Source organism: Psychrobacter pocilloporae (assembly GCF_029872915.1).
In the GTDB taxonomy this organism is placed as follows: Bacteria; Pseudomonadota; Gammaproteobacteria; order Pseudomonadales; family Moraxellaceae; genus Psychrobacter; species Psychrobacter pacificensis.
On the sequence record NZ_PGFT01000001.1, the window covers coordinates 288357 to 403699 of the forward strand.

The following is a 115343-nucleotide window of genomic DNA, read 5'->3' on the forward strand; positions in this document are numbered from 1 at the left end:
CACATGAGTTTTACCAAATAACGTCACTATATCCGATTGCCAAGGCAACCCATTTAGCAACGTATTATAGAGGACATTGGCATCGTTTATGACTATGCCTAGATCGTTTACATTACCATCATAGGGCAATATATTATCTGTGGGTGCGGACGCAAAAAGGTCAGTCATAGATTAATAGTTATCTCTCATTATTTGCTGCGTTGATAGTGCTCTTGAATGATCTGAGCACACAGTTTGGGCGCTTCCATTGGCAGCAGGTGACCATAGTCTAGCAATGAGATGATGCTGCTATCAGGCACAAATTTTTGCCATTGTTGTCGTACCTTATCATTGATGAATAAAGTAGGCTTACCGGTAATCAGCGTATAGGGGCAGCGTAGTTTTTTGAGCGCGGCATCGATATGAGGGGCGCCAAAATAGTTGGCCAGCTCTTGCTCTGGAGCAAACATCAAGCTGTAACTTCCATTTGGATTTTTGCTCAAGCTCTGTTCGGCAAATATCTGCAAGTGTTCATCACTGATGCGTCTATAAGCACGCTGCGCACGCAAGTTGTCATAATAAGCATCGACACTTGGCCACGTAGATTGCCGATTTACTGTGCTTTTGAAAGGCTCACGACTCAGCAGGATAGAGCGCGGTAACAGATTATACAAAATAGCTTGGTTTTTGGTGAATGTGACAGGCTCTATCAGATATAGCTGCGAAAATAGCTCTGGACGTTTGGCTGCTGCCATGGCTGTGGCGGTTGCGCCTTGTGAATGTCCGATACCGACGACAGGCTTATCTTGTGTTTTTTCTAAAAACTCAATAAGCAGGTCAGCATCTTGCTCACGCGTTAGACGACGGCTGTGCGGTTTGTCATACCAATAGCCACGCAGGGCAAGTGAGCTGATATCAAACTCAGTTGCCAGCTCATTTAGCAATGGCGTATAGGTACCAACGGTGAAACTATTACCACCATAAAAATGCGCGGGTGTGCGGCGATGGTTATCTGTTTGAACTGACTGATTGAGCTGGCTAAGATGATAGTAACGTGCTTTTTTACCATCAAGATTGATGCTGTTTGTAAATGCTTCCATAAAATAAACACTTCCTTGTGATTTATTTTGATGGGTCTTAGTTGTCTTCACCTAAGAAACCACCGCTTTGACGTTGCCATAATTTAGCATAGACGCCATCGCGTGCGAGCAGCGCCTCGTGACTGCCTTGTTCAATAATACGCCCTTTGTCCATCACTACTAGTCGATCCAGTGCCGCAATGGTTGATAAACGGTGGGCAATGGCAATCACGGTTTTGCCAGTCATCATGTCGTTTAAGCTTTCAGTAATAGCAAATTCGATTTCAGAGTCAAGGGCACTCGTGGCTTCATCAAGCAGCAAAATTGGTGCGTTTTTCAGCATTACGCGGGAGATGGCAATACGCTGGCGCTGACCACCTGAGAGTTTGACGCCGCGCTCACCGACCTGAGTATCAAGGCCGGTGTTGCCTTTGTCATCGCTTAAGTCTTTGATAAAGTCCCATGCTTGGGCTTGCTTAGTGGCTTCAATAATTTCAGCATCGGTGGCATCTGGACGACCATAAGCAATGTTTTCACGGATGGTACGATGCAATAACGAGGTGTCTTGGGTCACCATGCCAATTTGCTGGCGCAGTGACTCTTGAGTGACTTCATCAATTGCCTGTCCATCAATAAAGATTTTGCCACTATCGACATCAAAGAAGCGTAGTAGTAAATTCACCAAGGTTGATTTGCCTGCCCCAGAGCGTCCGACCAGACCGATTTTTTCACCTGGTTTGATGTCCAAATAAAAGTCATCTAGCAGCTTCACACGGTTGCTCGCCAGTGCGGTACCTGCAGTGTGCGCCTCATCGACGCGCGCGCCTTCATCATCGGCAGCGCTCATATCCTCTTCGTAACCAAAATCAATATGATCAAAGACAATACGACCATCAGTGACCGTTAGTGTTTGCGAATTAGGCTTATCGACGATTTTTTGCGGGGCTGATAGAGTACGCATACCATCTTGTACCGTACCAATACTCTCAAACAAACTGGTAGTCTGCCACATAATCCAGTGGGTCAAACCGTTTAAGCGCAGTGCCATAGCAGTCGCTGCGGCAATCGCACCAACACCCACATCACCTTGTTGCCACAAATATACACCGATAGCTGCAGTCGAGCCAATCAGAGTCACACTGATGGCATGGTTGACGACCTCAAGATAGCTGACCCAGCGCATCTGTGCGTGTACCGTACCCAAAAACTGATTCATCGCGTATTTGGCATAACCCAATTCGCGCTGCGAGTGGCTAAACAGCTTGACGGTCATGATATTGGCATAAGCATCGGTGATGCGTCCTGTCATCAACGCACGGGCATCCGCTTGGACAATGGCCGTACGTTTGAGGCGCGGAATAAAGTACCACATGGAAAGCCCAAACAGTACAAACCAAACCGCAAATGGAATGAGCAGCAAGCTGTCCAGATTAAATAAAATCACCCCAGTAGTGACAAAATACACCACCACATACATCATCATATCGGTGATGGTCATCACTGTATCACGCACGGCCAATGCCGTTTGCATCACCTTTGCTGAGACACGTCCTGAAAACTCATCTTGATAAAACTGCATCGACTGCCCAAGCATTCGGCGGTGAAAACGCCAGCGCATCTGCATCGGAAACACGCCTTGGATCACTTGAAAATGTACCAATGACGATAAGCCAATCCAAAATGGGCTGAGGATTAAGACAGCAAACATCAGCAGTAGCATGTCGCTTTTTTCTGCCCACAGTGTCTGCGGGGTATAAGCACCCAGCCAATCCACCAAGTTACCAATCCATGCAAACAACATGGCCTCATAGACCCCAACACCTGCGGAGAGGATCATAAATAAGAACAGCCAGCCACGCAAACCATGAGTACAGGCCCACAAAAACTTCAATAACCCCTTACGAGGCAATGGCATGGGCGTTTCTGGGAAGGCAGGAAGACGGGATTCAAAAAAACGAAAGAGAGCGTTCATAGGCGGCAATAATACGTCAAAACAGAACGGTTTTGAGTCGTTACTTATGTTAATAAAATAGCAGGGTATTTTATCAAAACTTGGCAATCAGGCGTGCAGTAAATTGTAATTTATCCATGCATAGTGCTTTTGGTTGATACGTTATTGCCAATAACGCGCATGGAAATACGGATAAATAGATTGCTGTCAAAAATATATTTTGCTACCTTCTAGACCGCAACTGGCTTAGTTGATCGAATGATGAGCGTTGTAATCATATTTTTTAATGAAATCAGTCAAATACAAAGCGGCTTACTTGATGCTGCGCCACCAGTGTATGGATAATAAATACCCAGTACTAGGGTTCAAAAGGTAGGCCTTAATGATGTATCTAACCATTGCGGTGCTGTGTAGCGTCGCTGTTTCAGTGCTTTTAAAAATACTACGCCAAAAGAAAATGGATATTCGTCAGACCATTGTCGCAGGTTATCCCGTCGCTTTTTTACTGACTTGGCTTTTATTGAAGCCTGATGTCGGCGCCATACATGCGCTAGACAGTGCTTGGGGCATCATCATCGCGCTTGGGATCTTGCTACCGGCCGTGTTTATCATTCTTGGACGTGCTATTGAGGCGGTGGGAATGGTGGCAACGGATGCCTCCCAGCGCCTATCATTGATTATTCCGATCATTGCCGCTTTTTTGCTATTTGGTGAGGTGCTGACAGATACGCGTGTGCTGGGATTGGTACTTGGCTTTTTGGCACTAGGAGCACTGGTTTATCGACCACAGCAGACAGATACCCCTAAGCAAACAAAATACACACCGCTGTGGTTATTCGGTGTATGGGCGGGTTACGGCATCATCGATATCTTGTTTAAGCAGGTTGCCAAGCAGGGTACTGCTTTTCCGTTGACACTGTTTGTGAGTTTTGGCGTCGCAGGGTTATTATTACTCGTCTATTTGCTCGTCACTCGGGTGCGCTGGCAGGCAGACGCCCTTGTCGCTGGATTGCTACTTGGCGCGCTCAACATGGGTAATATTTACGCTTATGTCAGAGCCCATCAAGTGCTCTCCGATTCACCTAGTATTGTGTTTACGGGGATGAACGTGGGTGTCATCGCAGTCGCCACATTGATCGGAGTGGGCGTGTTTAAAGAACGACTCAATCGCATCAATTTGGTGGGGCTGCTACTCGCAGTATACTGTGTGGGCGTCTTATTTTTGGCGTGAGATATGTTGTCCAAAGAAGAATTCAGTAGAGTTTTTAGTGATGTTGTCACGTTTTCTATATAGGCATACTTATCATCCTATGATAAGGTCATCTACAAATAGCAGACCTTATATAGGTGATAGAAAGCTTGATTTATAATGTTTAATTTCACTCAATAAAAATAGGATGTACTTTCAATGGAATACGACAATCAGTTACAGCGCATAAAAGACGGTTCAGGGTTTATCGCTGCGCTCGACCAAAGTGGCGGCAGCACACCAAAGGCTTTAGAGAATTACGGCATCAGCGGCGATGAGTATGAGAATGATGAGGCCATGTTTGATTTGGTGCATGAGATGCGTGCCCGTATCATGACGTGCGACTGTTTTGACAATGAGCGTGTGCTTGGTGCGATCTTATTTGAAGATACCATGGAGCGCGACGTCAATGGTAAGTCGACCGCCAACTATTTGTGGGAAGACAAGCAAATCGTTCCATTCTTGAAGGTAGATAAAGGTTTGGCGGAGCAGATGAGCGGCGTCCAAGTCATGAAGCCGATGCCTAATCTAGACCTGTTGCTAGATAAAGCCAAGAACTATCCAGTATTTGGTACCAAGATGCGCTCAGTCATTTATGAGCCAAATGTCGATGGTATTGAGCTCGTTGTACAGCAGCAGTTTGATGTGGCCAAGCAAATCATCTCAAAAGGCTTGATGCCAATCGTTGAACCAGAGGTTAATATTGATAGTGCCCAAAAACATGATTGCGAAGTGCTATTAAAAGCCAATATTTTGCGTAATCTGGAACGCTTAAATGACGAACAGCAAGTAATGCTCAAGCTGACATTGCCTGAGGAAGCAGGATTTTATCAGGAACTGGTTGACCATCCAAAAGTGCTCAAAGCCGTGGCGCTATCTGGTGGTTATAGCCGCACTGATGCGTGCGCGAAGCTCAAACAAAACCCCGGTATGATTGCCAGCTTCTCGCGCGCCTTTACCGAAGGGTTGAGTAAGCAGCAAAGCGATGAAGAGTTTGCCGATACCATTAATACGTCGATTGAGGAGATTTATCAGGCGTCGAAGGTTTGATATTACTAAATACATAAACTAAAAAAGCCCAAACCTGATAGTCAGGTTTGGGCTTTTTTATTATAGTAAAAAGCTTATACCTCTTTGTATAACTGGCGTCCTTCCTTGTTGTATTTTTCCATCATCTCAGCCATGCCTTGACGGACTTCTTCAGCACTGGCTTCGCCTACTTGTCCGACCAGTTCTGTATCGACTTTTTTGATCAAATGATCATCATCGCTTAAGTCGCCTGATTGCGGCGTTACCTTTTTATTGGCGGCATCTTTGTCCAGTCCTGCTGCATACTCACGCACGTTTTGCGTGATTTTCATGGAGCAAAACTTCGGACCACACATAGAGCAAAAGTGTGCCGACTTGTGCGCATCTTTTGGCAACGTTTCATCGTGATATTCGCGCGCGGTATCAGGGTCGAGCGCCAAATTGAACTGATCATCCCAGCGGAATTCAAAGCGCGCTTTGGATAGCGCATTATCACGCGCCTGTGCACCAGGGTGACCTTTGGCAAGGTCGGCGGCGTGTGCAGCGATTTTATAGGTAATAATGCCGTCTTTGACGTCTTTTTTGTTTGGTAGACCCAAGTGCTCTTTTGGTGTGACATAGCATAGCATCGCGGTACCAAACCAGCCAATCATCGCCGCACCAATCGCACTGGTGATATGGTCATAACCTGGGGCGATGTCAGTCGTTAATGGGCCCAAGGTATAGAAAGGCGCGTCCGCACACAGCTCAAGCTGCAAGTCCATGTTTTCTTTGATACGGTTCATCGCCACGTGTCCAGGGCCTTCAATCATCACCTGTACGTCGTGCTCCCATGCCACTTTGGTCAATTCTCCAAGGGTGCGTAGCTCACCGAACTGCGCTTCATCATTGGCATCTTGCAAGCAGCCGGGGCGTAGGCCATCACCTAGACTGAACGCCACATCGTATTGCTTCATAATCTCGCAGATATCTTCAAAATGCGTGTATAAAAAGCTCTCTTTGTGATGCGCCAGACACCACTGCGCCATGATAGAGCCACCGCGTGAGACGATACCTGTCAAACGCTTTGCGGTGAGCGGTACATAGCGGAGCAGGACGCCTGCGTGAATGGTAAAGTAATCCACACCTTGCTCGGCTTGCTCGATCAAGGTATCACGGAATATCTCCCACGTCAGATCTTCAGCGACGCCATCGACTTTTTCTAAGGCTTGATAAATCGGTACGGTACCAATCGGCACAGGCGAGTTACGGATTAGCCATTCGCGGGTTTCGTGAATGTGATTGCCCGTCGATAAATCCATGATGGTATCCGCGCCCCAACGCGTGGCCCACGTCATTTTGGAGACTTCTTCATCGATCGATGAGCCGAGCGCTGAGTTGCCGATATTGGCATTGATTTTTACCAAAAAGTTACGCCCGATAATCATTGGCTCAGATTCAGGGTGGTTGATGTTGTTGGGGATAATTGCGCGTCCAGCGGCTACTTCATCACGGACAAACTCAGGGGTGATAATTTTGGGCATATTGGCACCGAAGCTCTCACCCTCATGTTGACGCATGTCAGTCAGTTCATGCTGCTTTTGCGTCTCACGTATCGCAATATATTCCATCTCAGGGGTAATGATGCCGCGACGCGCGTAGTAAATCTGCGTGACGTTTTTCCCTGCTTTGGCACGGCGCGGTTTGTCAATATGAGCAAACCTGAGGTTGGCAGTACTGATGTCACGAGCACGCGCTTGCCCGTACGAGCTAGATAGACCGCTTAGTTGCTCGGTATCACCGCGCTCAGCGATCCAGTTTTCACGCAGTTTGGGTAGACCGCGGGTCAGATCAATCTCGACATTGGGGTCAGTGTACACACCTGAAGTATCGTACACATAAAAAGGCGGATTGTGCTCGCCATCCTTATCACCCGTACCGCCAACTGGCGTATCCGTTAAGCTGATTTCACGCATCGGTACTTGAATATCAGGCCGTGAGCCTTCGATATAGACTTTGCGCGAGGCGGGTAGGATACGGTGTAAGTCGCGCGCGTCTTCTTCAAAGCGTGCATCACTGGCGGCGCGGTGGGCAGGCGTTTTTAGTGCGTCGGCTTTTTTATCGGCTTTGGTGTCTGATACGAGAGGTATGTTATCGGCTGGGTTGTGCGTTTGAACTTGTGATGCCGCTGAGGCACTGTCAAAAGAGCTGCTGTTTGAAATAGTCATATGCTGTCCTAGCGTGTTGGTTTTTGAATAAAAGCAACACCGCCAGTAGCTGCGGGGCAAACACTCGTCATTCAGACAAATTTATATTATCAACACCTAACAGCGAGCAAAGAAGTTGTCGCGGTTAATGGTCATCAAATAGTGGACGCCCCTTTCTATCTTCTCTCGTTATCTACGTATGCGGCGTGCATCGTTAGACAATAGCGATGATAAAAAAGTATTTCTACGCGTCCGTTGTCATCAATAACAACGTGCTTAAGACTTCCCTGCGTCGGTACTAACCGCATCAGGTTCGGCGGGTGATCTCTCAGCGAATGTAGATAGGTGGCTACTTTTATCAATGTTCAACTATAAACGTTTAATAAAGTAGGCCAATGCTACACCGCACCCCGAGTCTGTCAGTGTTGTAAATCCCTTTCATACTAACAAAATTCTGCGTTAACGGCTAATGGAATTTGGATGAAAATATCAGGCGCTTATTTTGCTATTTAGCATGGATACAAAGAACAGGAGCTATTGATAGTAATTAAAATTCTTTGATATTACTGATACTTAGAGGCGATTGCTAAATATTGTGTAAAGCGAATGCAGGATTTGAGAGGTTGTCATTAAACTGTCATAAAGATTTGGCAAGATAACGCTCATATCACAAACAATGCCTTTTTATATCGTTGTTAAACTTCAGGAGTCCTACATGCGTTATTCGTTATTAGCAGTGGCCGTTAGTTGTACATTAATGCTTACGGCGTGTAATAAGTCAACAGAGACGGCAGAACCAGCTGCTGATACGACCAGTAGCGCCGCTACCACGGCTGAAACCACCACTCAGACTCAGGCAACGCCTTCTGCTGACACGGGTTTCAAATCTGCTGAAAACATCGCCATGAATATCACAGGTGCAGGCGCATCATTCCCGCAGCCGATCTATGCCAAATGGTCTTCTGACTATAACGCTGCCACAGGTGGCCAAGTCAACTATCAATCTATTGGCTCATCTGGTGGTATCAAACAAATCCAATCAAAAACCGTCGATTTTGGTGCTTCTGATGCGCCATTAACACCTGAAGAGCTTGAAGAGTCTGGTCTTATCCAGTTCCCAACCGTGATTGGTGGCGTTGTGCCAATCGTTAACATCGATGGCGTTGAGCCAGGTCAGTTAAAGCTAGATGGTGAAACCTTAGCCAATATCTATCTGGGTAAAATCAATAACTGGAATGATCCTGCGATCAAAGCCATGAACCCAGATTTGACTTTGCCAGATGCCGCCATCACCACAGTATTCCGCTCAGACGGTTCAGGTACGACGTTTAACTTTACCGATTATCTCGCCAAGGTATCACCAGATTGGAAAGACAGCGTTGGTGTTGATAAAACGGTCAAGTGGCCAACCTCTGCGACTGGTGCAGGTGGTAAAGGTAATGAGGGCGTCTCAAGCTACGTTAACCGCATGAAAAACTCTATCGGCTATGTGGAGTATGCCTACGCCAAGCAAAACAACATGTCACATGCCGCGCTTAAAAATGCCGCGGGCAATATCGTGCAGCCATCTGCTGAAACCTTTGCCGCCGCTGGCGACATCGATTGGTCACAACAAGAAGGCTTTTATAAAGTCATCACCAACTCTGAGACGGATCAAGCATGGCCAATCGCTGCTGCTACTTTCATCTTAGTACACAAGCAACCAGAGAATCCTCAGCAAGTCGCTGGCGTGTTGAACTTCTTTGATTGGGCGTATACCCAAGGTGATGATGATGCCATGGCGCTAGACTATGTCCCATTCTCTGATACAGCAGTGGCTCTATTCAAAGAGAAATGGAATGAGGTCAAAGGTAGCGATGGACAGCCAGTTTATAAGCCAGCGCAATAAACGATCTGTACAAGCTGCTTAATGACTTTTTGATTTCCTCTTAAGCCACTATTCTCCGGTAGTGGTTTGAGAGGTTTTATCACAGCAAATTTGACCAAAACACTAATCGCTATGTTTCACGATAACCATTAGTACGGATACAAGTTGCGTTTGCTGTCATAAAACGAAATGAACACCCTAGTTTTTTTGAATTCACCCATTCAATGCTGAGACACTTATGACAGACTTAAGGTCCCAACTGGCTAAACAAAAACGTTACGACGCTTTATTTGTCAACTCTACCAAAGCGTTTGCCATACTCGTCCTCCTATCGTTAGGAGGCATTTTGGTGTCTCTGATTGTTGGGGCGTGGCCGAGTATCCAAGAGTTTGGTTTGGGGTTTTATAGCAGTAATAATTGGGATACGGTTGCCAATGAGTACGGGGCACTCGCGCCTATTTATGGCACCTTGGTGACGTCATTTATTGCGATTGTTATCGCTGTACCAGTCAGTTTTGGTATTGCGATATTTTTGACCGAAATGTGTCCAAAGTTCCTCAAAAAACCGCTTGGTATTGCCATTGAGCTGTTGGCAGGTATTCCTTCTATCATTTATGGGATGTGGGGCTTGTTTGTCTTTGCGCCTTTCTTTGGTGAGCACATTCAGCCATGGTTTATTGAGCATGTGGGCCCGCTACCTATCATCGGCAAGCTATTTACAGGCGCACCCATGGGACTAGGGATGTTTACCGCGTCCTTGGTACTTGCCATCATGATTATCCCTTTTATCGCCGCCACCATGCGTGATGTTTTCTCTGTGGTGCCAGATCTACTCAAAGAGTCGGCCTACGGTATGGGTGCGACGACGTGGGAAGTGATGTTCAAGATTATCTTGCCTTATACCAAAGCGGGTGTCGTTGGCGGCGTGATTTTGGGACTGGGTCGTGCGCTCGGTGAGACCATGGCAGTGACTTTCTTGATCGGTAATGCGTTCAATATCAGCCCAAGTCTATTTACTTCTGGTGTGACCATCACCTCAGCATTGGCCAATGAGTTTGCCGAAGCGTCAAGTGAGCTGCATCTAGCGTCTTTACTGCATCTGGGCTTAATCTTGTTTATCATCACCTTCATCGTGCTGTCGCTGGCCAAACTGATGCTCATGCGCATGGATCACAAAGCAGGTAACCGATAAGCCTAAGCATGGTTATTGGATCTCGATTGATATTGATAAAAGATATGGGAAATAAATAGTATGGCTGCTAACAATGCGATGAATGCGCCCATGACCACCAAACCAAGCAGCGTGGGGCGTTACAACAAAAGTCTGTACAACAAACGTCGCTGGATGAATAAGCTGGGTTTGGGGTTTGCCATGACAGCCATGGTGTTTGGCTTATTTTGGTTATCATGGATCTTGGTGACGCTGTTTATTGAAGGCTTCCAAGGTATGGTGCAGCTGCCAATTTTTACCGCTGACACGCCGCCGCCGATGAGCCCAGGTGGTTTGCGCAATGCGATCGTGGGTTCTGCCATGCTGGCGTTTTCAGGATTGTTCATCGGTGCACCCATCGGGCTTATGACTGGCATTTATTTGTCTGAGTTTTCTAGAGGCAGTATGCTTGGCCAAGTGACGCGTTTCTTGAACGATATTTTATTATCGGCACCATCCATTGTCATTGGTCTGTTTATATATGCTTTAATGGTCAAGGGTCAAAATTTCTCTGGTTGGGCAGGCGCATTAGCATTGGCATTGATTGTCATTCCAGTCGTCGTACGTACCACAGAGAATATGCTGAATCTGGTGCCCAATAGCTTGCGCGAAGCGGCTTATGCACTTGGCACACCCAAGTGGAAAATGGTGACGCAAGTGACTATCAAAGCTGCCAAAGCGGGACTGACGACAGGGGTACTTTTGGCTTTTGCTCGTATCACTGGTGAGACGGCGCCATTGCTATTTACCGCCCTCAATAATCAGTATTTCAGTACCGATATGGGTCAGCCAATTGCCAACTTACCCAATACCATCTATCAGTTTGCGATGAGTCCTTATGATAACTGGCACACACTGGCATGGGCAGCCGCGCTACTGATCACAGCGTCGGTCTTGGTATTGAATATTTTGGCAAGATTTATTGGCAATCGCGGTCAGGTCAAATAAAGACAGATATCGCTGCAAAAATACCAAGTATTTACTTATATTTATACGAAATACACTAAGCTAGGTTGGATAATATTATGAATGATGTCGTAAGCAAAGCCCGCACAGAAACAACGGCTGATCGCTTTAACAGTACAACAGACAGCTTGTTAAATAGGACCACGTCTCATAGTGCGCAATCGCAGCAACCCAATACTGCTGACTTCACCAAGCAAAGTATTCATGATATGCCCAAAAACATGCCCAAAGCAAAAATGGAAGTCCGCGATCTTAACTTCTACTACGATGATTTTCAGGCATTAAAAAACATCAATATCGATATCGCAGAAAAGAAAGTAACGGCGTTCATTGGTCCATCAGGTTGCGGCAAATCGACGCTGCTACGTACCTTTAACCGCATGTATGATCTGTATCCAGGAATGCGTGCAGAGGGCGCTATCAACCTTGATGGGCGCAATATTTTGGGCAAAGACATCGATGTCAACTTGCTACGCGCGCAGGTCGGTATGGTATTTCAAAAGCCAACCCCGTTTCCCATGTCGATCTATGACAATGTTGCCTTTGGTGTCAAACTCTATGAGAAGCTCAGCAAAGACGAGCTAGATCATCGCGTGGAGTGGGCACTAAAAAAATCGGCGCTATGGCCAGAAGTGAAAGACAAACTAAAAGCATCCGGCCTGTCGCTATCAGGTGGTCAGCAGCAGCGTCTGTGTATCGCCCGTAGTGTCGCAACCAAGCCTGAAGTATTGCTGCTCGATGAGCCAACGTCTGCGCTTGACCCTATCTCGACGAGCGCTATCGAAGATCTGATAGAAGATCTCAAAAATGACTATACCATCGCCATTGTTACCCACAACATGCAGCAAGCGGCGCGGGTATCAGACTATACCGTCTATATGTATCTAGGCGATATGATCGAGATGGGTGAGACTGATCAGATCTTTACCAAACCTACCCAAACTGCAACAGAAGATTATATTACTGGTCGCTATGGTTAGGGCCGATTAATTAGTACTGAAGAGCTAATACTGAAGTTGGGTCGTTTCACTCAACCAGCATATCGCGCTACTAAAATATAGATTTCAGGGAATACCTCTCATGCAAAGTGATAAGCATATCTCCAAAAGTTTTGACCAAGATCTTGATGAAGCCATCCGTCTGTTTTTGTACATGGGTGATAGTGCTGCCAACCAAGTAGCCAAAGCCATTCATGCACTTATCGATAAAGACGAGACACTGGCTCAAGAGGTCATCGAGATGGATTTTGATATCAACCGCATGGAGGTTGAGCTCGATGAACATATTTTATTGTTGGTTGCTAAGCGTCAACCTGCCGCAGGAGATTTGCGTTTAGTCATGTCGATCAGTAAAGGCGTGGTAGATTTGGAGCGTATTGGTGATGAGGCGGTAAAAATCGCGAAAATGGCAAACAGAATCGCGGCACAAGGCAAATCGTCTTACGGTTATGCTGAGGTACAGCATTTGAGCAATCAGGTAAGACTGATGCTTAACAACGCGCTAGAGGCTTTTAGTCAATCAAATGCTGAGCAGGCGTTTGAAGTCATGCGCAATGACAGTGTGGTCAATAACGAATATCAATCTGCCATTCGCGCGTTGATGACCTATATCATGGAAGACTCAAGACAAGTCTCAAAGGTCATCAATATCATGTGGATTTTGCGCTCGCTTGAACGCATCGGTGATCATGCACAAAACGTGGCCGAGCTGGTCATCAACTATATCAGTGGTCAAGATGTACGCCATTCAGACTACGCCATGGTCGAAAAAGCAGTGCAAGAAGCCAATGATCGTCTGGCTGCTCGTCAAGTGAGCACGATGTCAGTCGAAGACTACGAAGCTTTAGAAAGTAATGACGACTAATAACGCAGGCAAAATAGTCTTCTTACGTAAAAAACGCGCTTACTATAGCGCGTTTTTTATGGGTGTAATGCAGTGGTCTCAGCCTAGCTTTCTGGCGTCCAGCCTTGGGCACGCTCATAATCTTCGTTATCCAAAAACTTATCACGCTGCTCGGTCAAGAATTTTTTGGCTTCAGGATCCATCATGCTCAAATGGTTCTCATTGATGAGCATGGTTTGATGTTCTAGCCACTCTTTCCATGCCTTGTCAGAGACTGTTTCTTGTAGCTCTTGGCCTTTTTTGTTAGGGAAGGGCGGATGCGGCATTTTTGGTAGTTCTTGCTTGTATTTACGGCAAAATACAGTATTGTCTTGGGGATTAAAAGTCTCAGTCATCAGGTGTTCCTTATTTATCATATTAGGGCATGCCATCAATTAGCCCATTAAATCATTTAGCGGTCTTAAAATGGCTAAATCTTGTCAAACATCGTCAAAAACTTTGTGAATATACCGATATTCTCTGCAGTTTTTTCCTTGTTTGACTACCATTTATCTTATTTTAAGCTTCGCCATCTAAATGATAATACGCCCTAGCAGGCAAGTTAAATAATCATATGAGCCTATGATAACGCTCTTGGTCAATTTAGCAAAGGGTATCTCGTGTCTGTTATTAAACAGACACAAATCTATAAGGTGTTATCAGCACGTCTTGCCTTTATTCTGATTTATCGTTTCATATCAGATAGACAAAGAAGGCGCGAAAAAAGGGCGGGTAGCTGATAGTAAGTTATAGTTAATTCAGTTTAAAAGAGATATAAGACAACCGAGCGCAGATGTAACTGTGATACTTCAAGTGAGGCTACGCTATAGCTCTTTTACAGGGGATTGACTATAAATAAAAAACACCCGCATCAATAGCGGGTGTCAGATGTAGCGCGGTCAGTTCACTTATGCTTAAAACGATATGATCAAGCAAAGGCTTTTAAACGAGCGCGGCCATTGATTACGGCTTGCTTGACTTGGTTTGGCGCAGTACCGCCCAGATGGTCACGAGCTGCTAGTGAGCCCTCTAGCGTGAGATAGTCAAAGACATCCTCACCGATGGCATCGCTGAATTGCTGTAGTTGTGCCAAGGATAAGTCACTGAGATCAACGCCTTCTTTAATGCCTAGTGCAACCGCATTACCCACGACTTCATGCGCATCACGGAACGCAACGCCTTGACGGACCAGATAATCGGCTAAGTCAGTGGCAGTAGCATATCCTTTCATTGTCGCAGCACGCATACTTTCTTTGTTTGGGACAATGTTGGGCAGCATATCAGCAAAGGCAAGTAGTGAGCCTGTTAGCGTGTCAACACAATCAAACAAAGGCTCTTTGTCTTCTTGGTTGTCTTTATTGTAGGCGAGTGGCTGGCTTTTCATCAGGCTGAGTAATGTCATTAGCTGACCAAAGACACGTGCCGCTTTACCGCGTACCAATTCTGGCACGTCAGGGTTTTTCTTCTGCGGCATGATTGATGAGCCAGTACAGAAACGATCGGGTATCTGCACAAAGTTAAACTGCGCTGACATCCACAGAATAATCTCTTCACTCATACGTGACATGTGCATCATCAGAATCGAGGCGGCGGAGGTGAACTCAATCGCAAAATCACGATCTGAGACCGCATCGAGCGAATTTTGACAAATACCTTCAAAACCCAATAGCTCAGCGGTGATAGTACGATCAATCGGGAACGTCGTGCCAGCGAGTGCGGCGCTACCAAGGGGCATCTGGTTGATACGGCGACGGGCGTCAACCAAACGTTCGGTATCACGATACAACATCTCAAACCACGCCATTACATGGTGACCAAAGCTGACAGGCTGGGCGGTTTGTAAATGCGTAAAACCAGGCATAATGGTATCGGTATGTTGATCAGCCAGGTCAAGCAAGCCACTTTGTAAGCGTATGAGCAGCTCGATAATATTATCGGTTTCTTCACGTAACCACAAACGAATGTCGGTCGCGACCTGATCGTTACGGCTACGACCCGTGTGTAGTTTTTTGCCAACAGCGCCTATAATATCAGTGAGGCGTGATTCGACATTCATGTGCACGTCTTCGAGGGCGATTGACCAGCTAAACTCACCTGCTTCGATCTCGCGTAATACTTGATGAAGACCGTCGATAATGGTGGCCACTTCATCAGCAGTCAAGATATCGCATTCTTTGAGCATCGTTGCATGGGCAATCGATCCTTGAATATCGTGACGAGCAAAGCGTTGGTCGAAGCCGACAGAGGCGGTAAAGGCAGCCACGAAGCTGTCCGTCGCTTCACTGAAGCGTCCACCCCACATCTGCTGGCCCTGAGCGCTGCTAGGGCTGTTTTGTGCATCTTTGTTTGTTACTGAGACATTCGTGCTAGAATCAGAAGTAAATGAATTTTTACTTGATTCAGGATTACTAAGGTTTGAAGAATTGGCGTTCATATTGGTACAAGACAAGTCAAGAGAGTAAGAACTCAAGTATAGCAAATGATGAGGTTGCCTTACTAGCTACGCGCTTAGAGTTTTTTATTCCAAAACTCATGGAGATCATGAGGCCTTTGCAGTGGCTGACATATATTGCTTTTTGGTCACTGTTTCTCACAGTGATTGAGCGGCATGGTCTGTCCAGTTGGTCGGACTTTATCATCAAGCTTGTTGCGCGAACCATACAAAACGGTTTGACCATTATACCTTCATTATATTTGGTAGATTATCTGCGCCCTGTCTTCAAAAATGCCAGTATTCCTAGTGTTAGTGTGTGTATCGTCATGCTCATGATGTTTGCCGCTACGGTATCTATGGCTTTAGTCGTTTTGGTTTTGATTAATATGGGTTTGATGGAATATGATCGTCAAGCTTTTATGACCAATCTGTTTTTCAATACCGTACTGACGGGCGGTTTTACCATTGTATTTTTATTATACTTTTTGCGTAGCTACCGTGAGCTTAATGCGCTCAAGCTATCGTTTGAATACAAATTGACCGCACAGAATGACTTAATAAAAACTCGCACTGCCCCGCACTTTTTCTTTAATACCATTAACACACTGGTCTCACTCATTGAGTCCAATCCGTCAAAAGCCTCTGCTTTGTTACAAAACGTTTCGGTCTTATATCGTGCCAGTTTTAGCGGCGTACGTGAGATTAGCTTTGAAGAAGAAGTTGCGTTGTGTGAGCATTATCTAGCAATCGAGTCTAGCCGTTTGGCAGACAAACTCGAGGTCCATTGGGATTTGCCTGATGAGGATATTATGTATGATATGGTGATTACGGCGTTAACCTTACAAAGCGTACTGGAGAAAATGCTACTCAACGTGGTTGAGATGACCACTGAAACCATCCATTTTAATATTAAAGTCACTTGGGAGCAGCACAGAGTAGCTATTCAGATCGACGTGGAACTTCCTACAAAGACCTTAATCATTAACCATGATTTGCGTCAGCATATGGATTTTTATATTCAAGCGGATCGATTACGTGCGTACTTTGGTCAAAGTGCTGATATCCAAAGCACAGTGACTGGTAACCACATCACTACCATTATTGACTATCCCTTACAAGACGTCAGTTTATAATCTTTCCTCTTTTACCGTTTTTTATGATGTTCTCAGACACTATATTCTTATTATAAGATGTTGTGGCATATTTATTGCATCGTCTTTTATATCTATATGGTTATTGCGATTTTTATTTGGCAATTATTGACAATGAGTGGTTACTATCAAAAATATGATGCAGAAAATTTCACCATATTGAACTGACCAGTACATTCGTCATACCATCGAAACATATTCAGTAGAGTTTGGGGGTGGGAGTTTACATGCGTATTGTAGTTTGTGATGATGAGCCTTTAGCGCGTGAGCGTTTGGTCAGAATCGTACAGGAGTCAGGTCATGAGGTGGTTGCTCAAGCTACCACAGGGGCAGAAGCAATTGTCGCCGTAAAAACTCAGCAGCCTGACATTATATTATTAGACATTCGTATGCCTGAGATGGATGGGGTGCGCTGTGCCCAAGAGCTGGACAAACTTGATCATCCACCAGCCATTATATTTGTCACCGCTTACGATCATTATGCGATAGCGGCACTAAAAGCCAATGCAATCGGTTATCTGTTGAAACCGGCAAATAAAGACGAGCTATTAGAAGCACTGAACAAAGCAAAAAACCTAAACGCGGCGCAATTGAACGAAATTCGCAAGCTTGCAAATCCAACGGCGCGTCCGATACGCGAGCATATTGCTGCTCGTACCCATCGCGGGGTCGAATTGATTAAGCTCAAAGATATCTATTATTTTGCGGCAGATCAAAAATACGTCAAAGTACGTCACAAAGATGGCATTGTATTGATTGATGAGACCCTAAAAGAGCTAGAGCGAGAGTTTGACGATCGTTTGTTCCGTGTGCATCGCAACGCTATTATCAATCTGAATTTTTTAGACTTTTTAGAAACCCTAGACGCTGGACAATATCAGATACGTTTTAAAGGAATCGATGAGACGTTGGCCGTGAGTCGTCGTCATCTGCCAGCCTTACGTGACAAAATTCAAAGCATGTAATAGGATGTTTTCAGAGCGACATAATCATCCCATATCATCAAACCCTTATTTATGCTTAAATAGGGGTATTTTTTTGCGCCAGCATTTACTATCTCTGATGTGAGTCGACCATTTTTTGTGGCAAGTTTTCCTAATCGCTTAGCAGCAACTTAGCACTGACATTGTAGCATTTAGATTATAGTACCGAATTTATTGAGGCCCTTTATGAGCAATCTGCAGCAACCTGCTTTGACTACCTTAACCATCGCCACGCGACAGAGTCCTTTGGCTCTATGGCAAGCGGAGCATATTCGTGATCGCTTACTGGCGCTCTATCCTGAGTTGACAATTGAGTTACTAAAAATTGTCACTAAGGGTGACAAGATTTTGGACACACCTTTGGCCAAAATTGGCGGTAAGGGTTTATTTGTCAAAGAGCTTGAGCAAGCATTGTATAACAAGCAAGCAGATATTGCGGTACATTCGCTAAAGGACGTACCGATGCAGATGCCTGAAGGCTTGACACTAGGTGTCTATTGCAAGCGTGCTTCACCAACTGATGCTTTTGTCTCAAATACTTATAATAGTATTGATGAATTGCCGCAAGGTGCAGTTGTTGGGACGTCAAGTTTGCGCCGTCAGTGTCAGATCAAAGCCTACCGCCCAGATCTACAGATCAAAACCTTGCGCGGCAATGTTGGTACGCGTTTAGGCAAGCTAGATGCAGGCGAGTATGATGCCATTATTTTGGCGACCAGTGGCTTGCAGCGTATCGAATTAGATGAGCGCATTCGCGGACAGCTAGATATTGATGCCTGTTTGCCTGCCGTTGGTCAAGGTGCGTTAGCCATTGAATGCCGTGAAGGTGATGACGAGGTGTTGAAATTACTAGCGCCATTGAACGATGATAAAGCGCGTATTCGCCTTATCGCTGAGCGTGCGCTTAACCGTCACTTGGAGGGTGGCTGCCAAGTCCCGATTGCAGCCTATGCTGTCTTGCAAATGGCTGATGAAACCAGTGCGAATAACGATGACAATGGTGAAAACGGCAACAACGATAACGGTAATGTACTGTGGCTCCGTGGTCGTGTGGGTCAGGCGGATGGCAGTAAATTGCTAAAAGCAGAAAAGCGAGTGACATTGGTTGGTACACAAGACGAGCAAGAGTCGCAGGCAAATCAGCTCGGTATTGATGTTGCCAATATACTACTTGCTGATGGTGCAGGGGCTATCTTGTCAGCGATTTATCACGCTGAGTAGCGTATTCACTTTGTCATACTGAGTCATTGATCCACATATCCACTGTTTGGTCGATGATTCAGTCCATTCTACAAGCCTTTTGTCGTGGTACATCTATGTCATCAACGTCAACTAAAGCTAGGTCTACTCATAAAAATCAATCCACTGATGGGTCGGTGCCAAAAATTGTCATCAATACGCGGCCGATAGCACGCGCTGCGCCATTGACGAATCATTTGCGAGCAGCAGGGTTCACGGTGGTTGAGATACCGATGTTGACGTTGCAGCCGCGCCCAACGACTGGCGATGACCTAGCATTAATGCGTGCGTGGCTAGCAGGTGAATATAAGGCTCTGGTCATCATAAGCCCAACGGCGGCCACTTCTGGGTTGAATGTTTGGCAGTCGCTTGTGTACAGTGAGCATGACGATAGTAGTTATGCGCAACTGGACAATAAAGCAGCCAACATAGCTTCTGAAGCTTTGGTAGCCCCAAGTCAAATCATTGCAGTGGGTCAAGCAACCGCTACGGCATTGACTCAAGCCAATATAGACTCGGCAAACTACCAAGTACGACAGCCTGAAGTTGCCAATAATGAAGGTATGCTAGCAATGCCTGAGATAGAGCGTTTACAGGCGGGTGATAAGCTTTTGATATGGCGCGGACTGGGCGGGCGACGATTATTGGTCGATACTTTACAAGCACGCGGTGTACATGTCGATAGTATTGCGTGGTATAAGCGTACAATGCCTACCGAGGCAATGACTCAGTATCAGCAGTGGCAAAAAGATTTTTTTGTATGTAATCAAACGACAAATACAACACCAAAGCAAGCAAAACCTATCGTCGTCGTGAGTAGTGGCGTTGCTTTTGAGCATTGGACGAGCATCGTCCAAGGTGCAAGAGAAAGAATGTCAGAACCAAAACGTAGTAATGACATAATGACTGATGGAAGAGATAATTTGCCACTCACGCTAGCGGACTTTTCTTATGTCGTATTGGGTGAGCGCTTAGCAAATATGGTTGCAGCGCAGCGCTTGAGCTATTGGCGTGTAGAGGATTTGGCGCCAGACACCATTCTTTCAGCCATCACTACCAATACTTAGGGCGTGTCTCTATTTTAAAAATGGTGATAAAAATGAGATAAATCACAGGCAAACAGCGGCAAAGATTTAGCCATTTTTAGTCCATTTAGTGACAAACGTTTGAATTGGGGACATGCCCTAATTTTATAATTTCTATTTGATTTAAATATGTTTATACCTACCCATCACGGTACTGTCTTATGCCAATGAATTCTGAGTCTTTATCTAAGGATCCTTCTGCTATACAGCAGCGTCGGCAAGCAAATATCTTGCTGCTGCGGATGCAGTGGTTGGTCATTTTGCTGCTTATCGCGGCATTACTCTGGCTCTATATTAGTCAGCAGCGTTTTCAGCACAGTGTCAATGAGCGGTTGCAGAGCAATGAGCAGGTTGTCAGTCGTCTAAATGAGATGGACGATCGTTTATTTGCCATGAGTCAGCAGACATTGCCAGAGCCTAGAATCAAAGCCAGTAGCCAAGCGCAAAATCAGCTGGATTTACTACGTATTCAAATAAAAGCCGCTGACAGATTGCTAGCAGACAACAATGATAGTGCCGCGATCGAGTTGTTGCGAGGTTTGCATTGGCAATTGGCACAAAGCAGCAACGAGATTGCACCTGCATTGACCGTCGTAATCAAGCAAAGTTTGCTTAAAGACATCGAGCGATTACAAGCGCAAAGCTCACAACCTAGCCCATGGCAAATACAAAATCTTGCGATTCAAAACATCCAAGAGTTTTTGCACAGTCATGAGCGCCTTGGGAGTTACGAGGGTACTGATATCCAGCGCCGAGAGCTAGTTGATGCTGCAACTGAGGGTGACCAAAAGCGTGCAGTAGCGAACCCGCCTGCTCAAACGTCAGTGCGTAACGATATGACATTAACGCGTAGACAACTGACGATTCATGAAGTCATCATGACGTTGAATTTGGCGAGCCAAGCGAGCAATATGCGCGAGCAGGATCAACTGATCAATTATTTGACCCAAGCGCGCAAACAGCTAAAAACCTTACTACCTAAATCATCGGTTAGCAATGGCAAAAACTCCGCGCAAGTTGGCGCCATTGGCATTGCTCCATCCGACAAAAAGCCAAAGGGTACGGACAACAACCTAGAGACCATGCAGTCGCCAAATGATATACCAGAGGTCATTGCCTGGCTTGACCAACTGATTGTCAATGCTCCTAAGCCAACACCCTTGTTAACCACACAGATTTTGGATAAGCCACAACCTTAATCGATACGGTTCGAAACAGCTATATATAGACAACATGAGACACAAGGTAAGTTATGACCAATATGAGTGAAAAGCCAGATTTTATGTCTGAGGTAGCAATTGATCGACCTGAAGTACTGGCGCATTACCCAGTGATTCATTATCAGCCGATTCATTGGGGTGAGATGGATGCCTTTAACCATTTAAATAACGTGGTGTATTATCGTTATTCTGAGTCAGCGCGCATTGGTTATTTGCACGCGTTAGATATGTTCGATGGCAGTATGGTCACCGTCTTGGCACAGTCGAGCTGCCAGTATTTGCACCCAGTGACCTATCCTGATACTTTGTTATTGGGGGTTCGCTGTAAGCGTCTGGGCAATACCAGTATTGCGATGGAATATAGCTACTATAGTACAGCACAAAACAAAATCGTTGCGACCGCTGATGCCGTCGTAGTGCGTCTCGATAGTGATGGGAAAGGTAAGTTACCGTGGACAGCAGAAGAACGTGCGCGCTTACTGGCACTAGAGGCAAAATTTGGTCATACCCCTGAATATTAGAATAGGCTTTAGCTGCGTTGATGACCTATCTCGGATAGTGTTATATAACCATCAAAAATAAAAAAGGCACGCTAACATTATCGTAGCGTGCCTTTTTTCATGACTTTTCTCAGGCCATTTTCCAAGTAGATTTTAGCTCTCTTGCGGTGCGTGCACAAAATCCACCACATTGAGATCAAAACCTGATAATGCATAAAACTTCATGGGCGATGACAGTAGACGCATATCACGGACGCCTAAATGACGTAATATCTGTGCACCAACGCCGATACTGCGATAAGGCTGCTGGGTGATGGTCGATTGTGACTCATTGTCCAAGGCTTTATCTAATGCATCCCCTAGATCGACCGGTTGATGATTGCCGACCCAAACCAACACACCGCGCTCTGAGGCGCTAATCTCTTCTAGCGCTGATTGGACGCTCCAGCCACTACGACCAGTCATATCATTTTTGGCGGCAAATAAATCACGCAGTGGGTGGAAACCGTGGACACGTACGGTACTCACGCCTTCGCTCACATCTCCTTTTACCAAGGCGATATGAGTTTCTTCAGCGCCGAACTCGCGGAAACGGTGCAAGGTAAAAGTGCCATGTTCTGTTTCAAAAGGACGAGTTTCGATTTCCTCTACCGTTTGCTCATTGGCGATGCGGTAGTTGATGAGATCAGCAATGGTGCCCATCTTGATGTTATGCTCTTTGGCAAATATCTCAAGATCATCGCGACGTGCCATGGTGCCATCAGCGTTGATGATTTCTACAATCACCGCAGCAGGCTCCAATCCCGCTAGGCGAGCCAAGTCGCACCCTGCTTCTGTGTGGCCTGCACGGTGTAGAACGCCGCCGTTTTGTGCCATGATAGGGAAAATATGCCCAGGCTGCACGATGTCTTCTGGTTTGGCTGCCGAAGATACAGCGGCTTGAATGGTGCGCGCGCGGTCAGCCGCTGAGATACCTGTGGTCACGCCTTCAGCCGCCTCAATCGATACTGTAAAGTTGGTGCTAAATTTTGCCTCGTTGCGATCTGACATCAGCGGCAATGCCAATTGCTGGCAACGCGCTTGTGATAGCGTCAGACACACCAAGCCGCGCGCGTGGGTAATCATAAAGTTAATGTCTTCAGGACGAACATGGGTCGCCGCCATGATGATATCGCCTTCGTTTTCGCGGTCTTCATCATCCATCAAGATGACCATTTTTCCAGCACGAATGTCTTCGATAATCTCAGGAATCGTATTTAAACTCATAGTAAATCTCAATATTTTATTATTAATAAATATGTGTGGTTTGTAATATAAAGGGTTGTCGGCTCATTGTAGCAGTAGTTGGTAACACGTGCTGTTGCCGTTGAGCAAATCGTTTGATCATCGTAGCAACCAAATATGAAAATGTTTCATGATTCTTATTCATCATGACGATAGGTATTTTAACGGTTTTTGCCTCAGCGTGCTGACCCAAAGCTGAACTATAACGCTTAGTCTTTTAAAAACAGGGTTCAGTTTTACCAATAGTATATGCAACTAACTTTCAAACCTTTTGATCCAGTGGGTCAATAGATCAGTCGTTACTGGCCGCTTGGCTTTTTAGCCACGCCATAAACTGCTTGCTATGCTGTTCTCGCTGGTTATCGGCAAACTCATAAAAGCTCGTGCCTGCTAAGTTTTCTGGCAAATAGCTTTGAGGGTAGTAGTGATTGGGATAATCATGCGGGTAAGCATACCCTTGACCATAGCCTTGATTGCGCATCAGTTTGGTCACGCCATTACGTAGATGTAGTGGTACTGGCGAGGCGTCTTTTTCTGCCAACGCCATCGCTGCATTGATCGCTTTATACGTGCTGTTACTCTTTGCACTGGTGGCTAAATAGACCACCACTTGCCCTAGGATAATACGCGCTTCTGGCATACCGATGGATTGCACACTGCGCAGGGCTGCATCAGCGAGGAGTAGGGCGTTTGGGTTGGCATTGCCGATATCTTCACTGGCTAAGATTACCAATCTGCGCGCGATAAAATCGGCAGGCTCACCGCCAACGAGCATTCGCGCCATCCAGTACAGCGCCGCGTCAGGGTCGGAGCCGCGCACTGATTTGATCATGGCTGAGATAATATCGTAATGTTGCTCGCCATCTTTGTCATAACGTACCAACGCAGTCTGCGCCACTCGGCTGACCAGTTCGTCATCGATGACAATCGGTGATTGCTTGGCATCCGCCGTTTGTATAGCCAGCTCTAGTAGATTAAGCGCCTTTCTGGCATCGCCATGCGCCAGTTTGCTAATGGTGTCTTGTGCCTGCAAGTCGATGGTGAGCTTTTTGAGTACATGGTCCTCCAAGAGTGCCCGCTGTAATACCGCACTGATTTGCTCAGGCGTTAATGGCTCTAAACGATACACTTGGCAACGTGATAAGAGCGCGTTATTCACACTAAACGACGGATTCTCTGTCGTGGCGCCGATTAGGGTGATATCACCAGACTCTACCGCGCCCAATAATGCATCTTGCTGCGCCTTATTAAACCGATGAATCTCATCGATAAAGACCACTGGTGACTCAAATGCCAGTGAGTCTTTACTATCCAATACCTCGCGTAACTGCTTAACCCCAGTATTCAATGCAGAAAGCGCATGGAAAGGTCGATTGACCGCATCCGCCAATAGCATTGCGATGGTCGTCTTACCGATACCTGCTTCGCCGTGCAAAATAATAGAGGGCAGATGCCCTTGTTCGACCAAACGCCGTAAAGGTGCGCCAGTGGCCAAAAGATGCTCTTGGCCAATAATAGCCGCGAGAGAAGCAGGGCGCATACGCTGAGCAAGAGGGGTGTCGGCATGAAAGTTAGGCGGCATAAGGTTCTCTATTGAAAAATTAAAAAACGGTCTATTGGCTAAAGTGGCGGCCATTGAGAGATTTTATAGTAAAATCTAAATAACGACATACTCGTCTATAGTTATCATTTCTATTGAAGTGAAAAGCGTTTGTTTGCTTGGCATGATTCTCGCAGCAACTTTACTATGACAATGAGTAAATGAGTATTAGACATCAGCAGTCAAAGTAGGCTAATTTATAAGTAGGGTACTTGCTATAAACAATACACGCTAGGCTAACGCAAAAACATGTTAATGAAAGCTAACGAAGCGTATAGCTTATGTCCCCAGCACTTTATTTTTAATCATTCATCCTTACTAACGGTTCAATGGTAACGATCAGAATGGTTGACCAAACACCATTTATTATCACTGCCCTAACAAATATAAGGTATTACATTGACGATGTCTGGACAACCTCTCAAGCGTTTGTTGAATCGATATTCACGCAGCAGCGTAAAAAAGCAGCAGTCGCGTTGTCTGACAATTGGCGAGATAGCACTGGCACGCTCAGTGTTCGGTGACAGTATCAGATTAGATGAAGTGCGACTAAAAACCACTTGGTGGGTTCTCAAAAGTTATGCGGTGAGTCCGAATGGTCATATTTACTTTAATCCAGCCGATTGGATCACAGATTTTAGTGTGGCCTCGTTGGGCAAGCAAAGCTGGCTCATCCATGAGCTCACCCATGTGTGGCAGTTACAGCAAGGCTTGAAAGTGGTACGCGGTGCCCTTATCGATCGGCGATATGATTATGTGCTAGAGACGGGTAAGTCCTTTTTTAAATACGGTATCGAGCAGCAGGCGCGAATGGTTCAAGATTATTTTGTGCGCCGTCAAAAAGGACAGGATTGTCAGGATTTAGAAGCCTGTATACCATTTTTGACAGTAAACGCCATGACTGACAAAAAACGCGCCAACAGCAATTTTACTATTTAAACTGCCTCATAGTAAGCGAAAAGCCTACGTGCATCACCATTTTAGCTTTTTATATTTTAGCCTTATTAAAGGATATTTACGCTTATGTTTCGACTTTTGCCAGTAAAGCCTAATGTTGATACTTCTGCTAGCTCAGCTCTGGCCGCAGTAGCGCTAACGGGCGTGCTATTTCTGACCGGCTGTCAGCAGCAAGCTGACGCACCGCCTGTACCAGATGAGGCTCAGACAACTGAAAAAACAAGTGAGGAAGACAGTCAACCTATGCAGCAAAGTGATTCTGCTGCGGCGCGTATAGAGCAGTTTCAGCCTATATACGTTGCGCAAGCGCAAGGGCTACAGCGTCGACTACAAGCAGAGTATGAGTCACTGGAAGCGGCAGATACTTCAGATAGCGAAGAGTCGCTATTACTCAATGGAGCGACTAACGATTCAGCTACTCTTACAGAAAATGCGAATAGCGCCAATTCCGAACCATTACCAGCTGATAGTCCAGTAGAAGCTAACGCTACCAGTGAGGAAGGTTCGGATGCAGAGATGAATACAAGTACGGAAGTTGGAGAGCGTGACTTAACGGTATTAAAACGTATTAGCCTTGAGCCGCGCAAACCGATTATATTGACGGAAGAGCAGATCATCGAGCGATATCAGCAAACGATGGCAGCGTTATATCAGCCTGTGACCACGCCCCTTAGTGCAGAAGATGCGGATACGCTAATCAACATAGCGACCTTAGTTCCTCAGTTATTTGAGCATGCAGAGATTGCAGGAAGGGTCAGTGCAAAAAGCCCTGCGCTGGCTCGGTTGATTATTCAGCACCAAGTATGGGAGCAAATAGAAGCGCAGCAAGTGGTTGATATGCAGCAAATGAAGCAACAACAGCAGCAAGAATTTGAAACGCTCATGGCCAAATTCAACGATACGATTAAAGGATATGACGAGCAGATTGCTAAATATGAGCAGACGTTAAAAGAGTTTCAATAACGGTTTAAATGATACACATAGTAACGAGTTTGCCAATAATTGGATGAAGTATATCCAATAGTATCTATCCCATCATAGCAATAAAAAATCCCGCACGATGGCGGGATTTTTTATTGTAAAGATACTATTTTTGCTTACTTACGGTCTTCAACCTTGACAAAGTCACGGCGCGTTTCACCAGTATATAACTGACGTGGACGACCGATCTTGTATGGGGCGCTGTGCATCTCTAACAAATGGCTGATCCAACCTGAAGTACGAGCCAGTGCAAAGATTACCGTAAACATTGATGTTGGGATACCGATGGCTTTTAAGATAATACCAGAGTAAAAATCAACGTTTGGATATAGGTTACGCTCGATGAAGAACGGGTCTTCTAGTGCAATTTTTTCGAGTGCCATTGCCAATTCAAGTTTAGGATCGTTGACACCAAGTGCTTCTAATACTTCATCACAAGTCTCTTTCATGACTTTCGCACGTGGATCGAAGTTTTTGTAGACACGGTGACCAAAGCCCATTAGCTTCACTTCACGGCTTTTCACTTTTTCCATAAATGCTGGCACGTTTTCAACCGTACCGATTTCATCAAGCATTTCTAGTACAGCTTCGTTGGCGCCGCCATGCGATGGACCCCAAAGAGCTGCGATACCAGCAGCGATACAGGCATAAGGGTTGGCACCCGTTGAGCCGGCTAGGCGCACAGTAGAAGTCGAGGCGTTTTGCTCGTGGTCTGCGTGCAAGGTGAAGATTTTGTCCATGGCGCGGGTGACGACGTCGTTTGGCTCATAGTCCACATCAGCAGGAGTCGCAAACATCATGTACAAGAAGTTCTCAGCGTAGCTAAAGTCGTTACGTGGATACATGAACGGTTCGCCCTGCGAGTATTTATAGCTCATCGCCGCAAGCGTAGGCATCTTAGCAATCAAACGAATAGCTGTGATTTCACGATGCTCTTCGTTGCTTAGGTCTAGGTTGTCATGATAGAACGCTGATAACGCACCAACGACACCAACCATAATGGCCATTGGATGCGCGTCACGGCGGAAACCTTCAAAGAATTTACGCAATTGATCATGAACAGCGGTATGTTCACGAATTTTTTCAAAGAAATCTGCCTTTTGCTCAGCGTTAGGTAGCTCGCCATTTAGCAACGCATATGCCACTTCTAGATATTCAGCATGGTTTGCTAACTCGTCGATAGGGTAGCCGCGGTGTAATAATTCGCCTTTGCCACCATCGATATAAGTAATTTTTGATTCAACGGGAGCAGTTACTTTAAAACCAGGGTCATAAGACCAAAATCCTGATTCTTGCAAAGCAGCAACATCGATAACTGGGCGCCCTAAAGTACCTTCAATAATAGGAAGTTCGTATTCTTCACCATTCACGGTTAGTTTGGCATTAGTGTCAGCCATAAATTGCTCTCCATTGTTTTTGATTCGTTAGAATAAAATTACTACAGACGCATACCTCACGTCGTTATCTGTCAAACGGCAAAATCCGTTTCACTCATTTAATACGCAAGGTATATTAGCAGCAATTACTTGTGATTTGAAAAAACTTTTATTGACCGTGGGTCTAATTGGCACGGTCTAGCGGTGGTTGTTCGCTGTAATTTTTGTATCAAAATATGTCTGATTGGTTATTTTGCGCTAAACTTTCTGTTTATTAAACATATTTACAACGTCAATATTGACGTTATATTTTGGGGTTTGTCGCAAAAACGCAGCAGGATTTTCGCAAAAAACGAGGCTAAAAACAGACAGGGCATGAGCAGTAGACAAGTTAAGTGTCGAGCATAATTGTCAGAGGTAAGCGTTTTCCACATTCAGTATTGCATATATCTATTCGTTTGTTAATTAAGTGTGTGACTTTATTACTTTAGGGATAAATTTGTAATTATCGCCCAGTCATTTTATAATTGCAGGAATTGACTGGCACTAGCTTTGTGCGAATTGATAAGTGGTCATGATATAGTGTCGCCTAGAGCTTACTTTATACATGCTTATTTACGATTGTCTGGTATTTTGATAAACCAAACCGAATTCTGTGGTTTAAATGTTCTTGTTAACTGCTCTATTTTTAGATGCTCAGCACCAGTATTTAGTGCTCAGTACAAGGTTTATTTTGATAGAGAAGACATATTAACGTTGTCTGGCTATTCATACGACCAATAAAAATAGACTGGTTAGTCGATCTTACTCATGTTTATTTTCTTTGTTGTATAATAGATAGGTTGTTTTGTAGGCCTGTCAGCTCGACAAGCGACACTAAACAGCTTATCAATACCTTATATACATGATTCTTTCTTCATATTTAGCACAAACTAAAAGAAGTCAGCTAGCTCTTCCTTACTTTATTCGTCTCGTGTGTTGCTCGATGCTCAACTGACACTATTTTTGTCAAGCGTTGATAGCAGATACAGGAGTATAACCGCAAAAAGGATGCCCGCTGTGAAAAGCAACCGACCTATTGATCTGCCTTTAAGCCAAGTGATTAGCGTTAATCGCTCACCGATCGCAATCGCCTCTATTTTGCATCGTATCTCTGGCATTATTTTATTCTTATTAATTCCTGTAATGCTGTGGCTATTACAGAACTCATTGGCGTCGCCTGAGAGTTTTGAGACCGTATTTGACAACGTACTTGTGCGCTTTTTGGCATGGATATTTGTTGCCGCCATCGCATATCACTTCGTGATGGGTATCAAACATTTATTTGCTGATATGGGCATGAACGAAGAGCTAAAATCTGGCCGCGCTGCCTCTATGGTCAGTTTTGTAATTGCAGCGATTTTAGTTGTCGCGTCATTTATATGGGTGATGTTCTAATGATTAAAAATGATTCAGGAATCAAAAGTGCTACTGGTCTGACAGGTTCAGGCTCACGCGATTGGATTATTCAGCGTATTAGTGCTGTTGTTTTAGCCGTTTATAGTGTGGTGTTGCTGGGCTTCTTTTTGACCCACGGCGATGTCACGTATCTTGAGTGGTCATCATTCATGACTAGCCTGCCAATGCGTTTATTCAGCTTAGTTGCTGTACTTGCATTAGCTGGCCATGCTTGGGTGGGAATGTGGACAGTATTTACTGACTATATTACGACAGGCAAACTGGGCTCAAGCGCAGCAGGTTTACGTTTAGTGCTACAGTCATTGATGATTATCGCTATTTTAGTATTTCTATTTTGGGGAATCATGATTTTTTGGGGTAACGGCTTTAGTGTCGTTGCTGTTTAATGATTGAGTGACCAGCTTTAGTATTGATATAAGCATCTATATATAACGGATGCGCGCAGCTGGTATGTCAGCTGATAAAGTAGTTTAAAAGTATCCGTTGATAGCCAAAAATAGTCATAGCATTGGACCAACAGCGCCCACTATTTAGATTGTCGCTGAATGAGCAACAAGGTTGAGCAGGTTTGGTTCAGTATAACGATAGATATGCAAATTAAGTGGTCAAAGACTGTTATATCCTCTTCTTTAATAAGTGCATGTAATGGCCAGATAAAAGCCCTTAAACCTGCAATAAGAAGATTTTAAAACACGCTTTTCATTTACTTATAAGCATTAATAGGCATTAGGAAAACCGTAATGGCAACTAGACAAGACAATACCATTAGTAATATTAAGACCCTAAACTACGATGCAGTTATCGTTGGTGGTGGTGGTTCAGGTATGCGCGCTTCATTGCACTTAGCGGAAGCGGGTATGAAGGTTGCAGTCCTGACCAAAGTATTCCCAACACGTTCGCACACGGTTGCTGCTCAGGGTGGCATCGGTGCAAGTTTGGGCAACATGAGTAACGACAACTGGCATTTCCATTTTTATGACACCGTAAAAGGATCAGATTGGTTAGGTGACCAAGACGCTATCGAGTATATGTGCCGTGAAGCACCAAAGGTAGTCTATGAGCTTGAGCACATGGGCATGCCGTTTGACCGTAACGAAGATGGTACGATTTATCAGCGTCCATTCGGCGGTCATACGTCAAACTATGGCGAAAAAGCGGTACAACGTGCGTGCGCTGCTGCTGACCGTACAGGTCACGCATTGCTACACACGCTGTATCAGAAAAACTTACAGCAAGGCACTGAGTTCTTTATCGAGTGGATTGCGCTTGATTTGATCAAAGACGAAGCGGGTAACATCAACGGTGTTATCGCTCTTGAGCAAGAGACAGGTACTGTTGCGGTATTCCAAGCACCAGTTACTGTTCTAGCAACAGGTGGTGCAGGTCGTATCTTTGCCGCTTCTACCAACGCTTATATCAACACTGGTGATGGTATTGGTATGGCAGTTCGCGCTGGTATCCCACTACAGGATATGGAGTTCTGGCAGTTCCATCCAACGGGCGTTCATGGTGCAGGTGTACTATTGACCGAAGGGTGCCGCGGCGAAGGTGCTATCTTGCGTAACAAGGATGGCGAAGCTTTCATGGAGCGTTATGCCCCAACCGTTAAAGATTTGGCACCACGTGATCTCGTATCGCGCTCTATGGACCAAGAAATTAAAGAAGGTCGTGGTTGTGGCCCTAATGCTGACCATATCGTCATGGACATGACCCATTTGGGTGTCGACACTATCATGAAGCGTCTACCGTCAGTATTTGAGATCGGTAAAAACTTCGCCAACGTTGACATTACTAAAGAACCTATTCCAGTTATCCCAACCATTCACTACATGATGGGTGGTATTCCAACCACTATCCATGGTCAGGTAATCGTGCCGGATCTAGAGGCAGGTACAGATGAAGACGGTTTATATGCTAATGGTAACGTCGTTAAAGGACTATACGCTATTGGTGAGTGCGCTTGTGTGAGTGTACACGGTGCCAACCGTTTAGGTACCAACTCACTACTTGATTTGGTTGTGTTTGGTCGTGCTGCTGGTAAGCACATTGTTGATGAGTTCCATCAAAACGATCATAACTACAAACCACTTGATCCGCATGTACTTGATATCACGGTTGGTCGTTTAAACAAATTGCAGCAATCAACATCAGGCTACAATGCACAAGACGTGGCTGATGAGATTCGCGCCACCATGCAGAAACACGCCAGTGTATTCCGTACGCAAGCCATGATGGATGAAGGCGTTGAGAAAATTTTAGCGCTGGGTGAGAAAGTCGAACAAATCCATTTGGGTGATAAATCACAAGTCTTCAACACTGCTCGTATCGAAGCGTTTGAAGTGGCAAACCTATACGAAGTAGCAAAAGCGACGATGGTATCAGCCGCGAGTCGCCACGAAAGCCGCGGCGCGCATAGTGTCTCTGATTATGATCGTCCAGAAGATGATGACTATGCACCAAACGGCCGTAATGACCACGATTGGATGAAGCATACTTTATGGTATTCTGAAGGCAACCGTATCATTTACAAACCAGTTCGCAAAGTGCCACTGACTGTTGACTATATCGAACCAAAAGTTCGCGTCTATTAATCCTAGACTATGCGCTCGATATAAACAGAAAGCTTAAACGTTTTATCCCTTATTCATTTATTAAAAAGGTGACCGCCAGCTACATGCTCAGAGGAGTGCTGCTAGGCTACTAATTGATATTCGATTATCAGTAGTGATTAATAGCCAGCACTCATATGTTGCAATCTTTGTATGCCCGCCATCACCTACGTGTGGAGTTTAGCATTATGAGCCGAGGTACTCGCACCATCGAAATCTATCGCTACGATCCTGATGTGGACGCAGCCCCACGCATGCAAACTTATACGATTGAATTACTTGATTCAGATCGTATGTTGCTTGACGTGTTATTACGCCTAAAGAAAGAAGATGAAACAATCACTTTCCGCCGCTCTTGCCGTGAAGGTATTTGTGGTTCTGATGGCATGAACATCAATGGTAAAAATGGTCTAGCATGTCTAATCAACATGAACACGCTACCAGAAAAAGTAACCGTTCGTCCGTTACCTGGTTTGCCAGTGGTTCGTGACTTGGTTGTTGATATGAACCAATTCTACGAGCAATACGAAAAGGTACATCCGTACTTGATTAATGATCAGCCAGCACCCCCAACTGAGCGTCTGCAGTCTCCTGCTGAGCGTGAAAAGTTAAATGGTCTGTATGAGTGTATTCTGTGTGCATGCTGCTCAACGAGCTGCCCATCTTTTTGGTGGAACCCTGATAAGTTCTTAGGTCCATCAGCATTGCTACATGCGTATCGCTTTGTGGCTGACAGCCGTGACGGTGACACGCAAGCACGTTTGGCGCGTTTAGACGATCCGTTCAGTTTATTCCGTTGCCGTGGCATCATGAACTGTGTGTCAGTTTGTCCAAAAGGCTTGAACCCAACCAAAGCAATCGGACATTTACGTAATATGTTGATTGATCAAGCTGGTTAATTGTTTTGATTATTATTGACTAACAAAAACACCACCTATTTATTAGGTGGTGTTTTTGTTAGTCAAAATCACTGATTATAGTAGTGTTAATTTTCTGATTACTATTGTTTAAAGTGGGCTTCTATTGGTAGCGATGAACAATCCTGCCGGATAGGTAGAACAAGAAGCCTAGTACACTGGTGAATAATAGGGCGTTAGTCTATCCGTAAATCCGTACGGGCGATACGTTGACCATATGTAAGAAGACATATTATATAAACAGTCAATCTATACAATCAGATACACGTAAAGTTTGTTATAATTACACCCTGAACTTGATCAAACATTGCAAAGTTTGTTTCCGATGCATTAAAAGTAGCATCTATAAGGGCTATTGCATTAATACAATAAAACGTTATGTATACAATAACGAGGCTTCTATAATTGATAATAGATATTCATTACGTAAATACTTAGTATTGAACAAACAAACTATATCGCAAAAAACGCTCATGATATTCTATACAGCAATGCATGTTTATCTGAAACAATAAGATTTGTTAGCAAATAGCGGATATTTCAGCGATAATAGCCAGTTTATAGGCTAGCTGAAATATTGACCATTTATTAATAATTTATCATTGATGAATTGGTTATGGCTAAAAGAAGTATATATAAATTAATGTTGTGAAACGAGCCAGATCAGAAAACTGAGTGTTCACAAATAAATTTATTTTTAACATAGGTGTTGCAATAAGACTTGTTATCACTATTTAGCATTACTTGCTCTTTTAGACAATGACAGCAATATTCTATAGTGACGGCAATACTTAGGGATAAAGGGTTTTATCGAACTGTATACAATGGGGTATGACGAATTGTCTAAACGCCTAGCATACAACGACTGACACCATAATAAGCACGATTCCATTCATTTATCTATCAAATAGACGATTATTATGAATAGTATAACCAAAGAAAAAGCGGACCAAGGACATACTGAACTGGCCGCCGATAATGCCAGCTATATAGAAGCTCTTTATGAGCAATACCTAACGGACCCTGATAGTGTTGACACAGATTGGCAAGCGTACTTCGAACAGTACAAATCGTCAAATGATGCCCAGCATAATGCTATTAAAGACCAATTTTTGTTACTTGCCCGCAATCAAACGGCGAACAAATCGAGTAACGAAAGTGCCGGTACAAGTAGTAGTAATTCAGACAACTGTACTGATCCAAAGCAAATGGGTGTACAGCAACTCATCTCCGCATACCGCCGCCGTGGTCACCGCCGCGCCAAGCTAGATCCATTGAACTTACATCCACGTGCAGAAGTGGAAGATCTGACCCTAGCTTATCACAACCTATCAGAAGCCGACCTTGATACTGTATTCCCAACCAATGATTTAGTGATCGGTAAAGATGAAGCACCATTACGTGAAATTATCGAGATCATGGAGCGTGTTTACTGCCGCCATATCGGTATTGAGTATATGCATGTGACCACCAGTACAGAAAAACGCTGGATGGAAGAGTATGTAGAAAGCAATCTAGGCTATATCAAGTTTGACAAAGAAAAGCGTTTGTCTATTCTTGAGCGTCTAACAGCGGCCGAAGGTCTAGAAAAATATTTGGCGCGTAAATATACAGGCGTTAAGCGTTTTGGTCTAGAAGGTGGTGAGAGTTTCATACCTGCAGTCAATGAAATCATCCAACGTGCTGGTGGCTATGGTACAAAAGAGATGGTCATTGGTATGGCTCACCGTGGACGTCTAAACGTGTTGGTCAATATTTTGGGCAAAAACCCTGCAGACTTATTTGATGAGTTTGACGGTAAAGTGCAGCCAGAGAAAGGCTCAGGAGACGTTAAGTATCACAATGGTTTTTCATCTAACGTGATGACCCCAGGTGGTGAAGCGCATTTAGCCTTAGCATTTAACCCATCGCATCTTGAAATCGTTGCACCAGTATTACAAGGCTCAGTACGTGCACGTCAAGTGCGCCGTAATGATCAGCCGTCATTAGATAATACTGGTGGCAACTCAGTATTACCTATCGTTATCCATGGTGATGCGGCTTTTGCTGGACAGGGTGTGGTTCAAGAAACCTTCCAAATGTCACAGACCCGTGCTTATACCACTGGCGGTACTGTACATATCGTTATCAATAACCAAGTTGGCTTTACCACTAGCCGTCAAGAAGATGTTCGTTCAACCGAATATTGTACTGATGTCGCAAAAATGGTACATGCACCAATCCTACACGTGAATGGTGATGATCCTGAATCAGTCGTTTTCGCGGCTCAATTAGCCTTAGACTATCGTCATCAGTTTGATAAAGACATCATTATTGACTTGTTCTGCTACCGTCGCAACGGTCATAACGAGGCAGATGAGCCTTCAGCCACTCAGCCATTGATGTATGCAGTTATTAAGAAGCTGCCAACGACACGTACCCTTTATGCACAAAAGCTCATCGCAGAAGGTATCTTAAATACTGAAGAAGAAAAACAGTATGAAGATAATTATCGTGAATCTTTAGACCGTGGCGATTACGTTGTCAGCTCACTGGTTCAAGAGCCTAACGAGCAGCTATTTGTAGACTGGAAGCCTTATCTAGGTCATGACTTGGTTGATGATTGGGATACCAGTGTTGATATCGAAAAGCTCAAAGGGTATGGACGCCGTATGGCTGAGATGCCAGAAGGCTACAAGCTACAGCGTCAGGTTCAAAAGGTTGTTGAGCAGCGTCTAGCCATGCAAACAGGCGAAGAGCCTCTCAACTGGGGTGCCGCTGAGACATTAGCCTATGCATCATTAGTTGATAACGATGATGTCTTGGTACGTATTACTGGTGAAGATGTCGGCCGTGGTACATTCTCACATCGTCATACTGAAATCTACAATGTTAATGATGGCAGCATGTATGTGCCACTTGCTCATTTGAGCGAGAAACAAGCACGTTTTGCTACTTATAACTCATTATTATCAGAAGAAGCTGTATTGGCCTTTGAATATGGCTATGCAACCACCGTACCGAATGCTTTGATCGTTTGGGAAGCGCAGTTTGGTGATTTCGTTAACGGTGCTCAAGTTGTCATTGATCAGTTCATCTCAAGCGGCGAGACCAAATGGCAACGCGTTTGTGGTTTGACCATGTTGTTACCACATGGCTTTGAAGGTCAAGGCCCTGAGCATTCATCTGCTCGCCTTGAGCGCTTCTTACAGCTATGTGCTGAAGACAATATGCAAGTCATCACACCAACGACGCCCGCGCAAATTTTCCATGCCTTACGTCGTCAGGCGATACGCCCAATTCGTAAGCCTTTGATCGTTATGTCACCAAAGAGCTTATTGCGTCATAAGCTAGCAACTTCTCATTTAGAAGAGCTTGCTAACGGTAAGTTCGAAACGGTATTGCCAGAGATGGACGATCACAACGCAGACAAAGTGACTCGTATGGTGCTATGCGGTGGTAAAGTATATTACGACTTGCTAGAGCAGCGTCGCGCATTGGGTCTTGATCATGTTGCGATCGTCCGTATCGAACAGCTATATCCGCTACCAGAGCAACGTTTGGTCGCTGAGATTGAAAAGTATAGCAATTTAACTGAGATTGTATGGACGCAAGAAGAGCCATTGAATCAGGGCGCTTGGTACTACTTAGCACCGCATATGTTCCGTATTGTTGTACCACATCCAACCAAAGCAAAAGTTATGGAGCCCGTGGCACGTCCTGCTAGTGCAGCACCTGCAACAGGATCACCAAAACTACATGCGCAGCAGCAGCAAGCACTGATTGCTGGTGGCCTTGGTGTAAGTGTTGATGAGTTAGCTCAATAATAGATTGTCTATTAAGACTATAGAAGATAAATGAATCAGGCGATGACAGTCAGTATGTTTTAATATTCTGCCAAATAGCATTATTAAAACGATACTGATTGCCTATCACGACTTAATAATAAGTATGAATATCCAAATCTAAGGAGTATATCGATGGCTGACATCAAAGCCCCCGTTTTTCCAGAATCGGTTGCCGATGGCACAATCGTTGAATGGCATGTCACTGAAGGTCAACAAGTTAGCCGTGACGACCTATTAGCTGAAATCGAAACTGATAAGGTGGTACTAGAAGTTGTGGCACCTGATGATGGTGTTGTGACCAAGATCGTCAAAGATGTTGACGATACTGTTCTGTCTGATGAGCTAATCGCACAATTTGAAGCAGGCGCAAGTGCTGGTGAAGCACCAGCGGTAGAGACAGATCAACCTGCTGCGCCAGTACAAGAAAAGCAAGCTGCAGATGGTGGCGAGCCAGTACAAGTCACTGACAAAAAAGATGAAGCAGAGCACAAAGATCAAAGCCCAGCCGTCCGTAAAGCGGCAAAAGAGTCAGGCGTTGATCCTAAAGATGTGGAAGGTAGCGGCCGCGGCGGTCGTGTCACCAAAACAGATATGGCTAACCCAACACTAAAATCAGACAGCAGCATCAAATCTGACAGCGGTCGTCCTGTAGCAGAATCAACGGGCGAGCGTACTGAAAAACGCGTACCGATGACTCGCTTGCGTAAGCGTGTTGCTGAGCGTCTATTATCAGCATCACAAGATACCGCGATGTTGACGACGTTTAACGAAGTGAACATGAAGCCATTGATGGACATGCGTGCTAAGTACAAAGAGAAGTTCGAAAAGCGTCATGGCGTACGTTTAGGCTTTATGTCGTTGTTTGTAAAAGCAGCGACAGAAGCACTGAAACGCTTCCCAGCAGTAAACGCTTCACTAGATGGCGATGACATTGTTTATCATGGTTTTTATGATATCGGTGTAGCCGTATCATCAGATCGTGGTCTGGTCGTTCCTGTACTGCGTGATACTGACCGTATGGGTATGGCGGACATCGAAGCCAAAATCCGTGAATACGGTAGCAAGGCGCAAGAAGGCAAGCTTGGTCTAGACGAGATGACGGGTGGTACATTCACTATCTCAAACGGCGGTGTATTTGGGTCATTGATGTCAACCCCTATCTTGAACCCACCGCAAACTGCCATCCTAGGTATGCATGCGATCAACGAGCGCCCAATGGCGGTCGACGGTAAAGTTGAAATCTTGCCAATGATGTATTTGGCGTTATCTTATGACCACCGTATGATCGATGGTAAAGAAGCGGTACAGTTCCTAGTAACTATCAAAGAGTTGGTCGAAGACCCAGCTATGTTGCTACTAGACTTGTAAGCTTCTAAGCTTGTATTGGCAACCGCTGATACAAGCTTTTTAGCTTTGGTGCAGATAATAGCTCTACCTGATAAGCAGCAACTGATTTGCTACTAAATATATTCAAAGAATTTAATAATGGTGACTGACGCTCAGTGATCGATAAGTGAGTCTTTCTCACGGACATAGCGTATTAGCTATCAAGTGTAGACAATGCTGAGCGTTTGGTAAATAAACCAGTTTAAATAACACATAAAATTAAAAATAGGAACGTACTATGAAAGATAATTATGATCTAGTCGTTATCGGCGGCGGACCTGGTGGTTACGAAGCGGCTATTCGTGCCGGTCAGTTGGGTATGAGCGTCGCTTGTATCGAAAAACGTGTTTACAAAGGCGAGCCAGCACTTGGCGGCACTTGCTTAAACGTTGGTTGTATTCCATCAAAAGCTTTACTTGATACCTCACATCGCTATGAGGCGACAAAAGACGAGCTCGACGAGCATGGCATCAGCACCGGTGATGTCGGCATCAACGTCGAGAAGATGATTGAGCGTAAAGAAGGTATCGTCAAGCAATTAACCGGCGGTGTTGCGGCACTACTCAAGGGCAATGGTGTTGACTGGCTACAAGGTTGGGGCACGTTAGTCGACGGTAAAGGCGATGACAAAAAAGTTAAATTTGTTGCGCTAGAGGATGATGCAGAAAGCACCATTACTGCCAAGAACGTTATCTTAGCCTCAGGTTCTGTGCCTATCGATATTCCAGTTGCCAAAGTCGATCACGAGCATATCGTCGACTCGACTGGCGCGCTTGATTTCACTGAGACGCCAAAGCGCTTGGGCGTGATTGGTGCAGGCGTTATCGGTCTTGAGCTTGGTTCAGTATGGCGTCGCTTGGGCGCGGAAGTCGTGGTTTATGAAGCGCTGCCTGAATTTTTAGCCGCTGCGGATAAAGATATCGCCAAAGAAGCTCGTAAGATGTTCAAAAAACAAGGCTTAGATATCCGCGTCGATACCAAAGTGACTAATGCAGAAGTCAAAGACGGTCAAGTCGTCGTCACTAGCGAAAACAAAGGCGAAGCCTCAGATGAGAGCTTTGATAAATTGATCGTTTGTGTCGGTCGCCGTGCTTACTCTGAGAAGCTACTTGGCGAGGACAGCGGTGTGACGCTAACCGAACGCGGCCTTATCGATGTCGATGATCAGTGCAAAACCAATCTAGATGGCGTCTATGCTATTGGCGATTTAGTACGTGGCCCGATGCTCGCGCATAAAGCGATGGAAGAGGGCATGATGGCGGTTGAGCGCATTCATGGCGAAAAAGCACAAGTCAACTATGACACTATTATCAACATTATCTATACCCATCCAGAAATCGCTTGGGTTGGTCTGACTGAAAAAGAAGCTGCGGATGCAGGCTATGAGGTCAAAACAGGCTCATTCAATCTAGCTGCTAACGGTCGCGCGCTGGCGCAAAGTGAAGCGCAAGGCTCAATCAAAGTCGTTGCCGATGCTAAGACCGATCGTTTACTCGGTATGCATGCTATCTTTGCTGGCGCGGGTGATATCGTCCATCAAGGCATGATCGCGATGGAATTTGTCTCTAGTATCGAAGATTTGCAGCTGATGACATTTGCGCATCCAACGATTTCAGAAGCAGTGCATGAAGCGGCGCTATCTGCAGATGGCCGTGCTATCCACGCTATCCAGCGCAAAAAGCGTAAGAAATAACTAGTTGCTCGTTTAATTATTATCGATTTACAACCTGATTGGGGTATCGCTATTTTGGTGATGCCACAATCATGAGTGCGTCAGACGTATGATTCATATGTATATGTGCGCACTTGATTTCACTTTTTATTAATTGTAAAAAATAAAGGATACAATCAATGAATTTACATGAGTATCAAGCAAAAGAGCTATTAAAAAGCTACGGATTGCCAATTCAAGAAGGCATCATCGCCCATAACGGCGACGAAGCTGCTGCAGCTTTTGATAAAACCCCAACGGATATCGCGGTAATCAAGGCGCAGGTACACGCTGGCGGCCGTGGTAAAGCGGGTGGCGTAAAACTGGTTAAAACTCGTGAAGAAGCCAAGCAAGTGGCTGAAGAGCTTATCGGCACGAACCTTGTTACTTATCAAACTGACGCAGAAGGTCAGCCAGTCAACTTTGTATTGGTTGCAGAAGATATGTATCCAGTACAAACTGAGCTATATCTTGGCGCTGTTGTTGATCGTGCAACTCGTCGTGTAACTTTCATGGCGTCTACCGAAGGCGGCGTAGATATCGAAGAAGTAGCACACAACACACCAGAAAAAATCTTCAAAGTACACGTTGATCCTTTAGTTGGTTTAATGCCTTTCCAAGCGCGTGACGTTGCGTTCAAACTTGGCCTTGAAGGCAAGCAAATCAATCAATTTGTTAAATTGATGACTGGCGCCTATAAGGCATTTGTTGAAAATGACTTTGCATTGATGGAAATCAACCCATTAGCCGTTCGTGAAAACGGCGAAATCGTTTGTGTTGATGGCAAAATTGGCATCGACTCAAACGCCCTATATCGTCTGCCAAAAATCGCAGCACTACAGGATAAAACTCAAGAAAACGAGCGTGAGCTTAAAGCCGCTGAGTTTGACCTAAACTATGTTGCTCTAGAAGGTAACATCGGTTGTATGGTTAACGGTGCTGGTCTTGCCATGGCGACCATGGACATCATCAAATTGTATGGCGGCAAGCCTGCTAACTTCTTGGACGTTGGCGGCGGCGCAACCAAAGATCGCGTTGTTGAAGCGTTCAAAATTATCCTTGAAGACAGCAGTGTTGAAGGCGTACTAATCAACATTTTCGGCGGCATCGTACGCTGTGACATGATTGCAGAAGCGATTATTGCTGCAGTAAAAGAAGTTGATGTACAAGTTCCTGTGGTCGTGCGTTTAGAAGGTAACAATGCTGAGAAAGGCGCACAAATCCTGAACGAATCAGGTCTAAAACTGATTTCAGCGCAAGGTCTGTCTGACGCTGCACAAAAAATTGTCGACGCTGTAAAAGCGTAATAGTCCCGATGTGATGGCAGCTTGCCCGTTATTGGCACTGCCGTCATAAGACAACCGAATACAAGGAAAACATAATGAGTGTATTAATTGATAAAGATACCAAAGTATTGGTACAAGGTTTTACTGGTAAAAACGGTACGTTCCATTCTGAACAAGCCATCGAATACGGCACCAAAGTGGTTGGCGGTGTTACGCCAGGTAAAGGCGGTCAAACGCACCTAGGTTTGCCAGTATTTAACACCATGAGCGAAGCGATGGAAGCGACCCAAGCAGACGCTTCTGTGATCTACGTACCAGCACCTTTCGTTCTTGACTCAATCATCGAAGCGGTTGACGCGGGCGTGAAGCTGATCGTGGTTATCACCGAAGGTGTACCAACCATCGATATGCTAAAAGCCAAACGCTACATCGAAGAAGCGGGCGACGTGCGTATGGTCGGTCCAAACTGCCCAGGCGTTATCACTCCAGGTCAGTGCAAAATCGGCATCATGCCAGGTCACATCCACTTGCCAGGTAAAGTGGGCGTTATCTCTCGCTCTGGTACACTAACGTACGAAGCAGTTGCGCAGACCACCAAGCTAGGCTTTGGTCAGTCAACTTGTATCGGTATCGGTGGTGACCCAATCCCAGGCATGAACCAAATCGATGCACTAAAACTGTTCCAAGAAGACCCACAAACCGAAGCGATCATCCTAATCGGTGAAATCGGTGGTACCGCTGAAGAAGAAGCCGCCGCTTACATCAAAGAAAACGTAACCAAGCCTGTTGTTGGCTACATCGCTGGTGTCACTGCACCTGCAGGTAAGCGTATGGGCCATGCTGGTGCTATTATCTCTGGTGGTCAAGGTACTGCTGAAGAGAAATTCAAAGCGTTTGAAGATGCTGGCATCGCGTACACACGTGACCCATCTAAACTTGGCGACAAGCTAAAAGAAGTTACTGGCTGGTAAGATAGACATTAGTCTATAGTGAAACTACTAAAACTATATTGAAATGTTAAGAAGACACCCCTACAATGGGGTGTTTTTTTATATCTGAAAATCCTATGAAAAGCGAGATATTGGCCATTACTTATAAAGATTGTATCAGTTCTCATAAACATGTTATTTTGAATGATATAGCTCGTAATTTTTGATTCAGGGTTCTTGAACTGATAATTTCTGTATATCTGCTGAGACGTTTGATATTAGCAAGGTACAAATCCAAATCGCTATAATATCTACTAAGTATTTGCTAAGTTAGCATTATTTTACCTAACCTACTTTCTTAAAACAGTCCTCTTATTATGAAAAAAATTACTCATGCTGTTATCCCTGTCGCAGGCTTTGGTACGCGTATGCTGCCATTGTCTAAATCTGTGCCAAAAGAATTGTTACCGCTTGGCAATCGCCCTGCCATTCATTATGTGGTCGAAGAGGCTATCGCTGCGGGTATCAAGCATATGGTCTTGGTCGGTCATGCACAAAAAAGCGCGATTGAAAACTACTTCGATATCAATGCTGAGCTAGATAATCAATTACGTCATAAAGGTAAAGATGAGGTGGCTGATAGTTTAAATTGGCTACCAGAGGATGTAACGGTATCAATAATACGTCAAGGTAAGGCCTTAGGTTTGGGGCATGCAGTACTAGCTGCGCGTCCTATCATTGGCGAACATGATTTTGCTGTATTGCTCCCTGATGTCGTTCTCGATCCGTTTACTACTGATATGGCTGCTGATAATTTGGCCTTTATGATTGATGCTTTTAGTCATGATGGCCATTCGCAAATATTGGTAAATGAAGTTGCTGACGAAGATGTGCACAAATACGGTATCGCCAAACTTATCGATACCAGTCATATAGATGAGATATCTGGCGGCGTTAATGCCAGCTTTGGCGTGGCAGGTTTTGTAGAAAAGCCAAGCTTAGCAGAAGCACCATCAAACCTAGCTGTCGTAGGGCGTTATGTTTTTAGCAATCATATTTTTGATTACCTCGCAAACACTAAAGCTTCAGTCGGTGGTGAGATTCAACTGACTGATGCTATCGATGCGCTTATTAACGAATATGGTGTGAATGTGACAACGATGCGCGGTGCCAGTTATGATGCCGGTGACATGCGCTCGTATATGCAAGCGTTTATCTATTTTGCCGAGCAGCAATTAGCAGATGAAAAATAGCGATGGATAAGATAAAGGACGATAAGAAGTATCATAGCGCTCGCCGTTCCAAATACTGGGAGCAGTTGCAAACGCTTGCGGCGCAGCCATGGTCGCTGGCAAGTTTATTTGCGCAAGATGACAGTCGTGCGACACGCTTTAGTGCGCAAGCTGGCGCGCTGTACATGGACTATAGCAAGCAGTGTATCGATGAGCGAGTTATGGATGCTTTATTGCGGCTAGCAGATAGCTGTGAGTTGTCCGCTCGAATTGATGCGTTGATGCAAGGGGCGATGGTCAACAATAGTGAAGAACGTGCGGCCCTACATACAGCACTACGTCTGCCTGAGAATGCAGAGCTACAAGTTGGTAAGCAAGATGTGGTTGCCGATGTACATCATAGTTTGGCGCAGGTAGCGAGATTATCCGAACGTGTCCGTAGTGGCACATGGCGAGGGTTCTCAGGTAAGGCCATCACTGATGTGGTTAATATTGGCGTTGGCGGCTCTGATCTTGGGCCTCTTATGGCGACCGCTGCGCTTGATGAATGGGCAGATACGGAAATCGGTGTACATTTCGTCTCTAATATGGACGGCACTCAGCTTGATAATTTGCTCAAACATTTAAACCCTGAAACCACTTTGTTTATTATATCCTCTAAATCCTTTGGCACAGTTGATACTTTATCTAATGCCAAAACCGCACTGTCTTGGTTACTTGCGACGGCGACGCTGCGCGCTGGTACTGAAGACAGTGTGTTGCGTCGGCACTTTATTGGAATATCAGCCAATAGTGAAAAGATGAGGGCTTGGGGGATACATCTTGAGCATCAATTAGAGCTTTGGGAGTGGGTTGGAGGCCGGTTTTCTTTGTGGTCAGCGATTGGGCTAGCCATTGCTATTCGTGTTGGTATGAATAGGTTTAGGGAGCTACTAAGTGGTGCTCACAGTATGGATGAGCATTTTGCACAGGCGCATTTTACAGATAACTTACCAGTATTGCTAGGGCTGCTAGCTGTATGGAACAGTACGTTTTTGAGGGTGAATGCCCATACCGTATTGCCTTATGATGGACGGTTGGGCTATCTGCCTAGCTACTTGACCCAGCTTGAAATGGAAAGTAATGGCAAGTCGGTCACTCAGCACGGCGACCATATTGATTATGATACTTGCCCAATTCTGTGGGGCGAGATTGGTTCAAACGCTCAGCATGCCTTTTATCAGCTACTGCATCAAGGCACGCAGCAAGTCTCCTGTGATTTTATCGCTTGTGTACGCCGTTATAGTGGCGAGGTGCAAAACGCCTCGTTGCAACAACAGCATGAGCTATCTTTAGCAAACTGCTTAGCGCAAAGTCGAGTCTTGGCATTTGGCAATGCTGCTGTCACAGAGGCATCGAATAGTGATGCAAAAACGGTATCCAGTGCAGATAAATACAAATATTACCGTGGTAATCAACCATCGACTACCTTGCTTATCGATGAGCTTACGCCTCATAGTTTGGGTGCGCTGGTTGCGCTCTACGAGCATAAAGTCTACGTGATGGCCAGTATTTGGGATATCAATCCGTTTGATCAATGGGGGGTTGAGATGGGCAAGCAAATGGCAGAGTCTGTGCATGACGCTATGCAGCAAGAGGCTCACAGCCAATTTGACACTTCTACCGACCAGTTATTACAGCATATCAAAAAACTGTCTTAGTAATACTGATCAATCAATAATGTAAAAAGGTACACTCATGGGGACTGCTACAAACGATCAATGTATGCCTTATAATGGATTTGCATCAAACCCATTGACCAGTTCCAATGTGTGTGTGCTGGTTGGCCATAGTATCGAAGCGATTACCAGTGCCGTGGTGCTGGCAAGTTTAGGTCAACGCGTTCATCTGTATGCAGATATAGATCTATTGGCTCAGCAGATACAGCAATATAGCTTTGAGCATCATCTGCAAGCGCTATGGCAAATGTATGTACAGCAGCGAGTTATTACAAGTCAAGCATTGCCAGATAGTGCAGAGACGTTAATACAATATTATGAAACGGCAAATCATGGTGACAGCCACGTCGTCAGTCAGAGCATTCATAGTGATGATCAAAATAAAGTGGCGCTTTACTGGTTGTTTTTAGACAGTATTAAGTCTGCGTGGACAGAAGATGGTTGGATTCGGGCTTTTAATCAAAGCCATCAGCAGGCATTACCTGTAATAATGAGCGGAATTAAGGAATTAGGCGCTGTATCAGCACTATCTGAGCGTCTACAGCGAGCGTGGGTCTATTATATACCGTTTGTTTTTTTGCAAGATGGTGATGCTTATAACTCCATGTTGAACCCTGCATTATGGTTGCTGGGTGAAAAAACAGCAGACAGCAACCAACATTTAGAGATGTTACAGCCGTTAATGCAGCATGCTCGCGCCGCTCATCATGCCGATATCGCAACGATAGAGTTTGCGCGTAGTAGTATCATGGCGATGCTCGCGACCCGGGTGAGCTTTATGAATGAGATGTCACGCTTGGCGGATAGCCAGCAGGTGGATATCAGTCAGGTGAGTCGTATTATGGGGTTGGATGAGCGCGTAGGCAGTAGCTATCTACAGGCAGGATGGGGGTTTGGCGGTAACACACTACCTACCGAGCTGGCTAAGTTACAGCAGTCGAGCAAAATGCATAGTTTAGACATGCCTCTTTTACAGTCTGTCGTGCATATTAATGAGGACCAAAAAGAGCTGATATTTCGCAAGTTTTGGCAGTATTTTGATGGTTTCATTGACAATAAAACTGTCATGATCTGGGGCGGCAGTTATAAAGCAGGCTCAGGCCGTACCGCAGGCTCAGCCATTCATCCATTGTTAGCATTACTGTGGTCTTATGGTATCCGTACACTGGTTTATAGTGATAAAGCACAGGGTGAGCTTGCTGCACTGTACGAACAACAACCATTGCTTGAATTGATTAGTAGTCCTTATCAGAGAATCAATGATGCTCAGGCCGTTTTTTTGATCAGCTGGTCGCCACGAGATCGATTGGATATTGATAAAATCAATCAGCAAGCCATGCCGGTATTTGATGCGCAAAATACATTTACTCGATCGCAAATTGATCGCTTAGTAGGCGACTATGTGGGCATTGGCCGATCTAAATAATGTTATTGAAGTTCTTCATTATTAAAAAAGCTCGCTAATCATGATTAGCGAGCTTTTTTTGTGACTTTACGCTGGTACTGCTCCTTGTACCGCTAGCCATTGTTGAATTTCTTGCGTTTTACTAGCCAATAACGAGTGATCGCCGCGACTTTCGATATTCAATCTAATCAGTGGTTCAGTATTTGAAGCACGCAAATTGAAGCGCCATTCGCCAAAATTTAGGCTTAAGCCATCAAGCAGAGATTTATTAGGGCTGTCTACACTAAATTTTTCTTCAATGGCACTGATGATGGTTGGGGCATCATGAGTCGTGAGGCGGAAGTTTAGTTCGCCTGAGCTGGGATAAGACTGAATATAGCCTGTGACCAATTCTGATAAGGTCTTACCTGTGATAGACAGCAGCTCAATGGTGAGTAACCAAGGAATCATACCGCTGTCACAATAGAAAAAGTCACGGAAGTAATGATGGGCCGACATCTCGCCACCATAGACCGCACCTGAGTCCCGCATGATTTGCTTGATAAAAGAATGTCCAGACTTACTGATGACGGCATTTCCGTTATGCGCTTCGATAACCGCTTCAGTATTATATATCACTCGTGGATCATAGACGATTGACTCACTCGGGTATTTGTTCAAAAATGCTTGAGCGAGCATACCGACGATGTAGCTACCATCAATGAACACGCCATTTTCGTCAAACAAAAAGCAGCGATCAAAGTCACCGTCAAAAGCAATACCAAGATCCGCTTTGTTTTCTAGTACGGCTTGCTGGGTCGCCAGTCTATTGGCTTCAATCATTGGATTAGGAATACCGTTAGGGAAGCTACCATCAGGCGTATGATGCAACGTGATAATTTCAATGGGTGCACCAGCTTGCGTCAGTCTATTGATTAACAAGTCAACGACTGGACCTGCACTACCATTGCCTGAATTAACGACCAGTTTGAGTGGTTTTAGTTTATCAATATCGATAAAAGTCATGACATGATCGATATAAGCACTTTTATCAGTCAATAATTGCAACTGTCCTGATTGATTGTCAGTGGTAAATTGTCCTGATTCTGCCAATGCCTGAATCTCTGCCAAACCGTCATCAGCACTGATAGGTTTTGAATGTTCTTTGACCAGTTTTAAACCATTATAGTTGATAGGGTTGTGACTGGCAGTCACCTCAATACCGCCCAGCGCCTGATAATAACTGGTGGCAAAGTACACCTCTTCCGTACCACTCATGCCCAAATCTATGACGTCGACGCCTGCATCAACGATGCCTCTGATAGCGGCTTGTTTTAATTGCTCACTAGAGTGGCGAATATCACTACCAATGACAATAGCTGGTTTTAGATCTGCCATATCATTGGTTTTATTTTCAATGGCTGCGTGATAGCGCTGATATAAAATCTGAGCAAAAGCCCGACCAATACGGTAGGCGATGTCTTCATCGAGATTGACGCCAAGCTCACCGCGTATATCATAGGCTTTAAACGAGTTGATGGTGATAGCATTGAATTCCGTGGCTGGCTGATAGCTGGTGGTCGCAGAAGTCGACATAATGATAAAATTCCTTGCGCATGAGCAATGATAAAATAAGAAAGTAGATAGCATAATTATAAGCCAATCAGGGTTCAATGATACATTAACTACTCAATGAGTTAGATACATGTCGATATGTATGATGCAGATTTATGCTGATCGATCACTAAGCCTCGTACTACACTGACATACGAGAATGATAAACTATACGCTATACCAAGCCAAAAAATGGCATGATAAATAAGATATAAGAGTATTTCCTATGAGTATTTTAGACAATAAAATTACCGTACCTAAGCCCGTGCAAGGAACGCCAGAAGCAAGCGGTGAGTTTGATGATTTACTGGCTTTGATGGCTCGTCTACGAGCAGATTGTCCGTGGGATAGGAAACAGACCAACCATAGCCTTATTCCGTATGCCATTGAAGAAGCCTATGAGCTGGGCGAAGCAGTGCAAAGCGATGATGATGAAGATATCAAAGGTGAGCTGGGTGATGTCCTATTACAAGTCATCTTTCATTGTCAGATGTACGCTGAACAAGGGCGTTTTGATATGAGTGATGTCATTACGACTTTACAAGAAAAGCTGGTTCGCCGTCACCCTCATGTATTTGAAGCCGAAACGCTCAAGGACGATGCCGCAGTAAAAATACGCTGGGATGAAATTAAAGCGGAAGAGCAACAGGCACGCGAAGCACGAGGTAAGTCAAAACGTCGCTTAGATAACGTAAAAGCCGGTAGTGCTCTCATGCAGGCACAAAATGTACAAAAACAAGCGTCAACGCTGGGTTTTGATTGGGACGGTGTTACTGGTGCCGTCGAAAAGCTAGACGAAGAGATTGCCGAGCTAAAGCATGAGCTAACAGATAAATCTATAGTCGAGATCAAAGCCAATATCAGAGAGGTAGAAAAGGAATTAGGCGATTGCATGTTTGCGCTCGTCAATGTCGCACGTAAACTAAACCTTGATGCAGAAGCCGCTACCTTAACCTGCGTACATAAATTTAAATCACGTTTTGGTTATATTGAGGAGCAATTAGCATTAAGTGGTAAGCGTTTGGAGGACAGCGATATAACCGAAATGGATGGATTGTGGGAAGCGGCGAAACAACATGAACGCTCATCATAAAATTTCGTCTCACAGTTATATTTCGCCTAGCAGCTACACAGCAATGTCTATTGTTAGTCTTTTATGCGCTCTGCTGATGCTTAATAATGCCCACGCTGCTCCCTGTTTTGACAACCCTCAGCGCGCTTACGATTATCTGTTGGCACAAGAAAATGCCAAAATACAGGCACGAAATGAAGCCACCGTAAATATCAATCGTGCCAGTGAAGGCGAGCTGGTATCGCTGAATGGTATTGGCAGCAGTAAAGCCCAGGCGATTATTTTATATCGTGAAATGTTCGGTGAATTCAAAACAGTAGATGAGTTGGCAAAGGTGAAAGGTATTGGTGCAAAAACGCTTGAGAAAAATCGAAGACGCTTAAGTGTGCAAGATTAATAGCGGTATTTTGCATTAATCAATCCCAATATTGACAAAATAGCATGTAAGTAAATGTCATAACACACCCAGCACGTGCAAAATTTGTTAAACTAGCGGGTACATCCGCCTGATAAACGCTGTGTTATTCAGGGGTGGTTAAAGAATACCGGCGAGGAGTAGATGCATGGCCGAGCGTGCCGCCAAGCAGTTAGAACTGAACAAATCTGAATTACCCAATTCCATTACTGAAGTGATTGCCACATTGACCCGAGCTGGGTTTGATGCGTATATTGTTGGTGGCGGTGTGCGCGATACCTTATTGGGTCTGCGCCCAAAAGACTTTGACGCCGTGACTGATGCCAAGCCGCACGAGATTAAAGACGTCTTTGGCAAGCGTTGCCGTATCATCGGTCGCCGCTTCCAATTGGCACATGTATATTCAGGTCGCGAGTTAATCGAAGTGGCGACGTTTCGTGGTCCACCAACGAGCAATGCCAATACCAATCAGGACGGTATGATCCTGCGCGACAATGTGTGGGGCGATATCAAGCAAGACTTTGCCCGTCGTGACTTTTCTATCAACGCGCTTTATTATCAGCCGCTCAAAGGCGTGGTTCATGATTTCTGCGGTGCGCTTGATGATATTGATAATAGAATCATTCGTCTATTGGGTCATGCGCCAGTGCGTATCGAAGAAGATCCAGTAAGACTATTACGTGCGCTGCGATTTAAAGCCAAATTGGGCTTTGAGTTTGATGATGCGTTATCCGATCAGTTTCATGATGGTAATTGGGCGCTGCTTGAGCAGATATCGCCACATCGTCTCTACGATGAAACACAGAAGATGTTTACCGGTGGCTATCTAGTGCCACTGTTGCCACTATTGTTTGAGTCTGGCGCGATCGATAGCCTCATCATTTATCCACCAGCCGAGCCAAGCGCCTTAGTCAATCAAGTGGCCATCAATACCGACAAGCGTATTGCGGCAGGCAAAAGCATCAATCCAGCGTTCTTTTATGCGGCGCTATTGTGGGAAAACTATTTGCATCAATTGGCAAAAGCTAAAAAGCGCAATATGCCGTTTGCTGAAGCACAAATGCATGCCGCTGGTAAAGTCATTGACCGTCAACGCATCAAAACCGCTATTCCAAAATTTGCTGAGCAGTTTATCCGTGATATTTGGATATTGCAGCCAAAACTTGCGGCTCCGCGTAGCAAGCAAATCGTTCAGCTCTCTGAGCATCCGCGCTTTCGTGCGGGTTTTGACTTTTTATTATTGCGTGAGCAATGCGGTGATGCTGAGCATCCATTGTCAGAGTCGACGAATGGCATGGGCGAGTGGTGGCAGACGTATCAGACATTGTCTGAGCGAGAGCAGCAGCAAGCGATTGAAGCGTTCGACGAAAATATTCGCCGCGGTGCCTATAAAAAAGGGCAACGTAGCCGCGGACGCAACCGCCAAAAACCAGAAGCAAATATCACTGATCACTCACCATCTAATCAGAACAGTGCAAAACAAAGTAAAGCCAATACTAGTACTGATAAAGGTAGGAATGATCAGACAATGGTAAATGACCCATCAAATATCCCAGCACGTCGTCGTCGCGCTGCCAGTCAGACCAAAAACACTGGTAAAGAATATGATACGCAGCAAGTCAAGCAAGACAGTAATGAGCTTGCTCAGCTACAGCAGCTATCGCTTGCCAGTAATAACCAAGCGACAAACAAAGGCCATCACTCTAAACCTGCGCCACTGTTCGTTATAGAGCACGAAAAAGTTGTGCCACCGCTACAAAAGCAACTATTAGATGAGCAAGCATCGCAGCCGAAGCGCAAGAATGCACCTGTGCAAACGGATAAAGCTGATCATTCAGATAGTACTCAGTTGTCTAAAGCTAATTCGTCAGAGGTTAAGGCAACATCTGATCAGGTAAAACCAACTCGCTCAATCGCCAGATCGCCAGCGCTTGTCAGTATGAATAACGAGCCGATTCCGCACAAGCGTCGCCGTCGTCAGCCTACTGTTGATAGTACAAATAGTGTCGAGTTGCAAAGCAAAGCTGATAAAGAACAATCAACAGCGAAGTATGCGAGAAAAGCACTTAAGTCAGTAGCGTCATCAGCTAGTCCAGCTGATACTACAGAAGCAAAAACTGTAGCGCGTGAAGGGACAAAGAAAGCGGCTACACCAACAAAGGTCAAGAAACCAGTCAAAGCAAAGACTGAGCAAGTTAATAGTAATCAAGCGCCTGCTGTTAAAGTGACCGATGATAAAGGCCCTGTGCCATCAAAACGCCGTCGCCGTCAGCCTAGTACTGACAGTGCCTGATATGAATAACAGTATGAATGATAGTCACTGGGTTACCTGTTATGTGGGCCTAGGTAGCAATCTATCTAATGAGTTGGGCTCGCCTATAGACCATTTGCAGCAAGCGCTTGAAAGCATGAAAAAGAGTGAGAAAATACGCGAAATTAGCGTGTCTTCTTTTTATGCGTCAGCGCCAATGGGTCCACAAGACCAGCCAGACTTTATCAATGCGGTTGCTGGGTTTGAAACGGTAATGACGCCTTTTGAGCTGCTTAGTTTTTGTCAGCAGTTAGAAAGCATGGCCAAGCGGGCACGTTTGCGCCGCTGGGGTGAGCGTAGTCTAGATGTCGATATTTTACTATATGGTGATATGCAGATTGCCGAACCACAGCTAACGGTTCCGCACGTTGGACTATGCGAGCGTAATTTTGTATTAATACCACTGCGAGAGTTAGCGCCACATTTGACTATCGTAGAAACACCAATAGCTGATTACCCACAAAGTCATGATTGGACAGGCTTAAAATTATTATCAAACGACTGATCTGCAGTGGCTTATCATAACTGATTAAGTATCAGATACTTTTTATGATAGCTCACTAACGCTCGCTAAAATGATAGACATTGATAATTAAAGGCATTGCAAGTTAATTGAGGGTCATATGACAACATTATCTACGTTGAATAAATTTAAAAAAGAGGGTACTAAGTTTACTTGCTTGACGTGCTATGACTCAATGTTTGCACGGATGATGGATAAGGCACAGATCGATACGATTTTGATTGGTGATAGTCTAGGTATGGTCGTGCAAGGCCATGACTCAACACTACCTGTAACCGTCAATGATATGGCCTATCACACAGCCAATATCGCTCGTAGTAATAAACACGCTTTGATATTGGCTGACCTGCCGTTCATGAGTTATGTGACGTTGCCAGAAGCCATTGCCAATAGCCGCCAATTGATGCAAGCAGGGGCGCATGTGATTAAGGTCGAAGGCGGTAGTGAGCTCTGTGAATTGGTGACGACTTTAGCGCAAGCAGGAACGCCTACTTGTGTACATCTTGGTTTGACTCCGCAATCGGTCAATGTCTTTGGCGGCTATAAGATTCAAGGCCGCGGTGACGAAGCGGCTGACAAATTGCTCGCTGATGCTAAGGCAGTGGTTGATGCTGGTGCAGCGCTTTTGGTGCTAGAGTGTGTGCCGGCAGCACTTGCCAAAACAGTGACAGATGCTGTTGCTGTACCAGTCATTGGCATCGGTGCAGGCGCAGATACTGATGGTCAGGTACTGGTGATGCATGACATGTTGGGCATGGTACACGGTCGTGTGCCACGTTTTGTACATGACTTTTTGACCGATGAGCGCAATCATGCACGCAGTATTGAAGGGGCTTTTGCGTTATATCAGCAATCAGTACGTGAGGGCAGCTTTCCAACTGAACAGCATCAATTTAGCTAATCTATTTGAGCTTTCAAATATCAGAATATTGAAATATAAGAAAAACTACCATGTCTCCAATTATTTATCATGATATCCCATCACTACGTGCAGCGCTTCAGCCTTATCGTGGTCACCAAATTGACAAACAAGACCGTCAGCAGCGTATTGCGTTAGTACCAACAATGGGTAATCTGCATCAGGGTCATATAGAGCTGGTAAAAATTGCTAAACAGCATGCGGATATCATCGTCGTGAGTATTTTTGTCAATCCTACTCAGTTCGGTGTGGGCGAGGATTTTGATAGTTATCCGCGTACACTAGACGAGGATGTGGCTAAGCTTGCCACTGTTGGTGCAGATTATGTGTTTGCGCCAAGCGTTGATGCGATGTACCCAGTATTACCACCACCGACTACTGTATTAGCTGGCGCTATTAGTAGCCAACTATGTGGTCAATCACGTCCTGGTCATTTTGATGGCGTTGGTATCGTTGTCTCTAAGCTTTTCAACATTGTGCAACCAGATGTGGCGATATTTGGCCAAAAAGACTATCAGCAGCTGGCTATTATTAAGCAGTTGGTGCGTGATTTGAGCTACCCAATTGAGATTATTGGTGCACCTATTATTCGTGCTGATGATGGGCTAGCGCTCTCCTCACGTAATCAATACTTAACCGAATCTGAGCGACAAGTTGCGCCTATACTGCATCGAGAGCTACAAGATTTGGCAGAGCAGTTGAAAGGTGGTGGTATTAGTCAGCAAGCGTTTGAATCATTACTAAAAGACAAGCGTACACGCATTAGTGATGCAGGTTTTACGATCGATTATCTAGAAGTAAAAACTGAAGCGCTGGGTTCTGTCGTAAGTGACTCTACAACTTTCAATATAGAAAATAAAAACATTGTTATTTTGGTTGCAGCATGGCTGGGACGCGCACGTTTATTGGATAATCAGTTAGTAGTGGTGGGGTAAGCCCTTTGGTACATAATGTATCGGATGCAATGAACTAGAATGGGTAGATCATGAATATGAATCAGGATCAAAGCGAGAATCAAGCTGCATCGACAACGCCAAAAATATCAGCGTCAAAAATATCAACGGATAAACTCAGTATCTTAGTGGTATCAGGACGTTCAGGCTCAGGAAAAACCTCAGTACTGAATATCTTAGAGGATTTAGGTTACTACTCTATTGATAATCTACCGTTGTCTTTATTGCCGAGCGCCGCGCACAAGCTGGTAAAAGAGAGCGGTATCAATCGCATTGCCCTTGGCGTTGATATTCGAACGCCGCGCGCGGATCTGTCCAATTTTGCAGCAACCTATGCAGCATTAAAAGACACTTACGGCAGACAAGCTGTTCAAGTATTATATGTGACCGCGCAGGAGAGCACCCTGATAGCGCGTTTCAATGCGACGCGCCGTGTACATCCACTCATGTCTCAGGATGTCGATAGTGACAATGCAAACCATGTCGTATTCAATCTACCTGCCGCGATCAAAAAAGAAGTTGAGCTGTTAAAGCCCATCTCTAGTCAAGCAGATATCAAGATCGATACAACGACTTTAAATATTCATCAGTTAAAAGACAGGTTACGCGAACACATTGGCATGGACAATCAGATTGTGATCAATCTGTTATCCTTTGGCTTTAAGCATGGCAGTCCGATTGATGCTGATTTTGTATTTGATGTTAGGATTTTGCCCAATCCACATTGGAATCCTGAGCTGCGTGCCTCGACAGGGCTTGATGCTGAAGTCAGCGCATTTTTCGCTGATTACCCTGAAGTGGCTGAAATGCTAGATGATATCGATAAGTTTTTGACACGTTGGCTACCAGAGTTTTTGCATAATAATCGTCATACAGTGACCGTTGCGATCGGTTGTACCGGCGGTAAGCATCGTTCAGTATTCATCACCGATCATCTACAGCGTCGTCTCGCTAAGGCAATGCCATCAGGCGTCAAAGTATTGGCAAAGCACCGTGAAAAAAGTCGTTGGTAGTTATATTCAGCACTATTAATTTATTACTTATTATTTTGGAAAGCTTTTATGATTGACTGGTCAGAACAAGATATGCGCGTTTCGCGCACAGAGCTCAAAAAAGCCCATGAGCGCTTACAGCAGTTATCCATACCACTCGCTAGCCTCTCAAAAAAGCAGTTAAAAACGTTGCCAGCCAGTGATTATTTTATGGCGGAGCTCATGGCATTAGCTGACATTACTAGCGCCAATGCTCGTAACCGTCAGACCAAACGCGTCGGTAAGCTCATCAGCGAAGAAAATCGCCATGAGCTGGTCAAGGCATTGTTTGATGCGTTTTTCCCTAAAGAGCAGGTGTCTAAAATTGAAAGTTGGTACGATCGTCTAAATATCAATGATGAGGGCACGCTCAAGCAATTTGTCAAACAATACAAAGCCTCTGAACATAATAGTATGTATCAGTTACTATTGTGGATTGAATACGCCAAGCATATGCAAGATGATGAGCTAATGGCAGAATCCAAAGCAGACTTGGCAAGCTATATTCGCGAAGTGGCGATCTTGTCGCAATTGAAAAAATAGATATACGATAGTAATATCGACTAGATTTTAGAACGCAAAAAAGCCAATCAATGATTGGCTTTTTTGTATGCGCTGTATAAGCTTGTATATAGAGGCTATTTTTTCTCAGCGCGAGCTTTATCGACTAGATATTCAACCACTTTAGGCACCTTAGCATCTTCACCTGTGACCACATATTTGCCTTGTACGACTACAGCAGGTACGCCAGTAAGCTGATAGCGCTTAGCGCCTTCTTGTGAGCGCCCGATTTTGGTACCGACAGCAAATGAGTTGTAAAGACTGTTGAATTTCTTCTCATTCACGCCTTTTGATGCGTACCATTTACTCAATGATGATTGATCAAACAGTTTTTTGCCATCTTTGTGGATCGCGTCAAACAAGGCAGAATGGGTTTTGTCTTCGAACCCTAAAAGCTGAGCCGCATAAAAACCACGAGCATTGGCTTCCCAAACAGGGTTAAGTGCTGCTGGTGTTTTAAAGAATACGACATCTTTGTCTTTAGTCTTTGCCCATTTCTCCATATGTGGATCAAGCACATTACAGTGCGGGCAGCCATACCAGAAAAACTCACGAACAATAATAGCATCACCGCTGATGGTCTCTGGATTGTCTAGCACACGATAATCTTTTCCAGCGACATAGTCTGCAGCTTGTGCGCCCATAGAAGCAAGTCCAATGGCCATTGCCAGACCAGTCAATGTAATGACACGTTTCATACTTTATCCTTAAGATGTAGGGATTTAGAGTTTGTTAAAGGGTTTGTGTATCTATGGCGCTTATAATACATGATATCTGAGCGAGAAGAATTTCAATATACTTAAGTGACATAATATTGAGGTATCGACTATGATAACGTAAAACGTGGGCGCTTGTGAATCGGATTCTTAACCGACAGTTGTAAAGCTGTTAGCTATTATTTAAGGTATCTTACTTACGCTGCTTTGTATTTTTATCAATATTATCCGCTCATTTATATTTTTAGATCAGATCTCTCTATACTAGGAGTAATTGTCGATAATATGAATGAATATTTTTATAATAGGCCGTGTAAGGGTGCTATTACAAAGCAGCTGGCACACAAACTTAGGTGCTTGCCCAGTCTATTCACAATCAGTGACGATGTACTTACGACAAAGAAGCTGCGCTCATGATAATATTGAACACATAATCGTGCACCTTCTACGATAATAACGATAACGACAACAAAGGAAATACTATGAGCTCAGCCTTAGCTTCTTCGCCATCATCGAGCGATACAACCAAAAACCGCTTCGATGATACAGTAACGAATACGATCAACGTCGATCCCAGCGAAGTCGAAAAATTTAACAACTTGGCGAGTGAATGGTGGAGCAATACAGGTGCATTTGCAACCTTACATGAAATCAATCCATTACGCTTAAATTGGATAGAAGAAAACGTCAAACGGGGCTATCAAAACGACACTAACAATGGCAACAACACTGGCGCGATCAAAACAGCAGAGCAAGGGCTCTCTGGTAAAAAGGTACTGGATGTCGGCTGCGGCGGTGGCATATTGTCGGAATCTATGGCGCGTCGCGGTGCGGATGTGACAGGGATTGATTTGGGCACTGAAAACCTCAAGGCCGCAACCGTACATGCCTCACAGGGCGGGTTAGAGAACACATTGCGCTATCAGCATATTCCAGTTGAAGAGCTAGCAAGAACGCATGCAGGTCAGTTCGATGTGGTGACCTGTATGGAGATGCTTGAGCACGTGCCTGATCCTAGCTCAATTGTACAGGCGTGTTATGAGCTACTAGCCCCTGGCGGCGTCTGCGTGCTCTCAACCATCAATCGCAACCCAAAATCGTATTTGTTTGCCATCGTTGGGGCAGAGTATGTGCTGCGATTGCTTGATCGCGGTACGCATGATTATGCCAAATTTATCACGCCAGCTGAGCTAGACAAAATGGCCATCAATATAGGATTTGCACGCCAAGATATCATCGGTTTGCATTACAATCCCTTGACCAAGCGTTATTGGCTTGCTCAAAATGTCGATGTCAATTATATGATCGCCGTTCAAAAGCCAATGGGTTAACATTGTCAGTGACCAGCGATATCCATTGTAATTTTACTAAACACGTTATCAATCTCAAGAGCATCCACTATGAGCCAATTTGTAAAAGCTGTTTTATTTGACCTTGATGGCACGTTAATCGATACTGCTGCAGATTTTGTGCGTATCATTGGTAAAATGAGCCTTGAAAATAATTGGCAAGCGCCGCTTGAGACAGATATTCGTGAGCAAGTCTCTGCGGGTGCATCCGCTATGGTGCAATTAATGCTCAGACATAACGATCAGCTAGAGGTTGGCGAGGACGAGTTACTTAATTTTCGTCAACAGTTCCTAGATGACTATGAGGCAGATATTTGTGTCGATAGCTGCTTGTTTGATAGCCTTGACGCGGTGCTGGCAGATTTAGAGAGCAAAGGCGTACCGTGGGGGATTGTCACCAACAAGCCCCGCTATCTGGCAGAAAAACTGCTCAATAAAATGCAACTTGATGAGCGCTGTGCCGCTTTGGTCTGTCCAGACGATGTATCACGCTCAAAACCGGATCCTGAGCCGATGTATATGGCCCTAGAGAAACTGGGCATCCCTCGCGGTGCTGCTGGCTCTGTGCTGTATGTGGGCGATCATATCCGTGATATTGAAGCGGGCAACGCCGCTGGCATGCCAACCATTTTGGCCGCTTATGGTTATATTCCGCCTGAAGATCAAAAAACGCTAAAGAAGTGGGGAGCTGACTATATTGTTGAGACCCCTGAGCAGTTGAAAAAATTGCTGCTTTCTTCTGGCAAATTTGAGTATTTATAGACTGGTTTTTGGGTAGTAAATGGTCAGTATGAGTCATCTTGAGTTCATACTGATAAGCATATATTTTAATGATTCAACGATAAGTAGTGAGTAATACCATGAGTGACAATATCAATCAGCCAGCTAATCAGACAAACAACCAAAAAAACGTTCAAAGTCTTACTCAACCTTTGACTCATGACGATATTCGCAATTTTGTGCCACCTACTCATTGTCTAGATGGAAAAACTATCTTAGTGACAGGTGCAGGGGATGGCATTGGCCGTGTTGCAGCATTAACCTATGCTCGCTATGGCGCTACAGTATTACTACTAGGTCGTACCAGCAGCAAGCTCGAGTATGTCTATGACGAGATTGAGAGCCTTGGCGGTAAACAGCCTGCTATGTTGCCGATGAATCTAGAAGGGGCGACCTATGCTGAAATGCAGCAGCTAGAAGGATTGATTGATAAAGAAGTTGGTCAGCTGGATGGTATTTTGCATAATGCGGGTGTGCTTGGGCAATTGACGCCACTTGAGATGTATGACGTTGATACATTCGCTCAAGTCATGAAGGTCAACTTTACAGCGACCTTTATGCTCACCCAAGCATTGCTACCACTGCTAAAAGATGCCGATCATGGCTCTATCGTCTTTACGTCTAGCACTGTAGGTACGCACCCTCGTGCGTTTTGGGGCGCTTATGCGCTATCAAAACAAGCGATTGAAGGTATGAGTGATATCTTCACGCAAGAAACTCAAAACACCACCAACCTGCGCTTTAACTGTGTCAATCCGGGTGCTACTCGCACCAATATGCGCGCTCATGCTTATCCAGGGGAGAACCCTATGAGCTTAAAAACACCTGAAGATATTATGGCAGGCTACGTCTGTTTGATGAGTGATGCCAGTATTGGGGTGCGCGGGCAAGTTGTTGAGTTGCAGCCAAAAGATTAAGAGGTGTTACTTAAACTTGCATGAATACAAAGCGTAAAAGTAATTTGGGTAGCTATAGTTGATACTAAATGAAATAGATGCGTCGTACTAGGATGCGAAACTGGTATAAATTTTCTTTAGTTGCTTGATGTGCTAATAGAAGCTACAAAAAATATATACCAACAGCAAGATATCTGTTTTATAGTAAATACGACTCTGTTTTTTGTCAAAACTACCAATGATTTTTACTTAGGATAATACTTATGAATAAGTCCATTGCTGCTGCATGTGTGCTGCTAAGTTGTACTTCAGCTTTTGCGCAAACCACGCTTTTTGATCCTTCCATCGAGCACAATCCTCAGGATGGTGTCATAAAGCTGTATGGAGCAGGTGGCCCACATACCGCTTTAAGAAAAGTGGCAGATGTCTGGGAAAAGCAAGGTGGTACCAAGGTAGAATTAATAGCAGGACCTGAAGACAAATGGTCGGCTGACGCTCAAGCTGATGCCGATGCTCTGTGGGGAACTTCTGAGCAATCAATGACTGCATTTCTTGAGACATACGAAACTTTTGATCATGAAAAAGTTGAACCCATTTATATCCGACCAGCAATCATAGCTGTACAAAAAGGAAATCCTAAAAATATACGTAGCTTTGATGATTTATTAGCTAAGGGGATTAAAATAGTTGTGACCGAAGGTAAAGGAACATATAACACTTCGGGTACTGGAGTTTGGGAGGATCTCGCAGGACGCAAAGGAAGCTTAAACGATATTGCTCGTTTTCGAGATAATATAGTAGCGTATTCTTTAGGATCTGGAGCCAGTTTTAAAGCATTTAAAGATGAAAAAGCAGATGCTTGGATAACTTGGCCGAATTGGCCGCTTAATAATTCCAAAGATATGGACATGGTTAGTATAGATAAGGATCGAGCTATCTGGCGTGATTTAAACATCGTTGTATCACCAAAAGCTGATCCTCAAACAAAAGATTTTCTTAACTTTTTAATCACTAAAAAAGGACAAAAAATCATGAAAACAGAAGGGTGGCAACGCTGAGTAGAAGGTTTTAGGCATACACTCTTAAAAAGTAAATACCCTAAATATAATTCTCACTAATCGTTCAAACACATTTGTTATTTGCATATTGTAATTAGCAATAACCACCCCATCTATTTGTTATTAAAGAATTTATCTATAAAGCAATGATCATTAAAAAATAAATAGGATGGGATTATGGCAGGTGGCTGGTCAAGAGATGGTGCTGAGCATGAGCAAATGGATGCAACGGTCAATGATGCGTTAGAGCGCGCAAGACGCTCATTGCCAACAGGTGTGAGTGCAGAGTTTTGTGACGAATGCGCTAATTCTATTCCGGAGGCGCGGCGACTAGCGTTGCCTGGTATCCAGCATTGCGTCAGTTGTCAGACAGCGCTTGAGCAAGAGGCAAAGGCGGTGGAGCTATTTAATCGTCGCGGCAGTAAAGACAGCCAATTGCGCTAAAAGGAAGAAGAAAGCAAAAGAGCGGGCATTGCTAGATAACATAGCAATGCCCGCCCTTTTTCTGTCTGTTGCTATATAACCATTGCCATCAGTTCGCGATCGCAATCCTCCCAATTTATAGAAGCTGCTGACGCTTTGGCATCATGTTCAGTTTCTGTTTTTTCTGTAGCTGTATCGACAGCATTGCCTAGTTGCAAAATGATTTCTAGCCGACTATCAGTCTGTGGATCGATTGTTTTGATGGTTAGACTACCAGGGTTAAAATTGATCTGCAGCCAGCCATCAGAAGTATGAACCACGCCTTTGATACGTTGCCAGTTTGGCAAATTCAATAACCAATTCTGTAAATCGTCAGCGTTTAGTATGTAGTGTGCAGGTAATCGCCATCCAGCCAACTGAAAATCCTGCTGCTCTTCATGATAGCGATAGGGCAGATCACTATTAGCACTAGCCTGAGCTTCTGTCTCATCGGTAGATGAACTCGATGATGGTACAGTTGCTAAACAATGGGTTTGAGACTGCAAGCCGATCATCGGTTTGTGAAGATGAGTGATACTGATTTTACGTTGATTTGCGATGATATGGCTGGGCTTATTCAGTTGGTCGTTTAAAGTAAACGAGTATGCATCTGCTACAAGTTTATTTGCTACAAACTTATCTGATGAGTATGTTGTCTCAGCTACCGTTAGTTCAGATACTGCCCAAATGATTTTCACTTGTGAATTTAGCTTGGCTATCCATTCTACCAAGGTGTGTTTTTCGCTACTACTTAGTTGATCATAGCGATTGACGATCAGCACATCGGCATCACGCACATGCGCTTGAAAACCCTCATGGTCACGATACTTAATCTGTTGCCACTGCTCGCCACTCAGTACAGTTATCACCGCATTCATCTGTAGTGCGGTTTGCCAATGCGGCGCACTGAGCTGTAATATCAGCTCGCGTGGATGTGCCAATCCTGTGGGTTCAATAAGCAGTCTTCGCGGGTGATGGTCATTAAGCAGACGACTGATCGCAATTTGTAAGGGCAGTTGACTGGTACAGCAAATACAGCCGCCACTGACTTCACGCATGGCGATATTCTGTTGCTCAAGATCGTTGTTATCTTGAGAGCTTGCCAATAGTGCACCATCAATACCGATACGGCCAAACTCATTGATTAATAGCGCCCAGCGCTCGTCATTAGATTTTGTGGCAAGCAGCTGATTGATGACGGTGGTTTTGCCAGCACCTAAAAACCCTGTCACTAATGTGCAGGGTATGTTTTGAAAAATAATAGGGTTTTTCACAGGTATACTCATCATATCGGCACGTATTTATGAATAACCAAACACGGCCTATATTAAAAGAAATGTCATCAGTCAAAGGTTATTCACTCTTGACGGTTTCTACCTCAGCTTCATCAGGAACGAATACATAGCCCACACCCCAAACCGTTTGAATATAACGGGCTTGTGAAGGGTTGTCTTCAATCAAGCGACGCAAGCGTGATACTTGCACATCGATAGAGCGCTCCATCGCACCCCACTCACGACCACGAGCAAGGTTCATCAACTTGTCACGGGTCAACGGCTCACGTGGATGTTGAACTAAAGCCTTTAACACCGAAAACTCACCTGTCGTCAAAGTGACGACATTCCCATCACGTTTGAGCGAGCGAGTCGATAGATCTAGTGTCCATGGACCAAATTCAACCACTTCTAATTGGTGACTTGGTGCCCCTGGAAGCTCACGGTTCTGACGACGCAACACGGCTTTGATACGCGCCAATAGCTCTTTTGGGTTAAACGGCTTAGGCAGGTAATCATCTGCACCCGCTTCCAAACCTGCGATACGGTCAGCATCGCCACCTTTAGCAGTCAGCATAATGATCGGAATATCCGCATTGTCCGCACGTAGGCGCTTACAGATGCTAATACCGTCTTCGCCCGGTAGCATCAAATCTAACACAACCAAAGAGAAGAGCTCACGTTGCATGAGTTTGTCCATCTGACTACCATCATGGGCAGTACGAACGACAAAACCATCGTCTTCTAAGAAGCGCTGTAGCAAAGAGCGCAGGCGAGCGTCATCATCGACAACTAAAATACGCTGAGTCAAAGTATCGGGGCTGTTGTTATCAGTCATACAGGCATCCTCTTATAAAAATTATTGTTAGCAGAAATGACGAGTAAAAAGCGATGAGTAAAACACTGCCATTAATTATCGTTATTTAATGATGGATCAAAACAAGCACGTCATAAAACCAAAAACTATTGTTCAATATATCAGCACATCTCAATATTTGTGCTATGGATACTTTAGTGTATAAGATTGCACTGCGAATTGCATCACTCATAAGAATAAATGCTGTATGCGTTTGTTTAACAAGGCTACAGAACGTTTGATATAAAACGTTTTATGCCGCAAAACAGGCGATAATTAACGAAAAGATAAAAAGGATTTTTATTCATGCAGCTTTTGCTATAATGCAAAACTACATTTCTCAACGATTGATACGTATATGAGTAGCACTGATACCTTAACGTCATCTCAAACCTCGACAAATGCACAGGTTTTGGATGCAACCACACACGCGAATATTCACGACAAGCTTGCTCGCGCGCTTGGCATTAAGACTGCTCAAGTCAATGCGTTTGTGAAGCTTTATGATGAAGGCGCAACGGTTCCTTTCATTGCGCGTTACCGCAAAGAAAAAACGCAAAACCTTGACGACGCACAGCTGCGTGCTCTCGAGAAGTCTTTGAATTATGAGCGTGACATGGCCACCCGTCGCCTCAAAATCACTGAGCTACTGAGCACACAGGGCAATTTGACCGATGAGCTACAGACGCGTATCGATAACGCGACGTCTAAGCTTGAGCTTGAAGACATCTATCTGCCATATCGTCCGCGTCGTCGTTCACCGGCTGCCAAAGCACGTGCCGCTGGACTCGATGCTGCTGCGCAAGCTGTCTTGACGCAAGAGATCACCCCGACAGAGGCGCTGGCTGATTATCAAGTTCAGTCAAGTATCACTGATGATAGTGGTAATGAGATCGACGTTGACTTTAGCGATATCGACAAGCAGCTTGCTGGTGTGCAAGCCATTATCGTTGATGAGTGGACGCAAGCATTGGGGTTGTTGGACAACTTACGCAATGGTTTTGCCAAAACTGCCAGTATCGTATCGAGCGTTGCGAGCGAAGAAAAGCGTGAAGTTGGCGAAAAGTTCAAAGACTACTTTGAGCATAGCGAAAGCCTGGCTCGACTGCCAAACCATCGCCTATTAGCGATGTTACGTGGTCGTCAAGAAAACGTCTTGGGTCTAAAAATCGAAGGCGAAGACGCACCATTTATCGAAAAAATTATCAATCATTTCGATGTCGATGCCAAAGCGCCAGCAGCACGCCGTGAGTTTTTGACAGAGGCGGCCAGTAGTTTGTGGAAAGACAAATGGCGTCCACATATCGAGCACCGCTTACTGACCGAAAAGCGCCTAGCTGCAGAAGCAGATGCGATTGATGTGTTCGCTAGTAACTTACAGCATTTATTGATGGCTGCACCAGCAGGCTCTAAAGTGATCTTAGGTGTCGATCCTGGTATCCGTCATGGCGTAAAAATGGCCATTGTGGATGCGCAAGGTCATGTCATGTCAGATAGCGAAGAAAAACCTGTCATCGCGACGGTTTATCCGTTTGCCCCTGACAACAAAATGGATGAAGCCAAAAAAGTCATTGATGAGCTATTAAGTACTTATGATGTTGATTTGGTCGCTATCGGTAATGGTACGGCAAGTCGCGAAACCGATGCAATGATTAAAGAGATTTTGGCCGCGAACGCTGCACTTAAAGCCAAAGCTGTCATCGTCAATGAATCAGGCGCTTCCGTCTATTCGGCGAGCGAGCTTGCTAGTGATGAGCTTGCCAATTTAGACGTGTCGGTGCGCGGTGCGGTGTCTATCGCACGTCGCTTGCAAGATCCGTTATCAGAGCTTGTCAAAGTCGATCCAAAAGCCATCGGTGTAGGTCAGTATCAGCACGACGTGAACCAAAACCAGCTGGCAGATAGTCTTGATAAAGTGACTCAAGATAGCGTGAATGCGGTTGGTGTGGATGTGAATACAGCGAGTCCTGCTATTTTGGCACATATCGCGGGTCTGAACCGTAATGTGGCGCAGCAAATCGTGACTTATCGCCGCGAGCACGGGGCATTTGATAGCCGTGAAGCACTCAAAAATGTTCCACGTCTAGGCGCTAAGACGTTTGAGCAAGCAGCAGGTTTCTTACGTATTCGTAATGGTAGCAATCCATTAGATGCAACGGGCGTGCATCCAGAGAGCTATGCCTTGGTTGATAGCTTACTCGCACAAGCCGGCAAGCCTTTATCAGAAGTCATCGGTAACGATGGTGTACTGAATGCTATCGATACGACTGCGCTGGCTGCTAACGATGATAATGTCAGCGTAAAAGCGATTATCGAAGAGCTTGCTAAACCTGCACGCGATCCACGTCCTGAATTTAAAACGGCTAACTTCCGTGATGATGTCAATAGCATCAAAGATTTGAGCGAAGGTATGCAGCTTGAAGGCGTGGTCACTAACGTAACGGCTTTTGGTTGTTTCGTTGATGTCGGTGTACATCAGGATGGTTTGGTCCATATCTCTCAGATGGCCAATGACTTTGTCGCAGATCCCATGAACCGCGTCAAACCTGGTGATATCGTATCGGTTCGTGTTATTTCTATCGATGAAAAACGTGGTCGTATCGGATTTAGTATGAAGCCTGAGTCTGAAAAACCTGTCCGTACGGCTGCTAAGTCTACTGCAACCAGTACAGATGGTGAAAAAGTGAGCCGTCCACGCCGTAATCAGGCGAATAGTGACCGTGCAAATAATAGTCGTTCTGCTGCTGATCAGCGTTCGTCTAAGCCACGTGGTAAACGTCAGGATAATACGAATAGTAACCGTAGCAAACCGATCAAAAACGATAAAGCGCAAGCACCTAGTAAAATGGGTACACTTGGCGCCTTGTTACAAGAAGCTGGCGTGACTAAAACTAAGAAATAGCCAAAATTTATAGCCGTGTGCAACAAAAAAGGCAGCCAATTGGCTGCCTTTTTATATGTCACTTATTGATAGTAGTAAACTGTTAATCATACTATTCAATCAAGCACTGTCATTATTAACGAATGGTGAAACGACGGTTTTCGTTAAATTCCACTTGACCAGGCTGAGTCGCTAAAAGCTCACCACGACGGTCTTTTTTCTTTTCTTGTAAGGTACTAGTAGCATTTGCCGTTTTATTGTTAGAAGCGGCTTCACCTGCAATTAATGGCTGATAGTTTGAATTACTGTGCTGCATATTTGGCGTTTGTGTACGTTGGGTAGACTGTGAAGAAGCTGCACCCGTTGTCGCTGGCATATTGCCGTTCATTGTAGGCATATTACTATTGCTCATAGTGCCAGACTTATCATTCATCTCGCTACGAGAGTCATTCATCTTATTGCTAGAGTTATTGATGTTGACCTGACTAGACTGTGCAGCTCCCAATTTACCAGTTGGTCCTTCTACACCGACTTGTACATTGCTTTTAACAGAGCTACTTGGCATACGTGATTGCATAGAATCACTGCTGTTGGTCGGCATAGCCATTGCAAGTGTAGGCAATGCAAGTGTAGTACCTAAAATTAACGATAAAATATTCTTTTTCATTATAAAACTCCAAATTCGATAAATGAACAATGATTAAAAACAGCTGCCATATCTATATATAATTATGTCTAAAATGCAGATAATTGAGGACAGCCTAATTTTGGTTAGACCTTACTATAATTTGTAAAAACAAAGTACCAGTTATATAACAGACATTTCAGTAGTAAACTCATTAAGGTTCTAACAGCTTGGTGTATTGTTGTGACGTTATGAAACTATTAAGCCCACATCTCATTTAAGAAATGAAGTAAGCATTTGGATCTATTTTATTCAACAATGATAGATTTACCAGTATTTGTATCGATAACAGGCTGCTAAAAACCTTTATCTGGCACACGAACTACTGGAAAATTTTGACTAATATCAATTCGATCAATAACATTATTTTAGAGAAATATTTTTACTAGATGATGTTTTTTGAAGTGAACTTTGATTAAAATTTTTAAATGAATATTCTCTATAACAATCAAACCGTAATGTATTTTGTCCTAGCGTATTGAGGAGAATATGGCTGTGCCATTAGACTAAAAATCTGTAGCATAATGTACTAAAAAATCGAAAAACCGCAACATTGATTACCAAAAAATACGCTATTAGCATTCGCTAATATGATAGATGAGCGCTATAAAATTTGCGTATTAAAAAACCGCACCTTGTTATTAAGATACGGTCATGAAAATCATCAGCATTAATAAATCATTATTTAAATGTTTTACATTCGGTTAACCATCGATAACTTCAAAGCTTAGACCTGAATGTTCTTCTAAACGGGCTATGAGCTTATCACCCATCGCAGAGGCAGGCGTCCAGAATCCGCCGCCAACGTCTTCTTTACTGATATCTTGTGCCAGACATAATGCTGCCTGCGCGAGCATACGAGAAGTGCTACCGTAACCAGGATCTTTATCGCCGGTAACTTTGACCGTGATGGTGTCGTTTTTAGCTGTTTGACCGAAATGGCGAATATCAAAGTAGCCATTTTCCTGCTCATCCTTAGAAGGGCCTGTGCCTGCTTTGGGCAGAACATGCTTGGACAATAACTCACGGCTTGGTTTAATCATCATGGCAGTGGCAAATCCTAGTAGACCCGCGCTCATCGCGTAGCTTGATAACTTACCTTTGACACCATCTTTCATCCACATGGCTTCGTCATATTTAAAATCGCGACCGTATTCGTAACCGAGTAGCTGGTTACTGCGATGGACAATACGTGTGTTGATACTCGCCATCACAAAGGGCGCCAACCAACGTTTATGGGCGCTGTCGTATTCTGGTTTGCTGACATTGTCTTGACGTACATTGGGCACATCTGTGTCATCGTTTAGTAGATAAGGGTTGGCTACTTGCTTACGGCGTGATTTATCTTCACCAACTTCTTCGAATATCGTCGCCATCGAGGCAATCGTACCACCAGAGATGCCGCCTTTTGCCGCTTTTACGCGCATGTGAATCACGTTACAAGCTTCTCCGAACTTCTCTTCTGCTTTGGTTTGCGTAAAGTAAACACCCAAATCTGATGGGATAGAATCAAAGCCGCAAGAGTTGACAATCCGTGCGCCGCTTTGTTTGGCAGTATCTTGATATTTGTCCATCATGTCTTTGATAAAGATCGCTTCACCAGTAAGATCGACGTAATCGGTACCATTTTCGGCACAAGATTTTATCAAAGGTTCGCCATATTTGAGGTAAGGGCCGACGGTTGAGATGATGACTTTTGTCTGTTTGGTCATCTCATCAAGGCTGGCAGAGTCTTTACTATTAGCAATGATAATATCTACTTTGCTCTCAAGTTTCGACTGTAGCTCATTGAGTTTTTCTTCATCACGTCCTGCAATTGCCCAAGTGACGTTAGAGCCATCTTTATTTTTAGCATTGGATAAAAAATTGGTTAAATAGTGAGCGGTGATTTGTCCGACAAAGCTTGTTGCGCCATATAAGATGACGGCATAAGGGCGGTTGTCGCTAGTATCTTGTTGTGCGGTTTTTGCGGTATCCGTCTCGGTACTCATAAGTATTGTCCTTAATATATTGGATGATAATGTGACTTTAAACTATAAACCAAGTGGTCTGAATAAGTTAGAAGTTTATGGGGTCGCGACAGTTTTCATTGCCACATCTATTTTTCAGAAATTTTTGATGTTATTTATATGCAACCATAAGACAATCAATAATTTAGCAAATAAGGTGCTCATCATCCTAAATAATATGTTTATAGACACAAGAAAAAATAAAAGGTGTTAACACTTGCTACAAACTTTACATAATCTACTGACATCATTACTAAAATGCACGTTGTTTAAAGAGAAATATTGCTAGTCTATGTTTGTAAGCAGATATGACTGGTATTAGAAAAAAAAGTTAAATCAATACTATATAAAGTTTACTATCTGATTTTTAACAATTATTTGAGGAGAATATTATGTTTCGTTGGGCTATTATCTTTGCAGTAATCGCACTGCTAGCAAGTTTATTAGGATTTGGCGGCGTTGCAGGACTGTCTGCTAATCTGGCATACATCTTCTTAGCAGTCGCTGTGATTTTATTTATTGTGGCGTTTGTTAGTCGCAAAATGTAAACACAGCTTATTACTATAAAAAATCCAGTATAAAAAAAGACCCTCAATTGAGGGTCTTTTCTTATGTTCAACTAAAGCACTTCAGTTACTCATTTAACAGAAATATAAGGCTATAGACGTTTGGGTTGCACGATATGCTCCATGCGTTTTGCAAGGCGAATGTCCAAACTAGAAACGCCGCCGGTGTCCTGATTGGTTAGGCGTACCTCGACTATATTGTATATATTACGCCATTCCGGATGATGTTCGAGTGCTTCAGCATAAAATGCCGCTTGGTTCATAAAACTCATCGCCTCAATAAAATCGCTGAAGTGATAGGTCTTGACGATACTATTGCCATCACGCTGCCAACCAGCAAGCTCTTCTAACTGTAGATCAATTTGCTTGTCAGATAAACTACTCATATTAATAACCTTTATTGTTATACGGATTGGTTTATTAAAAGTTATATTGGGATGGATCTCCTAATCTAAAATTGCTGCATACTAGTTGTTTGGGATAAAGGGCGGTAAGCTATACCAAATCTTGGTACTCAGGGTGCTTGCTGATATATGAGGCCACAAACGAGCATTGCGGCACAACCTTTTTATCATGTTCACGGGCGTAATCTAGCGCATGTTTGACTAGTGCTGAACCGACACCTTGACCGCCTAACTGTCGCGGAACGATCGTGTGGTCATAGACGAGGGTGTCATCACGGTCTTGATAGCTGATATAGCCCGTCTGACCATCGACGGTAGTCTCAAAACGATTCGCTGCTTGATTATGTGTGATATCTAGTGCTGATTTAGTGGTTTGGTTACTCATGATACAACTCCATTTATTATTATCGAATTTTTAATAACTGCCATATTTTCTAAGGATGAATGAAGAAGGCAGATTCATTAAATGCTGTGTTGTCAGTAAATACTTTGTACGTGGTTGAGTATGTAGGATCGATACCAAACAATCTAGTGGCTTACCGTAATAGTCGATATGACGATTGTTAATAGTATTAATGTCTTTTAATCTGCGTTAAAAATGTGAATATATCACCATATATAAGCTATCGCTTTACGAACGACAGGTGGCAAGAATCGACTAAGACCCTTTGCTGTCTCGCTCTCTGGTGTCGACTTATGTGAGTGAGTGGTAGTATCCGCAGCCGATACCGACTGGTAGGCTTGCCACTCTTGCTTGCTGGGCTTACTAAAGTGATGGATACGTCCTATTACTTGTCGAAGCTGTGTGCTAAAACGCCCAGTGTTGTAAGGCAAATCATATTTATGACAGATGGCCTTTACCTGTGGAGCAATACGGGCATAGTGGCTGGCTGGCATATCGGGGAATATATGATGCTCAATCTGATGAGACAAATTGCCAGTTAAAATGTGAAACCACTTATTACCTTTGATATTGCTAGAACCCAAAATCTGACGCACATACCAGTCGCCTTTGCTCTCATCCGCATCGAGATGGGTATAGATATGTGCTTGCTCAGTGAAATGACCACAGAAAATCACCGCCCACGTCCACAGATTACGAACCGTATTAGCCGTCACGTTTCCGCTCAGTGTGCTTAGAGCACTACGACGGCCTAGTGTCATTGCTACGATGGCTGGCAGTGCAATATAGTCTTTGCTCACTTGGCGGCCAATTTTCGCAAATAGTGCGCGAGATTTTTGTTGCATGATTTTATGCAAATCGGGGGAGTCGGCGTATTCATCCGCACTGATCTGAATATCATGAAAGGCAACCGCCCACTCAAAGCCAAAGGCCAATACGGCAGTACTAAACATATTGTAGCGATCTTCTGGCGTCCAAGGCTGCTCATCGGTCACCCGAATCAAGTGATAGCCGACATCATGGTCGCGCCCAACAATATTGGTAAACGTATGGTGCAAGTAGTTATGCGAGTGTTGCCATAATGGCGCAGGGCAAACAATATCCCAGTCAAACTTCTGACTGTTCAGATGCGGGTGCTGCATCCAGTCGTATTGACCATGCATGACATTATGCCCAAGCTCCATATTGTTGAGTATTTTGCTAAAACTAAGTATTGACGTACCCAATAGCCAAGTACCTATCTGCGAGCGGCGTGAAGACATGCGTCCTGCGACAGCCAGTAAACCACGGGCGACAAGCTCACTATAAACCACAGTCGCATAAATCCGCTGAATGTATTTGGCGTCATCGCTACCTAATGAGTCCATCACACCTTCATATAGCGCATTTAATTCTACTGCCAAGGCATCACTTTGTGCTTTTGTTAATGGTGCATGGGTTACTGTTGGATAGCGAGTTTGCTGTGATGATAGAGTTGGCTGCTCGCTATCATTTTTTGCCAACGGTGCATTGGACAATGGTGTCAAGATAGGTACGGCAGAATGTGCGGTGTCAATAGGTGGTAATAAGCGCATATATAATCCTTAACCGAAACGGCACGAATAAACAGCACTGGATTCGGTTTGATGAGTTATCTGAGTTTTAGCATACAATATGAGTTAACATCAGTCTATTTTTTGGTTTTAAGAGGTCGATAGTTAGGAGCTAGTGGTCGTATTTCTTATTTCAGCAGGGCTAAATGTCTAACACCACGTCTGTCATAGCGATATTGATGCAGGTTTGGATAGACTCGTAGCCATCACTACTTATATTGCCAGTTTGGATGTTTTTGACCACGCCGCTCACTTTATTACAGCGGCACAACTGGCAAATTCCTTGCCTACAACCATGCGCTAGGCGTATACCTGCATTTTCGGCAGCGACCAATAATGTGGTGTCGCTATCGAACTGCCGTTGCCGTGAGCGTAAGTACACCGTATGCGACTCTGTCTGTAGTGCATTATCTAGTACTTGATTGCCGCCGCTATCAAAATCAGGCAATGCATTGCCAAAATTTTCTACGATAATATTGTCACGTAGCTGATTGCCCTGCGGTAAAATGATTTCTGACACTGCTTTATATAAGCCGGCTAATAACGCTTGTGAACCGCAGGCAAATATCTGCGTATCTGCCAAAGGTAGATTAAGTGATAATAAACCCTCTGCACTTAAGTATCGTTCGCCAGCCAGATAAGTAGCAGGATTATCTGTATGAATCAGATGATAGCTGAAGGCTGGATAGGTATCGCTCAGTTGTTGCCATTGGCGTTGAAGCTGAGGAAGTTTCGACCGACTATAATGTAGCAGCGCCACCTGATATCCGTCTGCTAGTGCTTGCGCAATAAGTCCTAGCATAGGCGTGATACCGCTACCGCCAGCGACAAATAATAAAGGGTGTAGTTTTTGGTTATCTGGTTCTCTATTATCTAAACTTGTCTTTGCCTGTGCCAAAGTAAAATGACCCAGTGGCATACTGGTATCAACGATGCTAGATAGCGACAGTTGCTTGGTCAAATAGTCAGATACTAACCCTTGCGGTTTAACAGCAATAGTAACCGTATGGCGTTGGCTTTTTGCTGACTTAGTAATGACGGCATCATCTTGCCACCACAATGGCTGATTCGCCAATCCTACGAGTGAATAGCTGCGCTGATGATAAACCCCATCGATAAAAACACGTAAATCAAGATACTGACCGCCTTGCCAATCATCTGCCCCTTTGGATATCTGCTGCCTAAACGCTCGATTGGTCTCAAATTGCAGTGCAATTAAATCATCACTCATCTCGTATCGAGCAATAAGGCGTAGCTTGGGTGTCGTCAATGACCAAAACGGATGTAAGCGCGACCCGATAAAATCGACAAACGCACGTTGAACTATTTCAGGGCGATAGCCGTTGGCCATTAATCAGTACCTGTATAAATATTATTAAAAATATATGAGAAATAATGACTCAGCTTATAGCCAGTTTCATTAATGGCATACTAAACCATTATTTTTTGCGCTGTTAAGCCACTCTAATATGTTAACGGCTATTGATTAACTTTGCGAAAGTTTTGATGCTATTTTTTGTGGTTTTTATCAAACAGCAATGAATCAGAATGTTAAGCTCGTAACCTCAGAAAAATATTTTTGCCCGCTTTTATCCAGAAACAGCGATACTCTATGACAAAAGCTGCAAAACAAGGGGTAAAACAACCTGTTAGCTTGCAGGGTATGCGCCACAATGCGATAATGAACGATAATTTGTAACCCTGATTTTGAGTTACGGCACGCTTGGCAGCAGCGCTGAGTGGTATTTGCTGTTCTCTTCTATGCAGTCTATCGGAGTGTTAATGGCTCAATATATTTACACGATGAACAACGTGTCAAAACTTGTTCCCCCTAAGCGTGAAATCTTAAAAAATATCAATCTGTCCTTTTTCCCGGGTGCCAAAATTGGTGTCTTAGGCATCAATGGGGCAGGTAAGTCGACCTTGCTACGTATTATGGCGGGTGTGGATACTGAGTTCAGCGGTGAAGCACGTGCGCAAACAGGAACCAAAGTTGGTTACTTGCCGCAGGAGCCACAACTCGATGACAGCAAAGATGTGCGCGGCAACGTCGAGGACGGCATGCGTGAGGCGTTAGATGCGTTAGCGCGCTTAGACCAAATCTATGCTGAGTATGCCGAACCGGATGCTGATTTTGACAAACTTGCTGAAGAGCAGGGCAAAATGGAAGACATTATCCAGTCATGGGATGCACACAATCTAAATAACCAGTTAGAGAAAGCCGCCGATGCGCTACGTCTGCCACCATGGGACGCGGACGTGAGTAAACTGTCAGGTGGTGAAAAACGCCGTGTTGCTTTATGTCGCCTGCTACTATCACGTCCCGATATGCTGCTACTCGATGAGCCTACTAACCATCTGGACGCCGAATCAGTCGCTTGGCTTGAGCAATTCTTGCAAAACTATAGCGGCACTATCGTTGCCATTACCCATGATCGTTATTTCTTGGATAATGTGGCGCAGTGGATTTTGGAGCTTGACCGAGGCTATGGCTACCCGTATGAAGGTAACTATACTGAATGGTTAGAGCAAAAAAACAAGCGCTTAGAGGAACAACAGAAGCAAGAAGAGTCGTTTGCCAAAGCGCTGAAAAAAGAGCTTGAGTGGATTCGTAAAAATCAAAAGGGTCAGCAAGCGAAGTCTAAGTCGCGCGTACAGCGTTTTGAAGAGCTGAACTCAAAAGAATTCCAGCAGCGAAATGAGACCTCAGAGATTTATATTCCGCCCGGTCCGCGTCTAGGTAATAAAGTTATCGAGGTCAATAACATCTCCAAGTCGTTTGGCGATCGTTTATTGTATGAAAACCTAAGCTTCAATGTCCCAGCGGGTGCTATCGTTGGTATCATCGGTCCAAATGGTGCGGGTAAAACCACGCTATTTAACATGATTACTGAGCGTGATACCCCAGATACTGGTTCGGTTGATTTGGGCGAAAGTGTCAAGGTTGCCTATGTCGGTCAGGTGCGTGACAACCTAGACGACAAAAAGACCGTCTGGGAAGAAGTATCAGACGGCCTTGACATGATTACTGTCGGTGACTACACCACGCCAAGCCGTGCCTATATTGGCCGCTTTAATTTCAAAGGCTCAGACCAGCAAAAGCACGTCGGTCAGCTGTCAGGGGGTGAGCGTAACCGCTTGCAATTGGCAAAAACCCTAAAGCAGGGTGCAAACGTACTGCTACTCGATGAACCCTCGAACGACTTGGACGTTGAAACCTTACGTGCGCTAGAGGATGCGATTCAAGTATTCCCAGGTACGGTCATGGTCGTCTCGCATGATCGCTGGTTCCTTGACCGTATCGCCACCCACATCTTGGCGTTTGAAGAAGAAGGCCCAGTGTGGTTCGATGGCAACTACAGTGAGTTTGAAGCCTATCGTAAAAAGACAATGGGTGATGACGCCACGCCTAAGCGTGCTAAGTATAAGAAAATTACCAACTAATACCATTGTTTGGTATATTGGAACTGCATAAAAAAGACCGCTAATCAATAGCGGTCTTTTTTTGTTTAGCTTAATTGTTTAAAAGTCATGACTAACGATTAACGCTTACGCCCAAATTTACGCTGCTTTTTATTACTAATCTCAGTAATAGCACGAGTGATTTCTTCTTCGTTTAAACTTGCGACTTGCTGCAAGATTTGCATCATATCAGGCGTCAGCACATATTTGGCATGACTGGCGATGTCATTGATACGATGGTCAAAGGTCAATATGCCCGTTTCATCATCTTTTTGTAGATAATCAAGACGAGTCAAAGCGCTGATAAAGCTAGTAAATAATGCGCGATCAAAGAAGTCAGGAATATCATCGGCATACAGTACAGACAAGCGTTGTCCAAGCAAATGGCACAGGTCAACGACTTCGCTTTCGGTCAGATTACCAGAGCCCTGCTGAGCAAGTAGGGCAAGCGTCATAAAATAACGCTCAAGACTTTGCCCAACGGGTGTCGCCAGTACTTGTAGCTGTTGATAGCGCTTGCTATTAGACTCAGGAACACTAAGCGTGTCATCACCCAACTCAACAATCAACCCATGAGAGAGTAAACTATCGACTTTTTTGTTGAGCGTCTCCGCCAAACCATGCGCTGGGTAGTATAAGAACAGCTCACCTTGCAAGAATGGGTATAACTGCTCAGCGATACTATCTAAACGACTGCGTTTGATACGGCCGTTACGTGCCACTAGCGCTGATAAGAAAGACAGCAAGATAAAGACGTGTAGAATGTTATTGCGGAAATAGCTGAGCAATGCCGCTTGCTTGCCAGCGACCTGAATGATATCGCCCAAGATGTGCGGCGTACGCTCTATGAGTTTTAGCTTGATGCCATAATCAATGATTTCTTGCGGGCTCATATCTGTGATGACAGTGTCATCTGCATAAGGAAGCTGTTGCGCAAGGCCTTGGTACAAAGCGATTTGCTCACGGCAACTGTTTTCATCCAGTGCCGCTTTCGGTGCGGATAGTAGTACCAATGATAGCAGCGACACAGGCGTTATCACGGCAGCTTTATTGATGTGCTGCATGACTTTTACACCGATATTATCGACCATGGCACTGGCTTTTTCATCGAGTGGGGAGTCGGTGCGATCGGACGGTAAGCTGTTGGCTGGAACATCGAACTTTGTCATAAAATCGCTAAGATGCAGCGGTGTACCAAAACTTAGATGTACATTACCAAAAATACGCTCAATTTTACGACCCACTTTGAGTAGCCCAATCAACGATTCTGATTCTTTTGGTTTGCCCTTTAACTCACCGATATAAGTGCCGCCTTCCATAATACGCTCATAACCAATATAAGTTGGGATGAACACCACAGGCTTATTGGTTTGACGTAACTGGCTATGTACCGTCATCGCCAGCATACCCATTTTGGGCGGTAGTAGGCGACCTGAACGTGAGCGACCACCTTCAATGAAGTACTCGATCGGCGTATTACGCGTGATAAGGGTATGCATATATTCACGCAATACGGCGGTATAAAGGGCATTGCCACGGAAGCTACGACGAATATAAAAAGCGACAGCGCCGCGCAATAACGGTCCCAATACTGGCACATCTAAGTTATCACCTGCTGCGATATAAGGGATACTCAAACCGCGTTTATAGATGACATAAGACAACAATAGATAATCAACATGGCTGCGATGGCACGGCACATAAATCAGCTCATAATCGGTCGCAAGGTCACGTACTCGCTCAAAGTGATGGACTTCGACACCGTCATATAACTGTGTCCATAACCACGTTAAAAACTTATAAAACCCACGAATAATGGAATGAGAATAGTCATTCACCATCTCATTGGCGTATCCTCGCGCTTGACTACGAGCGTCGCGTACGCTGGTGCCTTTTTCGGCAGCTTCCAGCTCTATTGCGTGCTTAATCGCTGGCGAGTAGACCAGTTTATCGACCAAATTACGTCTATCCGACAAATCAGGGCCCAGCATACTGGCGCGCTGCTTGTCTAAATAAATCGTCAATTGCTGCTGTAGCATCCGCACGAGTTCACGATTGCCATCAGCAGCCGCCACGAGCGTATAGCTAGGTGATTTTTCAGCATCAGTTTTGACATCATTATCCGTCGTTGCTGATTCAGTATCTTGTGAGTCTGTAGCAGGTGAGCTTTTAGTACTTGAATCCTCAGAAACCAAATCTTTAGAAACCAAATCTTTAGAAACCAAATCTTTAGAAACCAAGTCTTTAGAAACTGAGCCTTCAGAAACTGAGTCAAAAACGTTAGGGCCCGCGCTTTCACCTTTGAGGCTATCATTGATGATAGTACGCAAATCTTGGGGTGGGTGGAATTGTACAAAGGTATCACGGCCCATCACGCCGATATTAAATAACTGCTTGCTGATACTCGGGTCTTGCCAATTGTCAGCGGTTAATAGTTTAAATAGCGAGTCTTCTTTTTCAGGGGCGCGTCCCCACAGGATAGATACGGGTACTAGGCGCACCTTTAGCTCTGGATATTGCAAAACCGCAGAGACTAAGCGAGAAAGGCGCGGAGACAACTGATTGTCTTTGGCACTTGGGTGATTCAAAAATATGATGGCTGCATTTTCTTTGATATTGTGAGCCGCGTCATTGACCCCAACCAATGCAGGCGGCAAGTTATGCTCTTGCGTCTGCAAATCGATCAAAATACTGTTGGAGCGAGAATAATCCTGTAGCACATAAAATCTAAGTACCTGCTCGTCGCTATCAAAATCAGGCAATTCACCCAATAATTTCGGTTTGACAGCAACATCGAGTAGCTGTCCCGATAGTTTACGATACAGCTGATTGATCGGAGCATTAGCGTAAGGCTTGGTGACGATTGGACCCGCGTCAGTTTCAGAAGTGCGGTCAGTGCTGACTGGCGCTTTAAAAATCCGTTTTTTTAGGAACTTCGGTATCATAATCAGTATCAAAAATAGTCAAATATGTTGCGCTTATGATGCCATAAAAGCCACTAAAGCGATATATAGTGTCTGTATATACTGCTAATATTAATACTATTGGGTTACTCACTAGTAAGCGAGCAGTGATATAAAACGGTCAAGTATTTGAAAGTTACGATATTTGGCGTAATAATATATTGATGCCATGTCTATTTAATCCGTATGACGCCTATTCTTTAGTTCTATTTTATTAAGCCGAAATATTATGACGCCAGCTATCGATCTTGCCAAAAAACGCGGTCTTGATTACCGCATACACGAATACACGCATGACAGTCATGCGGCCTCTTTTGGTTTAGAAGCCGCAGAAAAGCTTGGCGTGGCGGCAGTGCAAGTGTTCAAAACTTTGGTGGTATCGACCGATACTGGCGACCTTGCGGTTGCGATATTGCCAGTAGATAAAACCCTCAATTTTAAAAAAATGGCCAAAGCCTTATCCGCGAATAAATTGCTGTCCTGCAAAAAAGTACAAATGGCAGATCCCAAGCAAGTAGAACGTAGTACCGGCTATGTGTTGGGCGGCGTCAGTCCACTCGGGCAAAAAAAGCGCCTAAAAACAGTCATAGATAGCAGCGCACAAGACCAGACAACGGTCTATGTCAGTGGCGGTCGTCGCGGTTTGGAGATTGAGTTACCACCAGCGCAATTAGCCAACACACTTGATGCGCATTTTAGTGCGATTACTGATGAATAATACAAATAAACCTTTTACGGCGATGAGGCAGAGCGCGTAAACTGATAAGCCAACTGATCTATTACTTTCTCTATTTAAGGATGTCCTCATGCCGCATTTAACCATTCAAGTCACGCCCAATGTCAGTATCCCTCACGAAGAATCATTGCTAAAGTCGCTCAATAAGGCATTATGGGACAGTGGATATTTTGATAAGCCGACAGATATCAAAACACGTATCTTACCTATTGAGACGTTTTTGGTGGGTGTGGAAGATGATGAGCAAGCGAATGGGTTTATCTATGCCAATCTAAAACTGATGAGCGGCCGCGATATAGAGACTCGTAATCAGCTGGCTGAGCTCTTGGTCGCTACCATCGAAGAAAAGATCGGAGACGAGCAATCAGGTCGTGCGGCACTGCAAATATGCGTAGAAGTCGAAGAGATTAGTGCGGTATATCATAAGAAGATGCTAGATAGTTAATGTTAAACGCTTTAACCTTTTCCAAAGCGACTTATTATATTTTGAATACTGTTGTTTGAAGGCGTTAGACGTATATGGTTAAGCGGGCTTGCACAAAGACTGACTAGCAACCTTTGGTAGTATCATGACCTCAACTTTGTAGCCTGCTGTTTTGCCATGAGTGGCCATAAGATTACGTGCGATACGCAAACGGTATTTTCCCGTTTTAGGTAAGCAGCCTTGATAAATGATACCGCCTTTGGTGCCATCTTGGGTACCATCCGGCATATGCAATACACCGACGTTAGCAGTCTCGGGCGTACCTGCAAGTGGTGCAATGTTAATAACGGCATATTGCTGACTTGCAGCATCGAAACGATACCACTGCTCATCGATATGAGGAGCGAGTTTACCAGTGACGACGCTAGTAATGGCGCCCTTTGCAAAATGTAGAGTACTATCGCTACTTTTGGCCGCTGCACTGCTGATGCCAATACTGACGAGCGTGGTACTAATGACCAATGCTCGTATATATCGAGCAGCTAAAGCCGTGTTTTTATCGTTAGGTAAAACCATTATTTGCTCCTAAATTAGAGGTTGCTTTTGATAGTCTTTAATCATAATACGGTCAGTTAAACACAAAAAAGCGCCTAAATCATAGGCGCTTTTTCATCGTTATAAATGAGTGCGAGTGGCAGTCTTAGTCTAAGAAAGCAAAGCTGTCGATATCCATCGCTGTCATGCTCTCGCTTGGGGCAACCATACTTTCAGCATGACCTGAGGTGCGTGGCAACAGCTTATCAAAATAGAATTCGGCGGTTTGAATTTTCGCTTTATAGAATTCTGGTGCTTCTGTGCCACCATTTTCAAGCTTGTCATAAGCGACCGCTGCCATACGTGCCCAGTGGTAGCCCATCATGACGTAACCTGAGTACATCAAGAAATCATCTGATGCGGCTGAGATGATTTCACGGTCTTTACGAGCCATTAGCATCAAGCGTACTGTCAAGGTGTTCCACTCAGCACATAGCTTGGTAAGTGCCCAAACAAATTTACGCATGTCTTTATCAAGGGCATACTCGCCGCACCATTTCATGATGCTTGAGGTATAGTCACGGATGATTTTACCTTTAGATTGCAAGATAACCTTACGGCCCAGTAGATCCAGCGCCTGTACACCCGTGGTACCTTCGTACATGGTTGCGATACGAGCATCACGAGCAATCAGCTCCATACCCCATTCTTTGATATAGCCGTGGCCGCCATAGACTTGCTGACCGTGTTTGGCCGCTTCGATACCAAGCTCAGTCAAGAACCCTTTTAGGATAGGCGTATAAAAACCTAGCTTGTCATCCCATTTTTCAAACTCTTCTTCATCGCCATTGGCGATGCCTTGTGACATTTTGTCCGCATAGCGTGCTGAATGATAAAGCATTGAGCGACCGCCTTCAGCAAAGGCTTTTTGCGTCAATAGCATACGGCGTACGTCAGCGTGGTGGATGATCGCATCAGCTACTTTTTCAGGATCTTTGGTACCAGAAAGGGTGCGCATAGAGCGGCGTTCTTTGGCATAGGGCAATGCATTTTGGAAAGACAGCTCCGTATGTGCCAAACCTTGGATACCTGTACCGATACGAGCAGTATTCATAAAGGTAAACATCGCTTTTAGGCCTTTGTGCGGTTCGCCAATTAGGTAGCCAGTAGCACCATCGAAGTTCAACACACAGGTAGAAGACGAGTTGATACCCATTTTGTGCTCGATTGAACCGCAAACAACAGCATTGCGCTCGCCAGATTCGCCTTCAGCATTCGGCGTGAATTTTGGTACGATAAATAGCGAGATACCGCGTGTACCCTCTGGCGCATTTGGTAGGCGTGCTAAAACAATATGAATGATATTGTCCGTTAGATCATGCTCACCACTTGAGATGAAGATTTTGGTGCCACTGATTTTGTAGGTACCGTCATCCTGCGGGGTGGCTTTTGACTTTACCTGACCCAAGTCGGTACCACATTGAGGCTCGGTCAAACACATCGTACCTGACCATGAGCCTTCGACCAGCTTTGGTAGATAAAGGTCTTTTTGCTCATCTGTACCATACTGAAGCAGCGTGTTGATACAACCAGTTGAGAGGCCAGAGTACATCGCCCACGGCCAGTTGGCAGTACCGATCATTTCAGCTTTGATTAAGTTGATTGATGTGGGTAGGTTCATTCCGCCGTACTGTTCAGGATACGAGATACCTTGCCAGCCGCCTTCTACAAATTGGTCATAAGCTTCTTTAAAGCCTTTTGGTGTGGTGACTTCGCCATTTTCAAAATGACAGCCTTCTTCATCGCCTGATTGATAGATAGGAGCAAGGACGTTTTCAGCAAAATCTGCCATACCCTGTAGGATCATATCTATGGTTTCAGGATCCGCGTTTTCGCCATTGTCTAGGCTTTTATAATGCGTTTGGTAATCAAATACATCATTAATCAAAAATTTGATGTCACGTAAAGGTGCTTTGTAAGTTAACATAATCGCTCTCTTTGGTTGGTTCGCTATCATGGACTTACGACGCAGTATTTGAGTCAAAAGTCATGTCAGCGATGTGTCATTATTTTAATCGAGATAGATACTATATCTGTTGTTATGAGTGCTAGTAATAAACAGCGAGTCCATTGTGAAGGGCTTTAGGACGTCCTTGTTGAGCGTCAGCTATTATTGCGTTGATATGATTATAAATCTTATAGACCAATAAATATACAATTCATAACTATTATTCATGACTTTTACCTTAATTAATTAATTTTAGTTTTATGAAGTGGCTGATATATGTGCTGGACGTGCTCAAAGATCATCTGTTATAGATGATTGATGATAAGCAGAAGACCGAAGAGTAATAGACATAATATAGTCGAACCACTATTAAAGTGTTACAGCGTTAGACTCGTTTAGCCTACTACTGTAGTACTTGCACTCGTCTGCCTTGTACCACTTTTAATATTGATTGACTATAAATAAGGCAGACCCTCTATGAGTGAGTCAAAATTACACAAACAAACCTCTTGGTTGACCGCGCTATTCACGCGTATTAAGGGGCTCATTGATGGTGAGCTTGGGCATTTACTAACCGTCAATCGTAGCCGAAGACCCTGGCATATGCCTATTGTTGCTGCGATTGCGATCAGTTTTCCAGTATTTGTGGGCGCTTACTTTGGTGACTTATCTGCTGGAATCAAAGCGTCGCTAGGGTCAATGATTATTTTAAACCTGCCATTGGTGGGCGGATTACCTTATCGGCTAGTGACAGTGATGGCTTGGGGGTTTGCCATGATACTCAGCTTTGCGCTGGGTTTGATGGCGCAGCAATTACCTATACTCAGGCTGCCTTTCTTTATGCTTGTTGCGCTTAGCGTGGTGATGTTGGGTCGTTATTATAAGCAGCCACCACCAGCAGGGCTATTTACATTGATGGCTGGGGCAATCGCGCTGTTTATTCCTGTCCCGTTAGATCGAGTGCTCTCAGCGATAGGGCTTGTGTTATTGGGTAGCGGATCTTCGATGTTGCTCGCGCTACTGTATACACTGTTTTTGCTCGCCACACGTCCTATTGCCCCTGCGCCTAGTTATCATTATGAGCCAGATATGATCAGTGATAGCCTCATTGTCGTAAGTTTCATCAGTCTGGCGTTGGTAATAGCAGTTTTATTAGACATGCCTTATCCATATTGGGTGGCAATGAGCTGCTTTATTATTATTCAAGGCATCCAGCTGCGAACCATGTGGATCAAGCAATTGCATCGTATATTGGGTACGTTGGTTGGTATGGTGGTTGCCAGTTGGATGCTGTCTTGGGGGCTATCGAGATGGGGTGTCGCCGTGGCTATATTATGTATGATGCTATTGATTGAGTCGTTTGTCGACCGGCATTATGGGCTGGCGGTGATTTTTATTACACCCTTGACGATATTTATCGCAGAGTACGGCAGCACGATGCCGGTGCCGCCAGTGGCAGGAGATGTCATTCATACACGCATGATTGATACGGCACTTGGCTGTGTGATTGGTCTGAGCGGTGGTTTGGCCATCCACTCTACACGATTGCGTGAGCCACTGCGGCGTTTGGAGGATTGGCTGCTGCTGCGCTTTAGTGAATAAAAAGCAGCAGTTTGATGCTGCTGATTAAGAGTTCCATTAAGTATTTTGATTCAGTGCTTCTGTTGCTTTTGAGACATCAACTGTATGACCAGTCCAGCGCTCAAAACTCAATGCTGCTTGTCCGATGAGCATGCCGTAACCTTCAGACGTTTGGGCATCACGCGCCGCGAAATGCTGCAAAAAGGGTAGGTCGCGCCCATACATCATGTCATAAGCGTATTGACAGTGTAGAGCATCATCCAGCGGCAGTTTATCGCCTGATAAGCCAATAGATGTGGCATTGATAATCATATCAAACGTGCCGCTCAAATCCTTGGTGGCACAGGTCTGAATCTGCTGCGCTGCAATCACCGAACTTGCTGCGCTCAGCTCATCCACCAAATCTACCGCTTTACTCACGGTGCGATTGGCAATAGTCAGTGAGCCAATACCTGATTGAATCAGCGGTAGTATGACACCGCGTGCCGCGCCGCCTGCGCCAATCAGGGCAACGCGAGCACCGTCCAGTGGCCAACCTAAGCGTGTTATGTGATTGACGAGCCCTTGTCCGTCCGTATTATCGCCGTATATGGCCTCTTTTATCGACGCGCCTTGTTGTAGTAGCGCCTCATTTATCATGAGGGTATTGACCGCGCCTGCTGTTTTGGCATGCTCTGACAAGCCGCCGCGCGCCGCACAGCAGTCATAAGCGACTTGCTTAAAGGGTACGGTCACATTAGCACCCATACCGCCACCATGAAAAAACGCCTCAATGACCGCTGTAAAACTGGCAGCATCGTCAGGGCAATACTGGCGCTGATAGCGAATATCAATACCAGCCTGTAAGGCAAACTGCGCATGAATTTCAGGGGATTTGCTGTGGGCAATCGGGTTGCCAATAACGATGAAGTGTTGGGTCATAAAGGGTCCATTGGCTAAAAGAGGCAAGACATCATTAAAAATGCATCGCTTACGGCCATTTATCATAAGCGATAAAATGATGATTGACAAACCAATGGCTCACTTCATAAGCCTTATATCGGGCAGAGTTTGATGAGTGATATATTTAACAAATATGTACCCTCTGGGAACGTTATGTGTAACCTAAAAGGTAGTCAAGCGCTGAGCAGTTGGGTAAACTATCGATTATATGTTAATTAGTATAATATGCTCTAATGACTGTTAGGTTATAACTTTTATTACATACATTCTTTATTAAAAAATCCTTTGTTATCGGTGGCTTGTGGGCCAGCTCGTTAATATTCTTTTAAGATCAATCTAAAAGTGTGAGTAAATTATCTATGTGGAACCATAACCTTCAGACTCTTCTAGTCGGTACGATAATGGCAGTTAGTGTGACGCTTGGCGGCTGTGATAGCACCAAAGAGGATGCTCAAAATCCAGAGACAAACGCTGAGAGCAGCGAGCAGGCTGTGGCTGAGGCTCCTGTAGAGAACAGCGCGGTAGACAATCCTGATCTAGATGGCGCGACCGCCCAACAAGGTACACCAGTAAAATACGATGTCTCGGCATGGAACGCTGACAAGGGCGAGCCCCTTGGCACCGATGAGTTAGATAGTATCAAGTCAGCATTTGGTAAAGTAATAAGTACGGATGAAAATAGCCTAGACTATGCCAGTAATCCTGCCACCAAATATCGCTTTATGAAGACGGACGCGCCTTATCTAGATATTATCGACTCCGAAAAATACCTTGAGCTTGGCTGGTATTATGCCAATCCGACCGATTCTGATAAAGAAAAAGAGTTGAGCCAAGACCATGCCAAAAAAGCCTACCAACTATCGCGCCGACTGATGGGTGATGAGGGTGGCAAAATGGTCGCTGATATGCTCAGTAATCAAATCATCAAAAACAGAGTCATGGGCGGACAGAAAGTGGAACTGGCAAAATGTGAGTTTTATAGCTGTATGCTAATCATCAATAAATCCGCTGCCCAAACAGACAATAGCTAAGCGATGATAGACATGAGGTCACTGCCCAACAGCTGGGTATGTCTATATCCACAAGACAATACGGCAACCAGCAAAGCGGTGACACTGTCGCCAGACAACCGCGGCTTAGCATATGCGGATGGGTTTTTTACGACCATGGGTGTGATGGACGGACTCATCCTATGGGCAGACTATCATTATCAGCGGCTCATCTCCCACGCTGACGCCTTGCAGTTAGATATGGACTGCGAGGAACTACTGGCAGTATTAAAAATATATGCCCAGCAGCTAGAGCAGGGTATGCTCAAGCTCGTGGTGACTCGCGCCGCACAAGACATTCGCGGTTATGGCTATGCACCAAGTGAATCAGGAAGTGATTGTGAGATCTGGCTAAAACCGGCTGTTATGAGAGTCTCTACGGCTGTGGTACTGTCATTACCTGACGGCAATCTAGTACCCATGCAGCCGAATGCCTCGGCGATATGTTTATCTTCACAGATTGCCTGTCTGCCGCCATCGCTGGCAGGACTCAAAAGCTTGAGCCGCCTAGATAATGTCCTTGCCAGTGGCGAGCTACAGCGTATAAAAGCTGAACCATTAGCGGCTAACGTTACAAAGAGCCTCAGTGAAGGACTGCTACGTGATATGAGTGGCCACTGGGTTGAAGGTACGATGAGTAATGTGTTCTATCAGTTAGCAGATGAGCCTTTATGCGAATCTGAAACGCACTCTAGTGGCCACGAAGATGTTGATAACAATCATGAGAATTATCTAACAACAGGTCAATGGTACACCCCTTCTATGGATCAATCGGGCGTTGCTGGTGTGATGCGGCAGGTGATCATTGATGCTTTGTCCACGACAGAGTATCCAGTGGTGATACGGTCGTTATCAGATGAAGACTTGCCTAGGTTGACGCGGTTATTCTTTTGCAATGCGCTGCGCGGTATCATGCCCATGACTAGTTTGACGTTATTGTCAGGTGATATTGTAGATTTTAAATCTGCTTAATTGTCATTTCCTTTATTTAATAAACGATAGAAATGTTGTTTAAAAAACTCTTTTTTCCCTTCAAGTTGTAGGTCTTCATAGCGCGCTTGGCTGAGTTGTAGATATTCAGTTTCCTGTTCAATACCAATAAAGCGTCTTTCTAAGACATTACCTGCGATACCTGTTGTTGAAGATCCAGCGAAAGGGTCAAGTATCAAAGCATTTTTTTTAGTAGAGGCTAAAATCATCTGTGCCAATAATGCCAAAGGTTTTTGCGTAGGGTGCTTACCACAAGATTTTTCCCATTTAGCAATTGCTGGCAAGCGCCACACATCTTTCATTTGCTTATCGTTATTGAGTCGTTTCATCAAGTCGTAATCGAAATAATGTGGCACTTTAGGATGTTTTCTCGCCCAGATAATAAACTCTGTTGAATGAGTGAAAAACCGACAAGAAAAATTAGGCGGTGGGTTGGTTTTTTCCCAAGTTATAACATTAAGTATTTTAAAACCAAGCTGCGGCAAAATACGACCCAGAGTAAAAATATTGTGATGTGTACCACTAACCCATAAGGTTGCATTATCTGCCATTTTCTCTCGTACAGCAAAAAGCCACTCGTAGGTGAATACATAAGCATCATTGTCACTGACAAGCTTGTCCCACTGACCTTTATTGACTGACTGGACTTTACCGTTTTTCACTGTCAAACCATCATTAGATAAGAAGTATGGAGGGTCGGCAAAGACCATGTCTATGTTGTTATCTAACTTAGGAATAACTGTTAAGCAGTCACCTTTCAGTAAGTTAAAATCTAAATTAGTACTACTAAAAAACGAATGACTTTCCATGTCTATTCCAGCATATCGGCTAAGAAGTAAAGAAGCTCAGGTAAATTAAACTCTCCCTGTACAAAGCCATACTGCCCGCAATCGTCTGGAATAACAACAGTTTGACCAATAAATCTCTTATCTTCGCTAATGATGCGAAGCATATTTACTAATTCATCTCTCACTACTACAGAGTCTTCAGTATCTAATAGTTCATTAGGTGCTGTTGAATTGGCTCCAATGTTAATAGTCACATTTTCGATACTTATCACAGCAAGCTCCTTATCTCACACATTCTAAAGATATAAAAATGATACTTATTGTGTGTAGTTAAAGAATACCTAACTCTTGAGAATAATGCAAATGAAAGAAACAGTTTTAATCAGATTTGGACAACGTATTCGTGAATTGCGAAAGGCCAGAAACCTTAGTCAAGAGCAGCTGGCTGAGCTGACAGGCTTTCATCGTAATTACATTGGCATGATAGAGCGAGGTGAACGCAATCCTGCATTAGTAAATATAGAAATATTTGCGCATGCATTTGAGATGAGTTTGTCAGAATTGCTTATACTATAAGGCAGTAATATATGAAGCTAGAAGACGTATTTTCAAAGTTACCAGCACTTTATAACAAGAAATTTGGAGATTTAAAATTACAAGAAGATATTTCAGGTTTTACAATAAACAAAGGTAATACTGGGCAGTTCCTGCAACAGTTACTTGGAATGCCGAATAATAGCAATCTAACGGATTTTAGTGATGGTGAATTAAAAACAAACAAGTCACACCCTAACGGTATGCCGCGTGAAACTATGTTTATCACTCAAATATCAAAGGATTTTGATAGTTTGTTTTACGAGAACTTAGAAGCTAACAGGTTACTAGATAAAATTGATAATCTTCTTTATTTACCTGTAGTAAAGCCTGATGGCAGTTCTCCTGAAGAATGGTATTTCTTGCCAGCACATCATGTAGATTCTAAACAAAATCGAGCACTAAAAGAAGTGTACTTGCAGGATTTTCTTAGTATCAAGCAGCAAATATTAAATCATCTTGACAGTTCAGATGATGGGTATATTCATACCTCAAATGGAAAGTACATTCAAATTAGAAGTAAAGACGCTAAAAGGAAGGATGGTAGCTATAATCCTATATATTCCAAAGTATTAGATAGATATGTCTCTAATAAAAACCATGCATTTTACTTCAAAACGGATTTCATGAAAGCAATTCAAAATGGAGAAATTCCAAGTAAAATTATTCTTTAGTAATTACTAATTAATAACTCGTTAATCTGACCGCGCTTTGAACCTTTGGAGTTGATACTACGACTTGCCTTGACTCTTTCAATTTTATATTCTGAATACAAAGTATCAAAAAATATATTTTCGGCGTCAAGGTTTGTAGTATCAGAATTACTAAGCAGCCACTGATAGCCTTTTTTGTCTATCAAATCGCAAAAAGATTTTAACTTTTCTTGCTCTTCATCATTGAAGCTATCTTTAGAGTAAGACGTAAAGCTAGAAGACTCACTTAAAGGTTTATAAGGTGGATCAAAATAAAACAAAGCAGGTAAGTTGTCTTTGTTTGATTGCTCTAAATGAGCGAGTGTATCTTCATAACTTTGATTGTATACCTCTACCTTACTCAATACTTCTGATGCTTTTAAGATAGTGTCTTCGAAAACAAAATTAGGTTTTTTATAGCTCCCAATAGGGACGTTGAATTTATTCTTGCTATTGACTCGATACAAGCCATTGAACCCTGCACGATTCAAAAAAATAAATAAACCAGCGTGCTTGATATCACTAGCTTTCCGGGTATTAAATTCGTCACGTTTGGCGTAATAATAAGGCTGCTTAGCTTCCTTATCTTCAAGCTGATCATATTCTGACTGAATTACTTTTAGACATGCTAATAGTTCATGAGGGTAAGACTTTATGACATTATAAAGGTTAACGAGGTCAGTGTTTATATCGTTTAAGATAACGGCAGTAGGAGGATGCTCACTATCTAAAAGATGTAATGCTAATGCAGCACTACCACTAAAAGGCTCGACATAGATATATGGCAGGCCATTCTTTACATATTCAGGTAAGCGTTGAGTGATCTCTGATATTAATTGGCCTTTACCGCCCACCCACTTTACAAATGGTTTTGCCATTACTAAGAACCTTCTTTGCATAGATTTTATTGCAGAATTTGAGCGCAAAATTATAGCATTTTTCACTCATCAATTCATAAGCTAAGCAAATACCATTGAAAATCGTACGGTTCAGTGCTAAATTCTAGCAAACATCTGCCTCGCGAGTTGCCATGAGCAAGCCCACACCCAATACACCACCTGAACGTCCCAATGAGTCGCCATCGAATAAGCAAGATGGCACAGTCGAGGAGCGTGTAGACACCACGTTGCCGGACGCGCAACCAGTGGTAGATAGGGTGCAAGACACGCCAGCAACCAATGTCTCACTCATCAGTGGCAACAGCAAACCGCGTCAATATAAAGTCAACAATCCCTCATTTTTTATGCAGCGCGGTTATCAGGTATTGCTGGTACTAGGACTCATTGCTGCATTCTTTTTAGTTATAGTGTATCAGACCTTGTTTGGCCGTATCGAGCAGCCGCAGCAAATGGTCACGATTGAGCAAGGTCAGACGTATTATGGCCTATTGCCGCAGTGGCAAAATCAAATTCCGCTATTTTCGGCCAGCGTAGCCAAGCTATATATTAAGTCGCAAGTCGATGCGCCTTTGCATGCAGGCATTTATCAATTGCCGGAAAATCCAACCATTGCTGAGGCATTGCAAATATTAGAGCAGGGCGCAAAAGCAGCTATGGTAAAGGTGCAAATCATCGAAGGCAAAACCTCAAAAGACCTCTATCAAGCGCTGCGTGATAATGACAATATCGAAAAAGAAGTGCTGACCGCAGACAGTGATAATGCCAGCATTGCACAAGCGTTAGATTTGGCTGGTATATTGCCAGATAACGTGACCAACAGTAGTGATCCTATCGTCAATCATAATCTTGAAGGGTGGTTTGCGCCCGATACCTATTATTATGGTGAAGGGACGAGCGATAAAAAAGTGCTCACGGACCTATATAAAAGCCAGCAAAAAGCGCTGACTGATGCGTGGGAAAACCGTGCGCCTGACCTACCTTATAATAGCCCTTACGAAGCACTAGTAATGGCATCTATCATCGAAAAAGAAACCAGCGTACCAGAAGAGCGTCCGCTAGTCTCTGCCGTGTTTAGAAATCGCTTGGTTAAAAACATGCGTATGCAGACCGATCCGACCATCATTTATGGTATGGGTAGCCGTTATGATGGTAATATCCGCCGCAAAGACATCGATGAAAAAACGTCTTATAATACCTATCAGATTGATGGCTTACCGCCAACGCCAATCGCGCTGCCATCTGCTGCGTCTATCGAAGCCACCTTGCATCCTGCCGATAGCGACGCCCTTTACTTTGTGGCAACTGGTAACGGCGGACACAAATTTACCAATAGCTTGGCTGAGCACAACCAAGCGGTAAAAGACTATCTGAGCGTCATGCGCGAGAAAAAATCTCAAACACCGCCGCAATAAAGCACTTCTTTATCTCTTATAAAACGTATCGTTTATTGAGCGCTATAATCTAACGATAGCGCTCACCGATGACATAAGGTCATATCATGTCAGTATCTATACAGACCAACGCGCCATCCGCACAAACGAGTACAGCATCGTCCACGCTACCGGAATCAAATGCTTCACAAACGACGACCGCACCTATTGCAGGGCGGTTTATTAGTTTTGAAGGAACGGAAGGCGTCGGGAAAACCACGGCGATTGAACAGCTATGCTTGCAACTAGAGAAAAACGGTATTCACTACCTTCGTACGCGCGAGCCGGGTGGTAGTCCGTTTGCTGAGCGACTGCGCGATATATTGCTAGATCCTGCAACTGAAATTGAGGATGATACAGAGCTTTTATTATTATTTGCAGCACGCTGTGATCATATGCAGCAAGTCATCCTGCCTGCGCTACAACGTGGCACATGGGTTATTTGTGACAGGTTTACGGACTCTACTATTGCGTATCAGGGTTTTGGACGCGGACATGGCGATAAAGCGATGCTGACCAAAATTGAGACGCTGATCGAGCAGTTTGTGACGCAGTTGCCTGAGCTGACTTTATGGCTTGATTTACCTGTAGCAGAGGGCATGGCACGCGCCAATAAGCGCAGCGCAGCAGATCGCTTTGAGCAGCAGGCAATGGCGTTTTTTACTTGGGTACATACCGGTTTTAGTCAACTTGCAAGCTCGCATCCTGAACGTATCCAGCGTATCGATGCGTCAGGCAGTACTGATGAGGTGAGCGCGCGAATATGGCAGGCAGTCGTAGACAGATTTGATGTTGAATAATCATATTTGAGTGAGCATGTTTATCTTGTAAGTAGATTTAATAATCAAGCAGATATGATAAAAATAAAAAGCCCCAGCATGTCGCTGGGGCTTTTTATTGATGACAGTTTGTTATTTAACCAATTATGACGTTAGCGGTTAAATAACGATAGAGTTTATTTATCACTATTTTTGTCATTCAGCTCACTCTGTTTGGCTTCTTTCCCAACCGCGCCAGAAGCGTCGGTGTCAGCTTTGGCAGTCGAATGAGTAGCACTGTCTTGACCAGAGTCAGGGAGACGATTGGGATCAAGCGCTCCTTTTTTATTTTTAGGCGCGTTGCCATTACCATTGGCATTACTATTACTAGACGGCTTAGTCTTTGAGGTCGCGGTCGAGTTTGCTGTCATCACACCTGTGTTCGCTGTGTTGGTAGCCTCTGTTTTTGGTGCTACTGCCTTATCATCGGCCGCGACTGTCGCAGTATTGGACTTATCTATGGCGCTGTTCGCATTAGGGGCACTGGCGACGCTTTGCTCAGTATTTTGAGCCGTATTAGTTGGTGCCTCTGGCGCTGGTTTTTGTAGGTTATCGCTGCCCAGCTCTTTTTCTTTACGCTTTTCAGGCGCTTTTGAGCTGGACTCAAAGTTGGCATCGGCGACCATACGCGCTTGCTCTTGTTTTGGTGTTACGTCCACTGGTTTTGGCTGTACTTCATCATCCACAACTAAGGAGATAAGCTTGCGATCGCGAGGCACCGTACCTTCGAACTTATCAGTAATGACGTGCAGCTTGCCTTCTTTGTCTATGGTATATAGCGGCACAAACTGCTTGTTATCCGCTTTATACTGCTCAAAGCTATAGCTGTCAGTGATGTTGGTGATTTTGATGCGGGCTTTTTTGGACAGCATACTAGCAAGCTTGGTATACGTCACATCTTTGCCAAATAGCCACTGTGAGTGAAAATTGGACTGCTTGTCGTCGCGCTCACTTTTGACTTTTTCATCACTGAACTTGAGGCGGTATAGCTTACGCTCGCCAAATTCATGACGATAATGAATCTCAGACAAGGTATTCATCTCTTTGTCCATACTCATGGCAAACAGACGCCCAATACCGATCAGATCAAGATGGTGATCAGCGTGATCAGAGATTGGATTGCCAAAATAAGTACGCAATCCACTCATGCGTGCGCGCGCGATATTGGTATAGTTATTATGGGCGACGATGACATCGAAGCCTTGCTCTTTAAGAGAGGTAGCGATGAGTAGGGCAATCGGGTTTGAACCGACGATAAGAATACCGTTGGTCTCAGGCTCACGTACGCCCAGCAAGTTGCCGACCATCTTTGCGCCCAGACCCTGAATCATTACCGTACCGATGATGACCATAAATACCAATGGTACAAGCAGCTCAACGCCTTGAATATCATACTCTTGCAAACGAATCGCAAACAGGGATGAGATAGCAGCAGCGACGATACCGCGAGGGCCAATCCAGCTGATCATCAGCTTTTCATTGGTTTTGAGGTTGGAGCCGATGGAGGACGCCCATACTGATAATGGACGCGCCACAAACATGACAATAGCAAGGAGCACCAGACCTACAAATCCTACGCTCAATAAACTTGCCAGCTCTACACGAGCGGCCAAAATAATAAATAGCACAGAGATCAGCAGAACGGTTAAAGATTCATTGAACTCTAGAATCGTCTCGCGTGGGAATTTTGGCCAGTTTGCCAAAGCCACACCCAGTACGGTCACAGTCAATAATCCTGATTCATGCTCCAAGTGATTTGATACCGAAAACAAGACCAAGACGAATGCAAGGGTAAAAACATTGCGCAAAAACTCAGGAACCATATGGCGCCGCATGAGGAACGCCAGTAACCAAGCGCCTGCCATACCAAGTGCCGTTGCCAATACGACAATTTTGGCAAATAGCAAGATACTACTGGCTTCACCGCCTGAGATGATATATTCATAGACCAATACCACGGCAATTGCGCCGATTGGATCAATGATAATGCCTTCCCATTTTAGGATATTAGAGATGGTTTTATTGGGGCGTACGCTACGCAACAGCGGCATAATGACCGTCGGACCGGTCACGCAGACCAGCGCACCAAACAGGAGTGCAATCAATGGGTCGACATCGAATAGCAAATAAGTCGACAGCGCCACGATAGCGATGGTGATGAGTACACCAATCGAGACCAGCATTTGCACCACAGTACCATGCTGCTTGATCTCATCAAACTCTAGCGTTAGCGAGCCCTCAAATAGAATAATTGCCACGCCCAAAGAGATAAAGGGGAACATCAGCTCACCTAATACCAAATCAGGGTCAAACACCCCCAGGACTGGTCCGATGATAATGCCAATGAGCAATAAAAATAAAATGGACGGTTGCTTCAAATACCAAGCCAGCCATTGGGCGGCAATGCCAATCCCAACCACGCCGGATAGCAATAGGGCGGTATCCATAAATTAATCCTTTTGTAATCTTGTCATATTTTATATCTATCCATAGCTGCTATAAGATAGTCGCTACCGTTCGTTTATGATCAATTGTTATCATTACTGATTATATCTGGGTCATCACATTGATAGCCATCATGAATCGCAACATGAGCTTGAGATGATATATACACTATAAAGTAGCAAGGGCAAAAGCATTCTTAGACAAATAACAGTGGTCTAAAAATGCAAAAGATGGAAAACAGGGATGATGATAGCAAGCTTGATAAACGAGTAGTCGATAGCATTTTTACTAATTGACTTTTGTTTGTTTTATGATTTGTTTTGCTTGCTATCATAACATGATTTGATTCATATACATGTATATAGAGCCTGCCACGATATCAGCGCGCAGCCACAAAATTGTACAAAGTCAGTATGAAATAACCATGCCTTGGGTTATCCTGCATTATGTAAATAATGGCAAGATAACGTTTTGTCCATCATACAGTAGCTACGTTGGTCATGCACGCCGCTAAAACAACAATAATATGACGTCAATCAGAGACCGTATATTGGCGCTGAGGGTTTATGTTTACTAAAGCCAACAACCCTGGTTTTGATTAAAATAAATATAAAAACGGGGCTGACATGATCGTTACTATATCAGCCTAGCGATAAAACATATATGAAATCGATGCATAGCACGAATACCATCGTGTAATATGAGTATAACGATATAGTCAATCCTAAATAAAACAGATATATTATATATCAAGGTGGAACTGGTCTAAATTTTCCTTGCGTGCTGTGCCTACGCTGCTCGATGCTGCGAAAAATTTATCCCAGTCCCACTGTATCGTTTTTATACTGAATTCACTATATAAGCAAATATAAGAACGCTGACCAATAACGATTGGGGTTATGTGCGTCAGGCAAGACGTTATCGAGTACCATCATCTAATTACCAACAATAATAATGACCATTCATATGGAGGACAATATGCCTATCAATATGTTTAAATCACGAACCACTGTCGATATGCGACTTTGGTTACAGCGCAGTGCGCTGGCGCTCGCTGTGAGTACGGCGATGGTGGCTAGTATTAACGTCACCACAATGAGCAATGCACATGCGGCTGTAACCACGGCTGATTTCTCTGGCCTAGTTCAACAAGTGACACCCGCAGTGGCGCGCGTCAACGTCACCAAGACAGTCAGTGAGGCTGAGCTTGCTAAGGCGCAAACGGCTGAAGTGTTGCGGCAGTTTTTTGGCGATCGGGTGCGCATTCCTGATCGAGCAGTCACGCCAGCGATAGAGCATGCTTATGGTACAGGCTTTTTTGTCACATCTAACGGCTACATGCTGACCAATCATCACGTCATCGAGGGCGCTGACAAAATCACCGTCACACTTAATGATAGAACCGAGCTTGATGCAACCTTGATTGGTAGCGACGAGCGCTCAGATGTGGCTGTACTAAAAGTTGAAGGCACTCAGTTCCCCGCGCTACCGATTGGCGACTCAAACAGCTTAAAAGTAGGGGAGCCCGTACTAGCCATTGGTTCACCATTTGGTTTTGATTATTCAGCCTCCGCTGGCATCGTCAGTGCCAAATCACGCAGCTTCTCACGCGAAACCAGTGTGCCGTTTATACAAACCGATGTGGCGCTAAACCCTGGCAACTCAGGTGGCCCTCTATTCAATCAGCGCGGTGAGGTGATTGGTATCAACTCGCGTATCTTTAGTGGGACGGGCGGCTACATGGGGCTATCATTCTCTATCCCAATTGACGCTGCTATGGATATCTATGAGCAATTAAAGACCAGCGGTGAAGTCGCTCGCGCATATTTGGGTATCTATCCGCAAGATATTGACCGTAATCTGGCCGAAGCTTATAAATTGGATAAACCACAAGGCGCTTTGCTGACCCGCGTTTCTCCAGACTCGCCAGCACAAAAAGCAGGTCTAAAACCTGGTGACATTATCTTGCAGTACAATAATGTACAAATCATGCGAGCATCCGACTTATTGAATCTGCTCAACCGAGCAAAGCCAAGCGATCCATTTCGCGCACAGATTCAGCGCAATGGTAAGCAGATGATCATTAGCGGTAAACTTGCTTATGCACCTAATGATGTCAGAGCCCAAAGTGGGGATCAGCAAAGTGATGATGTCCAACTGGGCCTACGTTTGCGCGATTTGACCAAAGATGAACAAGCAGAGATTGCTACAGACAATAAAACGGGGGTGTTGGTCACGACGGTTGATCCGACAGGGTTAGCCGCGCGCTCGGGGATTTTGGCAGGTGATGTCATTACCAATTTTCACCAAAAGCCTATTAAGAAAGTAACGGATTTCTCTGACGCCATCTCATCCCTACCCAAAAAGGGCGTTGTCACGATAGAAATTATTCGACAAGGCATCCCTGCTATTATTGGTCTGCGTATTGAATAGATAAAACCATAAGGAAGTGATTTGGACAGCAGCATACCGAAAAACACCGAAAAGTATAATTGCTCATCATAAATACCGCTCGCTATAAGAGATACGCAAACGGATACTGCATCAGTCTGCAAATAATGTATTTAAATATTCGTCAGCAGCGGTATAGGCACGCGAGGCCTGCCTTTTCGCTTATATCGTCCCACCATCGATGTGTTGACCATTCGCTAGTATTGGCAAAACCATTCAGCAGTGTTGATACGTTGCTGAGTGCTTTAGTTATCGGTATATTATTAATAAAGACTTGAAGCAATATTTATTGTTTCTAGCAATAAAAAAAGCTTTTTTCGTCTTTGATTTGTGCTTGAATCATCAATTGATTGATAGCGGTCAAATCAAAATATGCTACACTAGCAGGCGTTTTTATTATTATATTTTATGGCGCAACAGGTATTTGCGGTCACTGGCATCGATAATGCCAATACTCACTTTAATACGCAGTAATTTATAATGTAAACGTTATGATAATAAATAAAATTTCAGCATTAACATCAAGCAAGGGTTGGTCATTAGCGTTTATCAACGTATATAAATTTTTGGCACTTGCAAACGACCTATCATGTGACAGCTTTGATAAAAGCTAGGATAATACAGTAAGGCACGGTTATGAGCACAGCATACGACGAGATCAAAACCCGATTACAAGGCTCAATGGTAGCCTTGGTAACGCCCATGCACCCTGACGGTACAGTTGATTATAAACGTCTGGCTGACCTCATAGACTGGCAGATCGAGCAGGGCACGCATTGCCTCGTTGCTGTCGGCACCACTGGCGAGTCGGCAACCCTATCGATGCAAGAGCATAGCGATGTCATTCGCTATTTTGTCCAGCATGTTAAAGGTCGCGTACCAGTTATCGCAGGTACTGGTGCAAACAACACCATAGAAGCGATTAAACTGACTCAAGACGCAGCAGATGCTGGTGCAGACTGTGCGTTGTTGGTTGCCCCTTATTACAATAAGCCGCCACAAGAAGGCTTGTTTCAGCATTATCAAGCCATTGCTAAAGCCGTCAATATTCCTCAGATGCTCTATAATGTACCGGGTCGCACGGTCGTCGATATTGCCCACGAGACCGTCGAGCGCTTATGTGATATCGACAATATCGTTGCTATCAAAGATGCGACAGGCTCTGTTGGTCGCGGTGAGCAATTGATTAAAGCTGTTGGTGACAGAATGGTCGTATTGTCTGGTGATGATGGCACAGCGCTTGATCTACTAAAAGTAGGTGGTAAAGGCAATATCTCGGTGACTGCCAACGTGGCGCCAAAAGCCATGAGCGAGACTTTCGCTGCTGGCTTGCGTGGTGATTTTGAAACGGCTAGTCAGATTCATGACGTAGTCAAACATCTACATCGTGACTTATTCATCGAGTCAAGTCCTATTCCAGCTAAGTATGCGCTACATAAAATGGGCATGATTGATAAAGGGATACGCTTACCACTCGTTTGGTTGGCAGAGCAACATCATGCGACTATTGATGAAGCGTTGGTTCGAGCAAACATACTATAACCTGATCTTCAGCGATTTAAGACTTGTTGCTTGACGATTAATATTCAAGAGAGCAACAAGTCAACTTATCATGATAAGCCAATCGCCTAAATGAGCAATAACTGCTAACTCAGAGAGACAACATGATGACAGTATCATCAAAAACAGTATCATCAAAAACGACAAAACTACTTCCTGCAATGCTGACCTTAGTTTTGGGTAGTACGTTGGTATTGAGCGGCTGCCAAGCGACCAAGAGCCTGCTTGGAAAGCGCGACAATGGCAGCTTAGACTATCAACAAAGCAAAAAGCTTGCACCGATAGAGCTGCCGGCTGCTCAAGAAACAGCGCCTTTCGTGCCTTTGTATCCGACCCCTAATGTGGGCGCGAACACGCTTAAACTACAGAATGAGTCAGGTAATCAGTATCAGTTGCCAAAGCCTCAGCGTGCTGTTAGTAGCCCTTCAAACTAATTTATTTCTTCATTTGTACCGCCGATTTTTATGATTATTGATTAAAATAATATCGATATTGTAATAAGAGTCAGCGGTCGCTGCGCGTTTTTACCACATAAGCTTGAACGAACAGGAACCCCCATAATGCAAAAGCAACAACTGCTGTATAAAGGCAAAGCCAAATCTGTCTACGAAACAGAAGACAATGATCTTCTGATTTTACACTTCCGTGATGATACCTCAGCGCTCGATGGTAAGCGTATCGAACAATTGGCGCGTAAAGGCGTGGTGAATAACCGCTTTAATGCTTTTATCATGCAAAAATTGTCTGATGCTGGTATCGAGACGCATTTTGAAGAGCAATTGTCTGACGACGAAGTATTGGTCAAGCGCTTGGATATGATTCCTGTAGAGTGCGTGGTGCGTAACTTTGCCGCTGGTAGTTTGGTACGTCGTTTGGGCTTAGAAGAAGGGCAAGCATTGACACCGCCAACGTATGAGCTTTTTTATAAAGATGATGCGCTAGGTGATCCGATGGTCAATGAGTCGCTCTCTGTATCTCTTGGCTGGGCAACCAAAGAACAATTGGCTAAGATGGAAGAGCTGACCTATCAAGTCAACGATGTACTCAAAGCATTGTTTGATGCGGGTGATTTGATTTTAGTTGATTTCAAACTAGAATTTGGCGTATTCCATGACCGTATCGTATTAGGTGATGAGTTCTCACCAGATGGCTGCCGTATCTGGGATAAGAACACCAAGAAGAAACTTGATAAAGACCGTTTCCGTCAGTCATTAGGTGATGTGATTGAAGCTTATGAAGAAGTGGCTGACCGTATCGGTGTACCATTAAAATAAGTATCTGATACTTAGCATAAAATAAAAAACTGAGCCATGTGCTCAGTTTTTTTTATGGCATTATATTTATGATGGTTCCTTAGTGAGTATTTAAATCTTTGGCTGTGGGCTAAGAGTATTAAGGTTTTAACTCAATGAGATAGGCGCGGTATACTTCATGGTGTACTTACCATACATATTCTATTAGTGATCGGTGCGCTATACAGGCATCGAACTAACCGTATTAGATACGACTTTAATGAGCGTACAGATGCTAAACTGATAGGTAGGTCATTATCATTAGGCTGTCTTATTAAAATTCCTAGATTGTTTTTTATGATGTTATGAACATAGCTCAATATCTAAGGTAGTTTCGTAACTTCGTAAAAGAACTGATACTTTTACAAGAAGTCTAATAATAAATATTACCTACTTAAGTTCAATTCGTCTTGAATAAGTGGGTTACTAGTTATCATATAATCATGAAAGTCAAAGGGAATTCGTCCCCAGAGTATTTTCATAATATGATTAAAACGGTCACGACATTCGCATGCCTCGTCTTCATTAAATTTCTCTAATATGTGACATTCTGAAGGATGCATTTGGTTTGTTATCAAGTTATTTATACTATGACCAAGATAGTATAAATCTGCCGCAAACTTTCTGTACAATACCTCGTTACCCTGTAAGCTTGCACACAATTTAATTAAAAAATATTCTAGACTCCAATATTTTTCAATATCCCAAATACACAGTTCTTCTAAAGAGTAGTTAAAAGACATCTCATCCCAAAAAATATCTTTGCATTCACCATACTTTCTAACAGTCATTATTAGTCCCCTGTTTTTCATATTTTCATCGTATGCATTCGTTTCTAGTTATATTATAAATACACTTGGATGTTGATGACTTCATTTTAAGAAACTTAATTAGGGTATACTCCAAGGGAACCAGCTATTTAACCCTTTGAACCTATTAACAGACCACTTAAAACAGACTGGTATAATGGAACCACTTATAACAGACTATAATTCCTATCCATTTATCAAAAGTATCACCCTTTCAGCCATAGGCTTATCACTTAACTCGTATAAAAAATCAAACATAGCGCCAACACTGTACTCCATACCTTATCTTACTTTTATGCTAATTTGTTGGTACTTACTCATATCAATTAGACCATAAAAATAAGAAAAGGTTTCGCTAATGTCTACTGCTTTATCAACTGTTTTAGAGCTAGCTTGGTTTACGCGTCCAACCTGTGTGGTTGCTGCTGATCTGATTGGTAAGGTTTTATGTCGAGAGCTAACCGATAGTGATGGACAGCAAAAAACGCTGCGAATGCGTATTTCTGAGACCGAAGCCTACATTGGTCAAGATGATCCCGCCTGCCATTCACATGCAGGCACTCGAACGGCGCGCACAGAGATTATGTATGAGCAAGGTGGTGTGTTCTATGTCTATCTGACTTACGGTGTGCATCATATGCTAAATTTGATTAGCGGCTCTATAGAGTCGCCTGAATCGGTGCTGATTCGAGCAGGATTTTTGACAGAAGATAGCGATCGTCTGCTTGCTGAACAACATCTCAGTCCAGACAAACAACTGACTCATCCCAAACAATTTGCAGGCCCTGGCAAACTGACCAAGCGCTTGCAGATAACTCGCGATTTATATGGCAAGCCTATCACGCCAGACTCAGGCGTTTGGGTCGAAGATGATGGCTGCCAGCCACCTGTATCAGTGCGTCCGCGTATCGGTATTGATTATGCCGGTGATGCTAAAGACTGGCTGTTACGTTATATATGGACTGATCATCCTTCCTTATCTAAGAACTAATAGATTGAGATTTAAACCTATTTTGTGAGGTAAGTTCATGTATAAGTTAACGGTTTTTATTCCTGATGAGGCATTAGAGCAAGTAAAGTCCGCTTTATTTGCCGCTGGTGCCGGGAGTATTGGCGATTATGAACAGTGCTGTTGGCAAGTGCAAGGAACAGGGCAGTTTATGCCGTTAGCAGGTAGCGCGCCGCATATCGGTAAGCAAGATAGTTTAGAAACGGTCGATGAATGGCGAGTAGAGATGGTCGTCGATGACGCATTTATTACTGCTGCTGTCATCGCGTTAAAAGAGGCGCACCCGTATGAAACGCCAGCGTATGATGTGATAAAAGTCTTGGATTTTTAAATATACAATCAGAGATAAAAGTCTGGGACAAAAAAAGCCAAGCAAATCGGTTATTGATCTACTTGACTATCAAATCATAAGTTGATGAGTATATAAGACTGGCAAATATACCCAAAACCTAATTAATGCTTTTTAATTTTGGTCACTTGATAGCTCGGATAATTGAGATCAATTTTATACTTATCACGGCCCCGCTTAGCCTTCACCATAATTTTACGCTTGCCCTTCACGTATTTGACATCCTCGACACGGTATCCCATGCTGCTAACTTTATTGGCAGCTCGACGCTCGATAGCAGCTGAGTAGACGTTTTTATCCGCTTTTTTATGCTTGTCTTTGTGCTTTTTATGATCTTTGTTATCTTTGTAGACGTCTCCATAGATATCGTCATATACACTATAGCCGCCAGGTGTGGTGACACAGCCAGTAGTTACCGCTAATAAAGTGGCGACAATACTGCCAGACACTACATTCTTTAGTGTTGAAGATGATAAAGCTTTCCTAAAAATGTCCTCATAATCTACTATCGTTGGATAAAGATAGTTTTCTAATATTTCAGTAAAGGGGCATGTAGAGCTGCTCTACTGACAGTAGTGTCAGCGTCATCAGTCTTTTTTAACGTTAATAACGTCTAAATTTGGATAGCTAAGCAATATCTCATACTCCTGCGAGCCGCGTCTGGCCTCAATGTCAAAGACACCACGCTTGTTTTTTTCTTCAAGATCGATATCTTCGACACGGTAACCCATAGATCTTACTTTATTGATGGCACGGCGCTTGATCGCTGGGTAACGTGACTCTCTTTTAATGCTGTCCTCTACATCACCTTTTTTATAGCGCTTGTCGTTCTTATATTTACCATTATCTTTATGCTTATCTTTTTTATAGCGGTCATTGTCTTTTTGATACTTGTTATCTTCCCAGTTGTTTGACCATGCTCTTTTATTTGAGCTGATGAGTCTTAGAGAAGGATAAGTATATGTTAGCTCATAGAGCTGATTATTCTTTTTGGCAAAAGCTGTCATTGCGCGATCGCCACGATAGCTATCAGAGCTAATGTCTATGACTTGATAGCCTTTGCGGCGTAAGTCTTGACGTAGCTGCTGGCTGACACGGTTGAAGCTATCGTTCTGCCGATTATTATCGCCACGATATATGGGCTGGTTATCATAGCCAGGACCAACGACAGCACAACCGACAGTGGTACCCAATAGAGCAACGATAAGAACAGTAGATATGGTTGTCTTAAAGGAGAACGGCTTTAGAGTTTTCATGAGGCAATATCCTATAAGGTTTCAGAGAGCTTGCGATAAGAATGCTTATATAAGTTAAAGGTAGAAGGTTCTAAAATATGTTGATACAGCCATGCTCAGATAGGTATTAAGAGCTACTATCACTAAAAAAACTATTTTTAGAAATGTTTTCTTACATTATCTATCATAGGATACAAAGCTTTATATTAAGTGTCATTTGCGTTAATAAGTTGTAATTATTGAGAATAATTAAATCGTTGTAAGCATATGCTTACATGCAATGACGTTTACGCGACTTAACATGAGAGTGAGAGTTAGGCATTATAGTTACACGGCATTAGGGAGTGTGACTCAAGGATTGAGTTGGCCGCATTAAGGATAATGATTCAATTATTAGCATCAGGATGATAATAATAGTTGAAGTAAGGACACATACCCATTGCTGATAGCAGCAGTTAAGATTAGATGCTGTATGCAGTAACAAGGGTAGGATGCCCAGTATCACAGTCACTGAATATTTGTGCAAGGATGCATAGAAAGCAGTCGTGATAGGTAACATGGACAGTTAACGATAAAACCGCATAACAATTTATTGCTATGCGGTCTTATCGTGTCTGGACGATACTAATTATTCTTGTCAGTTGATATTCGCTTTTAGCTGATACAAAATATGAAATAAGAATTATAAAATACTGCGTCTTTAATTTATGATTTGTCTAATACAAAAAAACCGCATAAACTTCTATGCGGTTTTTATTTTATTTATAGTCAAGTCTAAATAAAAACAATACAAGACAATAAATTCATTTGATTTAACGCTATTTTTGTTGCTTGCTGTGACTGCGCCTCCAGAGGCTGCGAAAAATAACGTTGAATCTTATTGTATCGATTTTATAGTAATCTAACTATACTTTGAAAAAGACACTACTTATATTTCTCAAAAAAAATTTATTAGTAATTGTTTTCGCGGCGCCAGTCATCTACTTCGCGCTCAGCGTGATCTTGAGCATGGCCATAACGCTCTTGTATACGGCCAACCAGCTTATCACGGCTACCTTCAACTTGATCTAAATCATCATCAGTCAGCTCGCCCCATTTTTGTTTTACTGAGCCTTTTAGCTGCTTCCATTCACCTTTTAGAGTATTCTCGTTCATAGTTGTATTCCTTTTTCTTTAATTAATATGTGTAATATAATTTTTAATTGCTTTTCATGGTAGTTCTGTTTACCAATTAACAAACCTATCTATTTATTGATTTTCTTATTTTAGTAGTTCACAAGTATCATTGGTTGCTACCAAATATCTTGTGATAATTAATATAGGGCTTTTCAATTCAGCTGTCTGTATACGCTATGTTTATAGTGTTACTTAATTATAGTGAGCGTGAATCGTGTGTTATCTGCTCACCGACTGTATTAATGATGCGTAAATTGCGTCTATTGTACGTAATGTACATCGAATTGAGACCGATATCTAGAGGTAAGTGTCACATGGGGAACTATGAATATACGGGCTAGGTAACTGCGCAATCTCGTAGCGTATGTCAACTGGGAAAGGGGGTGGGGTATTTATAGTAGACAAACATTCTGATCTTATGAAGCATTAATCTGTTTTGTGAAGCACGAGTCCTACTATATGTTTGGCTATAGACTTATGGTTTAAATAACTATAACCTTATAGTCGAAACATAATTAGTAAAAGTTATTGTGGGTTTAAAAATGACGAGTCTAAAAATAGTAATCAATATGTGACTATCATCACACTTTTTTAGCACAATAGCACTTCAGGTAAATTACTGGCGTGTTGACATAATCATTTATCGAGTAGGGATACCTCTATATTGAATGCATTAGCGCAAAATGAAGCAGCACCTATAGAGTCAAAACGTGAGCTGGCAAAAGCCAAGACGCGGCGTGCCTTATTAAAAAGCGCGTTACGGCTCTATAGTCTAGAAGGCGCTCAGGGCATGAGTATGAATAAAATTGCCAAAGGCGCTGGCATTGCGCAGCCCAGTTTTTATAATCATTTTGAGAGCTTGGATGCGCTACAGAACGAGCTCAGCGCTCAGTTAAAAGACCACTATCTATCGCCAATGCGGCTGGCATGGGTTAATATGCTCAAGGACTATGATGTACTGACTAAGGATGAGTTTAATCAGCAGTGTCAGCAATGTCTGATAATGATTTTTGATTCTGCCTTCCAGAATATTGCGCTATTTCAGCACTTACTCGAAGATCGTCCGAGATTTACTGCCGATATAGAGAACCAATCCTCACTCAATAATGGACTGGGTAATCTGGTCGCAGACATACAAGAGGAGTGGACGGAGATATTTATTCAAGGATTGCAGCTATCCAATCGTTCTTGTGAACGCAGTGCGGTGAGTCTCTGTGTGGATATGGCAGCCGCGCAAGTACATGAGCTGATACTAGGCTGTCATCAGCAGCGCTACTCGATGGAGCAAGCGATTGCGACATTGAATATCAGCTTTGACGCCTTATTTGCCAATTTTTTGCAAGGAAGCAACCATAGCGGCTCATGATATATCTCATGAAAGCTAGGATTTATAAAACATAAAAGGGAGTATGACTATGGGCACTACAGCGGCTAGCGCGGCGGACAACGAACAAATCCACTTTAGAACCTGTACTTTATGCGAGGCGATGTGCGGCGTCGAGATCAAGCACGATGGCGAAAAAGTCTTATCGATCAAAGGGGATAAAAACGATCCTTTTTCTCAAGGCTACATTTGCCCAAAAGCCACTGCTTTGCAGGATTTGTACGAAGATCCTGATCGTTTACGAGGGCCTGTTGAAAGGACGGCGGATGGTTGGAAATCGATCAGCTGGATTGAGGCGTTAGATAAAGTTGCTGCAGGTATCCAGTCTGTTCAGCAAAAATATGGTCAAAACGCATTTGGGGTGTATTTGGGTAACCCGAATGTCCATAACATGGGTGGCATGTTGACTATCAAGCAGCTACTCACTAGCCTAAAGACGCGTAGTCGCTTTTCTGCGACCTCAATTGACCAACTGCCACACCATATCGTCAGCATGCATCTGTTCGGTCATATGCTCCGCATCCCTGTTCCGGATGTGAATCGCACGCAGTATATGCTCATCATCGGTGGTAACCCGCTGGCCTCTAATGGCAGTATCATGACTGCGCCCAACATGCGTCAAAAGCTCAAAGACATCAAAGCACGTAATGGCAAAGTGGTGGTGATCGATCCAAGGCGTACCGAAACGGCAGACATCGCCAGTGAACATCACTTTATTCGTCCAGCGACAGACGTATTGCTGTTACTTGCCATGCTCAATGAGATCTACGCGCAAGGCTATGCCAAGGTAGATAGCCGAGTGGCAGCGCTGGCGCCAGAGATTGATCGTATTGCATCATTTGCACAAGGGTTCACCCCTGAGTCAGTAGCAGATATTACAGGTATTACCGCCGCTGAAATCAAACGTATCGTCAAAGAGTTTTGTGAAGCCGAAAGCTCGGTCTGTTATGGCCGTATGGGTATCTCGGTGCAAGAGTTTGGCTTGCTCAGCCAATATCTGTCCATGGTCATCAATATCGTCACAGGACGCTTAGATGAAGTGGGCGGACTCATGTTCCCCAATCCTGCGGTCGATGTGGTCAATAGCTCGGGCCCAGGCTATTTGGGCAAACGTCACAGCCGCGTGAGCAATCTACCTGATTTTAATGGCGAATATCCAGTGGTTGCGATGGCAGATGAGATGTTGGTCGCAGGAGAAGGGCAGTTAAAAGGCTTTATGAGTGTCGCGGGAAACCCTGTCCTTAGCACGCCAAATGGTGAAAAGCTAGATGAGGCCTTATCAGGGCTTGAGTTTATGGTGTCGCTTGATTACTTTGTGACGGAGACCAGCCGTCATGCCAACATTATCCTGCCGCCCGTCTCGCCACTCGAGCGTGACCATTACGACATTACGTTTAATGGTTTTGCTGTACACAATGTTGCCAAATACTCGCCTGCCTTATTTAGCAAAACAGAGAATGAGAAGCATGACTGGGAGATTTATCTAGAGCTTGCCGATCGCTTGGATAAAGACGCGCCAGAAGCGGTACAAAAAGAGCGTGCCGCGACAAAAGCGTTTGGACCGAAATTCTTACTTGAGCAAGCTCTCAAGTACGGACCTTATAAAGACGTCACATTGAATGCGCTCATAGACAATCCACATGGTATCGACTTAGGACCATTGCACCGTATGTTGCCAGAGGCGATCAAGCACGCCGATAAGCAAATCAATCTCAATGTTGATTTTTATCAGGCAGACTTGGTACGGGTCAAAGAAATGATGCAGCAGTATGATAATCAGGAGATTTTGCTCATCGGACGTCGCCATGTACGTAGCAATAATTCATGGCTACACAATAGTTATCGATTGGTGAAAGGTAAGTCTCGTTGTACACTAATGCTGCATCCAGAAACGGCAGCACAGCATGGTATTGTAGACGGGCAAGACGTGAGAGTGACCTCTCGCGTAGGCAGTGTGATCATCGCAGCAGAGGTGACTGATGAGCTGATGCCCGGCGTGGTCAGTATTCCACATGGCTTTGGTCATGGACGTAAAGGGGTGAAGCAGAAGATTGCGCAAGCGCATGCCGGTGTCAGTGTTAATGACCTAACAGACGATACTTTGATTGATCAGTTGAGTGGTAATGCCGCCGTTAATGGCGTACCTGTGCAATTAGAGGCGTTGGGTGCTAACGCAGACAATGTGGCTAATGCGGTATTAGAAAACTCAATAGATAGTGCAATCGCATAAGTTCAATTTTTTTAAAGTAAAAAGCAGGCGCTTACACGATGTAAGCGCCTGCTTTTTTATGGAGATAGTTTTTTTATAGTGTCTAGAGATTAGACTTCTTGCATAAGTCATCGTCAGCCCTTGTAACTCCGTCAGTGGAAGTCAATGAACTGGTACTTTTGCAAGAGATCTATTAAGTCAGCTGTTTGTACCCACAAAATCAAAATCAACGTTGGGCGTTTCACCTTGTATCAATAAGCTGATGGCTTTTGCAGAGCCGCAAGCATGCGTCCAGCCTAATGTGCCATGTCCTGTATTTAGCCATAGATTGTCAAAAGTGGCTGACGTGTTATGGCTACCATGTTTGACTTGACCGCAATGCGCGCGCCCAATCAAAGGTACGTTTGACGGGGTCATGGGGCGCAGTCCTGTCCAATATTGAACCGAATTTGCGATGATGCCTTTTGGAAATAATTGCTGCACGCGGCGCGTAATGGCCTCACAGCGCGTGGCATTTAGGTCCAAATTATAACCATTAAATTCTGCGGTGCCTGCCACTCGCAATTTATCACCCAAACGTGAAGTCACCAGCTTAAACTCATCATCAATCAAGCTGACAAAGGGCGCTAAATGCGGCGCTCGTGGATTGACCGTATAGGTGGCTGAATAGCCCTTTGCTGGAAAGATAGGCACGCGAATATCCAATGGTTTTAACAGAGGAACGCTATAGCTGCCTAGCGCGATCACATGACTATCAGCTGTGAAAGTTTGTACGTTTTCGCCTTTTGGGCGAATGGTAATACTATGCACATGCGGACGCGCAGAGTGAGCGTCAGTATTAAGCGCTAAGATCTCAGTATCATATAAAAACTGTACACCCGCATCAATGCAGCGCTGTGCGAGTCTTTGCGTAAATAGGTGCGCATTACCAGATTCGTCACGGCTGGTGTAGGTTGCACCAGTGAGTTTATGCGCAATCGGATAGAGGGCAGGTTCCAAGTTGACGGCATTATTGATATCAATCACATGGCGCTCACAACCAAGCGCTTGCATGCGCTCAGTGGGTTCAATCGCCGCATCAAACTCAGCTTGGCTGGTATAAAAATGCATGATACCGCGTGTTTGCTGCTCATAATTGATACCGATATCGGCGCGTAGCTGTTGTAAGGCGTCGCGAGAATATAACCCTAAGCGTACCATTTGCACCAGATTGGCATCGGCACGATCAGCGCGGCACTCTTGCAAAAACTGCATCGCCCATTTGAGCTGATCCTTATCCGCACGCAGACGGAATAACAGCGGGGCATCCTCTTTAAACAACCATTTGAGCGCTTTCATCGGGGTGGCAGGATTGGCCCACGGCGTCGCATGAGAGACCGATATTTGACCACCATTGGCAAAGGACGTCTGCATCCCTGCCGCCGATTCGCGCTCGATCACAGTCACATCATAGCCTGCTTGACGTAGATACCATGCGGTGGTCACGCCCACCACCCCTGCTCCGAGTACCGCAATATGTGTCATGGGATTCTCTATGCTCATGTTAATCATGACGGCAGCCGTATATTAGCTTGCCACCACCGTTGCTGCGCCGCCTATTTGTTTCAGCTTGATTTTACTTTGGGCGCGCAACATCCACCTGCAGTGCGGCTGGCAAGTCCAATATATTCAAATCGCTTTCTGCCAAGTGTTCAGGACGAGCAACGATAAGGGCAATAAAGCCATTGTCATTTTCTATCGCATTCACCACTTGGATTTTATCGAGTTTGTCGCCTGCTGCGGGGAGCGCGCCTGTGCCTTTGACATAATGCAAAAACGCTTTGGGCGCTGATTTAAAATAAATACGGGCGATGACTTCTTGGCCCAAGTAGCAGCCTTTATCATAGTCCATACCGCCACGCTGATGCAGGCGCAGTTCTTGCGGCTGAAACTCACCTTGAGTCGCCGCGACAATCCAATAGTTACCAGTGGCGATACTGCACGCCATCCAATCCTGCGTGTCTTTAGCGGTATTGTGATCGTCCTTATGGCTAAAGGTTGGTTCGTCTGCTAACACACACGGATAAATCGCGATCGACTCACTGGTATCAAATTTAGAAAACGCGCCAAACTTTTTTAAATGAGCTTGTAAGCTATCTGCACAATCGCTGCTGATGACCACATCGTAGTGCTTCTCGGCTTGTTTTTTGATCCAAATGCCAAATTCAATACGGCCTTTTAGATTACAAATAGCGGCTGCCTGATAGCTAAGCCCAAGTTTGGTGACATCACAAGTCAATTGCCCTTGCAAGAATTTTTCGGCATCCTCGCCTTGAATGGTCAACTGCGAAAACTGCGGCAATGCTGAGGGGTTTGGAGACTGAGTCATTGTTATTATCCTTCTGCTTAATAATTAAAATATATAGATGAAATCGAAGCGATAAAAGTTATAGGTGCGCTTTCATATAGACGCTGTTGTTACTGACAGAACCTGTCAGAATAAATGTCAATAAGGTTAAGAAGAGTACCACAAAAAGGGTATCACAAAAACGTCACTACTAAGTGGGGCGCTTCAGTGTGGGTTAAGCATTAAATTGGGTGTAGTGCGCCATTTTCAACGGTACAAATTGGTTAAAAATGGCGAGTTACGGTACAATGTCCGCTCTACAATAAACCCAACGTCTGATGACTGCCGAGGATATGATGAGCTTACCAAATTGCCCAAAATGTGATGCTGAATATACGTATGAAGATGGTGCGTTACTGGTATGTCCGATGTGCGCTCACGAGTGGACGGCGGCTGAGACGGATGCGGCACAAGCGGAAGAGCAAGATGCCGTCATTCGTGATGCGGTTGGCAATGAGTTACAGGATGGCGATGCGGTGACCGTCATTAAAGACCTTAAGGTTAAAGGCTTTTCACTTGTCATTAAAGTTGGAACTAAAGCGAAAAGTATTCGCCTATTACCAGACGCAACCGATGGTCACGATATTGATTGTAAACTCGATGGCTATGGCCCAATGAAGCTCAAATCTTCTGTCGTCAAAAAAGCGTAAATTGTAAAAATGTCTTGAAAGATTCGATAATAAACAAATATAAGACTGACGACATTTAGAAAATACAGAACTGACAGAATATAAAACCTATAAATAGAGAATAGCTATGAGTACTAAAAACGAACAGCTTTTTGCGCAAGCCCGCAAACATATTCCAGGCGGCGTTAATTCACCCGTCCGTGCCTTTGCAGGGGTCGGCGGTACGCCAATTTTTATGCACCGCGCTGATGGCAGCAAGATTTATGACACCGAAGACAATGCCTATATTGATTATGTGGGTTCTTGGGGCCCAATGATTTTGGGTCACGCGCATCCAAAAGTCATCGACGCTGTCAAACAAGCCGCCGATGATGGTTTGAGCTTTGGGACACCAACGCCGTTTGAAACCACGGTCGCTGATAAAATCTGTGAGCTCGTGCCGAGCGTTGAGATGATTCGTATGACCAGCTCGGGGACTGAGGCGACCATGAGTGCGATTCGTTTGGCACGCGGTTATACTCAGCGTGACAAAATCGTCAAGTTCGAAGGCTGCTATCATGGCCATTCAGACAGTCTGCTTGTCAAAGCAGGCTCAGGCATGCTTGATATCGGTGAACCAACGTCTAAAGGCGTACCAGCCGATTTTGCGAAGCACACGATCACGATTCCTTATAATGATCCGCAAGCGATCAAAGACTGCTTTGAAAAATGGGGCGACGAGATTGCTTGCGTGATCTTGGAGCCGATCGCTGGCAACATGAATATGGTAATCCCAACACAAGAGTTTCATGATACGTTGCGTGCCCAGTGTACGGACAATGGCGCAGTATTGATTTTTGATGAAGTGATGACAGGATTCCGCGTGGGTCTGGGCGGTGCGCAGGCACACTTCGGTATCACGCCTGATTTGACCTGTTTTGGTAAAATCATCGGTGCAGGCCTGCCAGTTGGTGCGTTTGGCGGTAAAGAAGAAATCATGTCGTGCATCGCACCGCTTGGTGGCGTGTATCAAGCTGGTACGTTATCAGGCAACCCACTTGCGATGCGTGCCGGTATCGCGATGTTTGAAGACCTAACGGCAGAAGGTTTTTACGAAGACTTAGCTGCCAAAGTCGATCATCTGGTCGATGGTTTCCAAGCGGCGGCGGATAAGCATGGCATCAATCTGCGCACCAATAAATTGGGCGGTATGTTTGGTATGTTCTTTGTCAAAGACGCTGATACCAAAACCCCAAGTAACTTTGATGATGTGACAGAGTGCGATATGGAGATGTTCAATACCTTCTTCCACGGTATGTTAGATCGCGGTATTTACCTAGCGCCGTCTGCGTATGAAGCAGGCTTTATGTCAATCAAGCACAGCAATGAAGATATCGAGGCATCGATTACTGCTGCTGATGAGATATTTGCAGAGATAACAAAGGGTTAACCCACTCTAAATCTCTCAAATTTTAGACATTTGAAAGATAAACCAGCATTCATAATAAATTATGATGCTGGTTTTTTTGTACGTTTGTCATATTTGTGATCTTTTAGGCTTAAATTGCCACGCAGGACATCGCCATACATACGAAAATCACTAGCAAAACTTTTTAGCGGAAATTTAAGCGAGGCGGGTTTGTTTTTTTCAAAGAAAAAATGCCCGACCCAAGCGCAGGCATATCCTGCTGCGACACCTCTTGCGAGAGGCTTTACCGAGCCAGTTTTGATTGACTTTGCCAATCCTAACAAACCAAAACTGCTACCTGCAAAATGGAGACGGCGACAAGCCATGTTTTGATGCTCGTCTAAATAAAAATCATAAAACGCCTGTTTGGGTGACGCTTCAGTTTTTATCATATCCGTTCTGGTACTGTTATGGGTATTAGCGGTTTCGGTCGCATTTTTTTCGGTTGTTTGATTCATGCGGTTAGCGTCCTTGCTGGCGGGTTTATCGACTATCCATTGTCGGCAGTTTTTAGGTAAATAATTGATGGATTTCGATGTGATTTATACCGATGTAAAAGCAGTAAATAACGGTTTTTTATCACAATATTATGAGCTTTCAATGTAGCAAACCGTTATTGCTAACACAAGCGTTAGATGTAGGCTTGGTCATTAGCCTTTGATAGAGTGGTTTTACACTTTTGCTATGATTTTGCGGCGCTTGCGCGTATTTAGGATAAATGCTTTAATGGCAAAATGGCCCAGATTTGTGTGGCGGCTGCTTTTTCTATACCTATGATTTTATATCTATGTCGTACCTGATTTTGTTAAACTACACACTCTCTCTAATACGGTGACAACTTGCCTTATGCCTACTGACTATCTTACAAACCCGCCACTCGGCGATGATGAAATGATGGCAGCCATTGATATTGGTTCCAACAGTTTCCACTTAGCCATTGCCCGTCTTGATCATGGGGAAGTGCGCAAAGTAGTCTCTATGTCTGAAAAGGTACAGCTCGCTGCTGGACTGGATGAGCATAAAATCTTGAGCGAGACAGCTGCACAGCGTGGTCTGGATTGTTTGAGTCGGTTTGTGGCGCGTCTGGATTCTGTACCGCCAGAGCGTATTCGTGTGGTTGCGACCAACGCCTTGCGCCAAGCCAAAAATGCCAATGATTTTATTGCAAAAGCCAATAAGATTTTGCCCAAGCCCATTGAGATTATCGCTGGTCGCGAAGAGGCACGCTTGATTTATTTGGGCGTCTCGCATACCAATGAGAGTAGCGACAAGCGCTTGGTTATTGATATTGGTGGTGGCTCGACGGAATTTATTATCGGTCAAGAGTTTGATCCTTTATTGACTGAAAGCTTACAAATGGGCTGCGTCGCATTCACACAGAAGTACTTTGCTGATGGCCTCATTACCAAAGAGGCTTTTAACAATGCGATTTCAGGCGCGCGCAAGGAAGTACTGGCAATCAATGGTCGTTACCAAAAGACTGGTTGGAGCAGCGTGGTCGGCTCAAGTGGGACGATCAAAGCGGTGCGTAATGTCCTTGTGTCCAAAGGCTGGGCCGATGAGCAAGAACGCATTACTTATAAAGGCGTTAAAAAACTAGAGCGATTGCTGCTTAAGATTGGCAATATTGATGATATCGAGCTAGAAGGCGTCAAAGACCACCGTAAAGCGGTATTTCCGGCAGGTGTGGCAGTGTTGCGTGCGGTGATGAAGGTACTAGGCGTTGAGACCATTACCTACTCAGATGGGGCATTACGTGAAGGCGTGATGTATGACATGCTGGGGCGTTTTGCGAGCGAAGATGTGCGTGACCGCAGTGTGCTCGCGCTTATCAAGCGTTATTCAGGCGACAAAAAGCAAGCCAAGCAAGTGGTAAAAACCAGTCGTAACCTGTTCGAGCAAGTAAAAGATAAGCTTGCCCTAACAAGCGATGACTGTGACTTACTCAGACGTGCCGCGTTTTTGCATGAGATTGGCCTTGCAATCAGTCATAGCAGTTATCATAAGCACAGCGCCTATTTGCTTGAGTATTCTGATATTCCAGGGTTCTCACAAGTGGATCAAAAGCGTATGGCGCAGTTGATGCTCAACCATCGCCGTAAGCTCAAAGCCGATATGTTCGAGCAGACCTGTCAGATCGGGGGAAACCAGCTCGTTTATCTGTGCTTGCTATTGCGTCTTGCGGTACTCGCGCATCATAGCCGTAGTGATTATAAACTGCCAGAATTAGAATTAAAGGTCATCAGTGATAGCGACTGGCAAATCACGGTGGCTGATAGCAGCGAGCATTATGCGTTTTTGGTTGCTGATTTGCGCACAGAGATTGAGCAGTTTGCCAAATGGGGCGTACAGCTTAGTGTGGTAGAGGCGCAAGCAACTGAACCGTTACCATTGTCCGTATCGAGTTAAAGACTAACGTAACAAAAGCAGTGCTGTCGATAATGTCATGCTATATAAGATGTGCTACTATAGCTTCTACTCAGTTTACAACTGTACTTTCATTATCTGAACACCGATAACGATATTATTCTTAAACATAAATACATTAAGTATAATGATTAAAGGGAAGCGTCTATGAGCACTGTCTGGGATAGTGTGCAGCTTGCACGACATGCCAAGCGTCCATTATTTATGGACTATGTTAATCAGCTTTTTACTGAATTTGATGAGTTGCACGGCGATCGTGCTTTTGCCGATGACAAAGCCATTTTGGGCGGTCTGGCACGGTTCAATGATCAACCTGTAATGGTCATCGGTCAGCATCGTGGTCGCAGTACTCGTGAGCGTATCGAGCATAATTTTGGTATGGCCAACCCTGAAGGCTATCGCAAAGTGATTCGCTTGGTCAAAATGGCAGAGCGCTTCAATATTCCTGTGATGACCTTTGTCGATACTCAAGGTGCCTATCCTGGTGTTGGCGCAGAAGAGCGCGGTCAAGCGCAAGCGATTGCAGAGAGTATCGCGGTATTCTCTAGCCTAAAAGTGCCTATCATCGTGACCATTATCGGTGAAGGTGGTTCAGGTGGTGCATTGGCAATTGGCGTTGGCGACAAAGTCA

Annotated in this window: 98 protein-coding genes and 1 riboswitch (2 of these 99 cut by a window edge); of the genes, 64 read left to right on the plus strand and 34 right to left on the minus strand. The window is 44.3% G+C overall.

The window, feature by feature from the left end:
- The 3 genes in view from CUR83_RS01295 to CUR83_RS01305 are tightly spaced (at most 37 nt apart) and all read right to left on the minus strand, a layout consistent with a single transcriptional unit that may run on beyond the window.
- Window positions 1-168: the start of an alpha-ketoglutarate-dependent dioxygenase AlkB family protein gene (locus CUR83_RS01295; RefSeq protein WP_186475303.1), read on the minus strand. The gene continues 450 nt to the left of window position 1, outside the view; the window shows 168 of its 618 coding nt (coding positions 1-168); its start codon is at window positions 166-168; its stop codon lies beyond the left edge, outside the window.
- Between the two features lie 20 nt (window positions 169-188).
- Window positions 189-1079: an alpha/beta fold hydrolase gene (locus tag CUR83_RS01300; RefSeq protein ID WP_212564036.1), complete on the minus strand. Its 891-nt coding sequence runs from the start codon at window positions 1077-1079 to the stop codon at window positions 189-191.
- Window positions 1080-1116: 37 nt separating this feature from the next.
- The gene (locus CUR83_RS01305; protein ID WP_212564035.1) at window positions 1117-3030 is read right to left on the minus strand and encodes an ABC transporter ATP-binding protein; all 1914 of its coding nucleotides are present in this window, start codon (window positions 3028-3030) and stop codon (window positions 1117-1119) included.
- A 361-nt stretch (window positions 3031-3391) separates the two neighbouring features.
- Here CUR83_RS01305 and CUR83_RS01310 point away from each other — a divergent pair, with 361 nt between their 5' ends.
- Window positions 3392-4240, plus strand: a complete 849-nt coding sequence (locus tag CUR83_RS01310; protein ID WP_212564034.1) for an EamA/RhaT family transporter — start codon at window positions 3392-3394, stop codon at window positions 4238-4240.
- A 177-nt stretch (window positions 4241-4417) separates the two neighbouring features.
- Window positions 4418-5308 (plus strand): fructose bisphosphate aldolase, encoded by an 891-nt coding sequence (locus CUR83_RS01315; RefSeq protein ID WP_212564033.1) that lies wholly within the window; start codon window positions 4418-4420, stop codon window positions 5306-5308.
- Between the two features lie 74 nt (window positions 5309-5382).
- On the opposite strand, the gene thiC is transcribed toward CUR83_RS01315, so the two are convergent.
- On the minus strand, window positions 5383-7494 hold the full coding sequence (gene thiC / locus CUR83_RS01320; RefSeq protein WP_284718907.1) for a phosphomethylpyrimidine synthase ThiC: 2112 nt from the start codon (window positions 7492-7494) through the stop codon (window positions 5383-5385).
- A gap of 246 nt (window positions 7495-7740) precedes the next feature.
- Window positions 7741-7896, minus strand: a riboswitch (TPP riboswitch).
- 292 nt (window positions 7897-8188) lie between these two features.
- Here thiC and pstS point away from each other — a divergent pair.
- From pstS to phoU, 5 genes are all read left to right on the plus strand, one after another.
- Window positions 8189-9361: a phosphate ABC transporter substrate-binding protein PstS gene (gene pstS, locus CUR83_RS01325; RefSeq protein ID WP_212564032.1), complete on the plus strand. Its 1173-nt coding sequence runs from the start codon at window positions 8189-8191 to the stop codon at window positions 9359-9361.
- 217 nt (window positions 9362-9578) lie between these two features.
- Entirely contained in the window at window positions 9579-10532 is a 954-nt protein-coding gene (gene pstC, locus CUR83_RS01330) for a phosphate ABC transporter permease subunit PstC (protein ID WP_093069746.1), read from the plus strand.
- 153 nt (window positions 10533-10685) lie between these two features.
- Window positions 10686-11498 (plus strand): phosphate ABC transporter permease PstA, encoded by an 813-nt coding sequence (gene pstA / locus CUR83_RS01335; protein ID WP_379542906.1) that lies wholly within the window; start codon window positions 10686-10688, stop codon window positions 11496-11498.
- A 77-nt stretch (window positions 11499-11575) separates the two neighbouring features.
- Window positions 11576-12496, plus strand: a complete 921-nt coding sequence (gene pstB, locus CUR83_RS01340) for a phosphate ABC transporter ATP-binding protein PstB (RefSeq protein WP_201587587.1) — start codon at window positions 11576-11578, stop codon at window positions 12494-12496.
- 100 nt (window positions 12497-12596) lie between these two features.
- Window positions 12597-13379, plus strand: coding sequence for a phosphate signaling complex protein PhoU (phoU, locus tag CUR83_RS01345; protein ID WP_212564031.1), 783 nt, complete (start codon window positions 12597-12599; stop codon window positions 13377-13379).
- Between the two features lie 83 nt (window positions 13380-13462).
- Here the strand turns inward: phoU and CUR83_RS01350 are convergent, their stop codons facing one another.
- Window positions 13463-13753, minus strand: a complete 291-nt coding sequence (locus CUR83_RS01350; RefSeq protein ID WP_058023955.1) for an oxidative damage protection protein — start codon at window positions 13751-13753, stop codon at window positions 13463-13465.
- 572 nt (window positions 13754-14325) lie between these two features.
- Window positions 14326-15699 (minus strand): argininosuccinate lyase, encoded by a 1374-nt coding sequence (gene argH, locus CUR83_RS01355; protein WP_212564568.1) that lies wholly within the window; start codon window positions 15697-15699, stop codon window positions 14326-14328.
- Window positions 15700-15938: 239 nt separating this feature from the next.
- On the opposite strand from argH, the gene CUR83_RS01360 reads away from it, so the two are divergent.
- The 6 genes from CUR83_RS01360 (at window position 15939) to CUR83_RS01385 (ending at window position 22030) form a co-directional block, all read left to right on the plus strand.
- A complete protein-coding gene (locus tag CUR83_RS01360; protein WP_284718908.1) occupies window positions 15939-16964 on the plus strand; it encodes a histidine kinase in 1026 nt (341 codons plus the stop codon).
- Window positions 16965-17209: 245 nt separating this feature from the next.
- A complete protein-coding gene (locus tag CUR83_RS01365; protein WP_223334320.1) occupies window positions 17210-17947 on the plus strand; it encodes a LytR/AlgR family response regulator transcription factor in 738 nt (245 codons plus the stop codon).
- A gap of 204 nt (window positions 17948-18151) precedes the next feature.
- The gene (hemC, locus tag CUR83_RS01370) at window positions 18152-19186 is read left to right on the plus strand and encodes a hydroxymethylbilane synthase (protein WP_212564029.1); all 1035 of its coding nucleotides are present in this window, start codon (window positions 18152-18154) and stop codon (window positions 19184-19186) included.
- A 95-nt stretch (window positions 19187-19281) separates the two neighbouring features.
- Window positions 19282-20271 (plus strand): uroporphyrinogen-III synthase, encoded by a 990-nt coding sequence (locus tag CUR83_RS01375; RefSeq protein WP_186475292.1) that lies wholly within the window; start codon window positions 19282-19284, stop codon window positions 20269-20271.
- A gap of 179 nt (window positions 20272-20450) precedes the next feature.
- Window positions 20451-21488: a hypothetical protein gene (locus CUR83_RS01380; protein ID WP_186475291.1), complete on the plus strand. Its 1038-nt coding sequence runs from the start codon at window positions 20451-20453 to the stop codon at window positions 21486-21488.
- Between the two features lie 53 nt (window positions 21489-21541).
- Entirely contained in the window at window positions 21542-22030 is a 489-nt protein-coding gene (locus CUR83_RS01385; protein WP_414706363.1) for an acyl-CoA thioesterase, read from the plus strand.
- A 132-nt stretch (window positions 22031-22162) separates the two neighbouring features.
- On the opposite strand, the gene ribBA is transcribed toward CUR83_RS01385, so the two are convergent.
- Entirely contained in the window at window positions 22163-23275 is a 1113-nt protein-coding gene (gene ribBA / locus CUR83_RS01390; protein ID WP_071002577.1) for a bifunctional 3,4-dihydroxy-2-butanone-4-phosphate synthase/GTP cyclohydrolase II, read from the minus strand.
- Window positions 23276-23585: 310 nt separating this feature from the next.
- Window positions 23586-24875, minus strand: coding sequence for a replication-associated recombination protein A (locus tag CUR83_RS01395; RefSeq protein ID WP_284718909.1), 1290 nt, complete (start codon window positions 24873-24875; stop codon window positions 23586-23588).
- Window positions 24876-25298: 423 nt separating this feature from the next.
- On the opposite strand from CUR83_RS01395, the gene CUR83_RS01400 reads away from it, so the two are divergent.
- Together CUR83_RS01400 and CUR83_RS01405 are read left to right on the plus strand one after the other, a co-directional pair.
- Window positions 25299-25832 (plus strand): type IV secretion protein Rhs, encoded by a 534-nt coding sequence (locus tag CUR83_RS01400; RefSeq protein ID WP_093069769.1) that lies wholly within the window; start codon window positions 25299-25301, stop codon window positions 25830-25832.
- An 84-nt stretch (window positions 25833-25916) separates the two neighbouring features.
- Complete coding sequence (locus CUR83_RS01405) at window positions 25917-26813, plus strand: hypothetical protein (protein WP_093069771.1); 897 nt, start codon at window positions 25917-25919, stop codon at window positions 26811-26813.
- Between the two features lie 134 nt (window positions 26814-26947).
- On the opposite strand, the gene gltA is transcribed toward CUR83_RS01405, so the two are convergent.
- On the minus strand, window positions 26948-28228 hold the full coding sequence (gltA, locus tag CUR83_RS01410) for a citrate synthase (RefSeq protein ID WP_071002573.1): 1281 nt from the start codon (window positions 28226-28228) through the stop codon (window positions 26948-26950).
- Between the two features lie 1029 nt (window positions 28229-29257).
- On the opposite strand from gltA, the gene sdhC reads away from it, so the two are divergent.
- From sdhC to CUR83_RS01470, 12 genes are all read left to right on the plus strand, one after another.
- A complete protein-coding gene (gene sdhC, locus CUR83_RS01415; RefSeq protein WP_083328899.1) occupies window positions 29258-29644 on the plus strand; it encodes a succinate dehydrogenase, cytochrome b556 subunit in 387 nt (128 codons plus the stop codon).
- A gap of 20 nt (window positions 29645-29664) precedes the next feature.
- Window positions 29665-30051 carry a succinate dehydrogenase, hydrophobic membrane anchor protein gene (sdhD, locus tag CUR83_RS01420; protein ID WP_227511562.1) on the plus strand — a complete coding sequence of 129 codons (387 nt, stop codon included), beginning with the start codon at window positions 29665-29667 and terminating at the stop codon, window positions 30049-30051.
- A gap of 354 nt (window positions 30052-30405) precedes the next feature.
- Window positions 30406-32256 (plus strand): succinate dehydrogenase flavoprotein subunit, encoded by a 1851-nt coding sequence (gene sdhA / locus CUR83_RS01425; protein ID WP_071002571.1) that lies wholly within the window; start codon window positions 30406-30408, stop codon window positions 32254-32256.
- Between the two features lie 206 nt (window positions 32257-32462).
- Window positions 32463-33173 carry a succinate dehydrogenase iron-sulfur subunit gene (locus CUR83_RS01430; RefSeq protein WP_058023969.1) on the plus strand — a complete coding sequence of 237 codons (711 nt, stop codon included), beginning with the start codon at window positions 32463-32465 and terminating at the stop codon, window positions 33171-33173.
- Between the two features lie 938 nt (window positions 33174-34111).
- The gene (locus CUR83_RS01435) at window positions 34112-36997 is read left to right on the plus strand and encodes a 2-oxoglutarate dehydrogenase E1 component (protein WP_212564025.1); all 2886 of its coding nucleotides are present in this window, start codon (window positions 34112-34114) and stop codon (window positions 36995-36997) included.
- A gap of 153 nt (window positions 36998-37150) precedes the next feature.
- Entirely contained in the window at window positions 37151-38386 is a 1236-nt protein-coding gene (gene odhB / locus CUR83_RS01440) for a 2-oxoglutarate dehydrogenase complex dihydrolipoyllysine-residue succinyltransferase (RefSeq protein ID WP_093069779.1), read from the plus strand.
- A gap of 256 nt (window positions 38387-38642) precedes the next feature.
- Window positions 38643-40097: a dihydrolipoyl dehydrogenase gene (gene lpdA, locus CUR83_RS01445; protein WP_186475284.1), complete on the plus strand. Its 1455-nt coding sequence runs from the start codon at window positions 38643-38645 to the stop codon at window positions 40095-40097.
- Window positions 40098-40255: 158 nt separating this feature from the next.
- Window positions 40256-41422, plus strand: a complete 1167-nt coding sequence (sucC, locus tag CUR83_RS01450) for an ADP-forming succinate--CoA ligase subunit beta (RefSeq protein ID WP_186475283.1) — start codon at window positions 40256-40258, stop codon at window positions 41420-41422.
- Window positions 41423-41496: 74 nt separating this feature from the next.
- The gene (sucD, locus tag CUR83_RS01455) at window positions 41497-42372 is read left to right on the plus strand and encodes a succinate--CoA ligase subunit alpha (RefSeq protein ID WP_093069786.1); all 876 of its coding nucleotides are present in this window, start codon (window positions 41497-41499) and stop codon (window positions 42370-42372) included.
- Window positions 42373-42707: 335 nt separating this feature from the next.
- Window positions 42708-43583 carry a UTP--glucose-1-phosphate uridylyltransferase gene (locus CUR83_RS01460; RefSeq protein WP_093069789.1) on the plus strand — a complete coding sequence of 292 codons (876 nt, stop codon included), beginning with the start codon at window positions 42708-42710 and terminating at the stop codon, window positions 43581-43583.
- Window positions 43584-43585: 2 nt separating this feature from the next.
- Complete coding sequence (gene pgi / locus CUR83_RS01465; protein ID WP_093069791.1) at window positions 43586-45262, plus strand: glucose-6-phosphate isomerase; 1677 nt, start codon at window positions 43586-43588, stop codon at window positions 45260-45262.
- A 37-nt stretch (window positions 45263-45299) separates the two neighbouring features.
- The gene (locus tag CUR83_RS01470) at window positions 45300-46706 is read left to right on the plus strand and encodes a UDP-glucose/GDP-mannose dehydrogenase family protein (RefSeq protein WP_284718910.1); all 1407 of its coding nucleotides are present in this window, start codon (window positions 45300-45302) and stop codon (window positions 46704-46706) included.
- A 66-nt stretch (window positions 46707-46772) separates the two neighbouring features.
- Here the strand turns inward: CUR83_RS01470 and CUR83_RS01475 are convergent, their stop codons facing one another.
- Complete coding sequence (locus CUR83_RS01475) at window positions 46773-48260, minus strand: phosphohexomutase domain-containing protein (RefSeq protein WP_240365734.1); 1488 nt, start codon at window positions 48258-48260, stop codon at window positions 46773-46775.
- Between the two features lie 244 nt (window positions 48261-48504).
- On the opposite strand from CUR83_RS01475, the gene mazG reads away from it, so the two are divergent.
- The 8 genes from mazG to yjgA all read left to right on the plus strand — a co-directional run bounded on the left by mazG (window position 48505) and on the right by yjgA (window position 56045).
- Window positions 48505-49371 (plus strand): nucleoside triphosphate pyrophosphohydrolase, encoded by an 867-nt coding sequence (mazG, locus tag CUR83_RS01480; RefSeq protein ID WP_284718911.1) that lies wholly within the window; start codon window positions 48505-48507, stop codon window positions 49369-49371.
- Window positions 49355-49747, plus strand: a complete 393-nt coding sequence (locus CUR83_RS01485) for a helix-hairpin-helix domain-containing protein (protein WP_284718912.1) — start codon at window positions 49355-49357, stop codon at window positions 49745-49747. The genes mazG and CUR83_RS01485 overlap by 17 nt, the downstream gene beginning before the upstream one ends.
- A gap of 166 nt (window positions 49748-49913) precedes the next feature.
- Window positions 49914-52058 carry a polynucleotide adenylyltransferase PcnB gene (pcnB, locus tag CUR83_RS01490; RefSeq protein ID WP_071002561.1) on the plus strand — a complete coding sequence of 715 codons (2145 nt, stop codon included), beginning with the start codon at window positions 49914-49916 and terminating at the stop codon, window positions 52056-52058.
- 13 nt (window positions 52059-52071) lie between these two features.
- Window positions 52072-52581 carry a 2-amino-4-hydroxy-6-hydroxymethyldihydropteridine diphosphokinase gene (gene folK / locus CUR83_RS01495; RefSeq protein WP_071002560.1) on the plus strand — a complete coding sequence of 170 codons (510 nt, stop codon included), beginning with the start codon at window positions 52072-52074 and terminating at the stop codon, window positions 52579-52581.
- Between the two features lie 118 nt (window positions 52582-52699).
- Entirely contained in the window at window positions 52700-53500 is an 801-nt protein-coding gene (gene panB, locus CUR83_RS01500; RefSeq protein WP_071002559.1) for a 3-methyl-2-oxobutanoate hydroxymethyltransferase, read from the plus strand.
- 50 nt (window positions 53501-53550) lie between these two features.
- The gene (gene panC / locus CUR83_RS01505) at window positions 53551-54453 is read left to right on the plus strand and encodes a pantoate--beta-alanine ligase (protein WP_083328898.1); all 903 of its coding nucleotides are present in this window, start codon (window positions 53551-53553) and stop codon (window positions 54451-54453) included.
- Between the two features lie 50 nt (window positions 54454-54503).
- On the plus strand, window positions 54504-55484 hold the full coding sequence (gene rapZ, locus CUR83_RS01510; RefSeq protein ID WP_212564021.1) for an RNase adapter RapZ: 981 nt from the start codon (window positions 54504-54506) through the stop codon (window positions 55482-55484).
- A gap of 48 nt (window positions 55485-55532) precedes the next feature.
- On the plus strand, window positions 55533-56045 hold the full coding sequence (gene yjgA, locus CUR83_RS01515; protein ID WP_071002557.1) for a ribosome biogenesis factor YjgA: 513 nt from the start codon (window positions 55533-55535) through the stop codon (window positions 56043-56045).
- Window positions 56046-56140: 95 nt separating this feature from the next.
- On the opposite strand, the gene CUR83_RS01520 is transcribed toward yjgA, so the two are convergent.
- Window positions 56141-56761, minus strand: a complete 621-nt coding sequence (locus CUR83_RS01520) for a thiol:disulfide interchange protein DsbA/DsbL (RefSeq protein WP_071002556.1) — start codon at window positions 56759-56761, stop codon at window positions 56141-56143.
- A 500-nt stretch (window positions 56762-57261) separates the two neighbouring features.
- On the opposite strand from CUR83_RS01520, the gene ubiG reads away from it, so the two are divergent.
- From ubiG to CUR83_RS01545, 5 genes are all read left to right on the plus strand, one after another.
- On the plus strand, window positions 57262-58110 hold the full coding sequence (gene ubiG / locus CUR83_RS01525; RefSeq protein WP_093069805.1) for a bifunctional 2-polyprenyl-6-hydroxyphenol methylase/3-demethylubiquinol 3-O-methyltransferase UbiG: 849 nt from the start codon (window positions 57262-57264) through the stop codon (window positions 58108-58110).
- A gap of 69 nt (window positions 58111-58179) precedes the next feature.
- Entirely contained in the window at window positions 58180-58890 is a 711-nt protein-coding gene (locus CUR83_RS01530) for an HAD family hydrolase (RefSeq protein ID WP_186475273.1), read from the plus strand.
- Window positions 58891-58988: 98 nt separating this feature from the next.
- Entirely contained in the window at window positions 58989-59825 is an 837-nt protein-coding gene (locus tag CUR83_RS01535) for a YciK family oxidoreductase (RefSeq protein WP_093069810.1), read from the plus strand.
- Window positions 59826-60067: 242 nt separating this feature from the next.
- The gene (locus CUR83_RS01540) at window positions 60068-60862 is read left to right on the plus strand and encodes a substrate-binding domain-containing protein (RefSeq protein WP_025651116.1); all 795 of its coding nucleotides are present in this window, start codon (window positions 60068-60070) and stop codon (window positions 60860-60862) included.
- 177 nt (window positions 60863-61039) lie between these two features.
- A complete protein-coding gene (locus tag CUR83_RS01545) occupies window positions 61040-61306 on the plus strand; it encodes a DksA/TraR family C4-type zinc finger protein (RefSeq protein ID WP_093069813.1) in 267 nt (88 codons plus the stop codon).
- A gap of 71 nt (window positions 61307-61377) precedes the next feature.
- Here CUR83_RS01545 and CUR83_RS01550 read toward each other — a convergent pair whose 3' ends face one another.
- Window positions 61378-62598 carry a CobW family GTP-binding protein gene (locus CUR83_RS01550; RefSeq protein WP_284718913.1) on the minus strand — a complete coding sequence of 407 codons (1221 nt, stop codon included), beginning with the start codon at window positions 62596-62598 and terminating at the stop codon, window positions 61378-61380.
- A gap of 79 nt (window positions 62599-62677) precedes the next feature.
- Window positions 62678-63436, minus strand: a complete 759-nt coding sequence (ompR, locus tag CUR83_RS01555; RefSeq protein ID WP_284718914.1) for an osmolarity response regulator transcription factor OmpR — start codon at window positions 63434-63436, stop codon at window positions 62678-62680.
- A gap of 376 nt (window positions 63437-63812) precedes the next feature.
- On the opposite strand from ompR, the gene CUR83_RS01560 reads away from it, so the two are divergent.
- The gene (locus tag CUR83_RS01560) at window positions 63813-66356 is read left to right on the plus strand and encodes a Tex family protein (protein WP_186475271.1); all 2544 of its coding nucleotides are present in this window, start codon (window positions 63813-63815) and stop codon (window positions 66354-66356) included.
- 115 nt (window positions 66357-66471) lie between these two features.
- Here the strand turns inward: CUR83_RS01560 and CUR83_RS01565 are convergent, their stop codons facing one another.
- Both CUR83_RS01565 and CUR83_RS01570 read right to left on the minus strand, forming a co-directional pair.
- On the minus strand, window positions 66472-67002 hold the full coding sequence (locus tag CUR83_RS01565; RefSeq protein ID WP_284718915.1) for a hypothetical protein: 531 nt from the start codon (window positions 67000-67002) through the stop codon (window positions 66472-66474).
- Window positions 67003-67724: 722 nt separating this feature from the next.
- On the minus strand, window positions 67725-69011 hold the full coding sequence (locus CUR83_RS01570) for a saccharopine dehydrogenase family protein (protein ID WP_093069817.1): 1287 nt from the start codon (window positions 69009-69011) through the stop codon (window positions 67725-67727).
- 410 nt (window positions 69012-69421) lie between these two features.
- Between CUR83_RS01570 and CUR83_RS01575 the strand changes: the two genes are divergently transcribed.
- A complete protein-coding gene (locus CUR83_RS01575; RefSeq protein ID WP_021814049.1) occupies window positions 69422-69577 on the plus strand; it encodes a DUF1328 domain-containing protein in 156 nt (51 codons plus the stop codon).
- 110 nt (window positions 69578-69687) lie between these two features.
- Here CUR83_RS01575 and CUR83_RS01580 read toward each other — a convergent pair whose 3' ends face one another.
- From CUR83_RS01580 to CUR83_RS01595, 4 genes are all read right to left on the minus strand, one after another.
- The gene (locus tag CUR83_RS01580) at window positions 69688-69981 is read right to left on the minus strand and encodes a 4a-hydroxytetrahydrobiopterin dehydratase (protein ID WP_071002546.1); all 294 of its coding nucleotides are present in this window, start codon (window positions 69979-69981) and stop codon (window positions 69688-69690) included.
- Window positions 69982-70090: 109 nt separating this feature from the next.
- A complete protein-coding gene (locus CUR83_RS01585; RefSeq protein WP_071002545.1) occupies window positions 70091-70384 on the minus strand; it encodes a GNAT family N-acetyltransferase in 294 nt (97 codons plus the stop codon).
- A gap of 224 nt (window positions 70385-70608) precedes the next feature.
- Entirely contained in the window at window positions 70609-71976 is a 1368-nt protein-coding gene (locus CUR83_RS01590; protein ID WP_284718916.1) for a fatty acid desaturase family protein, read from the minus strand.
- Window positions 71977-72136: 160 nt separating this feature from the next.
- Window positions 72137-73345 carry a flavin reductase family protein gene (locus CUR83_RS01595; RefSeq protein WP_284718917.1) on the minus strand — a complete coding sequence of 403 codons (1209 nt, stop codon included), beginning with the start codon at window positions 73343-73345 and terminating at the stop codon, window positions 72137-72139.
- A 431-nt stretch (window positions 73346-73776) separates the two neighbouring features.
- Here CUR83_RS01595 and ettA point away from each other — a divergent pair, with 431 nt between their 5' ends.
- Window positions 73777-75438: an energy-dependent translational throttle protein EttA gene (gene ettA, locus CUR83_RS01600; RefSeq protein ID WP_071002540.1), complete on the plus strand. Its 1662-nt coding sequence runs from the start codon at window positions 73777-73779 to the stop codon at window positions 75436-75438.
- Between the two features lie 98 nt (window positions 75439-75536).
- On the opposite strand, the gene plsB is transcribed toward ettA, so the two are convergent.
- Window positions 75537-78401: a glycerol-3-phosphate 1-O-acyltransferase PlsB gene (gene plsB / locus CUR83_RS01605; protein ID WP_212564019.1), complete on the minus strand. Its 2865-nt coding sequence runs from the start codon at window positions 78399-78401 to the stop codon at window positions 75537-75539.
- A 247-nt stretch (window positions 78402-78648) separates the two neighbouring features.
- Between plsB and ybaK the strand changes: the two genes are divergently transcribed.
- Both ybaK and CUR83_RS01615 read left to right on the plus strand, forming a co-directional pair.
- Window positions 78649-79137 carry a Cys-tRNA(Pro) deacylase gene (ybaK, locus tag CUR83_RS01610; protein WP_058024885.1) on the plus strand — a complete coding sequence of 163 codons (489 nt, stop codon included), beginning with the start codon at window positions 78649-78651 and terminating at the stop codon, window positions 79135-79137.
- Between the two features lie 88 nt (window positions 79138-79225).
- Entirely contained in the window at window positions 79226-79600 is a 375-nt protein-coding gene (locus CUR83_RS01615; RefSeq protein ID WP_284718918.1) for a 5-carboxymethyl-2-hydroxymuconate Delta-isomerase, read from the plus strand.
- Between the two features lie 78 nt (window positions 79601-79678).
- On the opposite strand, the gene CUR83_RS01620 is transcribed toward CUR83_RS01615, so the two are convergent.
- Together CUR83_RS01620 and CUR83_RS01625 are read right to left on the minus strand one after the other, a co-directional pair.
- Window positions 79679-80155 (minus strand): hypothetical protein, encoded by a 477-nt coding sequence (locus tag CUR83_RS01620; RefSeq protein WP_284718919.1) that lies wholly within the window; start codon window positions 80153-80155, stop codon window positions 79679-79681.
- A 124-nt stretch (window positions 80156-80279) separates the two neighbouring features.
- Entirely contained in the window at window positions 80280-82100 is a 1821-nt protein-coding gene (locus tag CUR83_RS01625) for an acyl-CoA dehydrogenase C-terminal domain-containing protein (protein WP_284718920.1), read from the minus strand.
- Window positions 82101-82598: 498 nt separating this feature from the next.
- On the opposite strand from CUR83_RS01625, the gene CUR83_RS01630 reads away from it, so the two are divergent.
- Window positions 82599-83723, plus strand: a complete 1125-nt coding sequence (locus tag CUR83_RS01630; protein WP_240365747.1) for an FUSC family protein — start codon at window positions 82599-82601, stop codon at window positions 83721-83723.
- Window positions 83724-83759: 36 nt separating this feature from the next.
- On the opposite strand, the gene aroE is transcribed toward CUR83_RS01630, so the two are convergent.
- Complete coding sequence (gene aroE / locus CUR83_RS01635; RefSeq protein WP_252962695.1) at window positions 83760-84623, minus strand: shikimate dehydrogenase; 864 nt, start codon at window positions 84621-84623, stop codon at window positions 83760-83762.
- Between the two features lie 365 nt (window positions 84624-84988).
- Between aroE and CUR83_RS01640 the strand changes: the two genes are divergently transcribed.
- Window positions 84989-85675 carry a hypothetical protein gene (locus tag CUR83_RS01640; protein WP_284718921.1) on the plus strand — a complete coding sequence of 229 codons (687 nt, stop codon included), beginning with the start codon at window positions 84989-84991 and terminating at the stop codon, window positions 85673-85675.
- Window positions 85676-85687: 12 nt separating this feature from the next.
- Window positions 85688-86665 carry an aminotransferase class IV gene (locus tag CUR83_RS01645; RefSeq protein WP_284718922.1) on the plus strand — a complete coding sequence of 326 codons (978 nt, stop codon included), beginning with the start codon at window positions 85688-85690 and terminating at the stop codon, window positions 86663-86665.
- On the opposite strand, the gene CUR83_RS01650 is transcribed toward CUR83_RS01645, so the two are convergent.
- Together CUR83_RS01650 and CUR83_RS01655 are read right to left on the minus strand one after the other, a co-directional pair.
- The gene (locus tag CUR83_RS01650) at window positions 86662-87492 is read right to left on the minus strand and encodes a DNA-methyltransferase (RefSeq protein ID WP_284718923.1); all 831 of its coding nucleotides are present in this window, start codon (window positions 87490-87492) and stop codon (window positions 86662-86664) included. The genes CUR83_RS01645 and CUR83_RS01650 overlap by 4 nt on opposite strands.
- A gap of 2 nt (window positions 87493-87494) precedes the next feature.
- Entirely contained in the window at window positions 87495-87743 is a 249-nt protein-coding gene (locus tag CUR83_RS01655) for a hypothetical protein (protein ID WP_284718924.1), read from the minus strand.
- Window positions 87744-87834: 91 nt separating this feature from the next.
- Between CUR83_RS01655 and CUR83_RS01660 the strand changes: the two genes are divergently transcribed.
- Both CUR83_RS01660 and CUR83_RS01665 read left to right on the plus strand, forming a co-directional pair.
- A complete protein-coding gene (locus tag CUR83_RS01660) occupies window positions 87835-88047 on the plus strand; it encodes a helix-turn-helix domain-containing protein (RefSeq protein ID WP_284718925.1) in 213 nt (70 codons plus the stop codon).
- Window positions 88048-88058: 11 nt separating this feature from the next.
- Window positions 88059-88739, plus strand: coding sequence for a PDDEXK family nuclease (locus CUR83_RS01665; RefSeq protein ID WP_284718926.1), 681 nt, complete (start codon window positions 88059-88061; stop codon window positions 88737-88739).
- Here CUR83_RS01665 and CUR83_RS01670 read toward each other — a convergent pair.
- Window positions 88736-89635: a DNA adenine methylase gene (locus CUR83_RS01670; RefSeq protein WP_284718927.1), complete on the minus strand. Its 900-nt coding sequence runs from the start codon at window positions 89633-89635 to the stop codon at window positions 88736-88738. The two genes, CUR83_RS01665 and CUR83_RS01670, sit on opposite strands and share 4 nt — an antisense overlap.
- A gap of 152 nt (window positions 89636-89787) precedes the next feature.
- On the opposite strand from CUR83_RS01670, the gene mltG reads away from it, so the two are divergent.
- Both mltG and tmk read left to right on the plus strand, forming a co-directional pair.
- Window positions 89788-91068 carry an endolytic transglycosylase MltG gene (gene mltG / locus CUR83_RS01675; RefSeq protein ID WP_284718928.1) on the plus strand — a complete coding sequence of 427 codons (1281 nt, stop codon included), beginning with the start codon at window positions 89788-89790 and terminating at the stop codon, window positions 91066-91068.
- Between the two features lie 185 nt (window positions 91069-91253).
- Window positions 91254-91886 (plus strand): dTMP kinase, encoded by a 633-nt coding sequence (tmk, locus tag CUR83_RS01680; RefSeq protein WP_227674224.1) that lies wholly within the window; start codon window positions 91254-91256, stop codon window positions 91884-91886.
- A 155-nt stretch (window positions 91887-92041) separates the two neighbouring features.
- On the opposite strand, the gene CUR83_RS01685 is transcribed toward tmk, so the two are convergent.
- Window positions 92042-94351: a cation:proton antiporter domain-containing protein gene (locus CUR83_RS01685; protein ID WP_227674195.1), complete on the minus strand. Its 2310-nt coding sequence runs from the start codon at window positions 94349-94351 to the stop codon at window positions 92042-92044.
- A gap of 1015 nt (window positions 94352-95366) precedes the next feature.
- Between CUR83_RS01685 and CUR83_RS01690 the strand changes: the two genes are divergently transcribed.
- From CUR83_RS01690 to purC, 4 genes are all read left to right on the plus strand, one after another.
- A complete protein-coding gene (locus CUR83_RS01690) occupies window positions 95367-96782 on the plus strand; it encodes a Do family serine endopeptidase (protein ID WP_392397099.1) in 1416 nt (471 codons plus the stop codon).
- Window positions 96783-97436: 654 nt separating this feature from the next.
- Window positions 97437-98342 carry a 4-hydroxy-tetrahydrodipicolinate synthase gene (gene dapA / locus CUR83_RS01695; protein ID WP_284718929.1) on the plus strand — a complete coding sequence of 302 codons (906 nt, stop codon included), beginning with the start codon at window positions 97437-97439 and terminating at the stop codon, window positions 98340-98342.
- Window positions 98343-98464: 122 nt separating this feature from the next.
- The gene (locus CUR83_RS01700; RefSeq protein ID WP_284718930.1) at window positions 98465-98794 is read left to right on the plus strand and encodes a hypothetical protein; all 330 of its coding nucleotides are present in this window, start codon (window positions 98465-98467) and stop codon (window positions 98792-98794) included.
- A gap of 126 nt (window positions 98795-98920) precedes the next feature.
- Entirely contained in the window at window positions 98921-99634 is a 714-nt protein-coding gene (gene purC / locus CUR83_RS01705) for a phosphoribosylaminoimidazolesuccinocarboxamide synthase (protein WP_071002524.1), read from the plus strand.
- Window positions 99635-100038: 404 nt separating this feature from the next.
- Here the strand turns inward: purC and CUR83_RS01710 are convergent, their stop codons facing one another.
- The gene (locus CUR83_RS01710) at window positions 100039-100464 is read right to left on the minus strand and encodes a hypothetical protein (RefSeq protein ID WP_284718931.1); all 426 of its coding nucleotides are present in this window, start codon (window positions 100462-100464) and stop codon (window positions 100039-100041) included.
- Window positions 100465-100819: 355 nt separating this feature from the next.
- Between CUR83_RS01710 and CUR83_RS01715 the strand changes: the two genes are divergently transcribed.
- The gene (locus tag CUR83_RS01715; protein ID WP_093071449.1) at window positions 100820-101452 is read left to right on the plus strand and encodes a DNA-3-methyladenine glycosylase; all 633 of its coding nucleotides are present in this window, start codon (window positions 100820-100822) and stop codon (window positions 101450-101452) included.
- A 37-nt stretch (window positions 101453-101489) separates the two neighbouring features.
- Window positions 101490-101801 (plus strand): YqfO family protein, encoded by a 312-nt coding sequence (locus CUR83_RS01720; protein WP_071002521.1) that lies wholly within the window; start codon window positions 101490-101492, stop codon window positions 101799-101801.
- Window positions 101802-101923: 122 nt separating this feature from the next.
- On the opposite strand, the gene CUR83_RS01725 is transcribed toward CUR83_RS01720, so the two are convergent.
- The 3 genes from CUR83_RS01725 to CUR83_RS01735 form a co-directional block, all read right to left on the minus strand.
- A complete protein-coding gene (locus CUR83_RS01725) occupies window positions 101924-102268 on the minus strand; it encodes a hypothetical protein (protein WP_227674191.1) in 345 nt (114 codons plus the stop codon).
- 138 nt (window positions 102269-102406) lie between these two features.
- Window positions 102407-103075, minus strand: a complete 669-nt coding sequence (locus CUR83_RS01730) for a hypothetical protein (protein WP_284718932.1) — start codon at window positions 103073-103075, stop codon at window positions 102407-102409.
- Window positions 103076-104005: 930 nt separating this feature from the next.
- Window positions 104006-104209, minus strand: a complete 204-nt coding sequence (locus CUR83_RS01735) for a CsbD family protein (RefSeq protein ID WP_071002519.1) — start codon at window positions 104207-104209, stop codon at window positions 104006-104008.
- A 685-nt stretch (window positions 104210-104894) separates the two neighbouring features.
- Here CUR83_RS01735 and CUR83_RS01740 point away from each other — a divergent pair.
- Window positions 104895-105596, plus strand: a complete 702-nt coding sequence (locus CUR83_RS01740; RefSeq protein ID WP_167669363.1) for a TetR/AcrR family transcriptional regulator — start codon at window positions 104895-104897, stop codon at window positions 105594-105596.
- A 49-nt stretch (window positions 105597-105645) separates the two neighbouring features.
- Window positions 105646-107844: a molybdopterin oxidoreductase family protein gene (locus CUR83_RS01745; protein ID WP_284718933.1), complete on the plus strand. Its 2199-nt coding sequence runs from the start codon at window positions 105646-105648 to the stop codon at window positions 107842-107844.
- A gap of 177 nt (window positions 107845-108021) precedes the next feature.
- On the opposite strand, the gene CUR83_RS01750 is transcribed toward CUR83_RS01745, so the two are convergent.
- Both CUR83_RS01750 and ygfZ read right to left on the minus strand, forming a co-directional pair.
- Complete coding sequence (locus tag CUR83_RS01750; RefSeq protein ID WP_284718934.1) at window positions 108022-109347, minus strand: D-amino acid dehydrogenase; 1326 nt, start codon at window positions 109345-109347, stop codon at window positions 108022-108024.
- 91 nt (window positions 109348-109438) lie between these two features.
- Window positions 109439-110191, minus strand: a complete 753-nt coding sequence (gene ygfZ / locus CUR83_RS01755) for a CAF17-like 4Fe-4S cluster assembly/insertion protein YgfZ (RefSeq protein WP_093067241.1) — start codon at window positions 110189-110191, stop codon at window positions 109439-109441.
- 314 nt (window positions 110192-110505) lie between these two features.
- Here ygfZ and CUR83_RS01760 point away from each other — a divergent pair, with 314 nt between their 5' ends.
- Both CUR83_RS01760 and hemL read left to right on the plus strand, forming a co-directional pair.
- Window positions 110506-110859, plus strand: a complete 354-nt coding sequence (locus tag CUR83_RS01760; protein WP_093067244.1) for a zinc ribbon domain-containing protein YjdM — start codon at window positions 110506-110508, stop codon at window positions 110857-110859.
- A gap of 106 nt (window positions 110860-110965) precedes the next feature.
- Window positions 110966-112267, plus strand: a complete 1302-nt coding sequence (gene hemL, locus CUR83_RS01765) for a glutamate-1-semialdehyde 2,1-aminomutase (RefSeq protein ID WP_093067249.1) — start codon at window positions 110966-110968, stop codon at window positions 112265-112267.
- Between the two features lie 59 nt (window positions 112268-112326).
- On the opposite strand, the gene CUR83_RS01770 is transcribed toward hemL, so the two are convergent.
- Window positions 112327-112677 carry an Mpo1-like protein gene (locus CUR83_RS01770; RefSeq protein ID WP_212564567.1) on the minus strand — a complete coding sequence of 117 codons (351 nt, stop codon included), beginning with the start codon at window positions 112675-112677 and terminating at the stop codon, window positions 112327-112329.
- Window positions 112678-113131: 454 nt separating this feature from the next.
- On the opposite strand from CUR83_RS01770, the gene ppx reads away from it, so the two are divergent.
- Both ppx and CUR83_RS01780 read left to right on the plus strand, forming a co-directional pair.
- Window positions 113132-114694, plus strand: coding sequence for an exopolyphosphatase (gene ppx / locus CUR83_RS01775; RefSeq protein ID WP_093067257.1), 1563 nt, complete (start codon window positions 113132-113134; stop codon window positions 114692-114694).
- A 165-nt stretch (window positions 114695-114859) separates the two neighbouring features.
- Window positions 114860-115343, plus strand: the 5' portion of a protein-coding gene (locus tag CUR83_RS01780; RefSeq protein ID WP_284718935.1) for an acetyl-CoA carboxylase carboxyltransferase subunit alpha. It continues 320 nt past the right edge of the window; the window shows 484 of its 804 coding nt (coding positions 1-484); its start codon is at window positions 114860-114862; its stop codon lies beyond the right edge, outside the window.

What these genes read in the sequence shown, in the direction of transcription:
- CUR83_RS01300 (WP_212564036.1), bottom strand. Translation starts at nt 1,079, where the DNA reads ATGGAAGCATTTACAAACAGCATCAATCTTGATGGTAAAAAAGCACGT.
- CUR83_RS01305 (WP_212564035.1), bottom strand. Translation starts at nt 3,030, where the DNA reads ATGAACGCTCTCTTTCGTTTTTTTGAATCCCGTCTTCCTGCCTTCCCA.
- CUR83_RS01310 (WP_212564034.1), top strand. Translation starts at nt 3,392, where the DNA reads ATGATGTATCTAACCATTGCGGTGCTGTGTAGCGTCGCTGTTTCAGTG.
- CUR83_RS01315 (WP_212564033.1), top strand. Translation starts at nt 4,418, where the DNA reads ATGGAATACGACAATCAGTTACAGCGCATAAAAGACGGTTCAGGGTTT.
- thiC (WP_284718907.1), bottom strand. Translation starts at nt 7,494, where the DNA reads ATGACTATTTCAAACAGCAGCTCTTTTGACAGTGCCTCAGCGGCATCA.
- pstS (WP_212564032.1), top strand. Translation starts at nt 8,189, where the DNA reads ATGCGTTATTCGTTATTAGCAGTGGCCGTTAGTTGTACATTAATGCTT.
- pstC (WP_093069746.1), top strand. Translation starts at nt 9,579, where the DNA reads ATGACAGACTTAAGGTCCCAACTGGCTAAACAAAAACGTTACGACGCT.
- pstA (WP_379542906.1), top strand. Translation starts at nt 10,686, where the DNA reads ATGAATAAGCTGGGTTTGGGGTTTGCCATGACAGCCATGGTGTTTGGC.
- pstB (WP_201587587.1), top strand. Translation starts at nt 11,576, where the DNA reads ATGAATGATGTCGTAAGCAAAGCCCGCACAGAAACAACGGCTGATCGC.
- phoU (WP_212564031.1), top strand. Translation starts at nt 12,597, where the DNA reads ATGCAAAGTGATAAGCATATCTCCAAAAGTTTTGACCAAGATCTTGAT.
- CUR83_RS01350 (WP_058023955.1), bottom strand. Translation starts at nt 13,753, where the DNA reads ATGACTGAGACTTTTAATCCCCAAGACAATACTGTATTTTGCCGTAAA.
- argH (WP_212564568.1), bottom strand. Translation starts at nt 15,699, where the DNA reads ATGTGGGGTGGACGCTTCAGTGAAGCGACGGACAGCTTCGTGGCTGCC.
- CUR83_RS01360 (WP_284718908.1), top strand. Translation starts at nt 15,939, where the DNA reads ATGAGGCCTTTGCAGTGGCTGACATATATTGCTTTTTGGTCACTGTTT.
- CUR83_RS01365 (WP_223334320.1), top strand. Translation starts at nt 17,210, where the DNA reads ATGCGTATTGTAGTTTGTGATGATGAGCCTTTAGCGCGTGAGCGTTTG.
- hemC (WP_212564029.1), top strand. Translation starts at nt 18,152, where the DNA reads ATGAGCAATCTGCAGCAACCTGCTTTGACTACCTTAACCATCGCCACG.
- CUR83_RS01375 (WP_186475292.1), top strand. Translation starts at nt 19,282, where the DNA reads ATGTCATCAACGTCAACTAAAGCTAGGTCTACTCATAAAAATCAATCC.
- CUR83_RS01380 (WP_186475291.1), top strand. Translation starts at nt 20,451, where the DNA reads ATGCCAATGAATTCTGAGTCTTTATCTAAGGATCCTTCTGCTATACAG.
- CUR83_RS01385 (WP_414706363.1), top strand. Translation starts at nt 21,542, where the DNA reads ATGACCAATATGAGTGAAAAGCCAGATTTTATGTCTGAGGTAGCAATT.
- ribBA (WP_071002577.1), bottom strand. Translation starts at nt 23,275, where the DNA reads ATGAGTTTAAATACGATTCCTGAGATTATCGAAGACATTCGTGCTGGA.
- CUR83_RS01395 (WP_284718909.1), bottom strand. Translation starts at nt 24,875, where the DNA reads ATGCCGCCTAACTTTCATGCCGACACCCCTCTTGCTCAGCGTATGCGC.
- CUR83_RS01400 (WP_093069769.1), top strand. Translation starts at nt 25,299, where the DNA reads ATGTCTGGACAACCTCTCAAGCGTTTGTTGAATCGATATTCACGCAGC.
- CUR83_RS01405 (WP_093069771.1), top strand. Translation starts at nt 25,917, where the DNA reads ATGTTTCGACTTTTGCCAGTAAAGCCTAATGTTGATACTTCTGCTAGC.
- gltA (WP_071002573.1), bottom strand. Translation starts at nt 28,228, where the DNA reads ATGGCTGACACTAATGCCAAACTAACCGTGAATGGTGAAGAATACGAA.
- sdhC (WP_083328899.1), top strand. Translation starts at nt 29,258, where the DNA reads ATGCCCGCTGTGAAAAGCAACCGACCTATTGATCTGCCTTTAAGCCAA.
- sdhA (WP_071002571.1), top strand. Translation starts at nt 30,406, where the DNA reads ATGGCAACTAGACAAGACAATACCATTAGTAATATTAAGACCCTAAAC.
- CUR83_RS01430 (WP_058023969.1), top strand. Translation starts at nt 32,463, where the DNA reads ATGAGCCGAGGTACTCGCACCATCGAAATCTATCGCTACGATCCTGAT.
- CUR83_RS01435 (WP_212564025.1), top strand. Translation starts at nt 34,112, where the DNA reads ATGAATAGTATAACCAAAGAAAAAGCGGACCAAGGACATACTGAACTG.
- odhB (WP_093069779.1), top strand. Translation starts at nt 37,151, where the DNA reads ATGGCTGACATCAAAGCCCCCGTTTTTCCAGAATCGGTTGCCGATGGC.
- lpdA (WP_186475284.1), top strand. Translation starts at nt 38,643, where the DNA reads ATGAAAGATAATTATGATCTAGTCGTTATCGGCGGCGGACCTGGTGGT.
- sucC (WP_186475283.1), top strand. Translation starts at nt 40,256, where the DNA reads ATGAATTTACATGAGTATCAAGCAAAAGAGCTATTAAAAAGCTACGGA.
- sucD (WP_093069786.1), top strand. Translation starts at nt 41,497, where the DNA reads ATGAGTGTATTAATTGATAAAGATACCAAAGTATTGGTACAAGGTTTT.
- CUR83_RS01460 (WP_093069789.1), top strand. Translation starts at nt 42,708, where the DNA reads ATGAAAAAAATTACTCATGCTGTTATCCCTGTCGCAGGCTTTGGTACG.
- pgi (WP_093069791.1), top strand. Translation starts at nt 43,586, where the DNA reads ATGGATAAGATAAAGGACGATAAGAAGTATCATAGCGCTCGCCGTTCC.
- CUR83_RS01470 (WP_284718910.1), top strand. Translation starts at nt 45,300, where the DNA reads ATGGGGACTGCTACAAACGATCAATGTATGCCTTATAATGGATTTGCA.
- CUR83_RS01475 (WP_240365734.1), bottom strand. Translation starts at nt 48,260, where the DNA reads ATGTCGACTTCTGCGACCACCAGCTATCAGCCAGCCACGGAATTCAAT.
- mazG (WP_284718911.1), top strand. Translation starts at nt 48,505, where the DNA reads ATGAGTATTTTAGACAATAAAATTACCGTACCTAAGCCCGTGCAAGGA.
- CUR83_RS01485 (WP_284718912.1), top strand. Translation starts at nt 49,355, where the DNA reads ATGAACGCTCATCATAAAATTTCGTCTCACAGTTATATTTCGCCTAGC.
- pcnB (WP_071002561.1), top strand. Translation starts at nt 49,914, where the DNA reads ATGGCCGAGCGTGCCGCCAAGCAGTTAGAACTGAACAAATCTGAATTA.
- folK (WP_071002560.1), top strand. Translation starts at nt 52,072, where the DNA reads ATGAATGATAGTCACTGGGTTACCTGTTATGTGGGCCTAGGTAGCAAT.
- panB (WP_071002559.1), top strand. Translation starts at nt 52,700, where the DNA reads ATGACAACATTATCTACGTTGAATAAATTTAAAAAAGAGGGTACTAAG.
- panC (WP_083328898.1), top strand. Translation starts at nt 53,551, where the DNA reads ATGTCTCCAATTATTTATCATGATATCCCATCACTACGTGCAGCGCTT.
- rapZ (WP_212564021.1), top strand. Translation starts at nt 54,504, where the DNA reads ATGAATATGAATCAGGATCAAAGCGAGAATCAAGCTGCATCGACAACG.
- yjgA (WP_071002557.1), top strand. Translation starts at nt 55,533, where the DNA reads ATGATTGACTGGTCAGAACAAGATATGCGCGTTTCGCGCACAGAGCTC.
- CUR83_RS01520 (WP_071002556.1), bottom strand. Translation starts at nt 56,761, where the DNA reads ATGAAACGTGTCATTACATTGACTGGTCTGGCAATGGCCATTGGACTT.
- ubiG (WP_093069805.1), top strand. Translation starts at nt 57,262, where the DNA reads ATGAGCTCAGCCTTAGCTTCTTCGCCATCATCGAGCGATACAACCAAA.
- CUR83_RS01530 (WP_186475273.1), top strand. Translation starts at nt 58,180, where the DNA reads ATGAGCCAATTTGTAAAAGCTGTTTTATTTGACCTTGATGGCACGTTA.
- CUR83_RS01535 (WP_093069810.1), top strand. Translation starts at nt 58,989, where the DNA reads ATGAGTGACAATATCAATCAGCCAGCTAATCAGACAAACAACCAAAAA.
- CUR83_RS01540 (WP_025651116.1), top strand. Translation starts at nt 60,068, where the DNA reads ATGAATAAGTCCATTGCTGCTGCATGTGTGCTGCTAAGTTGTACTTCA.
- CUR83_RS01545 (WP_093069813.1), top strand. Translation starts at nt 61,040, where the DNA reads ATGGCAGGTGGCTGGTCAAGAGATGGTGCTGAGCATGAGCAAATGGAT.
- ompR (WP_284718914.1), bottom strand. Translation starts at nt 63,436, where the DNA reads ATGACTGATAACAACAGCCCCGATACTTTGACTCAGCGTATTTTAGTT.
- CUR83_RS01560 (WP_186475271.1), top strand. Translation starts at nt 63,813, where the DNA reads ATGAGTAGCACTGATACCTTAACGTCATCTCAAACCTCGACAAATGCA.
- CUR83_RS01565 (WP_284718915.1), bottom strand. Translation starts at nt 67,002, where the DNA reads ATGAAAAAGAATATTTTATCGTTAATTTTAGGTACTACACTTGCATTG.
- CUR83_RS01570 (WP_093069817.1), bottom strand. Translation starts at nt 69,011, where the DNA reads ATGAGTACCGAGACGGATACCGCAAAAACCGCACAACAAGATACTAGC.
- CUR83_RS01575 (WP_021814049.1), top strand. Translation starts at nt 69,422, where the DNA reads ATGTTTCGTTGGGCTATTATCTTTGCAGTAATCGCACTGCTAGCAAGT.
- CUR83_RS01580 (WP_071002546.1), bottom strand. Translation starts at nt 69,981, where the DNA reads ATGAGTAGTTTATCTGACAAGCAAATTGATCTACAGTTAGAAGAGCTT.
- CUR83_RS01585 (WP_071002545.1), bottom strand. Translation starts at nt 70,384, where the DNA reads ATGAGTAACCAAACCACTAAATCAGCACTAGATATCACACATAATCAA.
- CUR83_RS01590 (WP_284718916.1), bottom strand. Translation starts at nt 71,976, where the DNA reads ATGCGCTTATTACCACCTATTGACACCGCACATTCTGCCGTACCTATC.
- CUR83_RS01595 (WP_284718917.1), bottom strand. Translation starts at nt 73,345, where the DNA reads ATGGCCAACGGCTATCGCCCTGAAATAGTTCAACGTGCGTTTGTCGAT.
- ettA (WP_071002540.1), top strand. Translation starts at nt 73,777, where the DNA reads ATGGCTCAATATATTTACACGATGAACAACGTGTCAAAACTTGTTCCC.
- plsB (WP_212564019.1), bottom strand. Translation starts at nt 78,401, where the DNA reads ATGATACCGAAGTTCCTAAAAAAACGGATTTTTAAAGCGCCAGTCAGC.
- ybaK (WP_058024885.1), top strand. Translation starts at nt 78,649, where the DNA reads ATGACGCCAGCTATCGATCTTGCCAAAAAACGCGGTCTTGATTACCGC.
- CUR83_RS01615 (WP_284718918.1), top strand. Translation starts at nt 79,226, where the DNA reads ATGCCGCATTTAACCATTCAAGTCACGCCCAATGTCAGTATCCCTCAC.
- CUR83_RS01620 (WP_284718919.1), bottom strand. Translation starts at nt 80,155, where the DNA reads ATGGTTTTACCTAACGATAAAAACACGGCTTTAGCTGCTCGATATATA.
- CUR83_RS01625 (WP_284718920.1), bottom strand. Translation starts at nt 82,100, where the DNA reads ATGTTAACTTACAAAGCACCTTTACGTGACATCAAATTTTTGATTAAT.
- CUR83_RS01630 (WP_240365747.1), top strand. Translation starts at nt 82,599, where the DNA reads ATGAGTGAGTCAAAATTACACAAACAAACCTCTTGGTTGACCGCGCTA.
- aroE (WP_252962695.1), bottom strand. Translation starts at nt 84,623, where the DNA reads ATGACCCAACACTTCATCGTTATTGGCAACCCGATTGCCCACAGCAAA.
- CUR83_RS01645 (WP_284718922.1), top strand. Translation starts at nt 85,688, where the DNA reads ATGAGGTCACTGCCCAACAGCTGGGTATGTCTATATCCACAAGACAAT.
- CUR83_RS01650 (WP_284718923.1), bottom strand. Translation starts at nt 87,492, where the DNA reads ATGGAAAGTCATTCGTTTTTTAGTAGTACTAATTTAGATTTTAACTTA.
- CUR83_RS01660 (WP_284718925.1), top strand. Translation starts at nt 87,835, where the DNA reads ATGAAAGAAACAGTTTTAATCAGATTTGGACAACGTATTCGTGAATTG.
- CUR83_RS01665 (WP_284718926.1), top strand. Translation starts at nt 88,059, where the DNA reads ATGAAGCTAGAAGACGTATTTTCAAAGTTACCAGCACTTTATAACAAG.
- CUR83_RS01670 (WP_284718927.1), bottom strand. Translation starts at nt 89,635, where the DNA reads ATGGCAAAACCATTTGTAAAGTGGGTGGGCGGTAAAGGCCAATTAATA.
- mltG (WP_284718928.1), top strand. Translation starts at nt 89,788, where the DNA reads ATGAGCAAGCCCACACCCAATACACCACCTGAACGTCCCAATGAGTCG.
- CUR83_RS01685 (WP_227674195.1), bottom strand. Translation starts at nt 94,351, where the DNA reads ATGGATACCGCCCTATTGCTATCCGGCGTGGTTGGGATTGGCATTGCC.
- CUR83_RS01690 (WP_392397099.1), top strand. Translation starts at nt 95,367, where the DNA reads ATGCGACTTTGGTTACAGCGCAGTGCGCTGGCGCTCGCTGTGAGTACG.
- dapA (WP_284718929.1), top strand. Translation starts at nt 97,437, where the DNA reads ATGAGCACAGCATACGACGAGATCAAAACCCGATTACAAGGCTCAATG.
- CUR83_RS01700 (WP_284718930.1), top strand. Translation starts at nt 98,465, where the DNA reads ATGATGACAGTATCATCAAAAACAGTATCATCAAAAACGACAAAACTA.
- purC (WP_071002524.1), top strand. Translation starts at nt 98,921, where the DNA reads ATGCAAAAGCAACAACTGCTGTATAAAGGCAAAGCCAAATCTGTCTAC.
- CUR83_RS01710 (WP_284718931.1), bottom strand. Translation starts at nt 100,464, where the DNA reads ATGAAAAACAGGGGACTAATAATGACTGTTAGAAAGTATGGTGAATGC.
- CUR83_RS01715 (WP_093071449.1), top strand. Translation starts at nt 100,820, where the DNA reads ATGTCTACTGCTTTATCAACTGTTTTAGAGCTAGCTTGGTTTACGCGT.
- CUR83_RS01720 (WP_071002521.1), top strand. Translation starts at nt 101,490, where the DNA reads ATGTATAAGTTAACGGTTTTTATTCCTGATGAGGCATTAGAGCAAGTA.
- CUR83_RS01730 (WP_284718932.1), bottom strand. Translation starts at nt 103,075, where the DNA reads ATGAAAACTCTAAAGCCGTTCTCCTTTAAGACAACCATATCTACTGTT.
- CUR83_RS01735 (WP_071002519.1), bottom strand. Translation starts at nt 104,209, where the DNA reads ATGAACGAGAATACTCTAAAAGGTGAATGGAAGCAGCTAAAAGGCTCA.
- CUR83_RS01745 (WP_284718933.1), top strand. Translation starts at nt 105,646, where the DNA reads ATGGGCACTACAGCGGCTAGCGCGGCGGACAACGAACAAATCCACTTT.
- CUR83_RS01750 (WP_284718934.1), bottom strand. Translation starts at nt 109,347, where the DNA reads ATGACACATATTGCGGTACTCGGAGCAGGGGTGGTGGGCGTGACCACC.
- ygfZ (WP_093067241.1), bottom strand. Translation starts at nt 110,191, where the DNA reads ATGACTCAGTCTCCAAACCCCTCAGCATTGCCGCAGTTTTCGCAGTTG.
- CUR83_RS01760 (WP_093067244.1), top strand. Translation starts at nt 110,506, where the DNA reads ATGAGCTTACCAAATTGCCCAAAATGTGATGCTGAATATACGTATGAA.
- hemL (WP_093067249.1), top strand. Translation starts at nt 110,966, where the DNA reads ATGAGTACTAAAAACGAACAGCTTTTTGCGCAAGCCCGCAAACATATT.
- CUR83_RS01770 (WP_212564567.1), bottom strand. Translation starts at nt 112,677, where the DNA reads ATGATAAAAACTGAAGCGTCACCCAAACAGGCGTTTTATGATTTTTAT.
- ppx (WP_093067257.1), top strand. Translation starts at nt 113,132, where the DNA reads ATGCCTACTGACTATCTTACAAACCCGCCACTCGGCGATGATGAAATG.